The organism is Myroides sp. LJL116, assembly GCF_054871685.1.
Genome location: NZ_JBTXLR010000002.1, coordinates 1 through 115,343, shown reverse-complemented (window position 1 = coordinate 115,343; position 115,343 = coordinate 1). Strand labels below are relative to the sequence as shown.

General features: G+C 34.3%; 105 protein-coding genes and 4 tRNA genes (1 of these 109 running past the window's edge). 89 read left to right on the top strand and 20 right to left on the bottom strand.

The window, feature by feature from the left end:
• The 3 genes from ACYSNM_RS02625 to ACYSNM_RS02615 form a co-directional block, all read right to left on the bottom strand.
• Positions 1-1,555, bottom strand: the 5' portion of a protein-coding gene (locus ACYSNM_RS02625; RefSeq protein WP_461755502.1) for an aromatic amino acid hydroxylase. It extends 197 nt beyond the left edge of the window; the window shows 1,555 of its 1,752 coding nt (coding positions 1-1,555); it begins with the start codon at positions 1,553-1,555; its stop codon lies off the left edge, out of view.
• Between the two features lie 132 nt (positions 1,556-1,687).
• On the bottom strand, positions 1,688-2,248 hold the full coding sequence (locus ACYSNM_RS02620) for a DUF4136 domain-containing protein (protein WP_461755501.1): 561 nt from the start codon (positions 2,246-2,248) through the stop codon (positions 1,688-1,690).
• A gap of 18 nt (positions 2,249-2,266) precedes the next feature.
• On the bottom strand, positions 2,267-4,252 hold the full coding sequence (locus ACYSNM_RS02615) for a urocanate hydratase (RefSeq protein WP_461755500.1): 1,986 nt from the start codon (positions 4,250-4,252) through the stop codon (positions 2,267-2,269).
• Between the two features lie 170 nt (positions 4,253-4,422).
• Between ACYSNM_RS02615 and ACYSNM_RS02610 the strand changes: the two genes are divergently transcribed.
• From ACYSNM_RS02610 to hemL, 3 genes are read left to right on the top strand one after another with little or no spacing between them, the layout of a single operon-like run.
• The gene (locus tag ACYSNM_RS02610) at positions 4,423-5,319 is read left to right on the top strand and encodes a 1-aminocyclopropane-1-carboxylate deaminase/D-cysteine desulfhydrase (RefSeq protein WP_461755499.1); all 897 of its coding nucleotides are present in this window, start codon (positions 4,423-4,425) and stop codon (positions 5,317-5,319) included.
• Positions 5,316-6,245, top strand: coding sequence for a glucosaminidase domain-containing protein (locus ACYSNM_RS02605; protein ID WP_461755498.1), 930 nt, complete (start codon positions 5,316-5,318; stop codon positions 6,243-6,245). Before ACYSNM_RS02610 ends, ACYSNM_RS02605 begins: the two co-directional genes overlap by 4 nt.
• 2 nt (positions 6,246-6,247) lie before the next feature.
• Complete coding sequence (hemL, locus tag ACYSNM_RS02600; RefSeq protein ID WP_461755497.1) at positions 6,248-7,543, top strand: glutamate-1-semialdehyde 2,1-aminomutase; 1,296 nt, start codon at positions 6,248-6,250, stop codon at positions 7,541-7,543.
• A gap of 59 nt (positions 7,544-7,602) precedes the next feature.
• On the opposite strand, the gene ACYSNM_RS02595 is transcribed toward hemL, so the two are convergent.
• Positions 7,603-8,202: a ribonuclease HII gene (locus ACYSNM_RS02595; RefSeq protein WP_461755496.1), complete on the bottom strand. Its 600-nt coding sequence runs from the start codon at positions 8,200-8,202 to the stop codon at positions 7,603-7,605.
• 774 nt (positions 8,203-8,976) lie between these two features.
• On the opposite strand from ACYSNM_RS02595, the gene ACYSNM_RS02590 reads away from it, so the two are divergent.
• From ACYSNM_RS02590 to ACYSNM_RS02570, 5 genes are all read left to right on the top strand, one after another.
• Positions 8,977-12,096: a SusC/RagA family TonB-linked outer membrane protein gene (locus ACYSNM_RS02590; protein WP_461755495.1), complete on the top strand. Its 3,120-nt coding sequence runs from the start codon at positions 8,977-8,979 to the stop codon at positions 12,094-12,096.
• Positions 12,097-12,102: 6 nt separating this feature from the next.
• Positions 12,103-13,716 carry a SusD/RagB family nutrient-binding outer membrane lipoprotein gene (locus tag ACYSNM_RS02585; RefSeq protein ID WP_461755494.1) on the top strand — a complete coding sequence of 538 codons (1,614 nt, stop codon included), beginning with the start codon at positions 12,103-12,105 and terminating at the stop codon, positions 13,714-13,716.
• 386 nt (positions 13,717-14,102) lie between these two features.
• Positions 14,103-17,297 (top strand): SusC/RagA family TonB-linked outer membrane protein, encoded by a 3,195-nt coding sequence (locus ACYSNM_RS02580; RefSeq protein WP_461755493.1) that lies wholly within the window; start codon positions 14,103-14,105, stop codon positions 17,295-17,297.
• A gap of 11 nt (positions 17,298-17,308) precedes the next feature.
• The gene (locus tag ACYSNM_RS02575; RefSeq protein ID WP_461755492.1) at positions 17,309-18,784 is read left to right on the top strand and encodes a SusD/RagB family nutrient-binding outer membrane lipoprotein; all 1,476 of its coding nucleotides are present in this window, start codon (positions 17,309-17,311) and stop codon (positions 18,782-18,784) included.
• Positions 18,785-18,957: 173 nt separating this feature from the next.
• The gene (locus tag ACYSNM_RS02570; RefSeq protein WP_461755491.1) at positions 18,958-20,934 is read left to right on the top strand and encodes a putative porin; all 1,977 of its coding nucleotides are present in this window, start codon (positions 18,958-18,960) and stop codon (positions 20,932-20,934) included.
• 33 nt (positions 20,935-20,967) lie between these two features.
• Here ACYSNM_RS02570 and ACYSNM_RS02565 read toward each other — a convergent pair whose 3' ends face one another.
• On the bottom strand, positions 20,968-22,638 hold the full coding sequence (locus ACYSNM_RS02565) for a GLPGLI family protein (protein WP_461755490.1): 1,671 nt from the start codon (positions 22,636-22,638) through the stop codon (positions 20,968-20,970).
• A gap of 94 nt (positions 22,639-22,732) precedes the next feature.
• On the opposite strand from ACYSNM_RS02565, the gene ACYSNM_RS02560 reads away from it, so the two are divergent.
• Together ACYSNM_RS02560 and ACYSNM_RS02555 are read left to right on the top strand one after the other, a co-directional pair.
• A complete protein-coding gene (locus ACYSNM_RS02560) occupies positions 22,733-22,954 on the top strand; it encodes a PspC domain-containing protein (RefSeq protein WP_461755489.1) in 222 nt (73 codons plus the stop codon).
• A gap of 183 nt (positions 22,955-23,137) precedes the next feature.
• Positions 23,138-24,280 carry an acyl-CoA dehydrogenase family protein gene (locus ACYSNM_RS02555; RefSeq protein WP_461755488.1) on the top strand — a complete coding sequence of 381 codons (1,143 nt, stop codon included), beginning with the start codon at positions 23,138-23,140 and terminating at the stop codon, positions 24,278-24,280.
• Between the two features lie 60 nt (positions 24,281-24,340).
• Here the strand turns inward: ACYSNM_RS02555 and ACYSNM_RS02550 are convergent, their stop codons facing one another.
• Positions 24,341-25,501 (bottom strand): dicarboxylate/amino acid:cation symporter, encoded by a 1,161-nt coding sequence (locus ACYSNM_RS02550; protein ID WP_461755487.1) that lies wholly within the window; start codon positions 25,499-25,501, stop codon positions 24,341-24,343.
• Positions 25,502-25,812: 311 nt separating this feature from the next.
• Here ACYSNM_RS02550 and rpsU point away from each other — a divergent pair, with 311 nt between their 5' ends.
• The 23 genes from rpsU (at position 25,813) to ACYSNM_RS02435 (ending at position 47,094) form a co-directional block, all read left to right on the top strand.
• Positions 25,813-26,007 (top strand): 30S ribosomal protein S21, encoded by a 195-nt coding sequence (rpsU, locus tag ACYSNM_RS02545; protein WP_461753816.1) that lies wholly within the window; start codon positions 25,813-25,815, stop codon positions 26,005-26,007.
• 66 nt (positions 26,008-26,073) lie between these two features.
• Complete coding sequence (locus tag ACYSNM_RS02540; protein WP_461755486.1) at positions 26,074-26,976, top strand: tyrosine-type recombinase/integrase; 903 nt, start codon at positions 26,074-26,076, stop codon at positions 26,974-26,976.
• Positions 26,977-26,994: 18 nt separating this feature from the next.
• Complete coding sequence (hpf, locus tag ACYSNM_RS02535) at positions 26,995-27,294, top strand: ribosome hibernation-promoting factor, HPF/YfiA family (RefSeq protein WP_461755485.1); 300 nt, start codon at positions 26,995-26,997, stop codon at positions 27,292-27,294.
• Positions 27,295-27,389: 95 nt separating this feature from the next.
• Positions 27,390-27,463: transfer RNA gene (locus ACYSNM_RS02530), tRNA-Thr, on the top strand.
• A gap of 26 nt (positions 27,464-27,489) precedes the next feature.
• Positions 27,490-27,570, top strand: a tRNA-Tyr gene (locus ACYSNM_RS02525).
• Positions 27,571-27,597: 27 nt separating this feature from the next.
• Positions 27,598-27,669: transfer RNA gene (locus ACYSNM_RS02520), tRNA-Thr, on the top strand.
• Between the two features lie 58 nt (positions 27,670-27,727).
• The gene (gene tuf, locus ACYSNM_RS02515) at positions 27,728-28,915 is read left to right on the top strand and encodes an elongation factor Tu (protein WP_461755484.1); all 1,188 of its coding nucleotides are present in this window, start codon (positions 27,728-27,730) and stop codon (positions 28,913-28,915) included.
• Between the two features lie 55 nt (positions 28,916-28,970).
• A tRNA-Trp gene (locus ACYSNM_RS02510) sits at positions 28,971-29,041 on the top strand.
• Positions 29,042-29,056: 15 nt separating this feature from the next.
• Positions 29,057-29,254, top strand: a complete 198-nt coding sequence (secE, locus tag ACYSNM_RS02505) for a preprotein translocase subunit SecE (protein ID WP_461753820.1) — start codon at positions 29,057-29,059, stop codon at positions 29,252-29,254.
• A 12-nt stretch (positions 29,255-29,266) separates the two neighbouring features.
• Positions 29,267-29,821 carry a transcription termination/antitermination protein NusG gene (gene nusG, locus ACYSNM_RS02500; RefSeq protein ID WP_461755483.1) on the top strand — a complete coding sequence of 185 codons (555 nt, stop codon included), beginning with the start codon at positions 29,267-29,269 and terminating at the stop codon, positions 29,819-29,821.
• Between the two features lie 54 nt (positions 29,822-29,875).
• Positions 29,876-30,313, top strand: a complete 438-nt coding sequence (gene rplK, locus ACYSNM_RS02495) for a 50S ribosomal protein L11 (RefSeq protein ID WP_461753822.1) — start codon at positions 29,876-29,878, stop codon at positions 30,311-30,313.
• 18 nt (positions 30,314-30,331) lie between these two features.
• Positions 30,332-31,021 (top strand): 50S ribosomal protein L1, encoded by a 690-nt coding sequence (gene rplA, locus ACYSNM_RS02490; RefSeq protein WP_461753823.1) that lies wholly within the window; start codon positions 30,332-30,334, stop codon positions 31,019-31,021.
• 22 nt (positions 31,022-31,043) lie between these two features.
• The gene (gene rplJ / locus ACYSNM_RS02485) at positions 31,044-31,532 is read left to right on the top strand and encodes a 50S ribosomal protein L10 (protein WP_461753824.1); all 489 of its coding nucleotides are present in this window, start codon (positions 31,044-31,046) and stop codon (positions 31,530-31,532) included.
• An 87-nt stretch (positions 31,533-31,619) separates the two neighbouring features.
• Positions 31,620-31,988 (top strand): 50S ribosomal protein L7/L12, encoded by a 369-nt coding sequence (gene rplL, locus ACYSNM_RS02480; RefSeq protein WP_461755482.1) that lies wholly within the window; start codon positions 31,620-31,622, stop codon positions 31,986-31,988.
• 127 nt (positions 31,989-32,115) lie between these two features.
• A complete protein-coding gene (gene rpoB, locus ACYSNM_RS02475; RefSeq protein WP_461755481.1) occupies positions 32,116-35,928 on the top strand; it encodes a DNA-directed RNA polymerase subunit beta in 3,813 nt (1,270 codons plus the stop codon).
• A gap of 72 nt (positions 35,929-36,000) precedes the next feature.
• Positions 36,001-40,272 carry a DNA-directed RNA polymerase subunit beta' gene (gene rpoC / locus ACYSNM_RS02470; RefSeq protein WP_461755480.1) on the top strand — a complete coding sequence of 1,424 codons (4,272 nt, stop codon included), beginning with the start codon at positions 36,001-36,003 and terminating at the stop codon, positions 40,270-40,272.
• A gap of 17 nt (positions 40,273-40,289) precedes the next feature.
• On the top strand, positions 40,290-40,598 hold the full coding sequence (locus ACYSNM_RS02465; RefSeq protein ID WP_461755479.1) for a DUF3467 domain-containing protein: 309 nt from the start codon (positions 40,290-40,292) through the stop codon (positions 40,596-40,598).
• Positions 40,599-40,993: 395 nt separating this feature from the next.
• Positions 40,994-41,992 carry a pyruvate dehydrogenase (acetyl-transferring) E1 component subunit alpha gene (pdhA, locus tag ACYSNM_RS02460; RefSeq protein WP_461755478.1) on the top strand — a complete coding sequence of 333 codons (999 nt, stop codon included), beginning with the start codon at positions 40,994-40,996 and terminating at the stop codon, positions 41,990-41,992.
• Between the two features lie 8 nt (positions 41,993-42,000).
• On the top strand, positions 42,001-43,629 hold the full coding sequence (locus ACYSNM_RS02455) for a dihydrolipoamide acetyltransferase family protein (RefSeq protein WP_461755477.1): 1,629 nt from the start codon (positions 42,001-42,003) through the stop codon (positions 43,627-43,629).
• A gap of 126 nt (positions 43,630-43,755) precedes the next feature.
• Complete coding sequence (locus tag ACYSNM_RS02450) at positions 43,756-44,691, top strand: M28 family metallopeptidase (protein ID WP_461755476.1); 936 nt, start codon at positions 43,756-43,758, stop codon at positions 44,689-44,691.
• Position 44,692: 1 nt separating this feature from the next.
• Positions 44,693-45,373: an SDR family NAD(P)-dependent oxidoreductase gene (locus tag ACYSNM_RS02445; protein WP_461755475.1), complete on the top strand. Its 681-nt coding sequence runs from the start codon at positions 44,693-44,695 to the stop codon at positions 45,371-45,373.
• 9 nt (positions 45,374-45,382) lie between these two features.
• Positions 45,383-46,006: a SprT-like domain-containing protein gene (locus ACYSNM_RS02440; RefSeq protein ID WP_461753833.1), complete on the top strand. Its 624-nt coding sequence runs from the start codon at positions 45,383-45,385 to the stop codon at positions 46,004-46,006.
• Between the two features lie 8 nt (positions 46,007-46,014).
• The gene (locus ACYSNM_RS02435; protein ID WP_461755474.1) at positions 46,015-47,094 is read left to right on the top strand and encodes a mannose-1-phosphate guanylyltransferase; all 1,080 of its coding nucleotides are present in this window, start codon (positions 46,015-46,017) and stop codon (positions 47,092-47,094) included.
• A 26-nt stretch (positions 47,095-47,120) separates the two neighbouring features.
• Here the strand turns inward: ACYSNM_RS02435 and ACYSNM_RS02430 are convergent, their stop codons facing one another.
• Genes ACYSNM_RS02430 through ACYSNM_RS02420 form a run of 3 tightly spaced genes read right to left on the bottom strand, consistent with a single transcriptional unit; the run spans position 47,121 to position 49,559 of the window.
• On the bottom strand, positions 47,121-47,888 hold the full coding sequence (locus ACYSNM_RS02430; protein WP_461755473.1) for an ABC transporter ATP-binding protein: 768 nt from the start codon (positions 47,886-47,888) through the stop codon (positions 47,121-47,123).
• Between the two features lie 2 nt (positions 47,889-47,890).
• Positions 47,891-48,637: an MlaE family ABC transporter permease gene (locus ACYSNM_RS02425; RefSeq protein ID WP_461753836.1), complete on the bottom strand. Its 747-nt coding sequence runs from the start codon at positions 48,635-48,637 to the stop codon at positions 47,891-47,893.
• A gap of 55 nt (positions 48,638-48,692) precedes the next feature.
• On the bottom strand, positions 48,693-49,559 hold the full coding sequence (locus ACYSNM_RS02420) for a glycosyltransferase family 2 protein (protein WP_461755472.1): 867 nt from the start codon (positions 49,557-49,559) through the stop codon (positions 48,693-48,695).
• 99 nt (positions 49,560-49,658) lie between these two features.
• Here ACYSNM_RS02420 and ACYSNM_RS02415 point away from each other — a divergent pair, with 99 nt between their 5' ends.
• Positions 49,659-51,128 (top strand): MATE family efflux transporter, encoded by a 1,470-nt coding sequence (locus ACYSNM_RS02415; RefSeq protein WP_461755471.1) that lies wholly within the window; start codon positions 49,659-49,661, stop codon positions 51,126-51,128.
• Here ACYSNM_RS02415 and ACYSNM_RS02410 read toward each other — a convergent pair.
• The 3 genes from ACYSNM_RS02410 to ACYSNM_RS02400 all read right to left on the bottom strand — a co-directional run bounded on the left by ACYSNM_RS02410 (position 51,093) and on the right by ACYSNM_RS02400 (position 54,529).
• Entirely contained in the window at positions 51,093-52,064 is a 972-nt protein-coding gene (locus tag ACYSNM_RS02410) for a DMT family transporter (RefSeq protein ID WP_461755470.1), read from the bottom strand. The genes ACYSNM_RS02415 and ACYSNM_RS02410 overlap by 36 nt on opposite strands.
• A gap of 69 nt (positions 52,065-52,133) precedes the next feature.
• Positions 52,134-53,336 carry an MFS transporter gene (locus ACYSNM_RS02405; RefSeq protein ID WP_461755469.1) on the bottom strand — a complete coding sequence of 401 codons (1,203 nt, stop codon included), beginning with the start codon at positions 53,334-53,336 and terminating at the stop codon, positions 52,134-52,136.
• A gap of 134 nt (positions 53,337-53,470) precedes the next feature.
• Positions 53,471-54,529, bottom strand: a complete 1,059-nt coding sequence (locus ACYSNM_RS02400) for a 3-oxoacyl-ACP synthase III family protein (RefSeq protein ID WP_461755468.1) — start codon at positions 54,527-54,529, stop codon at positions 53,471-53,473.
• 422 nt (positions 54,530-54,951) lie between these two features.
• Here ACYSNM_RS02400 and ACYSNM_RS02395 point away from each other — a divergent pair, with 422 nt between their 5' ends.
• Entirely contained in the window at positions 54,952-58,416 is a 3,465-nt protein-coding gene (locus tag ACYSNM_RS02395) for a DEAD/DEAH box helicase (RefSeq protein WP_461755467.1), read from the top strand.
• Positions 58,417-58,718: 302 nt separating this feature from the next.
• On the opposite strand, the gene gcvP is transcribed toward ACYSNM_RS02395, so the two are convergent.
• Positions 58,719-61,577: an aminomethyl-transferring glycine dehydrogenase gene (gene gcvP / locus ACYSNM_RS02390; RefSeq protein WP_461755466.1), complete on the bottom strand. Its 2,859-nt coding sequence runs from the start codon at positions 61,575-61,577 to the stop codon at positions 58,719-58,721.
• A gap of 126 nt (positions 61,578-61,703) precedes the next feature.
• On the opposite strand from gcvP, the gene ACYSNM_RS02385 reads away from it, so the two are divergent.
• Both ACYSNM_RS02385 and ACYSNM_RS02380 read left to right on the top strand, forming a co-directional pair.
• Positions 61,704-62,534: a UbiA prenyltransferase family protein gene (locus ACYSNM_RS02385; RefSeq protein ID WP_461755465.1), complete on the top strand. Its 831-nt coding sequence runs from the start codon at positions 61,704-61,706 to the stop codon at positions 62,532-62,534.
• 33 nt (positions 62,535-62,567) lie between these two features.
• Positions 62,568-63,959 carry a leucyl aminopeptidase family protein gene (locus ACYSNM_RS02380; RefSeq protein ID WP_461755464.1) on the top strand — a complete coding sequence of 464 codons (1,392 nt, stop codon included), beginning with the start codon at positions 62,568-62,570 and terminating at the stop codon, positions 63,957-63,959.
• 95 nt (positions 63,960-64,054) lie between these two features.
• Here ACYSNM_RS02380 and ACYSNM_RS02375 read toward each other — a convergent pair whose 3' ends face one another.
• Positions 64,055-64,963 (bottom strand): DMT family transporter, encoded by a 909-nt coding sequence (locus ACYSNM_RS02375; protein WP_461755463.1) that lies wholly within the window; start codon positions 64,961-64,963, stop codon positions 64,055-64,057.
• Between the two features lie 323 nt (positions 64,964-65,286).
• On the opposite strand from ACYSNM_RS02375, the gene ACYSNM_RS02370 reads away from it, so the two are divergent.
• Both ACYSNM_RS02370 and ACYSNM_RS02365 read left to right on the top strand, forming a co-directional pair.
• Positions 65,287-66,852, top strand: a complete 1,566-nt coding sequence (locus ACYSNM_RS02370; RefSeq protein ID WP_461755462.1) for a M20/M25/M40 family metallo-hydrolase — start codon at positions 65,287-65,289, stop codon at positions 66,850-66,852.
• A gap of 237 nt (positions 66,853-67,089) precedes the next feature.
• Entirely contained in the window at positions 67,090-68,658 is a 1,569-nt protein-coding gene (locus ACYSNM_RS02365; RefSeq protein ID WP_461755461.1) for a M20/M25/M40 family metallo-hydrolase, read from the top strand.
• An 83-nt stretch (positions 68,659-68,741) separates the two neighbouring features.
• On the opposite strand, the gene ACYSNM_RS02360 is transcribed toward ACYSNM_RS02365, so the two are convergent.
• A complete protein-coding gene (locus ACYSNM_RS02360; protein ID WP_461755460.1) occupies positions 68,742-70,769 on the bottom strand; it encodes a M3 family metallopeptidase in 2,028 nt (675 codons plus the stop codon).
• 172 nt (positions 70,770-70,941) lie between these two features.
• Between ACYSNM_RS02360 and ACYSNM_RS02355 the strand changes: the two genes are divergently transcribed.
• On the top strand, positions 70,942-72,015 hold the full coding sequence (locus tag ACYSNM_RS02355) for an acyl-CoA dehydrogenase family protein (RefSeq protein WP_461755459.1): 1,074 nt from the start codon (positions 70,942-70,944) through the stop codon (positions 72,013-72,015).
• Between the two features lie 100 nt (positions 72,016-72,115).
• Here ACYSNM_RS02355 and purE read toward each other — a convergent pair whose 3' ends face one another.
• Together purE and ACYSNM_RS02345 are read right to left on the bottom strand one after the other, a co-directional pair.
• Positions 72,116-72,595: a 5-(carboxyamino)imidazole ribonucleotide mutase gene (gene purE, locus ACYSNM_RS02350; RefSeq protein WP_461755458.1), complete on the bottom strand. Its 480-nt coding sequence runs from the start codon at positions 72,593-72,595 to the stop codon at positions 72,116-72,118.
• A 3-nt stretch (positions 72,596-72,598) separates the two neighbouring features.
• Positions 72,599-73,753, bottom strand: coding sequence for a 5-(carboxyamino)imidazole ribonucleotide synthase (locus ACYSNM_RS02345; protein ID WP_461755457.1), 1,155 nt, complete (start codon positions 73,751-73,753; stop codon positions 72,599-72,601).
• Positions 73,754-74,291: 538 nt separating this feature from the next.
• On the opposite strand from ACYSNM_RS02345, the gene hpt reads away from it, so the two are divergent.
• The 9 genes from hpt (at position 74,292) to ACYSNM_RS02300 (ending at position 83,319) form a co-directional block, all read left to right on the top strand.
• Positions 74,292-74,825, top strand: a complete 534-nt coding sequence (gene hpt, locus ACYSNM_RS02340; RefSeq protein WP_461755456.1) for a hypoxanthine phosphoribosyltransferase — start codon at positions 74,292-74,294, stop codon at positions 74,823-74,825.
• A 33-nt stretch (positions 74,826-74,858) separates the two neighbouring features.
• Entirely contained in the window at positions 74,859-75,437 is a 579-nt protein-coding gene (locus ACYSNM_RS02335; RefSeq protein WP_461753854.1) for an adenylate kinase, read from the top strand.
• 67 nt (positions 75,438-75,504) lie between these two features.
• The gene (gene obgE, locus ACYSNM_RS02330; RefSeq protein ID WP_461755455.1) at positions 75,505-76,506 is read left to right on the top strand and encodes a GTPase ObgE; all 1,002 of its coding nucleotides are present in this window, start codon (positions 75,505-75,507) and stop codon (positions 76,504-76,506) included.
• Positions 76,507-76,631: 125 nt separating this feature from the next.
• Entirely contained in the window at positions 76,632-78,785 is a 2,154-nt protein-coding gene (locus tag ACYSNM_RS02325; protein WP_461755454.1) for a S46 family peptidase, read from the top strand.
• A 200-nt stretch (positions 78,786-78,985) separates the two neighbouring features.
• Positions 78,986-80,344 carry a UDP-N-acetylmuramate--L-alanine ligase gene (locus ACYSNM_RS02320; protein WP_461755453.1) on the top strand — a complete coding sequence of 453 codons (1,359 nt, stop codon included), beginning with the start codon at positions 78,986-78,988 and terminating at the stop codon, positions 80,342-80,344.
• Between the two features lie 9 nt (positions 80,345-80,353).
• Positions 80,354-81,838, top strand: a complete 1,485-nt coding sequence (locus ACYSNM_RS02315) for a potassium/proton antiporter (protein ID WP_461755452.1) — start codon at positions 80,354-80,356, stop codon at positions 81,836-81,838.
• A gap of 40 nt (positions 81,839-81,878) precedes the next feature.
• Positions 81,879-82,061, top strand: coding sequence for a hypothetical protein (locus ACYSNM_RS02310; RefSeq protein ID WP_461755451.1), 183 nt, complete (start codon positions 81,879-81,881; stop codon positions 82,059-82,061).
• Between the two features lie 222 nt (positions 82,062-82,283).
• Entirely contained in the window at positions 82,284-82,571 is a 288-nt protein-coding gene (locus ACYSNM_RS02305; protein ID WP_461755450.1) for a JAB domain-containing protein, read from the top strand.
• A gap of 49 nt (positions 82,572-82,620) precedes the next feature.
• The gene (locus tag ACYSNM_RS02300; RefSeq protein WP_461755449.1) at positions 82,621-83,319 is read left to right on the top strand and encodes a YjjG family noncanonical pyrimidine nucleotidase; all 699 of its coding nucleotides are present in this window, start codon (positions 82,621-82,623) and stop codon (positions 83,317-83,319) included.
• Positions 83,320-83,382: 63 nt separating this feature from the next.
• Here the strand turns inward: ACYSNM_RS02300 and ACYSNM_RS02295 are convergent, their stop codons facing one another.
• The 3 genes from ACYSNM_RS02295 to rlmB all read right to left on the bottom strand — a co-directional run bounded on the left by ACYSNM_RS02295 (position 83,383) and on the right by rlmB (position 86,613).
• A complete protein-coding gene (locus ACYSNM_RS02295) occupies positions 83,383-84,660 on the bottom strand; it encodes a replication-associated recombination protein A (protein ID WP_461755448.1) in 1,278 nt (425 codons plus the stop codon).
• A 168-nt stretch (positions 84,661-84,828) separates the two neighbouring features.
• On the bottom strand, positions 84,829-85,875 hold the full coding sequence (locus tag ACYSNM_RS02290) for a hypothetical protein (protein WP_461755447.1): 1,047 nt from the start codon (positions 85,873-85,875) through the stop codon (positions 84,829-84,831).
• 3 nt (positions 85,876-85,878) lie between these two features.
• Positions 85,879-86,613 (bottom strand): 23S rRNA (guanosine(2251)-2'-O)-methyltransferase RlmB, encoded by a 735-nt coding sequence (rlmB, locus tag ACYSNM_RS02285; RefSeq protein WP_461754284.1) that lies wholly within the window; start codon positions 86,611-86,613, stop codon positions 85,879-85,881.
• A 531-nt stretch (positions 86,614-87,144) separates the two neighbouring features.
• Here rlmB and rpsL point away from each other — a divergent pair.
• From rpsL to ACYSNM_RS02085, 40 genes are all read left to right on the top strand, one after another.
• The gene (gene rpsL / locus ACYSNM_RS02280; RefSeq protein WP_002987523.1) at positions 87,145-87,525 is read left to right on the top strand and encodes a 30S ribosomal protein S12; all 381 of its coding nucleotides are present in this window, start codon (positions 87,145-87,147) and stop codon (positions 87,523-87,525) included.
• 25 nt (positions 87,526-87,550) lie between these two features.
• Positions 87,551-88,027 carry a 30S ribosomal protein S7 gene (rpsG, locus tag ACYSNM_RS02275; protein WP_461754283.1) on the top strand — a complete coding sequence of 159 codons (477 nt, stop codon included), beginning with the start codon at positions 87,551-87,553 and terminating at the stop codon, positions 88,025-88,027.
• Positions 88,028-88,048: 21 nt separating this feature from the next.
• A complete protein-coding gene (gene fusA / locus ACYSNM_RS02270; RefSeq protein ID WP_461755446.1) occupies positions 88,049-90,184 on the top strand; it encodes an elongation factor G in 2,136 nt (711 codons plus the stop codon).
• A 12-nt stretch (positions 90,185-90,196) separates the two neighbouring features.
• On the top strand, positions 90,197-90,502 hold the full coding sequence (gene rpsJ, locus ACYSNM_RS02265; protein ID WP_026710316.1) for a 30S ribosomal protein S10: 306 nt from the start codon (positions 90,197-90,199) through the stop codon (positions 90,500-90,502).
• A gap of 100 nt (positions 90,503-90,602) precedes the next feature.
• Complete coding sequence (gene rplC / locus ACYSNM_RS02260) at positions 90,603-91,220, top strand: 50S ribosomal protein L3 (protein ID WP_461755445.1); 618 nt, start codon at positions 90,603-90,605, stop codon at positions 91,218-91,220.
• Positions 91,220-91,849, top strand: a complete 630-nt coding sequence (gene rplD / locus ACYSNM_RS02255; RefSeq protein WP_461755444.1) for a 50S ribosomal protein L4 — start codon at positions 91,220-91,222, stop codon at positions 91,847-91,849. The genes rplC and rplD overlap by 1 nt, the downstream gene beginning before the upstream one ends.
• Positions 91,850-91,856: 7 nt before the next feature.
• Complete coding sequence (gene rplW, locus ACYSNM_RS02250) at positions 91,857-92,147, top strand: 50S ribosomal protein L23 (RefSeq protein ID WP_461754279.1); 291 nt, start codon at positions 91,857-91,859, stop codon at positions 92,145-92,147.
• 6 nt (positions 92,148-92,153) lie between these two features.
• Positions 92,154-92,978 carry a 50S ribosomal protein L2 gene (gene rplB, locus ACYSNM_RS02245; RefSeq protein ID WP_461755443.1) on the top strand — a complete coding sequence of 275 codons (825 nt, stop codon included), beginning with the start codon at positions 92,154-92,156 and terminating at the stop codon, positions 92,976-92,978.
• 11 nt (positions 92,979-92,989) lie between these two features.
• Positions 92,990-93,268: a 30S ribosomal protein S19 gene (gene rpsS / locus ACYSNM_RS02240; RefSeq protein ID WP_461754277.1), complete on the top strand. Its 279-nt coding sequence runs from the start codon at positions 92,990-92,992 to the stop codon at positions 93,266-93,268.
• 9 nt (positions 93,269-93,277) lie between these two features.
• Complete coding sequence (gene rplV / locus ACYSNM_RS02235) at positions 93,278-93,688, top strand: 50S ribosomal protein L22 (RefSeq protein WP_461754276.1); 411 nt, start codon at positions 93,278-93,280, stop codon at positions 93,686-93,688.
• Positions 93,689-93,696: 8 nt separating this feature from the next.
• On the top strand, positions 93,697-94,416 hold the full coding sequence (gene rpsC / locus ACYSNM_RS02230) for a 30S ribosomal protein S3 (RefSeq protein WP_461754275.1): 720 nt from the start codon (positions 93,697-93,699) through the stop codon (positions 94,414-94,416).
• An 18-nt stretch (positions 94,417-94,434) separates the two neighbouring features.
• A complete protein-coding gene (rplP, locus tag ACYSNM_RS02225; RefSeq protein WP_461754274.1) occupies positions 94,435-94,854 on the top strand; it encodes a 50S ribosomal protein L16 in 420 nt (139 codons plus the stop codon).
• A gap of 12 nt (positions 94,855-94,866) precedes the next feature.
• Entirely contained in the window at positions 94,867-95,058 is a 192-nt protein-coding gene (gene rpmC, locus ACYSNM_RS02220; protein WP_461754273.1) for a 50S ribosomal protein L29, read from the top strand.
• Between the two features lie 17 nt (positions 95,059-95,075).
• Positions 95,076-95,333 carry a 30S ribosomal protein S17 gene (gene rpsQ / locus ACYSNM_RS02215; RefSeq protein ID WP_461754272.1) on the top strand — a complete coding sequence of 86 codons (258 nt, stop codon included), beginning with the start codon at positions 95,076-95,078 and terminating at the stop codon, positions 95,331-95,333.
• A 2-nt stretch (positions 95,334-95,335) separates the two neighbouring features.
• Positions 95,336-95,704, top strand: a complete 369-nt coding sequence (gene rplN / locus ACYSNM_RS02210; RefSeq protein ID WP_461754271.1) for a 50S ribosomal protein L14 — start codon at positions 95,336-95,338, stop codon at positions 95,702-95,704.
• A gap of 12 nt (positions 95,705-95,716) precedes the next feature.
• Complete coding sequence (gene rplX, locus ACYSNM_RS02205) at positions 95,717-96,028, top strand: 50S ribosomal protein L24 (protein ID WP_461754270.1); 312 nt, start codon at positions 95,717-95,719, stop codon at positions 96,026-96,028.
• A 2-nt stretch (positions 96,029-96,030) separates the two neighbouring features.
• Entirely contained in the window at positions 96,031-96,582 is a 552-nt protein-coding gene (gene rplE / locus ACYSNM_RS02200) for a 50S ribosomal protein L5 (protein WP_461754269.1), read from the top strand.
• Positions 96,583-96,584: 2 nt separating this feature from the next.
• Positions 96,585-96,854, top strand: a complete 270-nt coding sequence (gene rpsN / locus ACYSNM_RS02195) for a 30S ribosomal protein S14 (RefSeq protein ID WP_133712303.1) — start codon at positions 96,585-96,587, stop codon at positions 96,852-96,854.
• A gap of 21 nt (positions 96,855-96,875) precedes the next feature.
• Positions 96,876-97,274, top strand: coding sequence for a 30S ribosomal protein S8 (rpsH, locus tag ACYSNM_RS02190; protein ID WP_461754268.1), 399 nt, complete (start codon positions 96,876-96,878; stop codon positions 97,272-97,274).
• A 17-nt stretch (positions 97,275-97,291) separates the two neighbouring features.
• A complete protein-coding gene (gene rplF / locus ACYSNM_RS02185) occupies positions 97,292-97,834 on the top strand; it encodes a 50S ribosomal protein L6 (protein ID WP_461755442.1) in 543 nt (180 codons plus the stop codon).
• Positions 97,835-97,845: 11 nt separating this feature from the next.
• Positions 97,846-98,196: a 50S ribosomal protein L18 gene (rplR, locus tag ACYSNM_RS02180; protein ID WP_461755441.1), complete on the top strand. Its 351-nt coding sequence runs from the start codon at positions 97,846-97,848 to the stop codon at positions 98,194-98,196.
• Between the two features lie 6 nt (positions 98,197-98,202).
• Positions 98,203-98,727, top strand: coding sequence for a 30S ribosomal protein S5 (rpsE, locus tag ACYSNM_RS02175; protein ID WP_461754265.1), 525 nt, complete (start codon positions 98,203-98,205; stop codon positions 98,725-98,727).
• Between the two features lie 13 nt (positions 98,728-98,740).
• On the top strand, positions 98,741-98,923 hold the full coding sequence (rpmD, locus tag ACYSNM_RS02170) for a 50S ribosomal protein L30 (RefSeq protein ID WP_461754264.1): 183 nt from the start codon (positions 98,741-98,743) through the stop codon (positions 98,921-98,923).
• An 11-nt stretch (positions 98,924-98,934) separates the two neighbouring features.
• A complete protein-coding gene (rplO, locus tag ACYSNM_RS02165) occupies positions 98,935-99,387 on the top strand; it encodes a 50S ribosomal protein L15 (protein WP_461754263.1) in 453 nt (150 codons plus the stop codon).
• Between the two features lie 16 nt (positions 99,388-99,403).
• Positions 99,404-100,750: a preprotein translocase subunit SecY gene (gene secY / locus ACYSNM_RS02160; RefSeq protein WP_461754262.1), complete on the top strand. Its 1,347-nt coding sequence runs from the start codon at positions 99,404-99,406 to the stop codon at positions 100,748-100,750.
• A gap of 5 nt (positions 100,751-100,755) precedes the next feature.
• Positions 100,756-100,971, top strand: coding sequence for a translation initiation factor IF-1 (infA, locus tag ACYSNM_RS02155; protein WP_002987492.1), 216 nt, complete (start codon positions 100,756-100,758; stop codon positions 100,969-100,971).
• Between the two features lie 13 nt (positions 100,972-100,984).
• Positions 100,985-101,101, top strand: a complete 117-nt coding sequence (ykgO, locus tag ACYSNM_RS02150) for a type B 50S ribosomal protein L36 (protein WP_461754261.1) — start codon at positions 100,985-100,987, stop codon at positions 101,099-101,101.
• Between the two features lie 2 nt (positions 101,102-101,103).
• Complete coding sequence (gene rpsM, locus ACYSNM_RS02145; RefSeq protein WP_461754260.1) at positions 101,104-101,478, top strand: 30S ribosomal protein S13; 375 nt, start codon at positions 101,104-101,106, stop codon at positions 101,476-101,478.
• A gap of 11 nt (positions 101,479-101,489) precedes the next feature.
• Entirely contained in the window at positions 101,490-101,873 is a 384-nt protein-coding gene (gene rpsK / locus ACYSNM_RS02140) for a 30S ribosomal protein S11 (RefSeq protein WP_010251764.1), read from the top strand.
• A 90-nt stretch (positions 101,874-101,963) separates the two neighbouring features.
• The gene (rpsD, locus tag ACYSNM_RS02135; protein ID WP_461754259.1) at positions 101,964-102,569 is read left to right on the top strand and encodes a 30S ribosomal protein S4; all 606 of its coding nucleotides are present in this window, start codon (positions 101,964-101,966) and stop codon (positions 102,567-102,569) included.
• A 25-nt stretch (positions 102,570-102,594) separates the two neighbouring features.
• Positions 102,595-103,587 (top strand): DNA-directed RNA polymerase subunit alpha, encoded by a 993-nt coding sequence (locus ACYSNM_RS02130; RefSeq protein ID WP_461754258.1) that lies wholly within the window; start codon positions 102,595-102,597, stop codon positions 103,585-103,587.
• Between the two features lie 33 nt (positions 103,588-103,620).
• The gene (gene rplQ / locus ACYSNM_RS02125) at positions 103,621-104,094 is read left to right on the top strand and encodes a 50S ribosomal protein L17 (RefSeq protein WP_461754257.1); all 474 of its coding nucleotides are present in this window, start codon (positions 103,621-103,623) and stop codon (positions 104,092-104,094) included.
• A 118-nt stretch (positions 104,095-104,212) separates the two neighbouring features.
• The gene (gene carA / locus ACYSNM_RS02120) at positions 104,213-105,334 is read left to right on the top strand and encodes a glutamine-hydrolyzing carbamoyl-phosphate synthase small subunit (RefSeq protein ID WP_461755440.1); all 1,122 of its coding nucleotides are present in this window, start codon (positions 104,213-104,215) and stop codon (positions 105,332-105,334) included.
• Positions 105,335-105,452: 118 nt separating this feature from the next.
• Positions 105,453-106,742 (top strand): phosphopyruvate hydratase, encoded by a 1,290-nt coding sequence (eno, locus tag ACYSNM_RS02115; RefSeq protein ID WP_461755439.1) that lies wholly within the window; start codon positions 105,453-105,455, stop codon positions 106,740-106,742.
• Positions 106,743-107,023: 281 nt separating this feature from the next.
• Positions 107,024-108,310 carry a citrate synthase gene (locus ACYSNM_RS02110; protein WP_461755438.1) on the top strand — a complete coding sequence of 429 codons (1,287 nt, stop codon included), beginning with the start codon at positions 107,024-107,026 and terminating at the stop codon, positions 108,308-108,310.
• 101 nt (positions 108,311-108,411) lie between these two features.
• Entirely contained in the window at positions 108,412-109,329 is a 918-nt protein-coding gene (locus ACYSNM_RS02105; RefSeq protein WP_461755437.1) for a dimethylarginine dimethylaminohydrolase family protein, read from the top strand.
• A gap of 7 nt (positions 109,330-109,336) precedes the next feature.
• Positions 109,337-110,272 (top strand): citrulline utilization hydrolase CtlX, encoded by a 936-nt coding sequence (ctlX, locus tag ACYSNM_RS02100; RefSeq protein WP_461755606.1) that lies wholly within the window; start codon positions 109,337-109,339, stop codon positions 110,270-110,272.
• A 137-nt stretch (positions 110,273-110,409) separates the two neighbouring features.
• Entirely contained in the window at positions 110,410-112,527 is a 2,118-nt protein-coding gene (locus ACYSNM_RS02095; protein WP_461755436.1) for a TonB-dependent receptor plug domain-containing protein, read from the top strand.
• A gap of 10 nt (positions 112,528-112,537) precedes the next feature.
• Positions 112,538-113,986, top strand: a complete 1,449-nt coding sequence (locus tag ACYSNM_RS02090) for an HmuY family protein (protein ID WP_461755435.1) — start codon at positions 112,538-112,540, stop codon at positions 113,984-113,986.
• A gap of 157 nt (positions 113,987-114,143) precedes the next feature.
• Positions 114,144-115,154 (top strand): LLM class flavin-dependent oxidoreductase, encoded by a 1,011-nt coding sequence (locus ACYSNM_RS02085; RefSeq protein WP_461755434.1) that lies wholly within the window; start codon positions 114,144-114,146, stop codon positions 115,152-115,154.
• Positions 115,155-115,343 lie beyond the last annotated feature (189 nt).

Genomic DNA, 115,343 nt, shown 5'->3' with positions numbered 1-115,343 from the left:
GCTCTAAATCACATGTTTTACCTTCATTTCTAAAGTCTCTAACTTGTTGGTATAGGTTTTCTAATTTTATTTTGTTTTCATCCCTTTTGGCTTTAATTGTTTTGGAAGAAGGAACGTGAGTAATTAAATCAAAACTGTTATAATCTGCCGGACCTGAGAAAGCAGATATAACTTCAGCACCTACTGCCATGTCATAGGTACCCCATTCTGGTCTAAATAATACCTGATCTTTGTAAGTTACTGTACATTCTTTAAAGCTAATCAATATAATTTTACCGTGAATATTTCTTATTCCTGTAATATTAATACCACTAACTATTATCCCTCCTTCAAATTCTAAAGTTACTGGTTTATTTTCATAAAGGTTGTAAGCTTTTAAATCTCTTGGACTCATGTCTTCGATAGCTAGATTAATTCCTTTTAATCTTCCTAATGCTGTTCCGAATCCAGCACTATGGGTTTGTACTCCATGTCCAACTAATTCTTTCTCTCTGTAAGCTAATGCTGTTGGGCCAGTAGTTTGAACATAAGCTGGTTTTCCTTCGTTTTCAATTACATTGGTAAATACACCAGAGATTTGTAATCCAGTATTTAATTCAATAGTTCCTAAAGCCTTAGAGGTAATTAGTTTTTCTACCCCAGATAAACCTCCTTTTCTAATAGCCATTTTATTGGCAAACTCCTCTAAAACTTCACTTAAATAAGCAAAGTCAGGTGTTACGTATAGTTGAGGTTGGAGTTTGGTAATATCAAAACCTTGATCAGCTGCTGCAATAGAGTAAGGGATCTTCTTTACATTATCTGTCATACACCAAGCACTTTCCCCTATAGAAGAAAGTAAACCTGCTCCATAAATTTTAGGATTCTCTACTGTACCAATCAGGCCGTATTCTACGGTCCACCAATGTAAGTTTCGAATAAGAGCCATCTCAGATGGTTCACCTGCATTGTTTTGAAGGTAATCTACTTGCTGTTCTGCTTTTTTTATTTCTTCCGGGTCAATTCCTTCTGCTTCTTTTAAAATAGAAAGTAGACGTATTGCCTCGTATATTTCATAATCTCTACTTGATGATATAGCCTTACAACCTATTTCTCCAAAACGTCTAAGGTATTCTGCATATTCTGGATTGGCAATAATAGGTGCATGCCCAGCGCCTTCATGAATAATATCCGGTGCAGGAGTATATTCAATATTCTCTAGTTGTCTGATATCTGATGCAATAACTAAAACTTTATAAGCTTGGAATTCCATAAAGGCATTTGGTGGAATAAATCCATCTACAGCTACCGCTGCCCAACCTATTTCTTTAAGTATGCGATTCATACCGTACATACTTGGAATGTGCTCAACAGCAATACCAGTTTTTTCAAGACCTTCAAGATAGGATTCATGGGCTACTTTAGCAAGATAATCCACATTTTTTCGCATAACATATCTCCATACCGCTTGGTTTATAGGAGTATAGTCTTGATAATCTTGTGGTTTGATAAATTGTTTCAAATGTTTTGGTAATCTCTCAATTAGCTCATTGCTTTGGTATTCCATTGAAGCCATAATTTAGATTTTAAATTGTTTATGTAAAGTTGTATCGATTCTTCTAAAAGCGATTTTATCCCCTTTAGAAATGTATATAAAAAAAATGGGCATCTTCAAAGATATTGAAAATGCCCATTTGTTTTTGAAATATTAATTTTTAGTACCTGGAGGGAAATTACTCAGAATGTCTTTTACGAATTCTTGAATTCTTTCTTCTCTCTTTTTCATGTTATTCGTATTGGAAATAACACCTGTACCAATTCCCTGCCAAACAAGCATTTTAGATTTAGTATCCAATATATCTACAAATAACGTCCCTTGTACTTGTGTAGATACAGTGGTTGAATTTGGTCCCCAATAGGGACCCCACCCTGGGCGATAATACCCCCATGGCGAATAAAAGTTATTGTTGTTTACTGTTGTAATGTTAACTTGTTCTTTTGATTTAGTAACTAAGTTAATCAACAAATCAGGATTTGTATTAGATTTTACAAAACCTTTTGCTTGTAAATTTTGTTCAATAGCAGATAAAATTCTTTTCTTATCGATGTCATTTATTTTGACATGATCGATTCCTTCTTTTAGGAAGGCATAAGTTTTATATTGACTAAAGTCAATAGCAGTGTCATAATCGGTGGTTACTTTTACACTGCTACATGCAGTAATGAAAAGCAACAAAAACGCTAAAGGTAAAAACTTCAATGCTCTCATAGTGATTAGAATTTATAGTTAGAATAATTTTTCGTCTACTAAATTTGGAAGAGTGACCTTAAGTAAAGGTTCTTGTTCCATTGCTCTTTTTATAGCAAACATTGCCTCTGGGTTTCTAGCCCAACTTCTACGTGCTATTCCGTTATTTACGTCCCAAAAAAGCATAGATTCTAAATTTTTCTGTGCTTGATTAGTACCATCAAGAAGCATACCAAATCCACCATTGACAACTTCTCCCCATCCAACGCCACCACCATTGTGAATAGACACCCAAGTAGCACCTCTGAAACTATCACCAATTACGTTATGTATGGCCATATCAGCGGTATATTTGGATCCGTCATAAATATTTGAGGTCTCTCTATAAGGAGAGTCAGTACCTGACACGTCATGATGATCTCTACCTAAAATGACAGGTCCTATTTCTTTATTGGCAATTGCTTTGTTAAATGCTTTGGCTATCTCAACACGTCCTAATGCATCTGCATATAGAATTCTAGCCTGAGAACCCACTACTAATTTGTTTTGTTGGGCACCTTTTATCCATTTGATATTATCTTGCATCTGTTGCTGAATTTGCTCAGGTGCATTTTTACTTAACTCTTCTAGAACCTGACATGCTATTATGTCCGTTTTTTGTAAGTCTTCTGGATTTCCAGAAGCACAAACCCATCTAAAAGGTCCGAATCCATAGTCAAAACACATAGGCCCCATTATGTCTTGGACATAACTTGGGTATTTAAAGTCTATGCCGTTTTCTGCCATGATATCAGCTCCTGCTCTAGAGGCCTCTAATAAGAAAGCATTTCCATAATCGAAGAAATATGTTCCTTTCTCTGTATGTTTGTTAATGGCTTTGGCTTGTCTTCTTAAAGATTCTTGTACCAGGTCTTTAAATTTTTCAGGTTCATTAGCCATAAGATCATTCGCTTTTTCAAAGCTTACTCCAACTGGGTAATAACCTCCAGCCCATGGATTATGTAAGGATGTTTGATCTGAACCTATATCAATATATAAGTTTCTTTTATCAAATTCTTCCCATATCTCTACTACATTACCAAGATAAGCAATAGAAACAACTTCTTTGTTGTCTTTGGCTTTTTTTACTCTAGTAACTAAGTCTTCTATATTATCAATAACTTCATCTACCCATCCTTGTGAATGTCTAGTTTGTACGGCTTTTGGATTAACTTCAGCACATATTGTTATACAACCGGCAATATTTCCTGCTTTTGGTTGAGCTCCACTCATCCCTCCCAAACCTGAGGTAAGGAATATTTTCCCTTTTAAATCCTCTTTGTTTTTAGCAATTTTTCGTCCAGCATTTAAAACAGTAATGGTAGTTCCATGTACAATTCCTTGTGGACCTATATACATATAACTTCCAGCAGTCATTTGACCATACTGGGTAACTCCTAAGGCATTGAATTTTTCCCAATCATCCGGTTTAGAATAATTAGGTATCATCATACCATTGGTAACAACTACCCTTGGCGCGTTATAGTGAGAAGGGAATAAACCCATCGGATGACCAGAATACATCACTAAGGTTTGCTGATCACTCATCTCACTGAGGTATTTCATCGTAAGTAAATATTGTGCCCAGTTGGAAAATACTGCTCCATTTCCACCATAAGTAATTAATTCTTCTGGATGTTGAGCTACTTTTGGATCTAGGTTGTTTTGAATCATCAGCATAATTGCTTTTGCTTGAAGAGATTCACCTGGGTATTCTTCTATATCTCTAGCATACATGTCATAATCCGGCATAAACCTATACATGTATATTCTTCCATATGTTTCTAATTCTTCTTTGAACTCAGGAAGTAAAATTGCATGATGCTTTGGATCAAAGTAGCGCAATGCATTTTTTAAAGCAAGTTTTTTTTCTTCCTGTGTTAGAATTTCCTTTCTTTTAGGTGCGTGATTTAAAGAGGGGTTATAAGGCCGTTTGTTAGGTAATTCATTAGGAATTCCTTGGCTAATCATTTCTTTAAAAGTCATAATTTTTTTGGTGTGTTTTATCTTGGTTGTTTTTATTTGATTTACAAAATACTTGGTTGTAAATCGCTATTTTTGTACCTAGTAGGTGTATAAAATCTTACTAGCTTAGCAAAATATAGTAAATATAAGTTTATTTATATAAAGTTGAAAATACTTAGATAGAAAAAACAATGGATTTATTCGAAAATGATTTAGTTCTAAACCAGAAAGTTAACTTTAATTTTGGACACGGAATAGAATTATATATAAAAAGAGAAGATTTATTACATAAAGAGGTTTCAGGAAATAAGTTTCGAAAATTGAAATATAATCTTCTTAAGGCTAGAGAACTTGGGATAGATACTGTTTTGACCTTTGGAGGTGCCTTCTCTAATCATATTTTTTCTACTGCTGCGGCATGTAGTTTATTAGGGTTAAAGTCCATTGGGGTTATAAGAGGGGAGGAGATAGCTAGTAAGTTCTTAGAGAATCCTACTTTGTCCAAAGCTTTTGATTATGGCATGCAATTTAAGTTTGTGAGTAGAGAAGATTATCGAAAAAAAACACAAACAGATTTTATTGAACAATTACAGGAGGAATTTGGTTGTTTTTATTTGGTACCAGAAGGAGGAACTAATTCTTTAGCAATTTTAGGTACACAAGAAATTTTAAAACCAAAGGACATGGAGTTTGACTATATTTGTAGTGCAGTAGGTACCGGAGGTACCATTGCCGGACTAATACAAAGTAGTGGGGTTCATCAAAGTGTGGTGGGATATCCCGCATTAAAAGGCGATTTCTTAAAGGATGAAATTGCTCAATGGACTAATAAAGAAAATTGGCATCTTGTTGATAGTTATCATTTTGGTGGTTATGCAAAAGTAGATAGTGTCCTTTTGGAGTTTATAGAAGAGTTTAATAGACAGTTTGGCATACTTCTAGACCCTATATATACTGGTAAAATGCTTTATGGTATTTTTCAAGATATTGAGAAAGGTCACTTTAAAGATAATAGTAAGATATTGGCAATACACACTGGTGGATTGCAAGGATGGAATAGTAAAATTAAAGGATTTAAAAAGTTATGATTAAGAGAGTTTTATTTATCTTTTGCTTAGTGGTTCTGGCAAGTTGCGGATCTAAAAAAAGCACTTTGACAGGAAAGAAAGTAAAGGATAAGGAATTGGTATCCAAAAATGCATATAGGGAAGAGTTGCGTAGAAAGGAATTAGAAAAGCAAAAGCAGACTAATACCACAGTAGCTTCTAAGCCAGAAAGCAAGCCTAGTACACCTTCAAAGAATAATTCTAAAGAAGTCTTAACTGCAACCTCTTCGGTTCAAGTAACAGCGGATCTTATTTCTACTTATATACTAACCTACAAAGAGGTAGCTAAAAGCAATATGGCAGACCATGGTATTCCTGCAAGTATCACTTTAGCTCAAGGCGTGTTAGAATCCGGATCTGGACAAGGAACTTTAGCTAGAATGGCAAATAATCACTTTGGAATTAAATGCCACGTTGAATGGAATGGACCTTCTGTGCGACACACAGATGATGCTCCAGATGAATGTTTTAGAAAATATGAATCTCCTTCCGAATCCTATAGGGATCATTCTTTGTTTCTAACAAGTCGTAGTCGTTATAATACGTTATTTGAACTTCCAAAAAGTGATTATAAAGCTTGGGCTCATGGATTAAAAAAAGCTGGTTATGCAACCGATCCAAAATACGCAGAAAAATTAATCAGTTTAATAGAACGCTATTCTCTATATGAGTATGATCAGGAACTACTAGTTAGTATTGGTCAATATTCTAAGAATGAAGTAAAGGTAGATAGTAAGCCTACTGTAAGTAATTCTAGCGGTGCTACTAGTAAAACACACGTTGTGAAAAAAGGGGATACACTATATTCTATTTCCAAACTATATAATACAAGTGTAGCACAGGTTCAAAAAATTAATCAATTAAAAGGATCAATGCTTTCTATTGGTCAAGTATTAAAAATTAGGTAACGATGTTATATCAAAGAAGTAGTAAACTATTTGAAGAGGCACAACAAGTTATTCCAGGTGGGGTAAACTCTCCAGTTCGTGCTTTTAATTCAGTTGGAGGTACTCCAATTTTTGTAAAAAGTGCTAAAGGTGCGTATCTTTTTGATGAAGACGGTAACACTTTAATCGATTATATTAACTCTTGGGGACCTATGTTATTAGGTCATGCTTTTGAGCCTGTGGTTCAAGCAGTAATTGAGAAAGCCAAATTAGGAACTTCCTTTGGAATGCCTACTGAGATGGAAACTCAAATTGCTAAACTAGCAGTATCTATGGTTCCAAATATTGAGAAAATTAGATTCGTTAATTCGGGAACGGAAGCTTGTATGAGTGCCATTCGCTTAGCCAGAGGATATACAAATAGAGATAAAATTATTAAGTTTAAGGGATGTTATCACGGTCACTCGGATTCTTTTTTAATTGAAGCAGGAAGTGGAGCTGTTACTTTCGGTACTCCTAATAGTCCAGGGGTAACTCAAGGTACAGCCAAAGATACTCTCTTAGCTGAATATAATAATTTACAAAGTGTAGAGGATTTATTACAAGCAAACGACAAGCAAGTAGCTGCTATTATAGTTGAGCCTGTTGCTGGTAATATGGGCTGTGTAGTACCTAAAGAAGGATTTCTACAAGGTTTACGTTCTTTATGTGATAAGTATGGTGCTTTGCTAATATTTGATGAGGTAATGACAGGGTTTCGTTTAGCGAAAGGTGGAGCTCAGGAATTATTTAATATAGAGGCTGATCTTGTTACATATGGTAAAGTAATAGGAGGAGGATTGCCTGTAGGTGCATTTGCAGGAAAAGCTGAAATTATGGATTATTTAGCTCCAATTGGGCCAGTATATCAAGCTGGTACTCTTTCGGGGAATCCACTTGCAATGGCTGCAGGTTTTGCCATGTTAGAGCATATAAATGCGGACAAGGAGCTTTATTCACGTTTGGAGCAAAAAACTAGTTACTTAGCTAAAGGAATCTCTAAGGTATTGGATAAATACAATATTGACTATAACATTAATCAAGTAGGGTCAATGATGAGTGTGTTCTTTACAAAAGATAAAGTTGAAAACTTTGACCAAGCTACTTTAGCGGATAATCAATTATTCAAGGACTTCTTTCATGGTTTACTAAGAAGAGGAGTTTATATTGCGCCTTCTGCTTATGAAACTTGGTTTATTACTGATGCTTTAAGCCAAGGGGACTTAGATAAAACAATTCAGGTAGTAGAAGAGTTTTTTAGAGATAGACAAGCTCAATAAACTTACCTTAATATATAGAAAAACGGACTAACCATTAGTGGGTAGTCCGTTTTTGTATTTTATAAATCTAAAGATAATTGATCAGGTAGTAATTTGAAGCTCTTGCGATGATAGATACAAGGGCCAAATTCGCGTATAGCATCTCTATGTTCCTTTGTAGGATAACCTTTGTTTTTCTTCCAATTATACATAGGGAATTCTTCATGAATTTTATCCATATAATCATCTCTTGCTGTTTTAGCAAGAATAGAAGCAGCTGCTATATTTAAATACTTCATATCTCCTTTAACAATACATTGATGCGCTAGGTTTTCAATGGCAGTAAATTTATTGCCATCTACAATTAAGAACTCCGGGAATGGATTTAGGGCTAATACACTGTCCTGCATTGCTTTTATTGAAGCATGTAGAATATTTAGAGATTCAATAGTCTCTTCCTTTATATGGGTTATTTTATAAGTTAATGCTTTGTCTAATATAATGTCTCTTAAGGTATACCTTAAGTTGGCAGTTATTTTTTTTGAATCATTAATTAAAGTGTTTTCAAAGTCTAAGGGTAAAATTACTGCTGCCGCTGTTACAGGACCAGCAATACATCCTCGACCAGCCTCATCTGTAGCAGCTTCAAGTGTTAGACCAGAATAATTTTTAAGTAGCATATAAAGAGTTTTAAGAGGCAAAGTTATTCATTTTACATTAAAGATATTGGAAAAGCCAAGGGAAATAATCTTGCTATACAAACAGAAGTTTCTTTTATAATCGCAAAGTGTTTCAGCTGTTTACATAGAACGGAGTATTTTATCTTAATAGGTGTATTTCAGTCATAATTTTCTAATTCAAATTATGGTTTTCCGATATAATTGGTTAACATAAAATTAAGAATCAAAATAAGCTTTCTACTAAATCTTAATTTTCAGTAAATATTGCTCACTGTCTTTATTAGGGGAGATTGGGTAATATAGGCCTTGATGATATATCTATTTGTGCTTATGTAGTTTGAAACCAAAAGTGTTCTGCATTTTATATAGGCTTACTCTTTTTTATTTTATCTCTAGAAAATGACTTTATAATTAGTTTCTATGTGCCTATTTAAGGGGGTATATTTTGAAAAACCGCCTTTTTATCAAAACTAATATGTTAAAGTTTTTTATTTGGTTGTAACTTAAAATCTTTGATTTACAGCATGTTGAGTGATTTTGCTAATTCTAGCTAATAATTTTAACATAATTTTATAACTAATCAAGGGTTGGTGTAGTTTTTAGTTTATGCTAGCTAGTTGTGTTAAAACAGTGATTATATTTCAGTATAAATGATTTTAATTAAATAAATGTTTATTTTTATTTTCTGTTATGTAAACGGTTAAAAATAATTAAGTTAAAATTAACCTAAAATATTTATTAGATTTGGTTTATAACTAATCAATAATTTTTATAATGGAATCAAAGTTTAAGTGGATTATTTTATTATTCCTTACACTAGGTACACAGATTGGGTTTGCTCAAAGCAAGACCCTAACTGGAAAAGTTACAGAAGGGGGACTTCCTTTACCAGGAGTTTCCATTTTGCTAGTTGGTACTTCTGAAGGAACAATGAGTGATTATGACGGTAATTATTCTATTCAAGTTAAACAAGGAGATGTTCTTTTGTTCAGCTTTATGGGATTTACGGATGTAACGTATACTGTAGGAGCAAGTAACACTCACGATGTTGCTATGAGTAGTACGGATGAACTTCTAGAGGAGGTAATTGTTACAGCCTTAGGAATTAAACGTGAAAAGCGTAAATTAGGATACGCTTCTCAGGAAGTTAAAGGTGAAGAGCTATCAGATGCTGGACAAACCAATGCCTTAAGTGCTTTGTCAGGTAACGTAGCTGGATTACAAGTGACTGCTCCTTCTACAATGGGAGGTTCGTCTCGCGTTGTTTTACGTGGAGTTAAGTCGGTTGTAGGTAATAACCGCCCTTTAATTGTAATTGACGGTGTTCCTTTAGATAACTCGAACTTCAACAGTGCTGGTGCACAACGTGGAGGTGGAGGTATCGATTATGGAGATACTGCAAGTGACATTAACCCAGATGATATTGAGTCAGTAACTGTACTTAAAGGTGGTACAGCATCTGCTTTATACGGTAATCGTGGAGGTAACGGGGTTATTTTGTATACTACTAAATCGGCTAAAAATGGTCGTACTGAAGTAGAGGTAAATACAGGGATGACTTTAGAAAGCGTTTATATTATGCCAGACCTTCAAAATGAATATGGAGGAGGATCTAGTACAACTTGGAATCAAGCTAACATTGGAGGTAAATTATACAACATTCCTAGTTATGCAGCTGATGAGAGCTGGGGACCAAAATTTGATGGTACAAAATATTTACCATGGAATGCATTCGATCCTGCTTTTGCAGATGATTATTTAAGAGAAATTCCTTGGGAAAAATCTAGACATGATGTAAGAGATTTCTACAAAACTGGAGTAACATCTAATATTTCTGCTGCAGTAGGAAAATCTTTCAAAGACAGTAACATTAGAATGTCTTTTGGTAATAATACAACAGAAGGAGTTACACCAAACTCTAAATTACAAAGAAATACTTTCACTGTTAACGCATCAACTATGTTAACAGATAAGTTCAAAGCTGACGCTAACGTTTCTTATGTTTACACTAAAGGGTTTAACAGACCTGATACTGGATACGGAGACAACTCTTATGGAAAACAATTTTTCCAATGGACTCAAAGACAGTTAGATTATAACACATTAAAAAGCTATATCACTCCTGGAGGTGCTCAACGTACTTGGAATAGAACTGCTTGGGATGACCCAACTCCAATGTATAGTGATAACCCATATTGGACAGCTCACGAAAATACATCTCAAGATGTTAGAACTCGTACTTATGGAAACGTAAAGCTTACTTATAACTTTACAGATAATTTATATGCTGTGGGTACAGTATATGGAGATACTTATAGTATGAATATGGAAGAAAGAGTAGCTATTGGATCTCAAGCTCAATCTTTCTATGGAATCACAAAGCGTAATGTTTCTGAGTACAACTACGAGGGACGTGTACACTTTGATGATCATTTCGGTAATTTCGGAGTTAACGCTTTCGTTGGTATCAACAGAAGTGAAAAAAGAAGAGACTATTTATATGGTAGAACAGTTGGAGGTTTAGTTCTTCCTGGATTCTTTAACTTATCAAATAGTAAAGAAAATGCATTAGCATCTAATAGTATGACTCACGCAAGAACAAATAGTATTTTTGGTTCTGTTGGAGTTAACTATAAAGAGTTCTTATTCTTAGAGGGGACAATTCGTACAGACTGGTTCTCAACAGTTAAAAAGTCAAGTACATATCCTTCTGTGACTGGAACATTCTTATTCTCTCAATTATTACAAGATTTAGACTGGTTAAGCTTTGCTAAATTACGTTTAGGATGGGCTCAAGTAGGTAACGATACAGATTCATACAGAACATCTGATTACTATGCTGCTGATACACCATTTTTAAACTACCCAAGATATTCAATTAGTAATACTAAGAACAATCCAAATTTAAGACCTGAGTTAATGACAACTAAAGAGATCGGTCTTGAAGCAGCTTTCTTAAACAACCGTATTGCAGTTGAAACTTCTTACTACCAAATTAAAACAACAGACTTAATTACTAGTGTTAAATACGATAGTGGAACTGGATATTTATACGAGTGGTTAAATGCTGGAGATATGACAAACAAAGGATTTGAAGCAACAGTTGTTTTAAAACCAGTTTTAACAGAAGACTTTTCATGGGATATTACTTGGAACTTCGCTAAAAATAAAAACGAGTTAAATCGTTTAGCTGATGGGGTAAATGCAGTAAGTATTACTTCTGCTCCATTTAACGTTACATTAGAAGCGAGAGTTGGAGAAGCATATGGACAGATTTACGGAAAAGACTTCGTATATGATGACAATGGAAATAAAGTTATTGGAGCAAACGGTTTATACAAAGCTTCAGGTGTTAAAGGTTTAGGTTCTTACTTACCTGACTATAACATGGGGATTAGAAATAGTTTCAAATACAAAAACTTCCGTTTAAGTGCATTAATCGATATCCAAAAAGGAGGTAAATACTTCTCAACATCACATATGTTTGGTACTTACTCAGGATTATTTACAAATACTACGGATAATAATATTCGTGAAACAGGTATTGTTTTAGATGGTGTAACAGAAGACGGAGAGAAAAATACAACAGTAGTATCTGCTACGGCTTGGGCAAAAGCTCACCAGACAACTGTAGATGCTCAAAACGTTTTTGACGCAGATTATATCAAATTAAGAGACGTGACTTTAGCGTATGATTTACCTAAAAAAGCAGTTGGTCCATTCGCAGGTATTACAGTATCAGTTTATGCTAGAAACTTATTTACTTGGGGATTAGACTGGAAAGGTATGGATCCAGAGATGGCTTCTTATGGTAGTGGAAACATTCAAGCAATTGAAGGTGGTTCTAACCCATCTACAAGATCTTACGGAATGAACGTTAAATTTAAATTCTAACAAAAGATGAAAAAATTTTTATATACTCTTGGTATTTTCTCAATTGTATCTGTAATGATCAGTTGTGATAAAGACTTAGAAGAAATTAATCAGAGTCCTAACTCACCTTCATTTGCTACTACATCTGGGCTTTTTAACCAGGCAAATAAGTCATTAATGGACAATACTCGTGGAGGTTTCCCTTCAGGTCGTATGACTTTACCTATTGTTCAAATGTCTGCACAGCGTGAGTACAATGAGGAGGATAGATATGTGTTTAGAGTTGGTGTTAATAATAGTTTATACCACAACTTACAGTTATCTGTAAGAAAGTATAAGGAGATCATCTTGATTTGTGAGAATCCTGCACTTTCAGATAAATGGGCTGCTACGTATGGAAATATTCAAAACCAAATCGCAGCTGCACGTATTATGATTGCTTATTGTCAATTAGAGTTGGTAGGTCTTTATGGTGATGTTTCTTACTATTCCTATGGTTCAGATGATCCTGAATTCCAAGGTCAGTCTAAAGGAGAAGACATGGCTTATGATACGCCTGTATTTGCTTCTCAAGAAAAAATTTACAAAGATTTAATGAAGGAGCTAAAAGAAGCTTCTGAACAAATTGATTTAAGTTCTAAAAAGGTAATGGATGGAGATTTTATCTTCAAAAAGCCTGAAGTAATGAAACGTTTTGCTAACTCACTTCGCTTAAGAGTTGCTAACCGTGTTAAAGCTGTTATTCCAGAGGCAGATGCTCACATTAAAGATGCTATTGCACAAGGGGTAATGCAATCAAATGAGGATAACGTTGGATTAACTTATGAGAATAACGTAGTTATGCCAGCTCCTTGGTTTGGTGATGCAATGAACGGTAGACGTAATGACTTCTCACCTGCTAGTACTTTTATGGATTTATTAAAAGGAGAAGTTGGACCAGTTAAACAAGTGGATCCACGTTTATACATATTTTCTGCTCCTTTTGGAACTGCTTTCTTCGGTGCTGCTGGAGGAAATAGTATTGAAGGTGGAGCTTATGTAAGCCAAAAATCGAAAGATTCTTTACATTTATATAGAGGAGCTCCATACGGAATTGGATCTACTTTATCTCAAACACAAGGACGTCTAGCTTCTCAATTCGGTTCTTATATTTATAAACCAAATTATACTCAGTTATTAATGGAGTATTCAGAAGTTGCATTCTTATTATCAGAGAATAATAATTGGAACAATGATTGGTATGTAAAAGGAGTTAAGGCTTCAATGGAGAAATTTGGTGTTCCAGAAGCTGAAATTACTGCTTATGTAAAAGCACTTCCAACGGCAACTGCGGAATCTGTAATTACTCAGAAATACATCGGATTATTTATGCAGCCAAATGAAGCTTGGGCAGAGTATAGAAGAACAGGTTTCCCAAATACTTTAATCCTACCTGGTCAAACAGGAACTACAATTGGAACTAAAGATGTTAAGTCTACAACTTATGAATTTATTCCAGGAGTAGTAATTCAAGGAATTCCTCAACGTTTTGAATATCCAACAGATCTACAGTCTTTAAATAAAGATAATTTAGGTGCTGCTATTTCAAAACTTGATAAAGGAGATTCAATGGAAAGTAAACTTTTGTTTGCTAAAAAGTAAATAATATTTTTTATCCCCTCTATGGGAGTTGATAAAAAGTTGGATAAGAAAGGTCTTGATTTCTAATTTTAAGGAAATCAAGACCTTCTTTTTTAGAATATTTTACCATTTGGGAGGTCAAATGTTAATGTATTACAGGTATTTTAAGCATTAATTTTGCTAATTTTTACACAAATTTATTCTTACTTATATTGTTAGTTTTTAATTAATTGCTTATTTGATTTTAGCTTATTTAAGCTAAATATTATTGATATATAAGTTTTTTGGCTGTTTTTATGATATTTTTATTATTGATAGTAAGGTATTGTAGATTCATTTCTTAATATTTTTGTTTTTATTTAGAATTATTTGCTATTTTTGGCCAACTAACTAATCAAATATTTTACATGAGATCAAAGTACAATTGGATCTTAAGCATTGTGCTTGCATTATTTGTGCAAATATCTTTCGCTCAAGAGAAAGTTCTTTCGGGAATTGTACAGGAGGAGGGGCATCCACTTCCTGGAGTGACTGTTAGGATCGAAGGTACCCAAATGGGAACTCAAACCGATCTAGACGGTAAGTATTCTATAAGTGTTGACACAGGTCAAACGGTGGTGTTTTCATTTATAGGGCTAAAAGAGGTAAAACATAAAGTAGGAGCAGAAACTACTTTTAACGTTACCATGTCAGAAGATTTAACACAACTAGATGAGGTTGTTGTTACAGCAATGGGTATTAAGCGTAGTGCCAAAGCTTTAGGTTACGCTACTCAAGAAATTAAAGCTGAAGATTTAAACAAAACGAACAATAGTAGCTTAACTGGAGCTTTACAAGGAAAGTTAGCTGGGGTTCAGATCACACCTTCTTCAGGTGCACCTGGAGCTTCAACTCAAATGGTTATTCGTGGAGCTAGATCTTTCACAGGAAACAATACACCTCTATACGTAGTAGATGGTATGCCAATTGAATCTACTCCTCCTTTTTCTACTGGAAATAGTGTGAGTGGAGCGGATATCGCTAACCGTGGGGTGGATATTGATCCAAACGAAATCTTAACTATTAACGTATTAAAAGGTCAGGCTGCATCTGCATTATACGGTATTCGTGCTTCCAATGGAGTTGTTGTTATTACAACGAAAAGTGGACAAGGAATGGCTGTAGGTAAACCTGTAATTTCTTTTACTAATAGTACTAGTTTTGAGACTTTATCTAAAAAGCCAAAAACTCAAAAAACGTATGCACAAGGTTCTAATGGTAAATTCGACCCATTCAGCTCAATGTCATGGGGGCCTAAAATTGAAGATTTACCAAACGATCCAATGTATGGAGGAAACGTAGCAAACGAATTCAACGGAGGTAATCTACGTGAAGGTTACTACTATGTACCTCAAAGAGCGCAAGCAGGATTAGACCCATGGGTTAAACCTCAAGCTTATGACAATATTGGTGCATATTTCCAAACTGGACATACAGTAAATAATAACTTTAATATTAGTCAAAACACTGGTAAAACAAGTTATTCTTTTGGTTTAGGTAACTCTACTCAAGATGGTATGATGCCTGGAACTCAAATGAAGAGAACTAACGTGAAATTATCTGCTGAGACTAAATTAAACGATCAATGGACAACTGGTTTTAGTGGAAACTTTGTAAGTAGTGATATTTATAAAGCATCTTCTGCAAATAACTCAGTATTACCAGGAGTATGGGGAGCACCACCTTCTTACGATCAAGGCGGAATTCCTTACCACGCTTCATATAACATTTATGAGCAAACTCACTTTAGAAGTGGTTCATTCAATAACCCTTATTGGGCTGCTAATTTCAACGAATTTAGTGAGAAAACAAGTCGTTTCTTCGGAAGTGCTAACGTTGCTTATATTCCAGAAATTAGTGTAGATGGTTCTAAGAACTTAAGCTTCCGTTTCCAAGGAGGTTTAGATAACTATACAACACATTACCGTGATGTTTATGAATTCGGATCAGGTATGGCTAACGCTAAGTTACTTACTGGAGCTGGATCAAGTATTAACTTATTCGGAGTTACTCACACAGTATGGAATTCATTATTTACAATTAACTATGATATGTATTTAGGAGACGATTTACGTTTTGATATCATGGTTGGTAATGAGTTTAACGAGAATGATTCTAAAGGATATGATGATTATGGTTCTAACTTAAACTTTGGTGGATGGGCAACTATCGCAAACGCTGTTAGTACTTCTTCTACAGAATCTCGTCGTCGTAAAAGAACAGTTGGTTTGTTTTCAAACGTTGGTTTAACTTACCAAGACATGCTTTTCTTAAATGCTACTATTCGTCGTGATGTTGTATCATCAATGCCACGTGGAAATAGAACATTTACTTACCCATCTGTTTCATTAGGATTTGTATTTACTGAATTAGAGGCTTTCAAAGATAATTCGATTTTAAGCTTTGGTAAAGTTCGTGGATCTTACGCAGAAGTAGGACAAGCTGGGGACTATAGAGATAATTACTTTACTTCTCCTAGTTATGGAGGAGGATTCTGGGCTAATGCACCTGTATTATACCCTGTTGGAGGAGCAATGTCTTACATTGCAAGTTCAGGAGTTTATGACCCTAACTTAAAACCACAAAACACGAAGAGTTTCGAATTTGGTGGAGATTTTAGATTTTTCCAAAACCGTTTTGGAGTAGATTATACTTACTCTAGACAAGATGTTAAAGATCAGATATTCGCTGTTCCATTAGCTGGATCAACTGGAGCTTCTTCTTTAATTACAAACGGAGGAAAAATTCATACAACTGCTCATGAAATTACTGCTTTTGCTAACATCGTTAGTAATTCAGATTGGAACTGGACAGTAAACCTTAACTTCTCAAAAGTAGATTCTTTTGTTGATGAGTTAAAAGAAGGTGTTTCTAGTATTATGTTAGGAGGATTCGTTACTCCTCAAATTAGAGCTAATGCTGGTGATAGATTCCCTGTAATTTACGGTGTTGGATTTAGTAGAGACCCTAATGGAAACATTATTGTAGATAAGAATGGTATTCCAATTACTGGAGAAACACAAGCGTTAGGAGAAGTTTCACCTAACTTTATCTTAGGTGGATCAACTAGTCTTTCTTACAAAAAATGGAACTTAAGCGCTACTTTAGAGTGGAAAAATGGTGGAAAAATGTATTCTGGTTCTAATATGGGTATGGATCTATATGGTACTAGCTTCAATACATTAGACCGTGAGACTGGTTTCATCTTTGAAGGAGTTCAACAATTAGCAGATGGTACATTTGTTAAGAATGAGGTTGTAATTGATGGAAGTACAAGACAAGCTTATGAGTCTTCTATGAATAATATTAAGGAAAACTTCGTTTACGATGCAAGTTTCTTAAAAATTAGAGATTTAAGCTTAGGTTATACTTTTGATAATTTACTACAAGAAAAAGTAGATGTTAGATTATCAGCTTTTGCACGTAACTTATTATTATGGTCGAAAATGCCAAACTTAGACCCTGAGGCAACTCAAGGAAACAACAATATGGCTGGAGGATTTGAGCACTACTCAATTCCACAAGCTAAGAGTTTTGGATTTTCTGTTAATGTTACATTTTAAATCGTAGGAAAATGAGAAGAATTAAATATTTAGTTTTAACTATAATAGCAGCATCATTCGCTCTACAGTCTTGTTCTGAAGACAAGATGGATGATATAAATAAAGATCAGAATAACCCTAGCGATGTTGAAAGTAAATATATCGTTACGGATATGATGGTTAAGTCTGCATTTACAATTACTGGTTCAGATTTAGCTTTCTATACTTCTGTTTATACAGAATTATTAGGAGGTGGACATAACCAGATGTTTAATGCACAGGTAAGAAGAGGGGAGCCAATTCTTGCTTCTACTTATAATAACTCTTGGAACTCTATTTACAGTACTTTACGTAACTTAAATATCATTATCGAGAAATGTTCTCCAGGTGGTAAAGAGGAAGGTAACTTACACGTACTTGGAATGGCTCAGGTTTTAAAAGCATACAACACTGCTATTTTAACTGACCTTTTCGGAGATGTTCCTTATTCTAAAGCTTTCAATATTTCTAATTCAATTGCGGAGTTAGATAAGCAAGAGGATATCTATAAAGAAATCTTTGCTTTATTAGATGCTGGTATTGAGAACTTAGAATCTACATCTACTTTCCCTAGTATTGGAGCTCAAGATGTAATCTATGGAGGTAATGCTAGTTCATGGGCTAAAACGGCTTATGGATTAAAGGCACGTTATAAAATGCGTTTATCTAAAGTTCAGCCTAATTATCAAGAAGTAATTGATTTAGTTGCTAAGTCATTCACAAGTTCAGCTTCTGAATTTGTAATGCAACAAGCAAAAGTTCCTTATCCTTTCTTTACTTTCGCAGGAGATAGAAACGCGCTTTTCAGTTCTCAGACTTATTACAATGTAATGAAAGATAATGATCCAAACGATCCACGTTTGAAGACTTACTTTGTACCAAAAATGATTCCAGATCCAGTAACTAAGGACCCTGTTCCAACATTAGTATTAATGGATCCAGCGGATAAAAATTTAACGGAGAGTCAAACTGTTTATTCTCCATCAGGAGTTTCTAATAACGCAGACCCAGCGAATAAATCTAATGCAATTTACCTTTTAAGTATGCATGAACTTAAGTTCTTAGAGGCTGAAGCGTACGCACGTTTAGGTAATTCTGCTAAAGCTATTGAAGCTTTAGAGGCTGGTATTGAATTAGGTTTAAACAAAAGACAAGCTTTAACTAACCCAGACTATGAGTATCCTTCTCAAAAAGGTTTAAGCGGTGCTGCTTTAATCAAAAAGATTGCTCAAGCTAAGTACATCAGTTTCTTTGAAGTGGAGGCTGTTGAAGCTTTTAACGATATTCGTCGTTGGAAAGCAATGGGTGAGGAGTTAATTCCTTTACGTTTTCACGATCCAAAACTATTCCCTCTTAGGTTAGCTTATGGACAAAGTGATGTAGTTAGTAATAAGTTTGTACAAGAAGCTTATGGTGACGGACGTTACGTTTATACAGAAAATGTATGGTGGGCTGGAGGAACTAGATAGTACTTCACCACTAAAATAAATAATAGAATAGGGCTTTACCTTTTGGTAAAGCCCTATTTTTTTATATTCACTTTTATATACTATGTTGTTTTTATTGTATACTCGGCATATTCTATAGGCTAGTATTATTTTAATTCAAAAATAGATTTAACTTTGTCAAAACTATTTTTTGTATGCATAAGTATCTTACCATAATTGTGTTGCTGTTTTTCTTTGGGGCTACAGCACAACAAGGTATGGATTTTAACACGTTGAATTACGATTCAAATCAACCGCAAGATCCAAAAGAAAAAGAATTTAAAAGTCTTCGTAATACTAAGAAAACGGATTCTATCGCCTCTATTAAAGATTACAAGATAATTTCCATAAATAATGATACCATTGCTGTAGATACGGCACTTAGTATAAAAAAGTACTATACCTATAATTACCTTCGTAAGGATAATTTCGGATTGCTTGCCTTTTCCAATGTAGGGCAAACCTATAATACATTAAAATTTGATACTAATGCAAAAGAGTTGTTTCCTGATTTTGGATTTCGTGCTCAGCAATTTGCTTACTTACAAATAGAAGATATAAAGTATTATTCTGTTCCAACTCCATATACCGATTTATACTATAAGTCTGTGATGAAGCAAGGGCAAAATTTAGATGCTTTTATCACTATGAATACTAGTGAAAATTTCAATTTTTCTATAGGTTATAAAGGACTTCGTTCTGTGGGGAGATATATCAATGAACTTAGTTCTAATGGTAATTTCCGTTTTGGAGCTAGTTATCAGTCTCCGAATAAAAGGTATTTGTTACGTACCCACTTTACCATGCAAGACTTTTCTAATGGGCAAAATGGGGGAATACGTGACTTAAATTTATTCGAGTCTAGTGAAAAGCCTTATAATAAGAGAGAGAGGTTAAATGTTTACTTCAGGGATGTTGAAACTGTTTTAAAAGGTAAACGAGTTTTCTTAAATCATCAATACCAATTAAACAAGTCTTTTTCAAATGGATTACTCTTAACCCATGAGTTTGTATATGAAGATAAGTTTTTTGAATTTAAGCAAACCGATATCAATAATATATACGATGATACTTTTCGTTTTGGGGATGCTTTTACTTCTTCTATAAATAATAAAACAAGGTATAATAAGTTTTTTAATAAAGTTGGAGTTGCTTTTGATTCAAGTGAATTTGGGCGCTTTGAGGCCTTTGTTGATTTTCATCATCATCGCTATCACTACCAAAGTATTGCTTACATACAAGGGGAGCGTATACCAGATCAGTTAACTAAGGATATAACTTTATTTGGAGGTAAATATTCTTATAAAAAAGATCGCTTAAATGCTTCTGCATTATTGAGTGCTTCTGCAGGTAAGGATAATTCTAGAAATATTATTATTTCTGCTGACTACAATATAAAGGACCAATGGAAAGTAGGAGGGTCTTTTAGTAATGTTTCCCGTTTAGGAGATCTTAGCTATTATCTATTTCAAAGTGATTATGTAAGTTACAATTGGAACAATAATTTTAAAAACGAGAAGATTAATCAGTTTGACTTTTATTTAGATACACCTTATTTTAACTTAACTGGGGTATATGCTAATATGCAGGATAAGTTATATTTCTCTAATGATAATCCTGTGTATAATGAATTTGGTATTCCAAATCAGATTATAACTACTCCTAAGCAATATGGAAAGTCGATCGACTATCTTTCTTTACAAATTTCTAAGGATATTCGATTTGGAAAATGGGGATTAGATAATACCATTTTATACCAACATGTTAAACAAGAAGACAACATTGTTAATGTACCTGCTTTCTTAACTAGAAATACCCTTTATTACTCAGATGCATTTTTTGATAAAGCCTTAAAGTTCCAAACTGGGATTAGTTTTAAATACTTTTCGAAGTATTATGGTAATGATTTTAATCCTTTATTGGGTTCGTTTTTTGTACAAGACAGAGTGCAGATTGGGGACTATCCAGTATTTGATTTTTTCATCGATATGAAAATACGTACAGCTAAGATATTCTTGATTTTAGAGCACTTTAATGCAAGTATGACAGGATATAATTACTATAGTGCTCCAAACTATCCTTATCGTGATTTTGCTTTGCGATTTGGAATCACTTGGAACTTCTTTACATAATAAATAAAAAGCCACTTTTAAAAGTGGCTTTTTTTATTGACCGAAAAGAGTAGCAGAAGTACACCAGTAGCTCTGACTATTTCCCTGAGGTGCTCCCATTGGGATTTGAAGTGTGATACGGTGCTTTCCAGCAGTTAGATCACCAATAGGTATCCAAATTGGATTTGTAACTGTACCAGGACACCAATTGGATCTACTTAGGTCAGAGGAAGAAAGTCCATTGGTGAAATTTCCAGAGGCAGGATTAAAATCTCTGTAAGATCCGCAATCTTGTCTCCAAGGATAATAGCTGATAAGGTTACTATCATCTAAGCTTATTTTATTAAGTTTTGGATTAAACTCATCTCCACCTGACCAGCCTCCGTGACCTGTGGTGGTATAGCGTAATTGTGCATTTTCAAGAGGATGCTCTAGCTCAAATTCTACAACAAGTCCTTTCTCGTCCGAAAACATTATAGGGTAGGCCTGACCTGCCATCTCAAAGATATTAGTGGTGTTGAATAATGGTAGTATTACTTGGCTTTGCTCTACAGTAGATAAACTTGGATGTATATCGATTTGGGCATTAATCTTATGTCCTCCTTTATCGTAATTACCAATGTAGACTCCTATGTAGTGAGTTTGTTCCGATAGAATTGGAGTGAATTCTGAAATTTCTTGCATAAACAAGGACTCATCTTGCCAATTTTTTTCCAGAAAATTAATGTGATTATATTGTTTAATTCCAAATGAGGTGAAAAATCGCATTAATTCTATTGCAGGATTATAAGTAGGAGTAGCTACCATTCCTTGGTAATTTTTCCCTTGGTGATCTGTGTATGTAGGTAGGTTTGAAACTCCTTGCTCTAGTGCTTTTAGTATATCCATTTCTTTGTCAGTAGGCAGGATAAAAACACTTCCTGTTCTATCGTATGCATCTCCATTAGAGTGTTGGGTAAGTTTTAGAAATACGTTGCTATTTGGTTGTATTTTTGGAAATTTTATTTTCTTAACCACTACTGTTCCATTTGCTACTTTGTAAACTCCAGGGATTGTATCTGTTGAATTAGGGTCAAAGTTAATTGTAGTATCAGAAAATAATTCAATGCTTTGAAAGCGGCTACTATAAAGAACTTTGTCATATTGCGCTTTACTTAAACTAGGGGTTTTATTCCATTGTGAAGGTGTGTTTATAGTGTTTTTTTTGATTTTCTCTATTTTGGTCGCGATTGTCTTTTGTGTATTGTTTCTATCTAATTCTAAAACAAGTCCTAGATCAGCACCAATTAAAGTAGGACCACCATATAGATCTTTGTCCTTTGTATACCAAATTGTATAAGTGTTGGAATTGATTATAATTGTTGCTTTATGGCATAGATATCCTAATATTTCTTTGGTATCCTTCTCTAACTTATAAGAAGTATATCTTTGGGTATTTATTGTTTTTATGCTTTTATCTTGGCTTAAATACGCAAGAGAATATAAAGAGTCTTGATTTGTTTGAAAATAAAACTGTTCATAAGGGTAATTTAATTCCTGACCCATGGCTTGTTTCTTAGTCAAAATAAGGAAATCCAGTGGAGTTGTTCTTAATAAAACAGGGTTGTCTTGGTTAGAAAGCTGTTCATTGTTGTAGATAGAGTAGGATACTTCTAGTCCCTGAGAGTAGATAGGCTGAATGGTTAATGTCACTATGGACAGGATGTAGAATAAATAAGATTTCATTGTTTTTTTGGTTAAGGTTTATATAGGTTTTATTTATATTCTGTAAGGATATGAAAATAATATCGTAATTTTGAAATTACTTAATTTTTTGTTCATGATAAATAATCTGAGGTATTTTTTAGAAAAATATGGCTTTAGGGTTTCCTCTAGAATAGGGGAGAGGATTGGAATTAAAGCGGCAAGAATTCGTCTTTTTTTTATTTATCTTTCTTTTTTTACTTTAGGGTTGGCTTTTGCTTTTTACCTAACTCTAGCCTTCTTAGCTAAGATCAAGGACCTAATTTATACTAAGCGCTCTTCTGTGTTTGATTTATAGTATACAAGGAAGGTAATATAGATTTTATACCCTTTTATATTATTTTTATACTGCTTTTATTTTGTGAGTTTATTGTCTAAAAAAGAAGACTATCTATATTTTTATATGGGATGTTGTGTTTTTAGGACTTTTATATTAATATATTTAGTTTATATTTGATTTTAGGAATTAAAATATAGTACTATGAATTTTGAATATAACGAAACACAAGCTATGATTGCTCAATCCATTAGAGATTTTGCAGAGCAACATATACGTCCTTTTATTATGGAATGGGATGAGGACCAAACTTTTCCAATCGATTTATTCAAGAAACTTGGGCAGATGGGGTATATGGGAGTTTTAGTGCCTGAAAAATATGGAGGATCAGAACTAGGTTACCATGAATATATAACTATTGTAGAGGAGATTTCTAAAGTAGACTCTTCTATCGGTCTTTCTGTTGCAGCGCACAACTCTTTATGTACAAATCACTTATTAGAGTTTGGTAACGAAGAGCAAAAAAGTAAATGGTTGCCAAAATTGGCTACGGCTGAATTTATTGGAGCTTGGGGATTAACCGAACACAATACAGGTTCAGATGCTGGTGGTATGAGTACTACTGCAGTTAAAGATGGGGATGATTGGATTTTAAATGGAGCTAAGAATTTTATAACTCACGCCATTTCTGGAGATATTGCTGTTGTAATTGTACGCACAGGTGAAAAGGGAGATTCTCGTGGAATGACAGCTTTTGTTGTAGAGAAAGGTACTCCTGGTTTTTCAAGTGGAAAGAAAGAGAATAAATTAGGAATGCGCGCTTCTGAAACTGCTGAATTAATTTTCGATAATTGCCGTGTTCCAGATGCTAATCGCTTAGGTGAAGTAGGAGAAGGATTTATTCAGGCTATGAAAGTTTTAGATGGTGGTAGAATCTCTATTGGAGCACTATCTTTAGGAATTGCTAAGGGAGCTTATGAAGCTGCTTTAAAATATTCTAAAGAGAGAGTTCAATTTGGTAAGCCAATTTGTGATTTTCAAGCTATTGGTTTTAAATTAGCTGATATGGCTACAGAGATTGAAGCATCTGAGCTTCTATTGCATAAAGCAGCTTTTTTAAAGAACAACCATAAACCAGTTACTAAATTAGGCGCAATGGCAAAGATGTATGCATCGGAAGTTTGTGTGAAAGTAGCTAATGAGGCAGTTCAGATTCATGGAGGTTATGGTTATACAAAAGATTTCCCAGTGGAGAAGTTTTACCGTGACTCTAAATTATGTACAATTGGAGAAGGTACTACAGAAATTCAGAAAGTGGTTATTTCTAGAAATATATTGAAAGAATAAAAAAAAATGGAGCTACTCAATGAGTGCTCCATTTTTTTATGTTGTTTATATTGGTAGGTATTATTCTTTTTTCTCAGAGTACTTTGTTACCATTAAACTTAATGCTCCATCACCTGCTATATTACAAGCTGTCCCAAAACTATCTTGTAATGCAAAAATGGTTAATGTTAATGCAATTCCAGCGTCATCAAAACCAAGAACCGATGCAATAATACCTAATGATGCCATAACTGTACCTCCAGGTACACCTGGTGCTCCAATTGCGAAAATTCCTAAAAGAATTATAAAGACAATCATAGTTGCTAAAGTTGGTAATGTACCATAAAGTACTAAAGAAACTGTCATTACAAAGAAAACTTCTGTTAGTACAGATCCACAAAGATGGATGTTAGAGAAGAACGGAATTGTAAAGTTTGTAACTTCTGGTTTTAAAACTTTGCTTTTATGTGCTGATTGTAATGCTACACCTAATGAAGCTGCTGAGGACATTGTTCCTACTGCAGTAAGATATGCAGATGGATAATGGCGAATTACCTCCCAAGGGTTTTTCTTAGAATATATACCGGCCATTGTATATAAAAATGCTAACCATACGAAGTGTGCTGCAATTACAATAAGGATTACTGTTAAGAATACTGGTAATTGAGATTGTATAGAACCCTCATAACTTAGTAGTGCAAAGTTTGCCATAATATAAATAGGCAGAATTGGTACAAGTACGCGGTTTACTAAAAGTAGTACGATATCTTTGAATTGATCAAAAATTCTTTCTAGTTCTTTAGACTGTATCCAAAGGATACCTACTCCTATCATTAAAGCTAGGGTCAAAGCAGTCATTACACCAAATACAGGTGGAATGTCTAATTTGAATAACATCTTAGGTAACTCTTTTAAGGAATGTACATTATTTTCAATTTCTAAATTAGGTAATATAGAATAACCTAGGAAAGAAGAGAAGAGTCCTGCTCCAACACTTGATAAGTATGCAATTGCAATAGAAAAGCCAATGATTTTAGTGGAACCTCTATCTAATTTTGTAATCGAGGATACTACAAAACCTAAAATGATTAGTGGTACTAAAAATAAAATAATTTGTCCTAATACATGTCGTATAGATAAAGTAACTTGAAGAGCAATGTCTCCTAACAGAGGCCCTATTATTAATCCAATTACTACACCTAGTAAAAGACGGACAATTGTGTTGTTGAATATTTTTAACATTTGATGAGTGTTTATTTATTTTAAAGATAATTAAAATTTCCACCAAAATTAAGGTTATTTATTTTTTGTATCCTTGTCAAAGTAGGTAAATACCACAAATATGGTATAGCCTTGTTTTTGGCTTATTTGTAAGTTAGGTCATTTAATAGAGGATAAATTTCAGTAAGCTATAGATGCTCAGAAGCTTAGTGTTTTCTTGGCTTTAGTCTGCTATTTCTTATTTATTTTTAAAAAAAATATATATTTTTTCTTGTAGAGTGTAGAAAATGTACTACTTTTGCACCAACAAATGAGAGGAGGTGTATGAAAACATGTTAATCATTCCAATTAAAGACGGAGAAAATATCGATAGAGCACTTAAGCGCTACAAAAGAAAATTTGACAGAACAGGAACTTTACGTCAGTTAAGATCTCGTCAATACTTCTCGAAACCTTCTGTACTTAAAAGAGACAAAATGCAAAAAGCTGAATACATTCAGCATTTAAGAGATGCTGTAGAATTCTAAGCAATCTTTTAAAAAATAAATTAACCGTTGTAATAAAGTAGTAACTTTGTTGCAACGGTTTTTTTTATGGAAAAAAATATTGCAAAATTTTTAGATTTTATTGCTAAAGAGAAAGGGTATTCTGCTCTTACATTAAAAGCCTATGGGGATGACTTAAGCGCTTTTGATACTTTTAGTACTACCTTGGGTTTTTCTTTGGTAGAGGTGAATTATGATATTGTTCGCGCGTGGATAGTTTCTTTATCGGAACAAGGGTTCGCTAATCGTTCCATTAATAGGAAAATTAGTACTCTGCGTAGTTTTTATAAATTTATGCAGCAAGTTGGGCAGGTCAGGGTTCATCCTTTGCAATTGCATCGATCTTTAAAGGTGGAAAAGAAATTGCATTTGCCTTTTTCGCAAAATGAAATAGATAAAGTTCGTTCAAGCCTAATGGAGAATTCGGATTTAGAATCTCAAAGGGATTTATTAGTTATCGATTTACTTTATATGTTGGGGTTGCGTAGAGCTGAACTTGTAGCTTTGAGGGTGGAAGATTTTGATTTTTACTCTAAGCAAGTAAAAATTCACGGTAAAGGTGATAAAGTGCGTTATTTGCCTGTTTTGCCAGAACTCTGTCAAAGTATTTTCTCTTACTTGGAAATGGTAAGCGAATTATGGGGAGTTTCCAAGACCAAGGGATGGCTTTTATATAGGGATAGCACAAATAAAGTGAATGAAATGTTTGTTTATCGGTTAATAAATCGCTATTTTAGTGTTGTTACTACAAAGGAGAAGAAGAGTCCTCATGTGCTAAGGCATTCTTTCGCATCTCATTTAATAGAAGGGGGTGCGGATATTAATTCAGTAAAAGAATTAATGGGACATGAGAGTCTTTCTACCACACAGATTTATACTCAGGTTAATTTGAAGGAATTAAAGAGGGTTTATCAAAGTGCACATCCTAGAGTAGATAAAGAAGATAATTAACCATTAAATTTATTATTTATGAAAGTAAACATTCAGGCTACAAATTTTAATGTTGACCGTAAATTGGTTGATTTTATAAACGAGCGTTTAGGGAAAGTTGCTAAGTTTTATGACAAAGTTATTGCAATTGAAGTTTTTTTAAAGCTTGAAAATAATAATGAAAAGGAGAATAAAACGGCTGAAATTAAGATGCTGGTTCCAGGAGATGAGCTAGTGGTTAAGAAGACGAGTAAGTCTTTTGAAGAAAGTTCAGATCTAGGTGCAGACGCTATAGAACGTTTGTTGATGAAATATAAAGAGAAAAGTAAAGCATATTAATTGAAAAAAATAGTGAAATTGTTTTTTTTAATCAATAAAATATATACATTTGCAGTCCGTTAGAAATAGCGGACTTTTTCTATTGAGTAAAAAATGCCGGTGTAGCTCAGTTGGCTAGAGCAGCTGATTTGTAATCAGCAGGTCGTGGGTTCGAGTCCCTCCATCGGCTCAAAGTAGAAATAAATTAAAGATATTGGGGAGATACTCAAGCGGCCAACGAGGACGGACTGTAAATCCGTTGGGTAACCTTCGCAGGTTCGAATCCTGCTCTCCCCACTACTAAATATAAGGAGAATAGAATAAGCCGGTGTAGCTCAGGGGTAGAGTGCTTCCTTGGTAAGGAAGAGGTCACGGGTTCAAATCCCGTCATTGGCTCAGGTTTTTTTATTATATTTGAACACTAATTATATAACTAAGATTAAATTATTAAATCATGGCAAAGGAAACTTTTGATCGTTCAAAGCCGCACTTAAACATCGGTACTATTGGACACGTGGATCACGGAAAAACAACTACTACTGCAGCAATTTCTAAAGTATTGTCAGATGCTGGATTTTCAGAAGCTAGATCTTTCGATCAAATTGATAACGCTCCAGAAGAAAAAGAACGTGGAATTACAATTAACACTTCTCACGTAGAATATGCTACAGCTAACCGTCACTACGCTCACGTTGACTGTCCAGGTCACGCGGATTACGTTAAGAACATGGTTACTGGAGCTGCACAAATGGATGGTGCTATTCTTGTTGTTGCTGCAACAGATGGTCCAATGCCACAAACTCGTGAGCACATCTTATTAGGTCGCCAAGTAGGTATTCCTAGAATTGTTGTTTTCATGAACAAAGTTGACTTAGTAGACGATGCTGAGTTATTAGAACTTGTTGAAATGGAAATTAGAGATTTATTATCTTTCTACCAATATGATGGAGATAATGGTCCAGTAGTTCAAGGTTCTGCTTTAGGAGCTTTAAACGGTGAGCAACAATGGGTTGACAAATTATTGGAATTAATGGAAGCTGTTGATAACTGGATCGAAGAGCCAGTACGTGATACAGAAAAACCATTCTTAATGCCAGTAGAAGACGTATTTACAATTACAGGACGTGGAACTGTTGCTACAGGACGTATCGAAACTGGAATTGCTAACACTGGAGATGCTGTTGAAATCATCGGTATGGGAGCTGACAAATTAACTTCTACAATTACAGGAGTTGAGATGTTCCGTAAGATCCTTGATAGAGGTGAAGCTGGAGATAACGTTGGTTTATTATTAAGAGGTATTGACAAAACTGATATCCGTCGTGGAATGGTTATCGTTAAGCCAGGATCTGTTAAGCCACACGCTAAATTCAAAGCAGAGGTTTATATCCTTAAAAAAGAAGAAGGTGGACGTCACACTCCATTCCATAACAACTACCGTCCTCAGTTCTACGTACGTACAACTGACGTAACTGGAACTATCCAATTACCAGAAGGAGTAGAAATGGTTATGCCTGGAGATAACTTAACTATCACTGTTGAGTTATTAAACCCAATCGCTTTATCAGTAGGTTTACGTTTTGCTATCCGTGAAGGAGGTAGAACAGTAGGTGCTGGTCAGGTAACTGAAATTTTAGACTAATTTATTAGTATAAATAAAACCTTAAAGTCAGCGATTTATCGCTGACTTTAAACAAACGGGTGTAGTTCAAGGGTAGAATAGCGGTCTCCAAAACCGTTGATGGGGGTTCGAATCCCTCCACCCGTGCAAATAAGATATCATATGGCAAAGATTTTTAATTATATATCGGAGTCGTTTACGGAATTAAAAACTAACATGACATGGTCTCCATGGGCTGAAGTGCAGCGTAAAACGATTATTGTGGCAGTGTTTGCAATAGTGTTTTCATTAGCAACTTGGGGTGTGGACTCTTTGTTTGGAGAGTTTTTAGGTGTGTTCTATAAATGGGCTAAAGCATAAAGAAAATATATTATGGCTGATACAAGCGTGAAAAAATGGTATGTAGTTCGTGCAGTTAGTGGACAAGAAAACAAAGTGAAGAATTATATCGAATCTGAGATTTCTAGACTAGGACTTTCTGACTACTTATCGCAGGTTTTAGTACCTACAGAAAAGTTCGTTACTCATGATAAGAACGGAAAAAAGAAAACTACAGAGCGTGTTTATTTTCCTGGTTATGTGATGATCGAAGCAAATCTTACAGGTGAAGTTCCTCACGCAATTAAATCAATTACTGGTGTAATTGGTTTCTTAGGGGAAACAAGAGGTGGTGAGCCTGTGCCTTTGAGAGAAGCTGAAGTTAATCGTATGCTAGGACGAGTAGACGAATTGTCTGTGAAGATAGACACTGGAGTTATTCCTTATGAAGTTGGTGAGAGTGTTAAGGTTATTGACGGACCATTTAATGGTTTCGATGGAGTAGTGGAAAACATCAACGAAGAAAAGCGCAAGCTTGAAGTAATGGTGAAAATTTTCGGAAGAAAGACACCTTTAGAATTGAATTTTACTCAAGTAGAAAAATTATAATGTTACATACATACGCATCTTGCTTCCAATTGAGATGTGCTAAATTTTTAAGAAATGGCAAAAGAAATTAGTAAAGTAGTTAAACTACAAGTTAAGGGAGGTGCTGCGAATCCTTCGCCACCGGTTGGACCTGCTTTGGGGGCTGCTGGAGTTAACATCATGGAGTTCTGTAAGCAATTTAATGCTAGAACACAAGATAAAGCCGGCAAAATTTTACCAGTACAAATTACTGTGTATAAAGACAAATCTTTTGAATTTGTTGTTAAAACGCCACCTGCTGCTGTTCAATTATTAGAGGCTGCGAAAGTGAAATCTGGATCTGGAGAGCCTAACAGAAAAAAAGTTGCTAGCGTAACTTGGGATCAAGTACGTGCAATTGCAGAAGATAAAATGCCTGATTTAAATGCATTTACTGTTGAAGCAGCTATGACTATGGTAGCTGGTACTGCAAGAAGTATGGGTATATCAGTAACAGGAACAGCTCCTTTTTAATTGTAAAAGACAGAAGAAATGGCAAAATTGACAAAAAAGCAAAAAGAAGCAGCTGCTAAGATTGAGAAAAACAGATTGTATTCTTTAACTGATGCTTCTGCATTAATTAAAGATGTTGCAACTGCAAAATTTGATGAATCTGTAGATATCGCTGTGCGTTTAGGAGTAGATCCTCGTAAAGCTAACCAAATGGTTCGTGGTGTTGTAACTTTACCTCACGGTACTGGAAAAGACGTTAGAGTTTTAGCATTAGTTACTCCAGATAAGGAAGCTGAAGCTAAAGAAGCTGGAGCTGACTATGTTGGATTAGATGAGTACTTACAGAAGATTAAAGACGGTTGGACAGATGTTGATGTTATCATCACTATGCCTGCTGTTATGGGTAAATTAGGTCCTTTAGGAAGAATTTTAGGTCCAAGAGGTTTAATGCCTAACCCTAAAACTGGTACAGTTACTATGGACGTAGCGAAAGCTGTTCAAGAAGTAAAAGCTGGTAAAATCGATTTTAAAGTTGATAAAACTGGAATTGTTCATGCGGGTATCGGAAAAGTATCTTTTGATGCTGAGAAAATCGCTGAGAACGCGTCTGAATTAATTCAAACATTATTAAAATTAAAACCAACTGCAGCTAAAGGTACTTATATCAAGTCTATTCATATATCTAGTACAATGAGCCCAGCTATTGCTTTAGATCCTAAAGCGGTATAATTGGTAAATAAAAATTATAAGTATGACTAGAGAACAAAAAGCAGTTGCGATAGAGGACTTAAAAGCTAAGTTAGCTGATAATAATGTTATCTACATCGCTGATATTTCGGGATTAAATGCAGAAGTAACTTCTAACTTAAGAAAAGCTTGTTATAAAGCAGGTGTTTCTTTAGAAGTAGTTAAAAATACATTGCTTGTAAAAGCTATGGAAGCTTCTGATAGAAACTACGAGGAGTTACCATCTACTTTAAAAGGAAACAGTGCTATTATGTTTGCTGAGACAGCTAATGCTCCAGCAAAAATTATCAAGGAATTCAGCAAGAAAGCTGAGAAGCCATCTGTTAAAGGAGCTTTCATCATGGATGAAGTTTACACAGGTGAGAACTTACTTGATACATTAGTAAGCATCAAATCTAAAGAAGAGGTTATTGGAGAAATCATTGGATTACTTCAGTCTCCAGCTCAAAGAGTTATTTCAGCTCTTAAAAACCAATTTAAAGACGAAGAGTAGTAGATACTTCTCCTTGGATTTAAATGTTCAGAATGAACGCACATTAATAAAACATATTTTTTTTACAAATCATTAAAAGATAGAAAAATGGCAGATTTGAAACAATTCGCAGAACAATTAGTTAACTTAACAGTAAAAGAAGTTAACGAATTAGCAACTATATTAAAAGACGAATACGGAATCGAACCAGCTGCTGCTGCTGTAGTAGTTGCAGGTGGAGCTGACGGTGCAGGAGCTGAAGAGCAAACTGAATTCACTGTAGTATTAAAAGAAGCTGGAGCTTCTAAATTAGCTGTAGTTAAAGCTGTTAAAGAATTAACAGGTTTAGGATTAAAAGAAGCTAAAGATATCGTAGATTCAGTACCTGCTAACATCAAAGAAGCAATTTCTAAAGATGAGGCTGAAGGTCTTAAGAAAGCATTAGAAGAAGCTGGAGCTGTAGTAGAGCTTAAATAAGCATTCTTTCTAAAATATACTCGGTTTAGGTCTTGGGAGCACATCCAAAGGCCTAAACCATTTTGCGTATAATTCTGTTTGTACGTAAAATTCTATTCAAATTCTAATCAAAATTTTTTGTCCATTGATGATTACAAATCAGACTGAAAGATTAAATTTTGCTTCTACGAAGAACATTCCTGCATATCCAGATTTTCTAGATATCCAGGTTAAGTCTTTTAAGGATTTCTTTCAATTAGAAACGAAGTCCGATGAGAGAGGCAAGGAAGGTTTGTACAATACCTTCATGGAGAACTTCCCGATTACTGATACAAGAAACCAGTTCGTGTTGGAGTTCCTTGATTACTTTGTTGACCCTCCGCGTTATTCTATTGAAGAATGTATCGATAGAGGACTTACTTATAGCGTTCCGCTTAAGGCTCGCTTGAAGCTTTACTGTACTGACCCTGAACACGAAGATTTTGAAACAATCGTTCAAGATGTTTATTTAGGAACAATACCGTACATGACTCCAAGTGGTACTTTCGTAATCAATGGTGCTGAGAGAGTTGTGGTTTCACAATTACACCGTTCACCTGGTGTTTTCTTTGGTCAATCATTTCACGCAAATGGTACAAAGTTATATTCAGCAAGAGTTATCCCATTTAAGGGTTCTTGGATTGAGTTTGCTACCGATATTAATAGCGTTATGTACGCTTATATCGATAGAAAGAAAAAATTACCTGTTACAACCTTATTCCGTGCAATTGGATTTGAGAGAGACAAGGATATCCTAGAGATTTTCGATCTTGCAGAAGAGGTAAAAGTATCAAAAACAGGTTTAAAAAAATATATAGGACGAAGACTTGCTGCACGTGTATTAAACACTTGGCACGAGGACTTCGTTGATGAGGATACTGGAGAAGTTGTTTCAATTGAAAGAAATGAGATTATCTTAGACCGTGATACAGTCCTAGATAAAGATAATGTCGAAGAAATCATTGAGGCTAACGTTAAAACTATCCTTTTACATAAAGACGATAATAATCAGGCAGATTATGCCATCATACATAATACCTTGCAAAAGGACCCTACTAACTCCGAAAAGGAAGCAGTAGAGCACATTTACCGTCAATTGCGTAATGCAGAACCGCCTGATGAGGAAACTGCACGTGGTATTATCGATAAATTATTCTTCTCTGATCAGCGTTACAATCTAGGTGAAGTTGGTCGTTACAGAATGAATAAGAAACTTAATCTTGATACCCCTATTGACAAACAAGTTTTAACAAAAGAAGATATTATCACTATTGTTAAATACTTGATTGAATTAATTAACTCTAAAGCAGAGATTGATGATATTGACCACTTATCTAACCGTCGTGTTAGAACTGTTGGTGAACAACTTTCAGCTCAGTTTGGAGTAGGTTTAGCTCGTATGGCTAGAACAATTCGTGAGCGTATGAACGTACGTGATAATGAGGTGTTCACGCCTATAGATTTAATTAATGCTAAGACATTGTCTTCTGTTATTAATTCTTTCTTTGGAACTAACCAGTTATCTCAATTTATGGATCAAACCAATCCATTAGCTGAGATTACGCACAAACGTCGTTTATCGGCTCTAGGACCTGGAGGTTTATCTAGAGAAAGAGCAGGTTTCGAGGTACGTGACGTTCACTATACTCACTACGGGCGTTTATGTCCTATTGAGACACCAGAGGGTCCGAACATTGGATTAATTTCTTCTTTAGCTGTATATGCTAAAGTTAACAATATGGGATTCATCGAAACTCCATACCGCAAGGTTAACGAAGGAGTAGTAGATATCACTGGAGAACCTGTGTATTTAAGTGCAGAGGAAGAGGAAGGAATGTTAATCGCTCAAGCGAACGTTCCACAAGATGACAATGGAAAAATTACTGAAGAGCGTGTTGTTGTTAAAGAAGAGGGGGATTTCCCGGTTGTAGAACCAAAAGATCTTCACTTTACAGACGTAGCACCAAATCAGATTGCTTCTATTTCGGCTTCTTTAATTCCTTTCTTAGAGCATGATGATGCCAACCGTGCTTTGATGGGATCAAACATGATGCGTCAAGCTGTACCTTTATTACGTCCAGAGTCACCAATTGTTGGAACTGGATTAGAAAGACAAGTTGCTTCTGATTCTAGAGTGTTAATAAACGCTGAAGGAAATGGAACGGTTGAATACGTAGATGCACAGAAGATTATTATTAAGTATGATCGTACGGATGAAGAGCGTTTAATTAGCTTTGATACGGACGAAAAGACATATAATCTAATTAAGTTTAGAAAAACCAACCAAAGTACAAGTATCAACCTTAAGCCTATCGTAAGAAGAGGTGACAGAGTTGAAAAAGGACAAGTACTTTGTGATGGATATGCTACACAAGACGGAGAATTAGCTCTTGGACGTAACTTACAAGTGGCATTTATGCCATGGAAAGGTTACAACTTCGAGGATGCTATTGTAATTTCTGAAAAAGTAGTAAGAGAGGATATCTTTACATCTATTCACATTGATGATTATACTTTAGAAGTTAGAGATACTAAATTAGGTAATGAAGAGTTAACAAACGATATTCCTAACGTTAGTGAAGAAGCTACTAAAGATCTTGATGAGAACGGTATGATCCGTATCGGTGCTGAAGTAAAACCTGGTGATATTTTAATTGGTAAGATTACTCCAAAAGGAGAGTCGGATCCAACACCAGAAGAAAAATTACTTCGTGCTATTTTCGGTGATAAAGCTGGAGATGTTAAGGATGCTTCATTAAAAGCGTCTCCTTCATTAAGAGGAGTTGTTTTAGATAAAAAACTATTTGCTCGTGCAGTAAAAGATAAACGTAAGCGTTCAAAAGATAAAGACGAATTGGCTTTATTAGAGACAAAATTTGAAGTTAAATTCAATGAGTTAAAAGAGCGTCTTGTGGATAAACTTTTCTTTATTGTTAATGGTAAAACATCTCAAGGTGTTCTTAACGATTTAGGAGAAGAAGTATTACCAAAAGGTAAGAAATTTACTCAAAAAATGCTTCATGCTGTTGAGGATTTTGCACACTTAACAAAAGGTCAATGGACTACTGATGAAGAGGCAAACCGTATGATTACTGATTTAATCCATAATTACAAGATTAAATTAAATGATCTACAGGGAGTTCTTAGAAGAGAGAAGTTCATGATTACTGTTGGGGATGAATTACCTTCTGGAATTCTTAAATTAGCAAAAGTTTACATTGCTAAGAAGAGAAAATTACGTGTAGGAGATAAGATGGCTGGTCGTCACGGAAATAAAGGTATTGTTGCTAGAATCGTAAGAGACGAAGATATGCCTTTCTTAGAAGATGGTACACCAGTTGATATTGTGTTAAACCCATTAGGGGTACCTTCACGTATGAACATTGGGCAGATTTACGAAACTGTTCTTGGATGGGCTGGATTAAACTTAGGTAAGAAATTTGCTACACCTATTTTTGACGGAGCTAATTTAGATCAGATCAACGCACTTACAGATGAAGCTGGTATTCCTAGATTTGGACATACTTACCTTTATGATGGAGGTACGGGAGAAAGATTCCACCAAAGAGCAACAGTGGGTGTAATTTACATGTTGAAATTAGGACACATGGTAGATGATAAAATGCACGCACGTTCAATCGGTCCTTATTCACTTATTACGCAACAGCCTTTAGGAGGTAAAGCGCAATTCGGAGGACAACGTTTTGGAGAGATGGAGGTATGGGCTTTAGAGGCTTATGGTGCATCTAGTACTTTACGTGAGATTTTGACGGTGAAGTCGGATGACGTTATTGGTAGAGCGAAAACTTACGAAGCAATCGTTAAAGGAGAAACTATGCCAGAACCAGGATTACCTGAATCATTCAATGTATTAATGCATGAATTGAAAGGGCTTGGATTAGACATCAGATTAGAAGAATAAACTAAGATTATAGAGTAAGTGACTTTTTTGTCACTTACTCTTTATATCAACACTTTAACAAGTAAGTTTACCATGAATAAAAATAAAGAGAAAAATACCGTTAAAAGGTTTAATAAAATCTCAATTGGTTTAGCTTCACCAGAATCTATTCTTGCAGAATCTAGAGGTGAGGTTTTAAAGCCAGAAACTATTAACTATCGTACTCATAAACCAGAAAGAGATGGTCTTTTCTGTGAGCGTATTTTCGGTCCTGTAAAAGATTATGAGTGTGCTTGTGGTAAGTATAAAAGAATCCGTTACAAGGGTATCGTTTGTGATCGTTGTGGAGTAGAAGTAACTGAGAAAAAAGTACGTAGAGATAGAGTAGGACATATTAACTTAGTTGTGCCTATCGCTCATATTTGGTATTTCCGTTCGCTTCCAAACAAGATTGGATATATTTTAGGGCTTCCTTCTAAGAAGCTAGATATGATTATTTACTATGAACGTTATGTTGTAATCCAACCAGGTATTGCAAAAAATGTTGATGGAGAAGAATTAAAACGTCTAGATTTCTTAACTGAAGAGGAGTACTTGAATATCTGTGATACTCTTCCGATGGAGAACCAATACTTAGATGATACTGATCCAAATAAATTCATCGCCAAAATGGGTGCTGAGTGTATTATGGATTTATTAGCTACTACAGATTTAGATCAATTGTCGTATACTTTACGTCACGCAGCTAATAATGAAACATCTAAACAAAGAAAAACAGAAGCGTTAAAACGTCTACAAGTAGTAGAGTCTTTCCGTGAATCTAATTTAAACCGTGAGAACAAACCAGAGTGGATGATCTTAAAAGTGATCCCAGTTATTCCACCTGAGTTACGTCCTTTAGTTCCATTAGATGGTGGTAGATTTGCTACTTCGGATTTAAATGATTTATACCGTCGTGTGATCATTAGAAACAACCGTTTAAAACGCTTGATGGAAATTAAGGCTCCTGAAGTTATTTTACGTAACGAAAAACGTATGCTTCAAGAGGCTGTTGACTCTTTATTTGACAACACTAGAAAATCTTCTGCAGTTAAAACTGAGTCAAACCGTCCTTTAAAATCCCTTTCTGATTCTCTTAAAGGTAAACAAGGTCGTTTCCGTCAAAACTTATTAGGAAAACGTGTGGACTATTCTGCTCGTTCAGTAATTGTCGTAGGACCTGAGCTGAAATTATACGAGTGTGGTATTCCTAAAGATATGGCTGCTGAACTTTACAAACCTTTCGTTATTCGTAAGTTGATCGAAAGAGGAATTGTTAAGACAGTAAAATCTGCCAAAAAGATTATAGATAAGAAAGAACCAGTAGTATGGGACATCTTAGAAAATGTAATTAAAGGTCACCCAGTTTTATTAAACCGTGCTCCTACATTACACCGTTTAGGAATTCAGGCTTTCCAACCTAAGTTAATTGAGGGGAAAGCAATTCAGTTACACCCATTAGTGTGTACTGCCTTTAACGCGGATTTCGATGGTGACCAGATGGCTGTTCACTTACCTTTAGGTCCAGAAGCGATTTTAGAATCTCAATTGTTGATGCTTGCATCTCACAATATTCTTAACCCAGCTAACGGTGCTCCTATTACTGTACCATCTCAAGATATGGTACTTGGTCTTTATTATATGACTAAGTTACGTAAGAGCACTCCAGAGGAAATAGTAAAAGGAGAAGGATTAATTTTCTACTCTGTGGAAGAAGTTCACATTGCTATTAACGAAGGTAAGTTAGATCTTAACGCTGGTGTTAAAGTACGTGCAAGAGATTTTAATGCGGATGGTGAATTAGAATATCAAATCATTGAAACAACTGCAGGAAGAATTTTATTTAATGAAGTTGTTCCAGAAGTTGCAGGATTTATAAACGAAGTATTGACTAAGAAATCTTTAAGAGATATTATTGGTCGTATTTTAAACATCACTGACGTTCCAACTACTGCTAAGTTCTTAGATGATATCAAAGACATGGGGTATGGATACGCGTTCCGCGGAGGTTTATCTTTCTCTTTAGGAGATATTATCATCCCTGGACGTAAACAAGAGTTAATTGATGAGGCTAATACACAAGTAGATCATATTTCTATGAACTATAACATGGGTCTTATTACAAATAACGAACGTTACAACCAAGTTATTGATGTTTGGACTTCTACAAATGCTATGTTAACAGAATTAGCGATGAAGAATATTCGTGAAGACAAGCAAGGTTTCAACTCAGTATATATGATGTTGGATTCTGGAGCTAGGGGATCGAAAGAACAGATTCGTCAGTTAACAGGTATGCGTGGTTTAATGGCTAAGCCTAAAAAGTCTACTGTAGGTGGTGGTGAAATTATTGAAAACCCGATTCTTTCTAACTTTAAAGAAGGTTTATCGATTTTAGAGTATTTCATTTCTACTCACGGTGCTCGTAAAGGTCTTGCCGATACGGCGTTAAAAACAGCGGATGCTGGATACTTAACACGTCGTTTACATGACGTAGCTCAAGATGTTATTGTTAATACAGTAGATTGTGGTACGTTACGTGGAATTGAAGTTAAAGCACTTAAGAAAAACGAGGAAGTAATTGAAACTTTAGGGGAACGCGTTTTAGGGCGTGTTGCGTTAAACGATATTATCAATCCTTTAAATTCTGAGGTAATTGTTAGTGCAGGAGAAGAAGTAATTGAAGCTCATTCAAAAGCTATTAACGCTGCACCGATTGAATCTATCGAGGTTCGTTCACCATTAACATGTGAAGCTAAAACTGGTATTTGTGCTAAATGTTACGGACGTAACTTAGCAACAGCTGGAATGGTTCAAAGAGGAGAAGCTGTTGGAGTTATTGCTGCACAGTCAATTGGAGAGCCTGGTACACAGTTAACATTAAGAACGTTCCACGTTGGAGGAACAGCAGGAAACATTTCTGAAACTTCAAGTATTAACGCTAAGTTTAAGGGTCGTCTAGAGATGGAAGATCTAAAAACAGTTAAAGGTGAAGACAACGAAGGAAATGCTATTGATATTGTAATTTCTCGTTCAACAGAGGCGAAATTATTTGACGTAAACACTGGAATTTTATTAACAACTAATAACATTCCTTACGGTTCAACTATTTATGTTGCTGATGGAGATGTAGTAGAAGAAGATACAACAATCTGTAAATGGGATCCATATAACGGGGTAATTGTTTCTGAATTTACTGGTAAAATTGCTTACGAAGATATCGAGCAAGGTCAAACTTTCATGGTTGAGATCGATGAGCAAACAGGTTTCCAAGAGAAAGTTATTACAGAGAGTAGAAACAAGAAGTTAATTCCAACTTTATTAATCTACGGAAAAGATGGTGAACTTATTCGTTCATACAACTTACCAGTAGGTTCTCACTTAATGGTTAATGATGGAGAAAAAATTAAAGCTGGTAAAGTTTTAGTTAAGATTCCTCGTCATACATCTAAAGCGGGAGATATTACAGGAGGTTTACCAAGAATTACTGAGTTATTAGAAGCTCGTAATCCTTCGAATCCAGCTGTAGTATCTGAAATTGATGGAGTGGTTTCTTTTGGAAAAATCAAAAGAGGTAACCGTGAGATTATCGTAGAGTCTAAAACTGGTGATATTAGAAAATATTTGGTTAAATTATCTAACCAGATTCTAGTTCAAGAGAATGACTTCGTTAAAGCAGGTTTACCTTTATCAGACGGTGCAATTACACCAGAAGATATCTTGAGAATCCAAGGACCTTCAGCGGTTCAACAATACTTAGTAAACGAAATTCAAGAAGTTTACCGTTTACAAGGTGTAAAAATTAGTGATAAGCACTTTGAGGTTGTAATTCGTCAAATGATGCGTAAAGTAAGAATCCAAGATCCTGGAGATACTTTATTCTTAGAAGACCAATTAGTTCATGCTAGTGACTTTATCTATGAAAATGATCGTCTATTTGCAATGAAAATTGTAGAGGATGCTGGAGAATCAGAGCACTTAAAAGAAGGACAAATCGTTTCTATGCGTGAGCTAAGAGATGAGAATTCTTTATTAAGACGTGAAGATAAAAATCTAGTTGTGGCTAGAGACGTAATGCCAGCTACTGGTACGCCTGTTTTACAAGGTATTACCCGTGCTTCATTACAGACTAAGTCATTTATCTCTGCTGCTTCATTCCAGGAAACTACTAAAGTGTTAAACGAGGCTGCTGTAGCAGGTAAGGTAGATACACTTTCAGGATTGAAAGAAAACGTAATTGTTGGACACAGAATTCCTGCAGGTACTGGTATGAGAAGCTACGAGAATATCGTGGTTAGTTCATTAGAAGAAGATGGAATAATTTAATATTTTAAACTTTAACTATGTCAGAGCAAGAAAAAGGATTCAACATTGAAATCGACGAAAGTGTCTCAGAGGGGGTTTTTTCAAATTTGGCTATTATTAATCATTCTAGCACTGAATTTGTTGTAGACTTTGTCAGTATTATGCCTGGTATTCCAAAGCCAAGAGTTAAGTCTCGTATAATTATGACACCTCAACATGCCAAGCGTCTATTAGTAGCTTTGCAAGATAATATAGATAATTTTGAACAGGACAATGGTAAAATTCTTGATCAAAATAAAGCTCCTAACCTAGCTAGCCTTAATTTTGGCAACAAAGGGGAGGCATAGTAAATAGTTTTTAAGATAATATAAGGGCTCTACATTTTGTAGGGCCCTTTTTTATTTAATAGCATTGATTGCAGGAGTTGTTTTTAGTTTGCTAGGAGATATTTGTTGTTTTTAATAATTTAAGTTTTTTTCGTGTTCTACTTGAATATCTTCTTTTTAATGAGTTATATCATAAGTTGTTATGGATTTTAGTTGTTTTATAAAGGGGATTTGTTAAGTTGTAGTTGTTCTATCTATATAGTTTCTCTATTATTTCTACTAGATGCTCAATTAAGTATAAATAAATTTTTCATTGTAAAGTAGATGTGCTATTTTTGCTAATCCACAGTAGTGTGGAGTATTGAACAAAGTCTGTATTTTTAAGGGACCTAGTCACTTAATTAAAGTAAAGTCATATGAAAGAAATTACAAAAGAAGTTTATCTTAAATGGTATGAAGAAATGCTATTTTGGAGAAAGTTTGAAGACAAGCTTGCCGCTTTATATATCCAACAAAAAGTAAGAGGATTCTTACATTTATACAATGGGCAAGAAGCTGTTTTGGCAGGAGCTTTACACGCAATGGATTTGTCGAAAGACAAAATGATTACAGCATACAGAAACCACGTGCAACCTATTGGTTTAGGTGTTGATCCACGTAGAGTTATGGCTGAGTTATTAGGGAAGGCAACTGGTACATCTCAAGGTTTGGGAGGATCAATGCATATTTTCTCTAAAGAGCATAACTTCTATGGAGGACACGGTATTGTAGGTGGACAAATACCTTTAGGAGCAGGTTTAGCATTTGCAGATAAATATTTTGACCGTAAAGCAGTAACTATGTGCTATTTTGGAGATGGTGCTGCACGTCAAGGATCTTTACACGAAACTTTTAATATGGCCATGAACTGGAAATTACCAGTTGTATTCATTGTAGAAAACAACGGATACGCAATGGGTACTTCAGTTGAGCGTACTGCTAACCACTCTGATTTATGGAAATTAGGTTTAGGTTATGAGATGCCAAGCCAACCAGTAGATGGAATGAATCCTGTTAAGGTTGCTGAGGCTATGTATGAAGCTATTGAAAGAGCTCGCCGTGGAGATGGACCAACTTTCTTAGAAATGAAAACTTACCGTTATAGAGGACACTCTATGTCGGATGCACAACATTATCGTACTAAAGAGGAAGTTGAAGAGTATAAGAAAATTGACCCGATTACTCAAGTATTAGATGTAATCAAGGCAAATAATTATGCTAGTGAACAAGAAATTCAAGCTATGGATCAACGTGTGAAAGACTTGGTTTTAGAGTGTGAAAAGTTCGCTGAGGAATCGGATTACCCAGATACTAACGTTATGTATGACGTAGTATATGACCAAGATGATTATCCTTTTTTATCACATAGATTATAATTAATATTATGGCAGATATAATTACAATGCCTCGCTTAAGCGATACCATGACAGAAGGTGTTGTTGCAGCTTGGTTAAAAAAAGTAGGAGATAAGATTTCAGAAGGAGATATTCTAGCTGAAATTGAAACAGATAAAGCAACAATGGAATTTGAGTCTTTTTACTCAGGGACTTTGTTGTACGTAGGTTTAAAAGAGGGAGAAACTGCAGATGTAGATACACTATTGGCTATTATTGGACAAGAAGGTGAAGATATTTCTGCTATTATTCAAAATGGCGGAGTTGCTCCACAAGAGCAAGCTGCTCCTAGTGTAGAAGCAGCGCCTGCTGCTGAAGTAGTAACTACAAAAGAGGCAGTTATGCCAGAAGGTGTGAAAGTAATCACAATGCCTCGTTTGAGTGATACTATGACAGATGGAACAGTTGCTTCATGGCTTAAGCATGTAGGTGATGTTGTTGAAGAAGGAGATATCCTTGCAGAGATTGAGACCGACAAAGCTACTATGGAGTTTGAAGCATTCGAATCAGGACACTTATTATACATTGGTGTTCAAGAGGGTGAAACTGCTCCAGTAGATACGATATTAGCTATTTTAGGTCCTAACGGAACTGATGTTAGTGCTATTGTAGCAAACGGTGGAGTAGTAGCTCCTAAGGAAGAGACTACTGTAAAGGTTGCTGCTCAAACAACAACTCAAGAGCCTGTGGCTGTTGTTGAATCTGCGACAGAACAAACAGGACGTGTTTTCATTTCCCCATTAGCTCGTAAAATTGCCTTAGATAAAGGAATTACTTTATCTCAAGTTAAAGGTTCGGGTGAGAATGGTAGAATTATCAAGCGTGACGTTGAAAACTTCGTAGCTCCAGTTGCTCCAGTTGCAACAAAAGCTGCAGTTGCTGCGCCTGTAACGTCTAGTTCAACTAGTGATGTTAAACCTTTTGCTATTGCAGGAGAAGTTAATATTGAGGAAGTTAAAAACTCTCAAATGCGTAAGACTATTGCTCGTCGTTTAGCGGAGAGTAAATTTACTGCGCCTCATTACTATTTAACTATTGAAATTGCAATGGATAATGCAATGGAAAGTAGAAAGATTATCAATGCATTACCTGACACTAGAGTATCTTTCAATGATATGGTAGTAAAGGCTTGTGCAATGGCTCTTAAGAAACACCCACAAGTAAACAGCCAGTGGAGAGATGATGCAACAGTAATTAACCACCACGTAAATATTGGTGTAGCTGTAGCTGTAGAGGATGGTTTAGTGGTACCTGTATTACCATTTACAGATCAAATGTCTCTTACAAGTATAGGTGCTAACGTAAAAGATTTAGCTGGTAAAGCAAAATCTAAGAAGTTAACTCCAGCTCAAATGGACGGAAGTACTTTCACTGTATCTAACTTAGGTATGTTTGGAATTCAATCTTTTACTTCTATTATTAATCAACCAAACTCTGCAATTTTATCTGTTGGGGCTATTGTTGAAAAACCAGTAGTTAGAGATGGTCAAATAGTAGTAGGTAATACAATGACAGTAACTTTAGCTTGTGATCATAGAACAGTAGATGGAGCTACAGGAGCTCAGTTCTTACAAACTTTGAAGAGTTTCATTGAAAATCCAGTTACAATGTTAGCTTAATTTTAATAAGCTTTATAATATTAGAAAGCCCGTTTTTTAAACGGGCTTTTTTTATGGTATCTCTACCTATACTTATGTTGTAATAATTAGGTAGATTTTTGTATTTTTGAACTAAATTTAAGGACTATGAGAATTATTATTGTATTAGTGTTTTTTATGAGTTTGCTTAGTTGTGGTACTAAGAAAAGCATGTCCCTTTCCCCTAGTATTTCTAGTGAGGAATTGATAAGTAAAGATTTATACTATCTTACTAGTGATGAGTTATTAGGACGTGAAGCAGGTACTCAGGGAGCTGATCAGGCTAGTAATTACCTTATTAAGGAGTTAGAGGCCAATCATATTAAGCCATTATTTAATAGTTATAAAGATACGTTGAGCAATTATGCCAATTCTTGGAATGTGGTAGGGGTTCAACCAGGTAAGGATAATGCTCTGAAAAATGAAATCATCGTTTTAGGTGCACATTTTGATCATATAGGGGTTGTTAAGCCTATAGATAATGATTCTATTGCCAATGGTGCTAATGACAATGCTAGTGGTAGTGTTATTTTATTAGACCAAGTAAGACGCTTAAGTGGTATGGATAATAAAAGAACTATTGTTTATGCTTTTTTTAATGCAGAAGAAAAGGGGCTTTTAGGAAGTGAGCACTTGGCTTTGAAGATGAAAGAAAGTGGCTTAAACGTTGTCCTAATGCTAAACTTTGAGATGTTAGGAGTACCTATGGACCGTGAATACATCACCTATGGTACAGGTTTAGAATTAAGTAACGTAGCAGAGTTAATCAATAATATTGCTCAAGAACAATTAGTGGGAGAATTACCTCTTGCAACAGAATATAATTTATTTAAGCGATCTGATAATTATCCGTTTTATAAACATTTTGATGTACCAAGTCATACTTTTTGTTCTTTTGACTTTGAGAATTACCCGTACTATCATCACGTCTTAGACCATGCGGAATTAATGGATGTTGCTTTTATGGCTAGCTTTAGTGAAAAGATGGCTAAAGTTATAAACAAGCTTGTGAATATGCCACAAGGAAATATTAGAAAATTTTAGAATGAAAAAAATTATAGTTACTGGTACAAGTAGAGGGATTGGTTTAGAGGTAGCTAAGCAATTAGCTGAAGCAGGAAATCAAGTTTTAGCTCTTTCTCGAAAAGTAAATCAAGAATTAGAAGCTACAAGTGGAGTTAGTTGTCTAAGCGTAGATATTTGTAAAGAAGAAGATTTAAGTAAAGTTGCTGAGTTTATTAGTCAAAAATGGGATGGTGCAGTAGATATTTTGATTAATAATGCTGGACAAATTGTCAACAAACCATTTGAAGAATTAACCAGTGAAGACTTTCAAAGAGTATACCAAGTGAATGTATTTGGTGTGGCTCGCTTGATCCAAATTTGTATTCCATTTTTAAAACCACAAAGTCATGTTGTTACAATTAGTAGTATGGGTGGTGTTCAAGGGGTAATGAAATTTGGAGGTCTAGCTGCATATAGCTCAAGTAAAGGAGCTGTTACTATTTTAAGTGAGCTTCTTGCCGAAGAGTATAAAGAAAGAGGAATTTCCTTTAATGTTATTGCTTTAGGTGCTGTTCAAACTGAAATGTTAGAAGAGGCTTTTCCTGGATATCAGGCGCCTTTGTTACCTGAAGAAATGGCAGAGTTTATAGTAGAGTTTTCTTTAAATGGAAATAAGTACTTTAACGGAAAAGTTTTACAAGCTTCTAGTTCAACCCCATAATAAAATGATTTGATTACTGTTTTAAAACCATATTTACCACCTGCTGCTTTGGAGCCTTGTTTTGAACTTATAAAGCATTATAACGTTCATTTAAAGATTGTAAATGAGAGAGTAACTAGGCATGGAGATTACACAAGGACACAAGATGGACATCATTTAATTACTGTGAATTCTAATTTGAATCCTTACAGGTTTTTGATGACATTAATCCATGAGATTGCTCATTTGGTTGCTTACCAAAAATATGGAGGTTATATCAAACCCCATGGGCAACAATGGAAAGGTACCTTTCAATTACTTATGTTGCCTTTTTTGAGGCCAGAGGTATTTCCAAATACCTTGCTTCCTTTGCTTGCAAATCATTTTAGGAACCCAAGTGCTAGTAGTGATACAGATGAACGTTTGTCCATTGCTATGCGTAGGTATGATACACAGGATAAAGATAGTGATCAGTGTTTTATTTATGAAATTCCAATTGGCAGTCATTTTAAGACCTATAATGGGAAGATTTTTAAGCGTGGTCCATTACGTGTGAAAAGATTCGAATGCTTAGAGGTAAGTAGTGGACGTGTTTATACATTCAAAGCAAATGCCGAAGTACAAATTTTAAGGCATTATGTTGTAAAAAGATAATTTTATTTATGAGTTCAAATTATTATGCCATAGTTATGGCCGGGGGGGTAGGCTCTCGTTTTTGGCCAGTTAGTACACCTGAATTTCCCAAACAGTTTCACGACATGCTTGGGTCTGGGCATACGCTTATTCAAAAAACATTTAATCGCCTTGCTCTTTTAATACCTAAGGAGAATATTCTTATTCTAACCAATGAAAATTATCAAAATATTGTCAAAGAACAATTGCCTTTTGTAAGCGATGATAATATCATTTTGGAGCCAGCAATGAGAAATACAGCACCTTGTATTTTATATGCTGCTATGAAGATTTATAAGATGAATCCAGAAGCAGTTATGGTTGTAGCACCTAGTGATCACTGGATCGAAGATGAAATGCAATTTGTTTCCAATTTACAGCGTACTTTTGATATTTGTGAGCGTGATCAAGTTTTGATGACTTTAGGTATCTTACCTACTTTCCCTAATACAGGTTATGGTTATATTGAATTCAATAAGTTAGATTCAAGGCCTATTAAAAAAGTAGTTCAGTTTCGTGAGAAGCCTGATTACGTTACTGCAAGGAAGTTTATTCAAAGTCGTCACTTTTTATGGAACTCAGGAATTTTCGTTTGGGGTGTAAGAGCCATTTTACAAGCTTTTGAACAATACCAACCTGAAATGTATGCCTTATTTCAATCAGGATTGCAATCGTATAATACGCAAGAAGAAAAGTCTTTTATTGAGGCTAATTACGCAAAGGCCCAGGATATCTCTATCGACTATGCAGTGATGGAGAAGGCAAATAACGTGTATGTGCTACCTGCAACCTTTGATTGGAATGATTTGGGTACTTGGGGGTCATTACACGATAAACTACCAAAAGATGCTAGTGATAATGCCATTGTTAATGCACAAGCTTTTTGTGAGAATGCTACCAATAATATCATTCGTACAGATAAAAGTAAATTAGTAGTCATTGATGGATTAAATGACTATATCATTGTAGATAGAGAAGATGTTTTGCTTATTTATCCTAAGAAAAAGGAACAAGAAATAAAGAAGGTTTCTCAAGCAATTGAAGCTAAGCTAAATAAAAATAAAGAATAAAAAAAGTCTCCAAATTGGAGACTTTTTTATTTTACCATATCTCTCATGGCCTGACGTACCATTCTAAAGAGTTCTGAGGAGTATACAAAATCGACTACATCTTCATTGTCTGTTTGTATGATTTGTTTATTATTTCCTTGCCATGCTAATAGCCCATTTTTTAAAAATACAATATGTTCTCCAATCTCTAATACAGAGTTCATATCATGGGTATTAATAATGGTCGTTATGCCATATTCATGGGTGATTTTTTGAATTAAATTGTCAATTACTATTGCTGTCTTTGGATCCAAACCTGAGTTAGGTTCATCACAAAAAAGATATTTTGGATTGTTTACAATAGCTCTTGCAATAGCAACCCTTTTTTGCATTCCTCCTGAAATTTCAGAAGGCATTTTTTTATTTGCATTAATAAGGTTTACTCTATCTATTACTTCATTAACCCTATGGTCGATTTCTTCTTGGGTTTTATTGGTAAACATCTTTAAAGGGAAAGCAATGTTCTCTTCCACTGTTAAGGAGTCAAATAATGCACTTCCTTGGAATACCATTCCAATCTCTGTTCTTAGCTCTCTTTTTTGTTGTACACTTAGGTCTTGATAATTTCTACCATCAAAACTAATGGTACCAGAATCAGCCTGATGTATTCCAAGTAAAGTTTTTAAGAAAACAGTTTTTCCTGAACCACTCTGTCCAATGATAAGATTGGTTTTACCTGTTTCAAACACGGTTGTGATACCCTTTAAAACTTCTGTTCCATTAAAGGATTTACGTATGTCTTTTACTTCAATCATATCTAATTAGTTAATAAAAGAGAGGTTAATATATAGTTTGTTAGAATGATAGCTACACTTGTCCATACAAATGAGGTTGTACTAGCTTTTCCAACTTCTAAAGCTCCACCCTTCATGTAATAGCCAAAGTAAGCAGGTATTGTAGCAAGTAATAAGCCAAATACTGCTGTTTTTAGAAAGGCATAGGTAATATGAAAGGGAATAAAAGTATCCTGTAGTCCCATTATGAATTGCTCCGAGGTAACAAAATTCCCCATTACACCTCCAAACCAACCTCCTAGTATACCTAAGAACATGCTTATTCCAATAACAAAAGGATATAATAAAACTGCTATTACTTTAGGAAATACTAAGTAGTTCAAAGAATTTATTCCCATAACCTCTAAGGCATCAATTTGCTCGGTAACTCTCATAGTTCCTATACTCGAAGTAATAAAAGAACCCATTTTACCTGCCATAATAATAGAAATAAAAGTAGGGGCAAATTCCAATATAACACTTTGTCTTGTAGCAAAACCAATTAAATATTTTGGAATAAGTGGATTTGTAAGGTTAAGTGCTGTTTGAATTGCAACAACTCCTCCTACGAAAAAAGATAAAAAGCACACTATCCCTAAAGAACCGATAATAAGATCATCTATTTCTTTGAATATTAATTGCTTCATAACCTTCCATTTGGTCATCTTGCTGAAAATTTCTTTTAGCATTAGGAAGTATTGACCTATATTTTTTAAAGCTGATTTAATCATAAAATGAAAATAATGGCTAAAATACCAATTAGTAACGAGTTTTAAGAATTATAGACTAAAAAAACATTTTTTTTATCTTTTGTTTTATCTTAGTCCAACGATATTTTCGTATAAATTCCCCTTGGTTTTTATCTACTAAGAAAGCTTGATTTTGGTTTTTAGCTTGAAAATATCCTTTAATATAATCTATAAATAAAAGTGGTTTTTTCTTTTTACTTGCTAATTTTAAACCAGCAATAGTTGTTATTATCAAACCATAGCGAAGTCTATAAAAGCTATTACCTTGTTTATATCTTGCCGTTTTATCATAGTTGGCACCTGTGGGCTTTAAGTGTTTAACATTAAGGTTTTCCAAAGTAACTACTTCCCAGTTAAAGTACCTTGCTAGTAATTCATCAACTGTATCCCAACCCATTGCAGCTTTAAGACCTCCGATTTGTGCAAAACATTGCCTTCTATATGCTTTAAAGGCACCTCTAATATGATCTTTATCGGTTAAGTTTTCCAATATCCATTGATTGTTTTGTTCTATATAAGCGAATCCTCCAACTAATCCTGCTTTTGGATTATGCTTAAATTCTTGCATTACTTTTTCGAAATAATCATAAGGTAGTATTAAGTCGGCATCTAACTTTACTATGACATCTACCTCTTGAATATCCACAGTTTGTAAACCAAAGTTAAAGGTATGTATTACTTTACTACCTGGTAAGTGTTTGGAAGAAGTTGAGCTCTTATGTAAAGCACTAGCCCAGGGATGTTCAAGGCAAAATTCTTTTGCTAACTCTAGTGTATTATCATTAGAATTATCATCTACAATTATTAAGCGTTTTGGTAAGAGGCTTTGAGCTGCTATGCTATCCAAAGTTTTTTTAATAAAGCTTTGTTCATTATAAGCAGGCATTATAATAATGTAGTTCATGGATTATGTGTTTTGTAGATTTATACAAAGTTATCAATTTTTGTAGTTCGGATGCTTTAGTAAACTATATTTGTAGTATTACCAAAACTTGATCCTTCAATGAAAAACAATAGTGCCACAAAACAAGCCATTCTGTTCACAGGTATTAATTACCTTGGAGTTGTTTTTGGTATACTTTCTACGGTATTAATTTATCCATTGGATAAAGAGATGCTTGGTATTATTCGATTTGTAGATGCTTGTGCACAGGTAATGTTTCCTATTATTGTTTTGGGGAGTAGTCATGCTCTGATTAATTTTTACCCTACTTTAAATCCCTATTTACAAAAGAAACTTTTTAGTTTTAGTTTGTTGGCTTTAGGGAAAATGAGTTTGCTCTTAGGGATTGTGGTATTTAGTATTTATTGGTTTAATACTCAAGAGGATCTTAGGTATATGTTCTTGGGATTTCCCTTGGCAATTGCCATGGCTTATATAGATTTGTTTCGAAGACAAGCCACTAATTTACACCGCATAGCATTTGTAACTTTTTTTGAGAAAATTATTCCCAAACTAACTCTGCCATTTGCTTTTATTTTAGTTCTTTTCTTATCTTGGAATATAGTGGACGCTATTTGGGTTTACATCCTAAGTTACTTTTGTATCCTTGCCATAGTTGCCATTTATGTTTTTAAGCATTTTAATTTTACTTGGCATAATCAATACAGCGATCTTTTTGCGCATTTGTCAAAACCAGATTATTATTGGTATAGCTTTTTTGCCTTTGCAGGAAGCTTAGGACAATTCTTTGCCTTTAGAGTAGATTCTTTAATGATTCCCGCTTTTTTAGGTTATGAGCAAAATGGTACCTTTAATATTGGTGTTACTCTTGCTTCGGCTTTAGCTATTCCAGCTACAGGTGTATTTGCAGTTTACGCACCTGTGGTCTCTGACTTATTAAAGAATGCTAGATTACGAGAACTTAATATAAAACACAAAGAGGTAGCTCGGGTTTTGTTTTTTATTGGTATGTTGCTCTTTAGTTTAGTCTTGGTAGGGATAGAGCCTTTCTTTAAGCTTTTACCTACCTATGATAATTTAAAAGACTCTTTACCTATTATCTATCTATTGGGGATAAATGTGGTCATTAATATGTGTACGGGATTTAATACGGAGATAATTTCTTATTCTAAATATTATCGCTTTAATTTACTATCCATTATTGTATTGATGGTTTTAAATATTAGCTTGAATTTTTATTTTTTAAGTTATACAGATCTTGGTATTGTTGGAGTAGCGATCGCTTCCCTAATTTCTATGGGTTTATTTAATGTGGTGAAGACCTATTTTATCTATAATAAACTCAAGCTTTGGCCTTTTGATAGAGACTATCTTTACTTGTTTATTTCTATGATAGCTATAGTAGGTCTTGTGTACTTTCTACCTTTAGGTACGAACTATTGGATTGTGTTTTTAGGTAAGGTAATCTTAGTTGTTTTTGCTAATTTGCTTCTTGTTTTTTACACTAATTGGTTAAAGAGTATAAAGAGTTATTTAAGCAGTTTTTTGAGTAGATTCCTGCATAGGTAGAGGAGTAACCTGAGTGGTATTATTCTTTTTTGAGGGGCTTTTACTTAGTAAAAGAATAGTTATCAAAATACAGCTAGTTCCTAAATAATCCATTAAAGTAAAGGGGGTATCTAAAAAGAATACTGCTATAAAAGTAGCTGCAAGAGGTTCTGCACATGCAAGTAAACTAGCTTTTTGCGGACCTATTATCTTTACTGCATTTAAAAACATATAAAAAGGAATTAACGTACCAAAAATTACAATAAACACTACAGCAGTAATAACCGGTTTATTCCATTGTATATCTACTGTATAAGGGTTAAAATATATCCCCATACATACTGATGCAATAAGCATGGACCAGCTGATAACACTCAAAGGATCATACTTATGTAATAAATTAACGGGCATTAAAGTATAGCATGCTAAAGCTAATGCAGATGCTATACCCCAATATAAAGCCTGTGGGCTTATAATCAAAGTATTGATATCTGCATGAGTAACTAATAAAAAGGTACCAGCCACAGCTAAAGTAATAGCCAGGATTTCTTGTGATGTTGGAGCTTTTTTATTCCTTAAGGCTAAGTATATAGCTATAAATACGGGTCCTACATATTGTAAGACCGTTGCTGTTGCTGCATTGGAGTGTAAGATGGTTACAAAGTAAGTATATTGAACACTTAGCATTGCTATAATACTAAATGCAATTAAACTTGTGACATCTCTTTTATTGGACCATATTTTCCAAATATTGGGGTTTTTAAAGCCAATACTAATGGCAAGAAGAATCAAAGCGCTAATCAGCATCCTTGTGGTTACTAACCACTGAGGAGTAAAATTAGCCTTTATAAATAAGAATTGGGCGAATGCTCCTGAAACACCCCACAAAGCTGCAGCAAAAAGTGCAGAAACAAAGCCAAACCACCTTGAGTTACTTATAAACCTTATTTTTTCCATTACAATTGTTTATATGAAAATACGCAATTTATTAGTCTAATTACCAAAAACAATGGCAATGTTTTTTATTTAGTTTTTTAGTTCTTGTTTATATAGCTTTATTCGATACATAATGGTCATAAACAAGCATAGAATTAAGATTCCATACCCATAGGCTAAATGGTTTTGGGTTTCTATAGGATGTACACTCGTTAGTAGAAAGCTTGTAAAAGAGGTAATAAGGTATACCAATCCACCCATTAATCCACCCGCTAATCCTGCATTTTTAGGAAAAAAGAGCATCGTTGTACTAAAGAAACTTGTAAATAACATACTAGAAGCTGCATGTATAATAAAGGCAAAAGAAATAAGTAGAATTAAGTTTTGTTGCCATATTCCTATTATAATTAATAAACTAACTGCTGTGATTTGTAAAACACTAGGTTGTAAGATTCTTTTTTCAAAGTCTATATTCATTCTTCTTTTACCTAGTATACCTCCTAACATCCAAGACACTCCTAATAGTAAGGTACAATTTCCAATGGTAATAGCATTATAACCAAAGGTGTTACCGATGATAAATGGGCCAGAGATATTAAAAGCCATTGCAACAGAATAGGCAAGTCCTAAGATGCAAATACTACTGATAAAGCTTTTGTTTTGTAGCATTGATTTATAGAGTTGTAAGGTAGTTACAAGATCGAAGGATTTCTTTTGTTCTAAACTTTCTCCACTAATTAGTAGTTCTAAAACTAACAATATTCCTGCATAGATTGCTAAGAAGTAAAAGTTAGCATGCCAAGAGAAGATTTGTTCTAGAAAACCACCTAAGAAAGGCGCTAAAATAGGACCACAAGACCAAATGATAGTGAAGTAGCTCAAATAAGATACACTTTTTTTACCCGGGTATATATCTAAAAATATTGCTCTAATAGCTACTACTAAAACAGAAACAGCAAATCCTTGGAGTATCCTAAGAGCACAAATCCATATAATATCTGTGGTTTGTGGGATCAGTATATTGGTTATAACAAGTAAAGCTAAACTTATAAGACGTGGTTTATATCTACCGATATTATCGAGTATAGAGCCAATAAAAAGCTGAGCGATTCCATAACTTAATAGATAACAGCTTAGGGTTATTTGTATATCTTCTGCTGAGAGGTTTAAACTACTTGCCATAGCAGGAAAAGAAGGAAGGTAAATGTCGGTTACAAAGCCGGAAATAGGAATAGTAAAGAAGGCTAGAAGAGTGGCTAATTTCTTTCTACGTTCACTGGATTGTTGTAACATGTATAAAAGGATATTTTTTTAAATTATTTGCAAAAGTAGTGAATATCCTTGGTTTGTTTAGGGCTTGGGCTAGATACAAAAAAACATAGGCTATGCTAAAAAAGCATAGCCTATGTTTTTATAGTAAAGTGAAATTACATTTGGTATACAAAAGCATTGATATTCATTCCTGCTCCAACGGAAGCAAAAAGTAATATATCTCCTTGTTGTAAATCATGGTTATCTAATTGTTTTTTTATAATCATATCATATAAAGTAGGTAAGGTAGCAACGCTACTATTACCTAGCATTTTAATATTCATAGGCATAATGTCGCTTGGCATGCTAAGTCCATATAGGTTGTAAAAACGCTCTACAATAGCCTCATCCATTTTTTCATTAGCTTGATGAATCATTACCTTTTTAACTCTATGAATATCTATGCCGCTTTTGTCCATACATTGCTTCATTGCTAATGGCACTTGGGTTAGGGCAAATTCATAGATTTTTCTACCAAACATTTTAATGTATTTCGTAGAAGGATCTAAATCCTTATTATAGGATTTGTCGTAATGGATATAATAGGCTTCTTCTAAGGTGTAACTAGCATTACTTAGTGATAATATACCACCTGGTTCTTGAGTAGCTTCAAAAATAGTAGCTCCTGCACCATCGGCGTAAATCATAGAGTCTCTATCGTGTGGGTCTATCACTCGGGAAAGGGTTTCCGCTCCAATAATCAAGCAGCGTTTAGCCAAGCCAGCTTGAATAAAAGCATAGGCTTGTATGACACCTTGCAGCCACCCTGGGCAGCCAAAAAGTAAATCAAAAGCTACGCAGTTAGGGTTTTGTATCTTCAAATTATGTTTTACTCTTGAAGCTAAACTTGGTACAATATCCGATTGAATAGTGTTTCCTTTAATATCTCCAAAATTGTGAGCAAAAATAATGTAATCAATTGTTTCAGGGTCAATATTAGCATCGGCAATTGCTCTTTGGCTTGCAATTGTTGCAATATCAGAAGAAGTTAAGTTATCTTCTACATACCTTCTTTGTTCAATACCTGTAATTTGTTGCAGTTTGAAGGCTATACGCTGGTTAGAATCTTTTAATTTTTCTCCGTTTTCATCTCTAAAGTCAAAATTATCAAAGTCATTATTTGTGATGACTTTGGTTGGGATATAACTACCAGAGCCGGTAAGTTTAATGTTCATTGTTGGTGTGTTTGGTTAATTTAGGGTAAACTTAGTTGTTTATATTGGTAAGTATATTAAATTATTTCATAAAATATTCAAAAACATTTTAGTTTCATTGTGTTTTTGTGAATTTAATAGAGAAATGGTGTTTCAGTCTTTTTTTATATATTATGGCTATATGTTTTGGGGGTAAAAATGCATTTATGTAAAAAGGATTATACTTTATTTTTAGCTTAGTTCCTTTTACAAAGGTGGCTTTACTTTAAAAACGCTTAGGTAGTTTCTATATTGCCTTATAACTAAGTACTATCTTTACTTTATTGTGAAGTTTGTAGTTATCTTAGAGATCAATGTTCCATAGATTTTGGCGATATTTGTAACTTCTATGTAAAAGAAAATTGCTCTTTTGCACTCTTAATTTTCATACAGTTTTATATTTTATGTTTGGCAAGCCTACAGAAGATTGGTATTTTAATGCACTTGTAGATATCTATGATAGGTATTTACAACAAAATCAAATTAAACAAAGTTATATAGAGCTTTTAGGTTTATTAGAACGCTTCTCCAAGCAAGTTGTTGCTAAAGAAACAATAGTATTTAGTAATTTATTGAGCCGCTTAAACTTTATTATAAATACTTACCAAACCTCTAATGTAATCCATGAATTAAGATGGATTGAAAAAGACATTAAAGCTATTTCGGACTTAGAGTTAGCAGATTACTTTATTACCTATTGGAGCGATGTAGCACTTTTTATACAACAAGTCTATAGAGTACCCCTGCCATTTATTGTTCAAAATAGAATAGAAAATAATCCTTTAAGATATAGAAAACCTACCATTACTTTTCAACGTTCTTTGAATCATCTTAAGGTTGTTTTTGATCACAAGAAAGCAGATGTTTTATATTGTTATGCAATTGAAGGTAGCTCTAAAGATTATTTAGTTGTTCATTTACCCACGGATTCTTTTGGGATCCCCGTTTTTACAACAGATTCTTTTTGGCAAGGTGCTTTATTGTATTTAATAGATGTAGGAGTAGATACAAGTGGACATTTACATGCAAAATTAGTAGTATTAGAGCCTGATTATTTGATTGATGTTTCCTCTATTGCAGAGTGTTTCCAGGATTATGGACAAAGTGCACTACACTTTTTGAAGAATAAACTTCAGTTGCCTTCCAATACTATGTATCTACTATTGGGGAACTTTGCCAATCTTGTCATAGATCAGGTTATAGGACAATCCTCCCTAGAAACCGTAATTGGGTTTGAGGAATTATTCCATAAGCATTTTCTGAACTATCCTACAGAGCATTTATTTTGTGAGGACATTTCTACCTATGACGGATTTATGAACTACCAGGGCTTATGTCAGATGCATTATACTACTATTGTCAAGGTAGTGACCAAAGACTTTAGTTATTATGGCTTAAATAATAGAGAAGCCATTAATTTAGAGCCTTCTTTTTTGAGTAATATTTATGGTATACAGGGAAGATTAGATGTTTTGCATCAAAACGACAGCTCTACAGGAAAGAGTGTTATTGTAGAGTTAAAGTCTGGATCTGTACCATATCCCGATAAGATGACTAATGTAAAAGAAAACCACAGTAGTCAGCTATATATGTATTTTTTAATGCTTTCTCAAATTAAGGGAATAAGTTTGTCTGAGTTAACTAAAGGCCAAAGTATAGACGGTTTTATTTTTTATAGTAAAGTAAGTAAAGGGAACTTACGTTCTGACCATATTAGCATAAGCAAAATACAAAGTATATGTCAAATGCGAAATGACATATTAGTCAATGAGCATATTTTACAAAGTGGTCAGGTAAATAAAATAATTGGCTTAATTAGAAATATTCATGGGGATCACCTAATTAAAAATAATATAAACACTAAGTTTAAAGCAATTCTTGAGAAGCAATTCGAGGAGCTTACTACCCCAATATTTAAAAGTAGCCCACTAGTGCAAAGTTACTTTTGGAGTTATTTAAGTTTTATTGCAAAAGAGCAGTATTGGAGTAAATGCGCTGGTAGCAAAGCAGATTCCTCTACCTCTTTAGCTGGTATGTGGAATAGAAGTTTTGAGCAAAAGGTAGATAGTTTTGGTATTATGTATAATTTGAAGATTACACATAATTTGGTAAACACTGCTAAAAAGGCAATTGTATTTGAAATACAAAGTTCCTCTGAGTTATCTAGCTTTAGAGTTGGTGATGTTTGTGTATTGTATCCTTTTGTTGATAAAGAGCATAATCCTACCAACTACCAGATTTTCAAGTGTACTATCGTATCTATCTCTCTTATTCGTGTTGAGGTAGAGTTGCGTTTTCAGCAAAATAACCTTCAGTATTTTGATAAATATTCTCAGTGGGCCTTAGAGAGAGATTTTATGGATTCTTCTTTTTCAGGTATGTATCAAAATTTATATCGTTTTGTTATTGCTAATACACAAAAGCAAGCCTTATTATTAACAACTAGAAAGCCCTTAAGAGGTGAAAATTATGGCTATGTAAATCATTATCTATCTATTGAGCAAAATAGAATTTTAAATAATATGTTGTCGTGTGAAGATTATTTTGTTTTAAATGGTCCTCCAGGTACAGGTAAAACTTCTCATATTATAAAAGAATTTGTAAGAGAAGTACACAAAGGTAGTAAAGCCAATATTTTGGTCTTAGCCTATACTAATCGAGCAGTAGATGAATTAAGTGAGGCAGTATTAGAAGCTTTGCAACCAATGGATTTACCCAAAGGGAAGGAGTTTATTCGCCTTGGTAATACTCTGTCTTGTAAAAAGCAATACCAAGATTATTTATTGTCTAGTATCGTGGATAAGAGCCAAAGAGATAAACATTTAACAAGGGCTAATTTATCTTCAATCTTAAAAGAGCAGAGGGTCTTTTTGAGTACTGTCTCTAGTATTACCTCAAAGGAAGATTTATTAAAGTTTAAAGCCTTTGATTGGGTGTTAATTGATGAGGCTTCACAAATTTTGGAGCCCCAAATAATTGGACTATTAGCTCATTGCAAAAAATTCATTTTAATAGGAGATCACAAACAATTACCAGCAATTGTATTGCAAGATGCTGAGCAAAGTAAAAGTAATAATACCATGTTAGAGGGTATAGGCCTTTTTAATAGACGAAATTCTTTGTTTGAAAGGTTATATCATTTTTGTAAGGATAATACTTTAGATTATGCCTATGATACTTTAACCTATCAAGGTAGAATGCACCAAGAGATTAGTGACTTCCCAAATCGTTTATTTTATGAAGGAAAACTTCAAGTTGCTTATAGTCTACCAAATTTAAGTGCATCAGTAAAAAAGGATCTCTATAGACAAGTCGCTGACTTGCCTTATACCACTAAAGAGAGGCATTGGTGCTCTGTGGCATTAGCACGACATAGAGTTCTTTTTATAGATGTACCAATAAAAGAGCAAGATCTAGAAAAAACAGCCCAAGGTGAAGCCGATATGGTTGTTGAAGTAATCCTGCGTTTAATAGGTCTGTATAAGGAAAATAATGTAGAATTAGATCTTACTAAAAAGATAGGAGTGATAGCTCCTTTTAAAAATCAAATAGCATTAATTTATAGAAAACTACAACAAGCTAATGTTGCTAATGCAAATCAAATAACCATAGATACGGTGGAAAGGTTTCAAGGAGGACAGCGCGATATTATTCTATATACTTTTAGCGCTGTAAATAGCCAACAATTAGAAGCTTTAATTAATTTAAATGATTCTTTAGATGTGGATAGAAAGTTAAATGTTGCTTTAACTAGAGCAAAAGAACAATTAATCTTAATAGGTAATGCTAGTATAGTAGAGCAAGACCCACTCTATGGTAAGCTATTGGAAGATATGAGAAGTAAAGATAGTTTTTATACTGCTTTATAATTGTTGATAACTCTATATGTTTGTTGATAACTATCTTTTTGTTTGTGTATAACTCTATTTAAATAGTTAGTAAGTTGTGAATAACATTTTAGATGTCTGCTTTATTTTTGAAAATATTTCTTGTTAATTTATTGATTTGTATGGTTTTGAGGGTGTGTTCTGTCTTTTGTATATCGATTTTTTAAACAGGAAATCCTAAACAAATAACAATAAGAAGTTATCCACAATAGTGTTGATAACTATAAAAAAACTCGCCTTCCACAAAGTAGAAGGCGAGTCTGTTTTATATAGTAATGATACTACTAGTTCTCAGCATCCATATACACTTCAATCGGTGCACATGAGCAGATTAAGTTTCTATCACCGTAAGCGTCATCAATACGTCTTACTGATGGCCAGAATTTATTTCCTGCAACAAATGGTAATGGGAAAGCAGCTCTTTGTCTAGAGTATGGTAAATCCCAGTTATCAGCTGTTAATAATGCCAATGTATGTGGTGAATTTTTTAATTCGTTATTTGGATTATCTAAAGTTGCTTGTTCGATTTCTTGTCTAATTGAAATCATAGCATCACAGAATCTATCTAACTCTTCTTTACTTTCACTTTCTGTTGGTTCAATCATTAATGTACCAGCAACAGGGAAAGAAACAGTAGGAGCGTGGAATCCGTAGTCGATTAAACGCTTAGCGATATCTGTTACTTCAATTCCTTTTTCTTTGAACTCTCTAACGTCTAAGATCATTTCGTGAGCTGCACGTCCTTGCTCTCCTGTGTATAGGATAGAGTAGTGCTCTTCTAAACGAGCTTTTAAGTAGTTAGCATTTAAGATAGCTGTTTGTGTAACTTTCTTAAGTCCATCTAATCCTAACATTGTGATATAACCGTAAGAAATCAAACAAACTAATGCTGATCCGTAAGGTGCAGCTGAAATAGCAGTGATTCCATTTTTACCACCAACTTTTACTAATGGATTTGTAGGTAAGAACTCTACTAAGTGTTCTGCAACACAAATTGGTCCAACTCCTGGTCCTCCACCTCCGTGAGGAATAGCGAAAGTTTTATGTAAGTTTAAGTGACAAACGTCTGCTCCAATGTTAGCAGGGTTAGTGATTGCAACTTGTGCATTCATATTAGCCCCATCCATGTACACTTGTCCACCATTGTCATGGATGATTTGTGTAACTTCTTTAATAGCTGACTCATATACTCCGTGAGTAGATGGGTAAGTTACCATTAAACAAGATAGGTTGTCTTTGTGTTGTTCTGCTTTAGCTTTTAAGTCTGCTACATCAATGTTTCCTTCTGGAGTAGTTTTTGTAACAATAACTTTCATACCTGCCATTGCTGCTGAAGCTGGGTTAGTTCCGTGAGCTGAAGCTGGAATTAAAGCAATATTTCTTTGGAAGTCTCCTCTTGAGTGGTGGTAAGCACGAATAGCTAATAAACCAGCATATTCCCCTTGTGCTCCAGAGTTAGGTTGAAGTGTTGTACCAGCAAAACCAGTAATTACACTTAATTTATCCTCTAGATCATGTAGCATTTGTAAATATCCTTGTGCTTGATCAGCAGGTACAAATGGGTGAATATTATTCCAAGAAGGGCTGCTTAAAGGTAACATTTCTGCCGCTGCATTTAATTTCATTGTACAAGAACCTAATGAAATCATAGAGTGGTTTAATGCTAAGTCTTTACGCTCTAATCTCTTGATATAACGCATTAACTCTGTTTCTGAGTGATAAGAGTTAAATACATCATGTTGTAAGAATTTAGATGTACGTTTTAATTTAGCAGGTATTTTACTTGTTGTTTCATCTAATTGCTCAACAGTAAAAGTTTCTTTATTTAAAGCTTTTGCAAATACAGCGATAATTGCGTTGATGTCTTTTAACTCAACTGTCTCATTTAAAGAAATAGAAAGTGTATTGTCATCAATGTAGTTAAAGTTGATTTTGTTCTCAAGTGCTAATGGCTCGATAGCTTTTCTATCTGCTTTAACTAAAATAGTATCGAAGAAAGAAGGGTTTAATTGCTCTACACCTAATTTCTCTAGGCTATTAGCTAAAGTAACTGCTTTAGAATGTACTCCATTAGCAATGAACTCTAGACCTTTTGGTCCGTGGTATACTGCATAGAAACTAGCCATTACAGCTAATAATACTTGAGCAGTACAAATGTTTGAAGTTGCTTTTTCACGTTTAATATGTTGCTCACGTGTTTGTAAAGCCATACGTAATGCAGGGTTACCATCAGCATCTTTACTCATACCGATAATACGTCCTGGCATGCTACGTTTGTATTCCTCTTTAGTTGCAAAGTAAGCAGCATGAGGTCCACCATATCCAAGAGGAATACCAAAACGTTGTGTAGTACCTACAACAACATCAGCACCCATTTCTCCTGGAGGAGTCAAGCTTACTAAAGAAAGAATATCAGCTGCTACAGCAACTTTAATGTCTTTAGATTTAGCCGTGTGGATAAAATCAGCATAATCTGAAACTACACCATGTTTTCCAGGGTATTGTAAGATTGCACCAAAGAAATCTTCACCAAAAGTAAAGTCTTCATGGTCACCTACTACTAATTCAATCTCGAAAGGAGTTGCTCTAGTTTGTAGAACAGATAAGGTTTGTGGTAATATTTCGTTAGAAACAAAAAACTTATTAACGTTATTCTTCTTTTGATCTCTTGTACGAACGTCAAATAAAAGAATCATCGCCTCAGCTGCAGAAGTAGATTCGTCTAATAAAGAAGCGTTAGCAATTTCCATACCTGTTAATTCAATTACAGTAGTTTGGAAATTTAATAGAGCTTCTAAACGACCTTGTGCAATTTCAGCTTGGTAAGGTGTGTAAGCAGTATACCATCCTGGGTTTTCAAATACGTTACGTTGAATAGCAGCAGGTACGATTGCTTCATTGTATCCTAAACCAATGAAAGTACGGAAAATTTTATTTTTGTTACCTAATTCCTGAATGAATGATAAGTAATCATATTCAGTCATTGCTTTGGCAAGATTTAAATCTTCAGCTAAGCGAATACTCTTAGGAAAGGTTTCGTCAATTAACTGATCTATGTTATTAACCTTTACAGTCTTAAACATTTCTGCCAAGTCCGTATCACGAGGACCAATGTGTCTTAAAGCAAATGCATTTGTTTTCATTTTGGGCAATATAATATAAGTTGTGTTTAAAGTACACAAAAATAGCCATTAATATGACAAAACTAACAATATTACTATTATTTTTGAAAAGTAATTATTAGTTGTTGTCAAAGCGAAATTATTCTTATGAATCTGTTAAAAAATAAAATAGTTAGACTATATTTAAATGGAAGTATTCACGTTTCCTTAGCGGTGTTTGCTTTAATTCAAATGACTTTTCATTTTTGTAAACTTCCTTTTGACCCAATTGTATCTTTAATGGGGTTCACTGGAACCGTGTTTTCTTATAACTTTATTAAGTATAGTGCCTTAGTTTATAACAGAGTAGGAAATTTATCTTTTAATTTAAAGTTCATCTGCGTTTTAAGTATAATTTGTTTTTTAGTTTCAGCAAGTTGCTTTATGATGCTGAATAATAATGCCAAATTAGCAAGTATACTAGTATTCTTAGTGACTTTGTTATATGCCATACCCATACATAGATCTGTATCTAACTTAAGAAATCTTGCAGGGCTTAAAGTGTATATTGTTTGTTTTTCATGGGCAATGCTAACTTTGATTATTCCTGTGCTTAATGCAAATCATTCTATTGACTTAGATATTGTTATAAAATTTATGCAGCGTTTTATACTTGTCTTAATTCTTATCGGTATATTTGAAATTGTGGATATGTCACATGATTCAAAGCAACTAAAAACTCTCCCACAGACTTTAGGTATCCCACAGACAAAGATTATTTTGTCTGCTTTACTTTTACCTTTTTTCGTTTTGGAGTTTTTTAAAGCTAATTTCCAATCTATCCAAGCTTATAATAATATAGTGATACTTGTTGTAACCTTATTATTTATTTGGAGAGCAAGTCCCAAACGAAGCCAAGTCTACACTTTGTTTTGGGTGGAGAGTATTCCCATTATTTGGTATTTGATAGTAGTGTTAGAATCCGTTGTTGGCATATGAGATAATAGAATGTAAAAAAATAAAATAATAATTATGATTGAAATTTTATCTGCTGTAAAAGCTGATGGGAACATGGTTTTTGTAATGAATAAGGATTTTAAATCTCATCCTAGTATAAGTCCAGCTTTAGAGGGCTTTGTACAGGACTTTATTCATAGTGAAAAGAAGAAGGATTATGCTAAAATAGGAAGTTGTTACTATTTCTTTATCAAAGAAGATTGTGATTTAGAACAAATGCGTTTGGATGGATTTTTTATTCGTCAAACCCTAGATAAAGAAGTAGAACAAATTAGTATTATAGGACAAGGGGAAGCAACTATCGCTTTAGCGGAAGGTTTGGCCTTATCTAATTATCAGTTCTTAAAATACTTTAAAGATGCACAAAGCAAAGAATATGCACTAGATAAAATATATTTGGTAGGTAGCTTTAATGAAAAGCAAATAAAGGATCTAAATAATACTATTTCAGGGGTTTTTTGGGCGCGTGATATGGTAAATGAACCTGTAAGCTTTTTAACTGCAACTCAATTAGCTCACCAAATTAAGGCTTTAGATAAAGCAAAAGGTTTGAAAATTAATGTATTAGATAAGAAGGCCTTAGAGGAATTGAAAATGGGGGGCTTATTAGCAGTGAATAAAGGATCTGTTGAGCAACCTACTTTTACTATTATGGAATATAAGCCAGAGAATCCAATCAATAAACAGCCAATTGTTTTGGTAGGTAAAGGAGTTGTATACGATACAGGAGGACTTAGTTTAAAGCCTACACAAGGTTCAATGGATAGCATGAAAAGTGACATGGGAGGTGCTGCTTGTGTAGCTGGAGCAATTTATGTTGCAGCATTAAATCAGCTTGATGTACATGTAATAGGTTTAATTCCGGCAACGGATAATCGTCCAGGTGGAGATGCTTATGCTCCTGGGGATGTTATTAAAATGTATGATGGTACGACTGTTGAGGTTTTAAATACAGATGCAGAGGGTAGAATGATTTTAGCTGACGCTATTGCTTATGCAAATCAATACCAGCCTAGAGTAATTATAGATGCAGCAACTTTAACAGGTGCAGCTCTAGTTGTGGCAGGAGATCTAGCTTCTTGTATTATGGGGAATGATAAACAAATTATAGGCGAGTTAGTTAATTCTGGTTTTAAGGTTCATGAGCGTTTATGTGAACTTCCTTTTTGGGATGACTACAAAGACTTATTGAAGAGTAATGTAGCAGATATGAAAAATATTGGAGGAAGATTCGCAGGAAGTATAACTGCAGGTAAATTCTTAGAACACTTTGCTAAATATCCTTATGTGCATATTGATATAGCAGGACCAGCTTGGATGGATTCTCCTAGAGATTACAAAGGAGTTGGAGGAACTGGAAGTGGAGTGAGAACATTAGTTAACTTTTTGGCTAATTACCAGGGTTAAGAAAATCAATAAAATAAAAGGGCAAAAACATAGTTTTTGCCCTTTTTCTATTTTCATTACTTTGTAGCCGAGCTAGCAAAGTAAGTATAGTGTATTTATTGGGGTTGGTTAGTCTTGCTATTCCATAATATCACCAAAGTTACAGCTACAAGAACCAGTACTAGTCCTAATGCACTATAAAGGCTGAAGTATTCGTGGAAGAATATGCTTCCAATTACAACAGCAACTAAAGGTTCCATTGAACCAAGTATGGAGGTAATTGTACTTCCGGCATATTTAACAGCTAGTACTAAACATATATCTGAGATAAAAGTAGCGAAGAATCCTAATAATAAAAGATTAATCCAATCACTAGCTAGATAAATAGGTTGAATTCCTGTAGTTAATAAAGCATAGAAAAAGAAAATTAATCCTCCAGTGGAAAGCACATAGAAAGTCAGCGTTTCAAAAGGTAGAGTAGCTATCCTGGATTTATTCAATCCAACAATGTAAAGGCCATAAGTGAAAATGGTAATAGCAGATAGCCCTAGTCCTTTAAGTAAAGCCGGTGAGCTTTGTCCATGAATACACATAAGACCTACACCAATAAGGGAAAGGATACTTGCTAATAGTAGTACAGGGGATTTCTTTTCTTTAAAAAAGAAGATCATAACTGCACTTACAAATAAAGGATATAAGAAATGCAGAGTAGTAGAAAGTCCACTTGCTATATATTCATAAGAATCTACTAGATATTTTGCCGTAGCAGCATAAAGTAATGCTAAAAATAAAATAGTTAGTAAATCTTTTAGTTGGATTTTCAAGCTTATCTTTTTATAGGCACAAACTGCACCCATGGTCATACTAGAGAAAAAAAAGCGATAAAATAAAATGGTAGGAACACCTATGGTTACCATATCCTTTGGGCGCAACTCTTCCACCATTAAAGGAAGGCAGAAAAGAGGTACTAAACCAAAAGTACCAGAGGAAATTAAAGCGTAAATAATTCCTTTAAGATTTTTCATTATTGTTTAAAATATTTTTTTGCAAATATAAACCAAGATTTTCTTTAGTTACTAGTGCATATTAAGCTAGTGAGATATAGGGTATGCTAAGGGATGAGATTTATTTGTTTTATTTAACGGTTTAATCTGTCTAATTTTATTTTAAGTTATTATTTTACTTCATTTTAATTAAATTTATTACAGAAGTCTATTTATTGTTGTTTAATAGTTGTGTTTTATGTAAATAGCAGGCTGTTGTGTTTTTTTAATAATGTTAAAAAATACATTGGTCTTTTATACATTTATATGTACTTTTCCCTTTTTAAAACTATAAACTAACCATTATGAAATTTAAGATTTGTTGGACTAACATGGCTACTAAGGGAATTATTGGAGCCGCACTTTTGTTTAGCACATGGTCTAATGCACAGGGATCTGACCCAATTATTGAGGCAATTGTAAAAGAAGCTAGTGAAAATTCTCACCTAGAACAATATGCCTTTGAGTTAATAGATGTAATTGGACCAAGACTTGTAGGTACTCCTCAAATGATGCAAGCCCATAACTGGGTAGTAGATCAATACCAGGATTTAGGATTACAAGCGCGCAATGAGCAGTATGGAACTTGGAAAGGCTGGGAAAGAGGTACAACAAATGTTACCATGCTTTCACCAAGGATTAAATCTTTAGAAGCTACCCAATTGGCTTGGAGTCCATCAACTGCAAAAAATGGTGTTAGTGGGGAAGTAGTAATTTTAAAGGATGTAGACAACCCAGAGCAATTTGCTCAATGGTTGAAGACCATCAAAGGAAAGTTTGTAATGATTTCTCTATCCCATGAATCAGGGCGTCCTGATCACCAATGGAAAGAATATGCAACTAAGGAGTCTTATCAGAAGATGCAAGAAACCAAAAAACAAACTATTGAAAATTGGAATAAACGAATAGAAAAGACTGGTTATACTAGTAGAGAATTACCTCTAGTTTTAGAGCAAGCTGGAGCAGCAGGAATTGTAATGTCTTATTGGACTGGTACAATTGGAGCTAATAGAATTTTCTCTTCTATAAGTGAGAAAATACCAACAATTGATATTTCAAATGAAGATTACGGTTTATTGTATCGTTTAGCTCAAAATGGTAAAACCCCTACAATCAATGTTAACGTACAAAGTAAAGATTTAGGAGAAGTTCCTACCTTTAATACTATCTCTGAATTTAAAGGAAGTAAGTACCCAGATCAATATGTTGTTTTATCTGCGCACTTAGATAGTTGGGATGGAGGAACAGGGGCAACCGATAATGGGACAGGAGTTATCACTATGATGGAGGTAGTTAGGATATTGAAAAAAGTATTACCTAATCCTAAACGAACTATTTTAGTTGGAAATTGGGGGAGTGAAGAACAAGGACTAAATGGTTCTCGTGCTTTTGTAGAGGATAATAAAGATATTCTTCCTAATATTCAAGTACTCTTAAACCAAGATGCAGGTACAGGTAGAATTGATTATTTACCAGGAGAAGGATTTTTACATTCTTACGCCTTTATTTCCGATTGGTTATCCGGGGTGCCACAAGAGCATAAACAAGCTTTACAAACTAATTTTCCTGCAGCTCCTTCTGAAGGAGGATCCGATCATGCAGCATTTGTTAGCGAAGATGTTCCAGCTTTCTTTTTAAACTCGACAGAATGGGGCTACTCTGATTATACATGGCATACTAATAGAGATACCTATGATAAGATTGTGTTTGATGATGTAAAAAGTAATGCCATTTTAATTGCAATTATGGCCTATAAAGCAAGTGAGCAAGAAGAGCAGACATCTAGAGAGAAAATTGAGCTTCCTACCGATGCACAAGGTAATAAAAAGGCTTGGCCTACCAGTAAAGGGCCTAAAAGAACCTTTAAATAGTATAAAAGCTATCCAATATTTGGATAGCTTTTTTTACATAAAATTATCTTAAATAACAATCTAGTACATAGCTATAATATAGTTATGAGTAGGGTATAGTTTATTATTATGTGTTTATTTTGATAAAAGTTTAATTAATTATTTCTTTTATTGTGAAGTTGTTTTTTTATTTATTTGTAAGTGAAAGAGTATTTGTTTAATTTCCGCCTCGCAAACAAAACCTTAAACTATTAAAATATGAAAATTAACGTAGAGTTAAGTACACAAATTCGTAAAAGCGTACTAGCTGTAGCACTTTTATGTGGATCGGTTGTCCTAGCGCAAAATAACAATCCAGTTATAGATGCTATTATTAAAGAAGGAACAGAAAACTCCCATTTAAAAGAATATTCTTTTGAACTTTTAGATGTTATTGGACCTCGTTTAGTAGGTACTCCAGAGATGATGCAAGCACACAACTGGGTAATTGACAAATATAATGACCTAGGAATCGATGCGCGTAATGAAGAGTATGGTACTTGGAAAGGTTGGGAAAGAGGAACCTCTGAAATAACTATGTTAACTCCTAGAGTGCATACTATTGAAGGAATGCAGCTTGCATGGAGTCCTGCGAGTAAGAAAAATGGCGTTGAAGCAGAAGTAGTAATTCTAGAAGACTTTCAAAATAAAGCAGAATTCGAAGCTTGGTTAAAAACAATCAAGGGGAAAATCGTGATGATCTCTATGCACCAAAAGACTGGAAGACCAGATTATCAGTGGAAAGAGTATGCTACACCAGAGTCTTATCAAAAGATGGTAGATCAAAAGAAAGAGGATACTAAGAATTGGTCTAATCGTATTAAGAATACAGGATATACTGCAAAGACTCTTCCTCGTGCATTAGAAGAGGCAGGAGCTGTTGGAATCGTAACTTCTAACTGGAGTGGAGTAGTTGGAGCTAATAAAGTTTTTGCTGCTCATACAGATAAAATTCCAGCTGTAGATATCGCTTTAGAAGACTATGGTTTACTATACCGTTTAGTTGAGAATGGTAAAAAGCCTACTATTAAGATCAATACAAAGAGTAAAGATCTTGGAACAGTAGCTACATATAATACAATAGCTGAATTCCCAGGGAATGAGAAAAAGGATGAGTATGTAGTTTTATCTGCTCACTTAGATAGCTGGGATGGTGGAACAGGAGCAACCGATAACGGTACAGGAATTATTACCATGATGGAGGCAATGCGTATTTTAAAGAAAGTATTGCCAAATCCAAAGAGAACTATATTAGTTGGTAACTGGGGTAGTGAAGAACAAGGATTAAACGGATCTAGAGCTTTTGTAGCAGATCACCCAGAATTACACGATAAAATACAAGTAGTTTTTAACCAAGATAATGGTACAGGGCGTATAGCTAATATTTCAGGTCGTGGTTTCTTACATTCTTATGAGTTTTTAGGAGATTGGTTATCTAATGTTCCTAGCGAGTATAAAAAGGATTTACAAACAGATTTCCCAGGAAGCGCTATAGGTGGTAGCTCGGATCATATTTCTTTTGTAAGTAAAGATATACCTGCTTTTATGTTAAGTTCATTAGGTTGGGGGTATGGAAACTATACATGGCATACTAATCGTGATACAGCAGATAAGTTAGTGTATGATGACCTTCAAAATAATGCTATACTAATTGCAATCTTAGTTTATATGGCGAGTGAGCAAGAAGATAAAGTAAGCAATGAAAGAGCAGTTTTACCTTTATTAAAAGATGGTACTCGTTTACAGTGGCCAGAGAGTAAAGGACCAAAGCGTACTTTCGACTATTAATTTATTAAGGCTTTTATAAAAAGTATATATAAATGTGTTGTAATAAAAAACAGCTTGTAGAATTCTACAAGCTGTTTTTTTTATTAAAGTAAATTAGCTCTTTTTAGTAAAGGATCTACCTTAGGTTCTTTCCCACGGAAATTAATATATAAGTCCATTGGATGTTTAGTTCCTCCTTGCGATAAGATATTTTCTTTGAATTTAGTAGCCACTTCTTTATTAAAGATTCCTTTTTCTTGGAAGTATGCAAATGCATCTGCATCTAAAACCTCTGCCCACTTATAACTGTAGTACCCTGAAGAATATCCACCTTGGAAAATATGAGAAAAGGAAGTACTCATTGCATTTTGCTCTACATCTGGAAATAATGCAGTAGATTGGAATTGTTGTACTTCAAAATCTTTAATACTTTCAATTTTACTTGGATCTTGGCTATGGTATCCCATATCTAGAAGACCAAAACTTATTTGACGTATAGTTGCCATTCCTTGTTGAAAAGAAGCACTTTGTTTGATTTTTTCAATTAATTCCATAGGAATTACTTCTTTGGTTTGGTAGTGCTTAGCAAACAGTTCTAATGCTTCTTTTTCATAACACCAGTTTTCAAAAATCTGACTTGGAAGTTCTACAAAATCCCAATAAACATTTGTTCCAGACAAGCTTGGATAAGTTGTATTGGCTAACATACCGTGTAGGGCATGACCAAACTCATGGAATAGGGTTGTCACTTCATTGAAAGTTAAAAGTGAAGGTTTTGTTTGAGTAGGTTTAGTAAAATTACATACTATAGAGATATGTGGTCGATTATTTTGGTTGTTTAAAATATATTGACTCTTAAAACTAGTCATCCAAGCCCCATTTCTTTTGCCTTTTCTAGGAAAAAAGTCTGTGTATAGAAGACTGATATAGTTATTGTCTGCGTCGAAAACTTGGTAAACATCTACTTGCTCATGATAAGTATCGATGTCTTTTGCCAATTCAAATTTTAAACCAAAAAGTTTATTTGCTACAGCGAAAGCCCCTTGTAATACATTCTCTAAAGAGAAGTAAGGCTTTAAAATTTCATCATCTAAATTGAAGCGTTTTTGCTTTAGTTTTTCTGAATAATAAGCTGTGTCCCATTTTTGTAGGGTGTCAATTTGATCTAATTCTTTAGCAAATTGAGTTAATTCTTCTACTTCCTTTAATGCTGCTGGTTTAGCTTTTACTAATAGGTCATTTAAAAAGGTCAATACCTTTGTTGGGTTTTGAGCCATTCTTTGCTCTAAAACGAAATCTGCATGTGTAGGATAACCAAGTAGGTTAGCTCTTTGATGACGTAAGTTTACTAACTTAATAACATTTTTTTGGTTGTCATGTGCATTATTTTGAAATCCTTTGGCTCCTTGGGCTATGGCTAATTCTTTTCGTAGTTCACGGTTGTCCGCATAGGTCATAAAAGGAATATAGCTAGGATAGTCTAGAGTAAAGACCCATCCTTGTTTACCTAAGTCTGAAGCGGTTATTTTTGCCTGCTCAATTTCTGTAGCTGGTAAACCACTTAAGTCTTTTTCATCGGTGATATGCAGATGATAATTATTTGTCTCAGCAAGTACATTTTGACCAAAGTCTAAAGAAGTAGTTGCTAAATCTGTATCGATTTTTCTTAAGGCCTCTTTTTCCTGATCATTTAGCAGTGCTCCATTACGTACAAAGTCTTGATAATTCTTATTCAATAAAGTTTGCTGCTCCTGTGTAAGAGTTAAACTATCCTTTTGCTGGTAAACCGTTTTTATCCTTTTAAAAAGATCTTCATTTAATGTAATATCATTGCTGAATTGTGTTAATAGCGGAGCAATTTCCTGGGCAATTTCTTGCGTTTGGTCATTAGTTTCAGCAGAGTTGAGGTTAAAGAATAAGTTAGAAAGCACCTCTAGATGCATCCCTGTAAAAGCAAGAGCTTCTATAGTATTCTCAAAAGTTGGCTGTTCTTTATTGTCTATAATTTGATTGACTTCTAATTTTGCTTGTGTAATAGCATTGGTAAAAGCTTCTTTGTAATCTTGTGTTTTTATCTCACTAAAAGGAATGCTTTCCAATTTAGTTTGAAAAGGTTTATTTAAAATTGACATGTTTTTAAAAAAATTAAATAGGTAATAGTATAAAAGTAAGGATTTTTATAGAAGTAAGCTGTTAAAGGATTGGGAATATTTCTTGTTTTATAGTCAAAGGTGAATTGCTCAGAAGGTGTTTTTTTGTTTTGTGCAAAAGCTATAATTTTGGTGTACATAAAAACATTAAACTATGTCTATTTTAAGTCAAGAGGAGCAAAGTCTTTTAAGAGAGCAAATTCTATTAGCTAATAACCAAGGTAGCTTAACCAAGGTACAGTTGGATATCTTATTTAAGCACAATTTATTTAATATGTTTGTGCCAAAGCAGTATAACGGCTTAGAGTTAGATTTTATAAAGGCTTTAGAAATCCAAGAATCCTTAGCTTATATTGATGGTAGTTTAGGATGGACTACTACTTTATGTAGTGGTGCTAATATGTTTGCGGGTTATTTACAACCCGCGGTATGTGAGGATATTTTTTCTAATCCTAAGGTTTGTTTCGGAGGGAGTGGCAAAGTAGGGGGTATAGCCCATAAAATAGGAGAAGAATATATTGTAAATGGTCAATGGAATATTGTCACAGGCTTGGAGCACTCCACTATCTTTACTGCTAACTGTCAAATTATTCAAGATGGTATAGTTTTGAAGAATCCTGATGGGAGTGATTTATACCGCTCTTTTTATTTTTTTGAGGATGAAATAACCATTCATAGAAATTGGGATATGATTGGATTAAAGGCTACAGGTAGCCATGGTTTTAGTGTTAAAGATGTTCAAGTAGGGGAAAATCGAGTGTTTAGTATTGTAAAGCAGGCTAGTTTTAATACAAATGCTATTTATCGTTTTCCGTTTTTTAGTTTTGCACGTTTTACTTTAGCTGTAAATCATTTGGGCATGCAACAAAATTTTTTAGATCAAGCAAAGAAATACTTTTTAGAACTGCCTTCTAACCCTTATTTAGAATTGCATTTGTCTGTTGTGGATACGATAGAGTCTAGTGTGAAACAACATAGAGAAGCTTTTTATTCTCTTGCCCGTGTAATTTGGGATAAGGTGCAAAATGATATTAGTTTTACCAAAGAAGATATAGTTAAAATTAATACTTTATGTAAAGATCTTGTCTATGAAGGTAGGAATAGTTTAAACCAAGTTCTCCCTTATTTAGGACTAGAATTATGTAGACGAAACTCCTGTCTTCAACTTATCTATAGTGACTTAATTACCGCTTGTCAGCATAGCTTATTTATAAGAGAGCAATGTTAGGTATAAATAAAATAAGCTCGACTAATAGCCGAGCTTATTTTATTTAATAATCAGTAATCTTCTTTTGTAAGTGAGAGGATTTACTGGAAGTCAATAATTATTATTTTAGGTCTTGAGCTGCTTTTAATACTGCTTGTTTTAGACCTTCTTTATATGCTATCATTTTGTCTAATAATTCTTGGTTTTGACTAGCAAGAATTTGTAAAGCCAAAAGACCTGCATTTTTAGCTCCATTTAAAGCTACAGTTGCTACAGGAACTCCTCCAGGCATTTGTAAGATAGATAAAACACTATCCCAACCATCTATAGAGTTGCTTGATTTTACAGGTACTCCAATAACTGGTAGTGGGCTCATAGAAGCTACCATTCCTGGAAGATGAGCTGCTCCACCTGCTCCAGCAATAATTACATTGATCTGGTTTTTATGTGCATTGGTAGAAAAGTCAACTAGTTTTTCTGGAGTTCTGTGTGCAGATACAATATCAACTTCTACATCAACACCAAATTCTTTGATAATATCAATGGCATCTTTCATGACAGGCATGTCAGAAATACTACCCATTACAACGGCTATTTTCATAGTTTATTTACTTATAACTTGGATTGTTTGTTTTACTTTTTGTGCAATTTCTCTTGCGCTTTGCATATCTTGGTTTACGATAGTAACATGTCCCATTTTTCTGAATGGACGTGTATCTCTTTTTCCATATATATGTGGAGTTACTCCTGGGATACTTAAGATTTCTTCCATTCCTTTATAGTGAACTTGGCCAGTATAGCCTTCTGCTCCAGCTAGGTTAACCATAATACCAGCTAACTTGCTTTCTGAGCTACCTAAAGGTAAATCTAAAATTGCACGTATGTGTTGTTCGAACTGAGAAGTAAAACTAGCCTCTATGCTGTAATGTCCAGAGTTGTGCGGTCTCGGTGCTACTTCATTAACTAAGATATCATCTTGGTTAGTTTGAAACATTTCTACAGCTAATAATCCAACGTGATCAAAACATTGAGAAGCTTTTAAAGCTACTTGAATGGCTTTTTCTGCAACTTCTTTATCAATTCTAGCAGGACATATAACATACTCGACTTGATTGGCTTCAGGGTGGAATTCCATTTCTACTACTGGGTAAGTAGTCACTTGTCCACTAGCACTTCTAGCAACAATTACAGCTAATTCATTTTTAAAAGGAATCATATTCTCTGCAATGCATTCTCCATCAGCAAGAGTGTTTAAGTCCTCTATATTGCGTACCACTTTTACACCATTGCCATCATATCCAAATTGGGCAGCTTTCCAAACAAAAGGAAGAGCTATCTGCTTGTCTAAGATACTCTGTTTTAGTGTTTCAAGATTTTCAAAACGCGTAAAAGGAGCTGTTGGAATTTGATTCTCGATATAGAATGCTTTCTGTTTTGCTTTGTTTTGAATTAAACGAAGTGTTTTTGCTGAAGGATATACTTTAACTCCTTCTGCCTCTAGTTTTTCTAGAGCATCTAAGTTTACATTTTCAATTTCAATAGTAAGTACATCTACTTGTTTTCCAAAGTCATATACCGTTTTGAAATCCATTAAATCTCCTTGCTCAAACTTAGTTGCTCCAAACTGAGCAGGTGCATCTTTGCTAGGATCTAAGATATAGGTTGCTATATCAAATTTGCGGGTTTCACTAAGTAGCATCTTACCTAATTGACCCCCACCTAATATTCCTAAACGGAAATCAGAGGAAAAGTAATTCATTGTGTCGTTGTATAGTTATGTTGCAAAGATACTTCAAAAAAGTAAAAAAATATAGCAATGTTACAATACCTTCTAAAGCTTAGTATAATTTTTAGTTTGATTTTTAATTTGTTAATTTTTAAAAGGAATATTTAGGAAGTTTCAGATTTGTTGGAACTTATTCCATTAAGGTAGGTTGGTGATAGAAAACATTACTAATAAAAAGTTAAATAATCTTTTTAACCTATTGAAAAATAAACTATATTTGAAATAATAGCGGTTGCGAATTTCTTAGCATTAGCAAGGTAGATTCCTGTAACTAATACTTTTCTATCCTGACTTTTTTGCTGATTTGCCCTTCTTAGAGATAGATAAGAATACAGGATGTAAATAGATAAGTTAGCTTTTGAGGAGATGAGGTGTTTTTAAAGATTGTCTTTGTAATTTAAGTGCATAGAAACCCCATCCTACTTAGTATAGGAAATCAAATCCTTTAGGCGAAAAGTAATAAAAAAACTCTTTCTTTTTGTATATTTGCACTTTATCAAATTACAAAACAATGGAAATACAAGTTTTAGACAAGAAATTTGTACCCTTTATTTCAGAGGAACAGATTCAAACTAGGTTAAAGGAATTAGCTAGTGAAATAGAAGTGGATTTACAAGGAGAAGTACCTGTATTCATTGGAGTGTTAAACGGATCTTTCATGGTGCTTTCAGATTTAGTAAAGCATTATAAAGGAGCATGTGAGATAAGTTTCGTGAAAATGGCTTCCTATATAGGAACACAGAGTACGAATCAAGTGAATCAATTACTAGGATTAGATATCGATGTAACAGATCGCGTAGTAATTATTATTGAAGATATAGTTGATACTGGTAATACAGTAGTGGCTTTGAAAAAGCTGTTTGATCAACAAAGAACTAAAGAAGTGAAAATTGCTACGTTATGCTTAAAGCCTGAAGCTTATGATAAAGACATAGTTTTAGATTATGTAGCATTTGAAATTGAGAATAAGTTCATCGTAGGATATGGAATGGATTATGATAAACACGGACGTAATTTAGCGGAGATTTATCAGATAAAAGAATAATTTAACAATACACTAAAAGGTAAACAATACAAAATGATTGCAATAGTTTTATTTGGAAAACCAGGTGCTGGTAAAGGTACACAAGCAGAATTTCTTAAAGAAAGATATAACCTGACTCATATATCAACAGGAGATGTTTTTCGTTACAATTTGAAAAATGCTACAGAATTAGGTAATAAAGCAAAAGCTTTTATTGATAAAGGAGAATTAGTTCCAGATTCAATTACAATTGATATGCTAGCAGATGAAGTTGCTAAGAATATGGATAAAGCTGGTTTTTTATTTGATGGTTTCCCAAGAACTATTACGCAAGCTGAAGCTTTAGAAGAATTACTAAAACAAAAAAACATTCGTTTTGTTGGTACTGTTGGTATCGATGCTGATGATGAGGTTTTAGTAGAAAGAATTCTAGAAAGAGGAAAAACAAGTGGTCGTAGCGATGATCAAGATGCGGAGAAAATTAGAAACCGTTATCAAGAATATAATGAGAAGACAGCTCCTTTAATTGATTTTTATACTAAAGAAAATAAGTATAATGCAATTAATGGTATTGGAGAAATCCATGAAGTAACAGAAAGATTAAATAATGTTATCGATAACATTATAAAGTAAGTTTTATACTAAAGGTTATTCAAAGTCCTGTTTATATAACAAGACAAGTGGAAAAAAAACATCGATTATGACTGAAGGGAATTTTGTAGATTACGTAAAGATATATGTAGCCTCTGGTAAAGGTGGTAGAGGATCCACGCATTTACACCGTGAAAAATTTATTGAAAAAGGTGGACCTGATGGAGGTGATGGTGGACGTGGAGGACATGTTTACATTGTCGGAAATGAAGGCCTGTGGACACTTTATCATTTAAAGTTTGCTAGACACATCAAAGCTGAACACGGTGGAGATGGAGCGAGTTCTCGTAGTACTGGTGCAGATGGTGCAGATCGTTATATTGAGGTTCCATTAGGAACAGTAGTGAAAGATAAAGAAACTGGTGAAGTACTTTTCGAAATTACTAAAAATGGCGAAAAGAGAATAGTAGCTGAAGGTGGTAAAGGAGGATTAGGAAACTGGCACTTTAGAAGTTCAACTAATCAAACTCCACGTTATGCTCAACCAGGTATTCCTGCCCAAGAACTAGATATTGTTTTAGAATTGAAAGTTCTTGCAGATGTAGGTTTAGTTGGATTTCCAAATGCTGGAAAATCGACTCTATTATCTGTTTTAACTTCAGCAAAGCCTAAAATTGCGGATTATCCGTTTACCACTTTAAAACCAAACTTAGGAATTGTAGCTTATAGAGATTTCCAATCTTTTGTGATGGCGGATATTCCTGGTATTATTGAAGGGGCAGCCGAAGGTAAAGGTCTTGGACATTATTTCTTAAGACATATTGAAAGAAACTCAACTTTATTATTTATGGTTCCAGCCGATGCAGAAGATATCGTAAAGGAATACGAGATTTTATTAGATGAGTTAAGAAGATATAATCCGGAGATGTTAGACAAAGATCGTTTAATTGCTATTACTAAGTGTGATATGTTAGATGAAGAATTAATTGAGGAATTGACTCCACAATTAAATGAAGGGTTTAAAGACACTCCTTATCTTTTTATTTCTGCCGTAGCAAATAAAGGATTAGTAGAGCTGAAAGATAAACTTTGGCAAATGCTAACAAAATAATATTAGCTAGAAGCTATTAAAAGCCGATTTTTTTAAGATCGGCTTTTTTTATATAGTATTGTTTTTTAACTATTTATTTATCAGATAATAAAGTATATTCGTATTAATTAACACTTATAGAATTTATGAAAAAAATTATTTTAATTCTTACCGCTTTTCTCTTATTAGGGCCTAATCAAATAAGAGCAAACGAAGGTATGTGGTTTTTGATGTTCATTGAACGCTTGAACCAAACAGATATGGAAAAGATGGGGCTGCAATTAACTGCGGAAGAAATCTACAGTATAAATAACCACTCTTTAAAAGACGCTATTGTACAATTCGATGGAGGGTGTACAGCTGAGATTGTTTCAAAGGAAGGTTTGTTGTTTACTAACCACCATTGTGGATATGATAAAATAGCAGACTTAGCTACTCCTGAGGATGATATTCTAACGGATGGTTTCTGGGCTAAGGACAAAGCTTCGGAACGACATGCAGAAGGTTTATCTGTACGTTTTTTTGTGCGCATGGATAATGTTACAGATCGTATCTTAGGTGTGGTAAATGATCAGATGAACGAAGCAGAGCGTGAGAAGGCAATTAACCAAGAAATTGAAAAAATCCAAAAAGAGAATAACGAAAACGGAAAGTATACTGTATCAGTGAAATCCTTTTTTCAAGGAAATGAATTTTACTATTTTGTGTATGAAGACTTCCAAGATGTTCGTTTAGTAGGAACACCTCCTAATAGTATTGGGAAATTTGGTGGAGATACTGATAACTGGGAATGGCCAAGACATACTGGTGACTTTTCTATCTTCAGAGTATATACAGACAAAGATGGTAACCCAGCTAAATACTCTTCGGATAATATTCCTTTAAATCCAAAACACTATTTACCTGTTTCAATTAAAGGGATTCAAGAAGATGACTTCGCTATGATTTTAGGATACCCTGGTAGAACAAATCGTTGGATGCCTGCTCAAGGGGTATATCAAAATATTGAATTTGCATACCCAGCTTGGGTAGAAGGATCGAAGTTAGGTATGGATGTGATGAAAAAGCACATGGATAAAAATGACCAAGTTCGATTAAACTATGCGTCTAAATATGCTGGAGTTGCTAATTATTGGAAGAATCGTCAAGGAATGATCGATGCTTTAAATGAGCACAAAACAGTTCAGACTAAAACTAAAGAAGAAGAAGCTTTTAATGCTTGGGCAAACCAACCTGAGAACAAAGAAGAATATGGGCAGGTGATTGCGGATTTGAATGCTTATTATGCAGCTACAAATCAAAAAGCAAAACACGATAATTATTTAACCACTATGCTTCGTACTTCTGCTATGATTGGTTTACCAAGTCGTATGGAAAGAAATCTATCAGAATATATTGCATTACCAAAAAGCAAACGTACCAAAGAACTTCCAGCTTTAAAGCAATTGGTTCATGATAGATTCTTAGGAGTAGATCAGGCTTTAGAAAAAGAAATGCTTGCTAATCAACTTTCTCTTTATTGGCAAAGAAATCAGGGATATCCAGTATCTTCATATGTGCAGGAAATAGCCAAAGAGTATAACGGAGATTTCCAGGCCTATGTTTCCAAAGTTTTTGATACAAGTATTTTTGCTAGTGAAACTTCTCTAGATAGCTTCTTAAAGAATCCTTCTGAGAAAGTATTGGAGAAAGACCCATTACTTCTTCTAAGTAAAGATTTAATGCAAATGTATCGTCTTAAGAGTGACGAGTTGGCAAAATTAGAGGACAAGTATTTACGTGCATATAGATTATTTGTTGCTGGTATTTTGAAAAATGACCCACAAGGTAAATACTATCCAGATGCAAACTCTACTTTGCGTTTAAGCTATGGAGCAGTTACGCCTTTACCTAGAAATGGAAAAGTGAATGATGCTAGTGAAAACTGGTTTACTACTTTAGATGGAACCATTGCTAAGCATGTTCCAGGTGATGAGGAATTCGAAGTGCCTAGTAAATTAATCCAATTGAATCAAGAAAAAGACTATGGTAGATATGCCGATAAACAAGGTGCTTTACCGGTTAACTTTTTAACCAACCACGATATCACAGGGGGGAACTCTGGGTCACCTGTTTTGAATGGCAAAGGGGAATTAATTGGTTTAGCCTTTGATGGAAATATTGAAGCAATGGCAGGAGATGTTATTTTTGATCCTGAATTACAAAGAGCAATTAATGTTGATATACGCTATGTACTTTTCGTTATCGATAAGTATGCGGGAGCTCAAAATATAATTGATGAGTTAACGATAGTGGAGTAATAAAAAAAATGTCTAAAGAAATTTAGACATTTTTTTTTTGGTTTTATTCATAAATAATAGGTGTTTGAAAGAATTTTAATTGTTTTTACTAGTTATTTCGCTTTATAAGACGTATAAATATATTCAAGCAGATTATGTAAAATAATAAAGTTGTATTTTTACCTGCAAAGAGTAGAATTCTATAAAAAAAAATATATACAATGCGTTTACATTTTATCGCAATTGGGGGTAGTGCTATGCATAACTTGGCTTTAGCTATGCATGCAAATGGGCATATCGTTACTGGAAGTGACGATGTGATTTTCGAGCCTTCCAAACAAAGACTTTCTGAAAAAGGATTATTACCTAGTGAATTAGGATGGTCTGTAAATAATATTACTTCTGATATTGATGCAGTAATTCTTGGGATGCATGCTAAGGCAGATAATCCTGAGTTAATAAAAGCCAAGGAATTAGGCTTGAAAATATATTCTTACCCTGAGTTTATTTACAATCACTCTAAAGATAAGACAAGAGTTGTAATAGGTGGTTCCCATGGAAAGACTACTATAACAGCTATGGTTTTACATGTAATGAAATACCATGATAGAGATATAGATTATTTAGTTGGTGCCCAACTAGATGGTTTTGATACAATGGTACACCTTAGTGAAGACAATGAGTTTATTTTAATCGAGGGGGATGAGTACTTGTCATCTGCTATAGATTTACGCCCTAAGTTTCATTTATATAACCCTAATATTGCTTTAATAAGTGGTATTGCTTGGGACCATATAAATGTGTTTCCTACGGAGGAAAACTACATTGAACAATTTAAAATCTTCATTAAGAAGATGGTTAATGGTGGTATTCTTATTTATAATAGTGAGGATTCCTTACTTAATCAAATCGTAGAAGATAGTGAACAACCTATACGTAAGATACCTTATGAAACACCAGAGTACCAGGTAATAGATGGTGTTGCTTATTTAGATACCCAAGATGGCCCTATGCCATTGGAAGTTTTTGGAAAACACAACTTATCTAACTTACAAGGAGCTAAGTGGGTTTGCCAGAATATGGGGATTGATGAAGAGGATTTCTATGAAGCAATTTCTAGTTTCAAAGGGGCTTCTAAGCGTTTAGAGAAAATTTATAAAGATGACAAAACGGTTGTCTTTAAAGATTTTGCTCACTCTCCATCTAAAGTTAAAGCATCTGTGGAAGCAGTAAAGGAATTATTCCCTAATAGAAATGTTATAGCTTGTTTAGAGCTTCATACTTATAGTAGTTTAGATCCAAGTTTTTTAACGCAATACAGAGGTACTTTAGATAAATGTGATCAAGCAATCGTTTTTTATAGTTTAGATGCAGTTAAAGTAAAAGGTTTAAAAGAGATATCTAAAGCTGAGCTAGAAGCAGGCTTTGCATTACCTTCTTTAGTATCTTATACGAACTCTTCTGAATTTAAAGATTTCCTGAATAATGTTGATTTAAACAATAGTGTTTTATTGTTTATGAGTTCGGGAAATTATGGTGGTTTAGATTTAAATGAATTTTTACAAAATAGAATAACATAATAAATAAATATGTATACAATTACTCCAGAGAATATATTATTAATAGGTTCAGTTCTTTTATTTATAAGTATTTTGGCTGGCCGAACTTCCTTTAAATTTGGTATCCCTGTCTTATTAATGTTCCTTTTTATTGGAATGTTAGCAGGCTCAGAAGGAATAGGTGGCATTTACTTTGACAACCCTTCCGTAACCCAATTTGTAGGGATGGTTTCTTTAAACTTTATATTATTTTCTGGAGGATTAGATACTCATAAAGATGATATTCGACCCATTGCCACTCAAGGAGTTGTTTTGTCCACTCTAGGAGTTTTACTAACAGCATTTGCTGTGGCTGGGTTTGTATATTATATTACTCCATTTAACTTTTTAGAATCTCTATTATTGGGTTCTATCGTGTCTTCTACTGACTCGGCTGCTGTATTCTCCATCTTAAGGAGTAAAGGCTTAGGCTTAAAGAATAATATTCGTCCAATGCTTGAATTGGAAAGTGGAAGTAATGATCCGATGGCCTATGTTTTAACCATTACTGTTATTGGGTTTATGCAAATTCCTGAAACCAGTTGGGCATCTGTTTTAGAATCTTTCGCATTACAAATGCTTATTGGTGTAGCTATAGGATACCTTATGGGGAAAGTAGGTCGTTTTGTTTTGAATAAATTAGATCTAGGTTATGAAGGCTTATATATGGTTATAGTACTTGCCTTAATGTTCTTTACTTTCTCATTTACCGATTTAATTAAAGGGAATGGATTCTTAGCTGTTTACTTGGCAGGTTTGGTTTTGGGTAACTCTAAGATTATCCATAAAAAGCAAATTATTCGTTTCTTTGATGGGATGGCATGGATTATGCAAATTGTTTTATTCTTGACATTAGGATTGTTAGTTTTCCCTTCTGAAATTATTGCAGTTGCTGGAATAGGAATTGCTATTTCTATTTTTATGATCTTAATCGCACGTCCTGTAGCAGTATTTATTTGCTTAGCCTTTTTTAAAATTGATATTCGAACCAAAATTTTCGTATCTTGGGTAGGTTTAAGGGGTGCAGTTCCTATAGTATTTGCAACTTATCCTATGGTAGCTGGGATTCAGGGAGCGGATACAATATTTAATATAGTGTTTTTCATTACCCTTATTTCTATACTATGTCAAGGTAGTACTATTTCTATAGTGGCAAAGTGGTTAAATTTAGATTTACCTGAAACGGAGAAATTGAAAGAACAATTAGCCCTAGATTTAGACAATAGGGAAATGACCTTGATGGCAATTGTGGATGTAAAGGATTATTATCCTGTTGTAAACAAAAGTTTGGTAGATATCGATTTACCAGCAAGTGTAATCATTGCAATGATTCGTCGTAATAAACGCTTCTTTATTCCTAATGGGTCTACTATTATTGAGCCAGGGGATAAGATTGTTTTCCTAGCAAGTGATAGAGAACAAAAGCGTCAAACTACCGCTTTCTTTAGAGGAGAGGGAGTTTTGGGATTGGACTAGTTTTTAATAGAAAGAGTATTAAATATAAATTTTTATTATTATGATCACCAATGAAGATCCTAGAGGAAATTTGCCAGAGCATGAGCAGGCAAGTTTCAAGGCATTAAGCCTAGGTATGGGAGGACTAACTAATAGTGAAGTTCTTTCTTTGTTACTTTGTGACAAACAAGGTAGTGTTCAAGTTTTAGAGGCAAGCGATAAAATCCTTAGTGCTGCAAACTGAAGCTTAGAAGATTTAGCTCGTTATAATTTTCATGACTTATGTGAAATCCATAGCTTGGATAGACATGTGGTATTGCGAATATTAGCGGCTTTCGAATTGGGGAGGAGGCGAAAGTTCATCCAAAAAAGAAAAAGCACTCCCATTACAAGTAGTGACGATGTTTATAAAATGATGCGTCCCTTACTACATGACTTACCTCACGAGGAGTTCTGAATATTAATTTTGAATAATGCCAATGTCGTTACTAATAAGGTTTGCCTAAGTAAAGGCGGTCTTATTTGTACCATTGTGGATTTGCGTATTTTATTTAAAGCTGCCTTGGATCACCGTGCAACAAGTTTGATTTTAATTCATAATCATCCTTCAGGGAATCTGATTCCAAGTGAGGCAGACTTCGCTGTTACCAAACGTATTCAAGCAGGTGCATCTACATTAGACATTCGAGTATTGGATCATGTTATTATTAGCTCAGAAGGTTTTTATAGTTTCGCAGATAAAGGAGAAATATAACTAATCAACGAGCAAAAAGAGATTTTTTTAATTTAAGCACATATACAAGTTGAAGACGAATAAATTTAAGGGGAAGACGGATATTTTCTTTGACCTAGATCATACTTTATGGGACTTTGAAAAGAATTCTGCCTTAGCATTTGACAAAGTAATACAAGAGTTAGAGTTACCTTTCTCTTCCGATAAATTCTTACATTTTTATAAAGATATAAATGAAGAGTATTGGGATAAGTACAGTCTAAATTTGGTTACTAGGGAACAGCTTAGAGTGGGCCGTATAACCGATACGTTCCTAGCTTTAAATCATGTTTCTAATACCCAGGAAGTAGATCAAGTAGGGGAGTTATATCTTAATTACCTGCCAGAGTTTAATCATTTGCTAAATGGAGCCGAAGAACTATTAAACTATCTTAAGCCAAAATATGGCTTACATATTATAACTAATGGTTTTGGAAATGTGCAACAATCTAAATTGAGAAACGCTGGTATATTAGACTATTTTAGTACTGTAACGGATTCAGAAAATGCAGGTGTGAAAAAACCAGATGCTAGAATTTTTAACTATGCTTTAGATAGTGCCAATACTACAGTTAATAAAGCTGTTATGGTAGGTGATAATTTACTAGCAGATGTACAAGGTGCTATTGGAGTAGGAATGGATGTTATTTACTATAACGAAGGCAAAAAGCCTACTACTATAGAGGTAGCTCAAGTCCATGATTTAACACAGATTAAATTATTGCTATAAGCGTTCAAAGCTTTGTATTATGCTAAAAAAAAACCAAGAGGCAGATTGCTTCTTGGTTTTTTTTTAGTAATTATATTTTAAGTTCCATCGGTTTCTTAGAAACTCTCTAGTTGCATTTTCTCTATTGTTTTGGCCAGGATTATAAAATAGAGTTCCACTTAACTCATCCGGTAAGAACTCTTGGTAAGCAAAGTTGTTTTCATAATCATGAGAGTACTTGTACTCTTGTCCATAACCTAATTCTTTCATTAATTTGGTTGGTGCATTTCTTAAGTGAATTGGTACACTTAAGTCTCCAGTTTGTTTGACTACTTGTTGGGCTTGGCCAATGGCAAGATAAGTGGAGTTGCTCTTTGGTGAAGTTGCTAAATAAATGGCGCATTGACTTAGTAGAATTCTACTTTCTGGATTACCGATAACGGAAACTGCTTGAAAAGTAGAAGTTGCCATAATAAGAGCCGTTGGATTTGCATTTCCAATATCTTCCGAGGCTGCAATAACTAATCTTCTTGCGATAAACTTCACATCTTCTCCACCTTCAATCATTCTTGCAAGCCAGTATACTGCTCCATTAGGGTCGCTTCCTCGAATGGACTTTATAAATGCAGAAATAATATCATAGTGTTGCTCTCCAGTCTTATCATAGAGGACTGTATTTTTTTGAATAATACGCATCACCATTTCATCGGTGATTATTATTTTATTGCTAGAGGTTGAATTGATAATTAGTTCAAAGGTGTTAAGAAGTTTTCGTCCATCCCCTCCAGAGAGTCTAAATAAGGCTTGGGTTTGTTCTAGTATTATTTCTTTGGATTGAAGAATTTTGTCTTCTTTTAATGCACGATGTAGTAAGTTCTCTAAATCTTCCTTTACGAAGGCATTTAGGGTGTATACTTGGCAACGAGATAAAAGGGCTGGTATAACTTCAAAGCTTGGGTTTTCTGTTGTTGCCCCTATAAGAGTTACCCATCCTTTCTCCACTGCTCCAAGTAAAGAGTCTTGTTGAGATTTGCTAAAGCGGTGAATCTCGTCAATAAAGAGTATAGGGTTTTTAGCAGTAAACAACCCTGGTGCAGCTTTAGCTTTATCGATGACTTCACGAATGTCTTTAACTCCTGCATTAATTGCACTAAGTGCAAAGAAAGGTCTTTCACTTTGCTGAGCAATAATTTGGGCTAAAGTAGTTTTACCCGTACCAGGAGGTCCCCAGAAAATCATAGACGGGATAAAACCCATTTTCAATTGGTTGGTAAGTATACCATTTGGTCCAACTAAATGACTTTGACTGACATATTGATCTAAGGTACGAGGTCTAACTCTTTCTGCTAAAGGTGCGTCCATAATTGATTTATTTGTAGTGTAAAAATACAATGCTTTTTCAAAGTTACAATATAATTCTTTATGCAGCTTTAGACGTTATAAAGCCAGAATGTACAGGGAAGGTTAAGTTCTCAGAGAATCAGAGAAATCACTGTAAAGTTTTTTATTCTTCTTTTGGGAGTAGTAGTTTTATAAAGGGGTTTTGTAGTTTCGGATAACAAAATCTAAAACAGTTTGTAAGATGTCTCCCATGGATTGGCAGGTTTTAAACTTTATGTCTTTTGTTATCTTAAATAATCCCATTTTAAGTTCATCAACTCTGTTAGGTGTAGAGATGCGATCTTGCCTCATTACCTTAACCAAGTTTTCAACTCTTTCTTTATTGCTCGTAGTACGTCTAACAAGTACAGATCTTATTTCCTTACGGTATTGTTCGATAGAGTTTTGTTTTAGTTTTTTTAATACCATATCAACCATTACAAAATTCTCTTTGTAAAATTGAGGTAAATAAAACTTATAGTTACCTTCATAGGCTTCTTGATCGAAGTCTATGGCTCTAATTTTATAGTTTACTTGATCGAAATCATGGGTGGGAATAACTACATAATTATAGGAACGCATATCACCTAACAATCCAATGAAGCATTTTTCATTGAATTTTACAAACTCTTTTGCAATTTGGGACTTTTCTAATTCTGTACATTTTGGAAGGTAATCAGCAATGAAAATGTCTCCTGGTATTCCTAATATATGCTCTTCAATTAATGTGTCTTCATATACCAGGTAGTTCATAGTATAAGGAGAGAGCATTTCCTCTACTTCTAAACCATATATTCTCGAAGCATCTGCTTTTTTTATATATAAGTTTGTAAAGTTATCGTTTAAGACATTTCTTACTCGAATCCTAAAGGGTTTTGAGTTTCCGAAAGAACAGTAATCTATACTGTCAATAGTTAGATATGCAATAGAATCTAGTCCACCATCTGAATGTAAAAAGGTATATGCTCTAATTAAAGAAGCTTTTATTTCTTCATATTCAAATTCGGGATAGTAGACTCTAAGCCATAAAGTGTCATTGCCATGCTTATCCTCTAAGTTGATGTAGCCTGAGAATCGCATAAGGTCTTCATAGGATACACTAGTTGTGGTGATGCGTTTATATTTTTCCAAATAGGCCCTTAGTAAAGGGCTTATTTGGAAATGTGGTTTTTTCTTTAAGGCTTTAATGTCTTTCAATGCTTATCTTCTTTGTCTGATTGCTTCATATAGGAAAGCTCCACAAGCAACAGATACATTTAAAGAATCAATTACACTATGCATTGGTAATTTAGCTTGTTGGTCAATTATTTTTAAAACAGAAGGATTGATTCCTCTGTCTTCACTTCCCATGATTATAGCTAAAGGTACGTTTAAATCTGTATCATAGATCAAATTTTCTGCTTTTTCTGTAGCACCTAATGTAATGACACCAGAACCTTGTAGGTAAAACACAGCATCTTTAATATGATCTACTTTACAAATAGGTATGTTAAATACAGCTCCAGCTGAAGTTTTTACTGTATCTCCGTTTACTGGTGCAGCTCCATTTTTAGAAATAATTATTCCGTCTACTCCACAACATACGGCTGTACGGATAATAGCACCAAAGTTTCTCGCATCAGAAAGTTGGTCCAGGATTAAAAAAAGAGGTTTGTCTTTATTTTCTAAAACCGATTCCACTAATGTTTCTAATGGTACAAAAGAAATTGGCGCAATACTAGCAACAGCACCTTGGTGGTTTTTGCTTGTAAGGCGATTTAGTTTTTCAACTGGTACATAAGAAAAGTTAATGTTATTCTTTTTAAGAGCTTTAAGAAGGCTACTCATAAGTTCTCCATTAGCATCTTTTTGAATAAATACTTTGTCTATATCTTTTCCTGCTTCAATGGCTTCGATAATTGCGCGAATACCAAAAATTTGATTGTCTTTGTCCATGATACAAAGGTAAATATATTTTGTTATAGTAATAGGTCACTAAGCTAAACTTATTGACTTATTCTTGTTTTTTGCTGTGTTGTTTATCCGTTGTTAATAAAGTCAGTAGGTCAGTAAAGATTTTGGAATTGGGTTATTACGGAATAATAATTAATTTAAAGTAAGTAAGAGACTTTATTAGGTAATAACTAATTTTAAAGAGGGTTATTCCTAAGCAAGTTGTTGTATGTTAAAATATTATTAATAAATAAAGTTTTTTTTCTGCGTTTATTTTTCCTTTTAATCTTTAAAGAGAGGATGGTTTTTTGTCCCTAAATAACTTTCATGCCTTTGTTTCTCTTGCTTTTTGGACCTTTAGTGTTGATTTTAAGATAGCTGGCTCTTTAATTAAAGATGATTTCGATGAAAAAAAAATGAACAATATCATTGAAAATTAGTGTTTTGCCTTTTGAAAAACAAAATAAAGTTCATACATTTGCAACCCCGTATATAGTGCGGGATAATATATTGTAGAAATTATTAATAAACATTATGCCAACAATTCAACAATTAGTAAGAACAGGGAGAACCCAATTGACTAAGAAGAGTAAATCGGTTGCTTTGGATTCTTGTCCTCAAAGAAGAGGTGTTTGTACACGTGTTTATACTACTACGCCAAAAAAACCTAACTCTGCAATGCGTAAAGTTGCAAGGGTACGTTTGACAAATGGTAATGAAGTAAACGCTTACATCCCAGGTGAAGGACACAATTTACAAGAGCACTCGATAGTATTAGTTAGAGGTGGAAGGGTGAAAGATTTGCCAGGTGTTAGATACCACATTGTACGTGGAGCTTTGGATACTGCTGGAGTAAACGGTAGAACACAAAGAAGATCTAAATACGGAGCAAAACGCCCTAAAGACAAAAAATAATCGTATAAACGTTTAAGAACAAGACATGAGAAAAAGACAGGCTAAAAAGAGACCTCTTTTACCGGATCCAAAGTTTAATGACCAGTTAGTAACACGTTTCGTGAACAACTTAATGTGGGATGGGAAAAAGTCTACAGCGTTTAAAGTTTTCTATGATGCTTTAGCAATTGTAGAAGAGAAAAAACAAGATGAAGAAAAAACTTCATTAGATATGTGGAAAGATGCATTAACTAACGTTATGCCACACGTAGAGGTACGTTCTCGTCGTGTTGGAGGAGCTACTTTCCAAATTCCAATGCAAATTCGTCCAGATAGAAAAATTTCTATGGCAATGAAATGGATGATTTTATATGCTAGAAGAAGAAATGAGAAATCTATGGCTGCTAAATTAGCATCTGAAATCTTAGCTGCGGCTAAAGAAGAAGGAGCTGCTGTTAAGAAGAGAATGGATACTCATAAAATGGCTGAAGCGAATAAAGCATTCTCTCACTTTAGATTTTAATCCATACAGAAACTATATACAATGGCAAGAGATTTAAAATATACAAGAAATATTGGTATCGCTGCTCACATCGATGCTGGTAAAACTACGACTACAGAGCGTATTTTGTTCTACACAGGTAAAAACCACAAAATGGGAGAGACTCACGAAGGATCTTCTACAATGGACTGGATGGAGCAAGAGGCTGAAAGAGGTATTACTATTACTTCAGCTGCGACTACTTGTACGTGGAGTTTCCCAACGAAACAAGGTGAGAAGACACCTGAGTCAATGGAATACCACTTCAATATTATTGATACTCCGGGACACGTTGACTTTACAGTAGAAGTTAACCGTTCTTTACGTGTATTAGATGGATTAGTTTTCTTATTTAGTGCAGTAGATGGTGTTGAGCCACAGTCTGAAACTAACTGGAGATTAGCTGATAACTACAAAGTTCCTCGTATGGGGTTTGTTAACAAAATGGACCGTCAAGGTGCAAACTTTTTAGGAGTTGTTCAGCAAGTTAAAGATATGTTGAAATCAAATGCTGTGCCAATTGTTTTACCAATTGGTGATGAAGCAGATTTTAAAGGTATCGTTGACTTAGTTAAAAACCGCGCTATCGTATGGCATGATGAGAATCACGGAACGACTTTTGACGTTGTTGATATTCCTGCTGATATGGTTGATGATGTAAAAAAATACAGAGGTCAACTAATCGAAGAAGTTGCTGGTTATGACGAAAACTTATTAGAAAAATATATGATGGATGAGTCTTCTATTTCAGAAGATGAAATTCATGCTGCACTTAGAGCTGCTACTTTAGATATGAGTATTATTCCTATGTCTTGTGGTTCTTCTTTCAAAAACAAAGGAGTGCAGTTTATGTTGGACGCTGTATGTCGTTACTTACCTTCTCCAATGGATAAGGAAGCTATCGAAGGTACTGATCCAAATACAGAGGAGCCAATTTCTCGTAAACCATCTGTAAGCGAGCCTTTCTCAGCTTTAGCATTTAAGATTGCTACAGATCCTTTCGTAGGACGTTTGGCTTTCTTTAGAACTTATTCAGGACACTTAGACGCAGGTTCTTATGTATTGAATACTCGTTCAGGAAACAAAGAGCGTATCTCTCGTATTTACCAAATGCACGCTAATAAGCAAAATGCAGTTGAGTACATTGAAGCAGGAGATATCGGTGCAGCAGTAGGATTTAAAGATATCAAAACAGGAGATACTCTTTGTGATGAGAAAAACCCTATTGTTTTAGAGAGTATGATTTTCCCAGACCCAGTAATCGGGGTTGCTATTGAGCCTAAAACTAAGGCAGATATGGATAAAATGGGTACTGCTCTTGCTAAATTAGCGGAAGAAGATCCAACGTTCACAGTTAAAACAGATAAGGCTTCAGGTCAAACTGTTATTTCTGGAATGGGAGAGTTACACTTAGATGTATTAATCGACCGTATGAAGCGTGAATTCAAAGTAGAGGTTAACCAAGGTGAGCCTCAAGTTGAATACAAAGAAGCACTTACACGTGGAGCTCAACACAGAGAAGTTTACAAAAAACAATCTGGTGGACGTGGTAAATTCGCGGATATTGTGTTTACAATCGGTCCTGCAGAGGATGTAGATGGTAAGCCATTCGTAGGATTACAGTTCGTAAATGAAGTAAAAGGTGGTAACGTTCCTAAAGAATATATCCCTTCTGTAGAGAAAGGATTTAGAGAAGCTATGAAGCAAGGACCTTTAGCTGGATTCGAAATGGATTCAATGAAAGTTACTTTAACTGATGGTTCTTACCACGCGGTTGACTCTGATGCTTTATCTTTCGAATTAGCTGCGAAAATGGGATACAGAGACTCAGCTAAAGCTGCAGGAGCTGTTATTTTAGAGCCTATTATGAAATTAGAAGTGTTAACTCCAGAGGAGAACATGGGAGATATCGTAGGGGATTTAAACCGTCGTCGTGGTCAAATCAACAGTATGGATGATAGAAATGGAGCTAAAGTTGTTAAAGCTTCTGTGCCATTATCAGAAATGTTCGGATATGTAACTACATTAAGAACATTATCATCAGGTAGAGCTACTTCAGTTATGGAGTTCTCTCACTATGCTGAAACACCTTCTAACATTGCAGAAGCTGTAATTGAAAAAGCAAAAGGAAACGCTTAATCTTAGAGAAAAATGAGTCAAAAAATCAGAATAAAATTAAAATCTTACGATCACATGTTGGTTGATAAATCAGCAGAGAAAATCGTAAAAACTGTAAAGAGTACTGGAGCTGTTGTAACAGGACCAATTCCTTTACCTACACACAAAAAGATATTTACTGTTCTTCGTTCTCCTCACGTTAACAAAAAAGCGAGAGAGCAATTCGAAGTTAGTTCATACAAAAGATTATTAGATATCTATTCTTCATCTTCAAAAACAATTGATGCTTTAATGAAATTAGAGTTACCAAGTGGAGTTGAAGTAGAGATCAAAGTGTGATAATCTACCGAAGATAAAACTTCTAAACTAAGTGCGATTTATCTCGCACTTAGTTTAAACAAACAATAAGAAAATAAATTTCATAATTAAATAAATATTTATGTCTGGGTTAATTGGAAAAAAAATCGGCATGACTAGTATTTTCGATGAAAATGGAAAGAATATTCCATGTACAGTAATCGAATGTGGTCCAAATGTCGTTACCCAAGTCAGAACCATAGAGGTTGACGGGTATGACGCGTTACAACTTGGTTTCGATGACAAGACAGATAAACATGCTACTAAAGCTGAGTTAGGTCACTTTAAAAAAGCTGGTACGTCTGCTAAAAGAAAAGTCGTTGAAATTAAGGAGTTCGAAGGTGAGTATAAATTAGGAGATGTTATCTCTGCTGATTTATTCGAAGAAGGTGAGTACGTAGATGTACAAGGTGTTTCTAAAGGTAAAGGATTCCAAGGGGTTGTTAAACGTCACGGATTCGGTGGAGTAGGTCAAGTTACTCACGGACAAAAAAACCGTTTAAGAGCGCCAGGATCTATTGGAGCGTCATCTTATCCTTCAAGAGTATTTAAAGGAATGCGAATGGCAGGAAGAACTGGAGGAGTTAATGTAACAATACAAAACCTTAGAGTTTTAAAAGTAGTTGCTGAAAAGAACCTACTTGTAGTTAAAGGAGCAGTTCCTGGACACAAAAACTCTTATGTAATCGTTCAGAAGTAATGGAAGTACAAGTTTTAGATATCACAGGAAAAGATACTGGTAGAAAAGTTGAACTTTTAGATTCAGTATTCGGTATAGAACCAAATAATCACGCAGTTTACCTTGATGTTAAACAATATTTAGCAAATCAAAGACAAGGTACTAGCAAAGCTAAAGAAAGAGCTGAAATTGCTGGAAGTACTCGTAAGATTAAAAAACAAAAAGGAACAGGAACGGCTAGAGCAGGAAGCATGAAGAATCCACTTTTCAGAGGTGGAGGTAGAGTTTTCGGACCAAGACCAAGAAGTTTCTCTTTAAAATTAAATAAGAGTTTAAAACGTTTAGCGAGAAAATCTGCTTTATCTATTATGGTAAAGGAATCAAATTTAATCGTTGTTGAAAACTTTAATTTTGAAACACCAAGTACTAAAAATTTCATCAATGTTTTGAATGCTTTAGGATTGGAAAATAAAAAATCTCTATTTGTGTTGGGTGAATCAAATAAAAATGTATATTTGTCATCACGCAATTTAGAGAAGGCTACTGTTGTAACTAACTCAGAATTAAGCACTTACGGTATTTTGAATGCTGGAAGAGTTGTATTAACTGAGGGTTCTGTAGCAGGAATTGTAGAAAACTTAAGTAAATAATAGGAGCATGAGTGTTTTAATTAAACCTATAATTACAGAAAAAATAACTAAAGACGGCGAAATTTTCGGCCGCTTTGGTTTTGTAGTTGATAGAAGAGCTAACAAAATCGAGATCAAAAAAGCTGTTGAGGCAGCTTATGGAGTTACTGTTGTTGGTGTAAATACTATGAACTATGCTGCGAAGCGTTCTGTTAAGTACACGAAAAGTGGTATGATCAACGCTAAAACTAATGCTTATAAGAAAGCAGTAGTTGAATTGAAAGAAGGAGAGAGTATAGACTTTTATTCAAATATCTAATAAACAATGTCAGTTAGAAAATTAAAACCTATTACCCCAGGTCAGCGTTTTAGAGTTGTGAATAGTTTTGACGCTATTACAACTGATAAGCCGGAGCGTAGTTTACTAGCACCGAAAAAAAAATCTGGAGGTAGAAATAGTCAAGGAAAAATGACCATGCGCTACATGGGTGGTGGTCATAAGCAAAGATATCGTGTAATTGATTTCAAAAGAGCAAAAGTTGGAGTTCCAGCTACTGTGAAATCAATCGAATACGATCCAAACCGTTCAGCATTTATTTCATTAATTGCTTACGCGGATGGAGCAAAAGCTTACGTTATCGCTCAAAGCGGTATGAAAGTAGGACAAACTGTAGTTTCTGGACCAGATGCATCACCAGAAGTTGGTAATGCAATGCCTTTAAGAAATATTCCTTTAGGAACTGTTATTTCTTGTATCGAACTACGTCCTGGACAAGGAGCAGTTATCGCTCGTTCAGCAGGTACTTTCGCTCAGTTAGTTGCAAGAGATGGTAAATACGCTACTATTAAAATGCCTTCTGGAGAAATCCGTTTGATTTTATTAGAATGTGTTGCTACTATCGGAGCTGTTTCTAACCACGATCACCAATTAATCGTTTCTGGTAAAGCTGGTAGATCTAGATGGTTAGGAAGAAGACCAAGAACAAGAGCTGTAGCAATGAACCCAGTAGATCACCCAATGGGAGGTGGAGAAGGTCGTTCGTCAGGAGGACACCCACGTTCAAGAAAAGGGTTACCTGCTAAAGGGTACAGAACTCGTTCTAAAGTTAAGTCGAGTAACAAGTATATCGTTGAACGTAGAAAGAAATAAAAGATTAAGACATGGCACGTTCGTTAAAAAAAGGACCTTATGTTCACTATAAATTAGAGAAGAAAGTTCAGTCAAACGTTGAAGGTGGAAATAAAGCTGTTATCAAAACTTGGTCAAGAGCTTCTATGATTACTCCAGATTTCGTTGGTCAAACTATCGCAGTACATAATGGTCGCCAATTTGTTCCTGTATATGTAACAGAGAACATGGTAGGACATAAATTAGGGGAATTTTCACCAACTAGATCGTTCAGAGGTCACGCTGGTGCAAAGAATAAAGGTAAAAAATAATAAGAAGCTATGGGAGTTCGTAAAAGAGAAAGAGCTGAGCAAATTAAGGAAGCTAACAAGCAAGTTGCTTTTGCTAAGCTAAACAATTGCCCTACTTCTCCTAGAAAAATGCGCTTAGTAGCGGATTTAGTAAGAGGACAGAAAGTAGAAAAAGCTCTAAATATATTAAGATTCAGTTCAAAAGAAGCTTCTCGTAAATTAGAGAAATTACTTTTATCTGCAATCGCAAACTGGCAAGCTAAGAACAGTGAAGCTAATATAGAAGAAGCTGGTCTTATTGTACAGGAAGTTCGCGTTGATGGTGGAATGATGTTAAAAAGATTACGTCCTGCACCTCAAGGAAGAGCACACAGAATCAGAAAACGTTCTAATCACGTAACAATCGTATTAGGATCTAATAATAACACTCAAAGCAATTAATAAGCAGTATGGGACAAAAGACTAATCCAATCGGGAATCGCCTTGGCATTATTAGAGGATGGGACTCAAACTGGTATGGTGGAAATGACTACGGTGATAAAATCGCTGAAGATCACAAAATCAGAAAGTATATTCATGCTCGTTTATCGAAAGCTAGTGTATCAAAGGTAATCATTGAGAGAACTTTAAAACTTGTAACCGTTACTATCACTACTGCTAGACCTGGTATCATTATCGGAAAAGGTGGACAAGAGGTAGACAAGTTAAAAGAGGAATTGAAAAAGATTACTGATAAAGAAGTACAAATCAATATCTTTGAAATTAAGCGTCCAGAATTAGATGGGTACCTTGTGGCTGCAAGTATCGCTCGTCAAATTGAGAACAGAATTTCTTACCGTAGAGCAATCCGTATGGCTATCGCAGCTGCTATGAGAATGAATGCTGAAGGTATTAAAGTTCAAATCTCAGGTCGTTTAAACGGAGCTGAAATGGCACGTTCTGAAAACTTCAAAGAGGGACGTATTCCTTTATCTACTTTCAGAGCAGACATTGATTATGCATTAGCTGAAGCTCACACTACTTACGGTAGAATGGGAATCAAAGTGTGGATCATGAAAGGTGAAGTTTACGGTAAGAGAGATCTTTCTCCGTTAGCTGGTATGGATAAAAAACAATCTAAATCAGCAGGATCATCTAAAGGTAGACCAAACCAACGCAAAAGAAAGTAATTTTTAAACTGAAGAAAAATGTTACAGCCTAAAAGAACAAAATACCGTAAGGTACAGAAAGGTAAAATGAAAGGGATTGCTCAAAGAGGGCACGAACTTTCAAATGGAATGTTTGGAATTAAATCACTAGATTCTTCATTTATTACTTCTCGTCAAATTGAAGCAGCTCGTATCGCAGCTACTCGTTTCATGAAACGTGAAGGACAATTATGGATCAACATTTTCCCAGACAAACCTATCACAAAGAAACCTCTTGAAGTACGTATGGGTAAAGGTAAAGGTGCAGTAGAATATTGGGTTGCTGTGGTAAAACCTGGAAGAATTATGTTTGAAGTTGGTGGAGTGCCAATTTCAGTAGCTAAAGAAGCTTTACGCTTAGCTGCACAAAAACTTCCAGTAAAAACTAAATTTGTAATTGCTAGAGATTTCGAAGCATAATCTAATTTTATCATGAAACAATCAGAAATAGTAAATCTATCTGTAGCTGAATTACAAGATCAACTTGCAACGTTGACTACTACATACAATAATTTAACGTCTGCTCATGCAGTTTCTCCAATCGAGAATCCACTTCAAATCAGAGCTATGAGAAGAAGTATCGCAAGAGTTAAGACAGAATTAAGCAAAAGAGAGTTACAATAATTGTATTCTGCTGAAAGATGGAAAATAGAAAATTAAGAAAAGAGAGAATAGGTGTTGTTACTAGTAACAAAATGGAGAAATCTATCGTAGTTGCTGAAACAAGTAGAGTAAAACACCCATTATACGGAAAGTTCGTGTTGAAAACGAAGAAATACGTTGCACACGACGAAACAAATGACTGCAACATTGGAGATAAAGTTAGAATCATGGAGACTCGTCCACTTTCTAAATCAAAATGTTGGAGATTAGTTGAAATCATTGAAAGAGCGAAATAATTATGGTACAACAGGAATCTAGACTTAAAGTAGCAGATAACACGGGAGCAAAAGAAGTTTTGACTATCCGTGTATTAGGGGGAACGAAACGTCGTTACGCCTCTGTAGGTGATAAAATTGTAGTTACTATTAAAGATGCAACTCCTAACGGAAGCGTTAAAAAAGGAGCTGTTTCAACTGCAGTTGTTGTTCGTACCAAAAAAGAAGTGAGAAGAGCCGATGGATCTTATATCAGATTTGATGATAACGCATGTGTATTATTAAATGCTGCAGGTGAGATGAGAGGTACTCGTGTTTTTGGTCCAGTAGCGAGAGAACTTCGTGAAAAACAATTCATGAAAATTGTATCATTAGCACCAGAGGTGTTATAATTCTTTCAAAAGATGACTAAGCTAAAAGTAAAAACAGGAGATACTGTACGTGTTATTGCTGGAGACCATAAAGGTACTGAAGGTAAAATTGTACGAGTATTACGTGAGAAAAACAAAGCTATTGTTGAAGGGGTAAACATCATTTCTAAACATGTTAAGCCAAGTGCTTCTAACCCTCAAGGTGGAATTGTTAAAAAAGAAGCTCCAATTCACATCTCAAACTTAGTAGTATTAGATGCTAGTAATGTAGCAACTAAAATCGCTATCAAGAATGTAGATGGAAAAAATGTAAGAGTTTCTAAAAAATCAAATCAAGTATTATAGTTATGGCTTATATACCAAGACTTAAAGAAGAATATAAAAGCAGAGTAATCTCTGCTCTTACTGAGGAATTTGGTTACAAAAACGTTATGCAAGTTCCTAAACTTGAAAAAATCGTTGTTAGCCGTGGTGTAGGTGCTGCTGTATCTGATAAAAAATTAGTTGATTATGCCGTTGAGGAGTTAACTAAAATTACAGGTCAAAAAGCAGTTGCTACAATATCAAAAAAGGACGTTGCTTCTTTCAAATTGAGAAAAGGAATGCCAATTGGAGCTAAAGTGACTTTACGTGGTGAAAAAATGTATGAATTTTTAGACCGTTTAGTAACTTCAGCTTTACCACGAGTTAGAGATTTTTCAGGTATTAAATCTGACGGATTTGACGGAAGAGGAAATTATAACTTAGGAGTAACTGAGCAAATTATTTTCCCTGAAATCAATATTGATAAAGTAAACAAAATCGCTGGTTTTGATATCACTTTTGTAACATCTGCTCATACAGATAAAGAAGCGAAATCTTTACTTGCTGAATTAGGATTACCTTTTAAAAAGAATTAAGTATGGCTAAAGAATCAATGAAAGCCCGTGAGGTAAAAAGACAAGCATTAGTAGAAAAATATGCTGCTAAAAGAAAAGCTCTTTTAGAAGCAGGTGACTACGAAGGATTACAAAAATTACCTAAAAATGCTTCTCCAGTTCGTTTACACAATAGATGTAAGTTAACAGGAAGACCTAGAGGGTATATGCGTCAATTCGGTATTTCACGTGTTACTTTCCGTGAAATGGCTAACCAAGGATTGATACCTGGAGTTAAAAAGGCAAGTTGGTAATTAAGATTTAAAGGTAAAAACATGTATACAGATCCAATAGCAGATTATCTTACAAGAGTTAGAAATGCTGTGCGTGCGAACCACAAAGTGGTAGAGATACCAGCTTCTAACTTTAAAAAAGAAATCACGAAAATTTTATTCGATCAAGGATATATCTTAAGCTATAAATTTGATGATAGTACAATTCAAGGTACAATCAAAATAGCTTTAAAATATGATAAAGACACGAAAGAGTCTGTAATTAGAGATATCCAAAGAATTAGTAAACCAGGTTTGCGTAAATACGCTTCTGCAGCAGATCTTCCTAGAATCTTGAATGGTTTAGGAATCGCTATCGTTTCAACATCAAAAGGATTGATGACTGGGAAACAAGCGAAACAACTTAATGTTGGTGGAGAAGTAGTTTGTTACGTATACTAATTTAAAAAGACTAAGAGATGTCAAGAATAGGAAAAAGTCCAATAGCAATTCCTGCAGGTGTAACGGTAGACGTTAAAGATGGGGAAATCATTGTTAAAGGTAAATTAGGAGAACTTACTCAGAAATTCGATACAGTTAGTATTAAAGTTGAAGATAATCAAGTTATAGTTGAGCGCTCTTCTGATGCAAAAGAAGAAAGAGCTAAACACGGTTTATACCGTAGTTTAATTAACAACATGGTAACAGGTGTATCTGAAGGATTCACAATTGCTTTAGAGTTAGTAGGGGTAGGATACCGTGCTTCTAACCAAGGGCAAAAGTTGGATTTAGCTTTAGGATTTTCTCATAACATCATTATTGATGTAGCACCAGAAGTTTCAATCGAAACTATTTCTGAAAAAGGGAAAAACCCAATTTTAAAATTGACTTCATTTGATAAACAATTAGTAGGTCAAGTTGCAGCTAAAATCCGTTCATACCGTAAACCTGAGCCTTACAAAGGAAAAGGAATCAAGTTTGTGGGTGAAGAGTTAAGAAGAAAAGCAGGTAAATCAGCTTAAAAATTAAGACTATGTCATTAACAAAATCTGAAAGAAGACAACGTATAAAATTCAGAATTAGAAAGATCGTTAGCGGTTCTGCTGCTAAGCCAAGACTTTCTGTATTCAGAAGTAATAAAGAAATCTATGCTCAAATCATAGATGACGTGAATGGAGTAACTCTAGCTTCAGCATCTTCGAGAGAAGCTGGTGTAACAAGAGGAACCAATATTGAAACTGCTGCATCAGTTGGAAAACTAATTGCAGAGAAAGCTTTAAAAGCTGGTATAGAAATTGTATCTTTCGATAGAAATGGTTACTTATACCACGGACGTGTTAAATCATTAGCCGAAGGCGCTAGAGAAGCTGGATTAAAATTCTAATTAGTTATGTATCAAAATTATAAAAACGTAGAATTTGTGAAACCAAGTGGTCTTGATTTAAAAGACCGTTTGGTTAGTGTGAACCGTGTTACTAAAGTAACTAAAGGAGGACGCGCATTTGGGTTCTCTGCAGTAGTTGTAGTAGGTGACGAAAACGGTGTAGTGGGTCATGGTTTAGGTAAGTCTAAAGATGTTTCTGAGGCTATTGCTAAAGCAGTAGAAGACGCTAAGAAAAATTTAGTTAGAATTCCTCTAAACGGACACACAATTCCACACGAGCAAAAAGGAAAATTCAGTGGTGCTAGAGTCTTATTGATGCCTGCATCTTTAGGTACGGGAGTAATTGCTGGAGGTTCTGTGAGATCGGTTGTAGAAGCTGTAGGTATTACAGATTTATTATCTAAATCGCAAGGTTCTTCAAACCCACACAACGTGGTGAAAGCTACTTTCGATGCTTTATTACGCCTTAGAAGTGCTTCTACAGTTGCAAAACAAAGAGGAATTTCTTTAGAAAAAGTGTTTAAAGGTTAATTTGAAAGAAGTTATGTCAAAGATCAAAGTAAAACAAGTAAGAAGCCAAATTAATTGTCCTCTTTCACAAAAGAGAACATTAGAGGCTTTAGGACTTCGCAAGATGAACCAAGTAGTGGAACATGAAGCTACTAGTGCAATCTTGGGAATGGTAAATAAAGTTCAACACTTAGTTTCTGTAGAAGAAATTAAATAATTTTGTAAAGTATGAATTTAAGTAATTTACAGCCTGCAGAAGGTTCAGTACACAACCAAAACAAACGTCTTGGTCGTGGTGAAGGGTCTGGAAAAGGAGGAACTTCTACAAAAGGACATAAGGGAGCTAAATCACGTTCAGGATATTCTAAAAAACTAGGATTTGAAGGAGGGCAGATGCCACTTCAAAGACGTGTTCCTAAATTTGGTTTCAAAAATATTAACAGAGTAGAATACGATGTTATTAATTTAGAGAAGCTACAAACTTTAGTAGATAATGGAGTGATTACAGATACTGTAGATTTCGCTCTATTAGTTGACTTAGGATTAGCTTCTAAGAATAGTTTAGTTAAGGTTTTAGGACGTGGTGAGTTAAAAGCGAAATTAAAAGTTTCTGCTCACAAGTTTTCAGCGACTGCAGTAGAGGCAATCGAAGCAGCTGGTGGAGAAATCGTAACGTTATAAAATCTTAGTGAACAAGATGAAAAAGTTTTTTGAGACATTTGCCGGTATTTGGAAAATCGAAGAATTAAAGAACAAAATCTTTTTAACTTTAGGATTGTTACTTGTGTACCGTTTCGGTTCACAAGTAACCCTTCCAGGTATTGACGCAACAAAATTGCAAGCTTTAACAGAGCAAACTGATCAAGGTATTGGTTGGTTAATAAACGTGTTCACAGGTGGTGCTTTCGCACAAGCATCTGTATTCGCGTTAGGTATTATGCCTTATATTTCTGCTTCAATCGTAGTGCAGTTAATGGGAATCGCGGTTCCTTATTTGCAAAAACTACAAAACGATGGAGAGAGCGGTAGAAAGAAAATGAACCAAATTACAAGGTGGCTTACAATTGGGATTACCTTACTTCAAGGTCCTAGTTATATCTACAACTTGTATGTGCAATTGCCATCAGACGCATTTTTGCTAGGTTTCAATTCTTTCTCATTCTTGTTTTCTTCAGTAATTATACTAGTTACCGGAACTGTTTTTGCAATGTGGTTAGGTGAAAAAATTACTGATAAAGGTATTGGAAACGGTATTTCATTATTAATTATGATTGGGATTATTGCAAGACTACCAGTGTCTTTCATCCAAGAATTCCAGTCTAGAATAACAGATAATAATGGAGGCCTAATGATGGTGGTAATAGAAGTAATTTTATGGTTGTTAATCATTATTGCTTGTATCTATTTAACTCTTGCTGTAAGAAGAATTCCAGTTCAATATGCAAGAAGAAGTGCTTCTGGAACTTATGATCAATCCATGTTAGGTGGTAACCGCCAGTGGATTCCTTTAAAGCTAAATGCATCTGGAGTGATGCCGATTATTTTTGCGCAAGCAATAATGTTCGTACCAGCCGCAGTGGCAGGTTTGTCAACTTCAGATACTGCAAAATCTATTAGTAATACGTTTCACGATGTGTTCGGATGGCAGTATAATTTACTTTTTGCTTTTTTAATCATAATTTTTACGTACTTTTACACCGCAATTACAGTACCTACTAATAAAATGGCAGATGATTTAAAGAGAAGTGGTGGTTTTATACCAGGTGTTAAGCCAGGTTCAGAGACTGCAGACTTCTTAGATAAGATTATGTCATTAATCACTTTCCCTGGATCTCTGTTCCTTGCTGTTATAGCTATTTTTCCAGCTATTGTAGTAAGTGTATTAGGAGTTCAACAAGGGTGGGCGATGTTTTATGGTGGAACTTCACTATTAATCATGGTGAGTGTAGTAATAGACACTATGCAGCAGGTCAATGCTTATTTGTTAAACAAACAGTATGACAGCATGATGACTAGTGGTAAAAATAGAAGAGCAATAGCTTAGTTTTTATGGCAAAACAATCAGCAATAGAACAAGACGGGGCAATCATAGAAGCATTATCCAATGCAATGTTCCGTGTTGAATTAGAAAATGGACATGTTGTGATAGCTCATATCTCAGGTAAAATGCGTATGCACTATATTAAGTTGCTACCAGGAGACAGAGTTAAATTGGAAATGAGTCCATATGACTTAACCAAAGCAAGAATTACTTATAGATATTAAAGAGGCTATTAAAATGAAAGTAAGAGCATCAGTTAAAAAAAGAAGTGCCGAGTGCATTATAGTACGTAGAAAAGGTAGACTTTACGTTATTAATAAAAAGAATCCTAGATTTAATCAAAGACAAGGATAATTATGGCAAGAATCGCAGGGGTAGATATACCTAAACACAAAAGAGGAGTTATTGCTTTAACTTATATCTTCGGAATTGGTTCAAGTAGAGCTAAAGAAGTTCTTGAGAGAGCTCAAGTAAGTGAAGATAAAAAAGTTCAAGAGTGGAACGATGATGAAATCGGTGCTATTCGTGAAGCTGTAGGGCAATTCACTATCGAAGGAGAATTACGTTCTGAAATTTCATTAAACATCAAACGTTTAATGGATATCGGATGTTACAGAGGAATTCGTCATAGAACTGGTCTTCCATTAAGAGGACAAAGAACTAAGAATAACTCTAGAACTAGAAAAGGTAAAAGAAAAACTGTTGCTAACAAGAAAAAAGCAACTAAATAATAAGTAGTAATATGGCTAAAGCGAATACAAAAAAACGTAAAGTACTTGTTGAATCAACAGGTGAAGCTCATATTAATGCGACGTTTAACAATATCATCATTTCATTGACTAATAAAAAAGGTGAAGTGATCTCTTGGTCATCAGCAGGTAAAATGGGATTCAGAGGTTCTAAAAAGAACACTCCATATGCTGCTCAGATGGCTGCAGAAGATTGTGGTAAAGTTGCACTTGAGGCAGGACTTAAAAAAGTTAAGGTTTATGTAAAAGGACCTGGAAATGGTAGAGAATCTGCTATCCGTTCATTACATAACAACGGAATTGAAGTAACAGAGATCATCGATATTACTCCAATGCCACACAACGGATGTCGTCCTCCAAAGAGAAGAAGAGTTTAATTTTATAGTATAACACATAAGGTAGGATTAGATTATCGGAGGAAAGTGACCTGAATTCATAATCTCCTACCTTTTTTTAATTTTTTAGAAATGGCAAGATATACTGGTCCACAAACTAAAATCGCACGTAAGTTCGGCGAAGCTATTTTCGGAGATGACAAATCTTTTGAAAAAAGAAATTACCCTCCAGGGCAACATGGTTTAGCGAAAAAAAGAGGTAAGAAATCTGAGTACGCTATCCAGTTAATGGAAAAACAAAAAGCTAAATATACTTATGGTATTTTAGAAAAACAATTCCGTAACCTTTACAAAAAAGCTGCTGCAGCTCGTGGAGTAACAGGTGAGGTATTGATTCAATTATGTGAATCAAGATTAGATAACGTTGTTTACAGAATGGGTATTGCTCCTTCTAGACCAGCAGCGCGTCAAATTGTTTCTCACAGACATATTACTGTTAATGGAGAGGTAGTAAATATCCCTTCTTACCAATTAAAACCTGGTGATAAAGTTGCAGTTCGTGAAAAATCTAAATCTCTAGAAATCATTGAACGTTCGTTATCTAATTCTAGTACTGTTTATGAATGGATTACTTGGAATCCTGAAACTTTAGAAGGAAGCTTCGTAGCTACTCCTCAAAGACTTCAAGTTCCAGAAAACATCAAAGAACAGTTAATCGTAGAGTTGTACAACAAATAATAATTGACATTCAGTCGAAACAAATATGGCAATATTTAATTTTCAAAAGCCCGATAAAGTTATCATGATTGATTCGACCGATTTTAAAGGTAAATTCGAATTTAGACCTTTGGAACCGGGATATGGATTGACTATTGGTAATGCATTAAGAAGAGTTCTTCTTTCTTCCTTGGAAGGATATGCAATTACTTCAGTTCGCATAGAAGGCGTGGATCATGAGTTTTCTACTATAGCAGGTGTGGTTGAGGATGTAACAGAAATCATTCTTAATTTAAAACAGGTTCGTTTTAAACGTCAAATAGAAGAGGTAGATAGCGAAACTGTAAGTATTTCTTTCTCTGGTAAAGAACAATTGACAGCAGGTGATTTTCAAAAATACATCTCTAGCTTTCAAGTTCTAAACCCTGACTTAGTTATCTGTAATTTAGATAGTAATGTTACTATCAATATGGATTTAAGTATCGAAAAAGGTAGAGGATACGTGCCAGCTGAAGAAAATAGAAAGCCAAATGCACCAATCGGAACTATCTTTACAGATTCAATTTATACTCCAGTTAAGAACGTTAAGTATGCAATCGAAAACTATCGTGTTGAACAAAAAACTGACTACGAAAAGTTAGTTTTTGATATCGTAACAGATGGTTCGATTCACCCAAAAGATGCCTTAACGGAAGCAGCTAAAACATTGATTCATCATTTTATGCTGTTCTCTGACGAGAGAATTACTTTAGAGGCGGACGAGATCGCTCAAACTGAATCATATGATGAGGAATCATTACATATGAGACAGCTTCTAAAAACTAAATTGGTAGATTTAGATCTTTCAGTTCGAGCATTGAATTGTTTGAAAGCGGCTGAAGTAGATACATTAGGGGATTTAGTTTCTTTTAACAAAAACGACTTAATGAAATTCAGAAACTTTGGTAAAAAATCTTTATCAGAGTTGGAAGAATTAGTTGCAGTTAAAGGACTGAATTTTGGTATGGATCTATCAAAATACAAATTAGATAAAGAATAATCTAGACCTTTAAAGTCTAAATTCTAGAAAGAAATGAGACACGGAAAAAAAATTAATAAACTAGGTAGAAAAGCTGGTCATAGAAAATCTATGTTAGCTAATATGGCTTGTTCTTTAATCGAGCACAAGCGTATCAATACTACTGTAGCTAAAGCTAAAGCTTTACAACAATTTATTGAACCATTAGTGACTAAAGCTAAAACTGACGATACTCATAATCGTCGTGTAGTTTTCTCTTACATCAAACAAAAAGAAGCTGTTACTGAATTATTCAGAGAAGTAGCTCAAAAAGTTGGTGATCGTCCAGGTGGATATACTCGTATTATCAAATTAGGTAATCGTTTAGGAGATAACGCTGATATGGCTATGATTGAGTTCGTAGACTTCAACGAAATCTACAATGTTGCGAAGAAAGAAGCTAAAAAGAATACTCGTAGAGGTAAGAAAAAAGCTACTGAAGAAGTAACAACAGTTGAAACTTCAAATGAAGCAGAAACTAATGAATAATAATTTTACATTTTTTACTTGTAAAATTTCATAAATAAAAGGGACATTCTTTTAAAGGATGTCCCTTTTTTTATGTTTTTTTGTTTTAATTTTGTCCTATACTATACAACGAATAATAATGGAATATAATAAAAAAGAAAACGCCGTTATAGTACTAAGTGATGGTACTGTTTTTTATGGTAAATCTGTAGGTGTATCTGGTACTGCTTATGGGGAGATTTGCTTCAACACTGGTATGACTGGTTACCAAGAAGTTTTTACTGACCCTTCTTACTTTGGTCAAATTATGTTGGCTACTAGTCCACATATTGGGAACTATGGAGTAAATGTTGATGAAGTAGATTCGGATGGTATTAAGATTGCTGGTTTAGTATGTAAGAGTTTTAGTAATGTGAACTCTCGTGCTAATTCTTATTCAGACGTTTTATCTTATTTTAAGAAACACTCTTTAGTAGCTATTTGTGATGTGGATACAAGAGCATTAACTACTTACATTCGTGAGCATGGAGCTATGAATGCTATTATTTCAACGGATGGTACTAGCATAGAAGATCTTAAAAAGAAATTGAAAGAGATTCCTTCTATGGAAGGTTTAGAACTAGCTTCTAAAGTTTCCACTAAAGAAGCTTATACTTATGGTGATCCAGAGGCTCCTATTAAAGTAGCTGCTCTAGATTTTGGTATCAAAGCTAGTATTTTAAAATGCCTTGCTGAGCGTGGATGTTTCATTAAAGTATTTCCTTATAACACTAAGTATGCTGAGTTGTTGGATTTCAATCCTGATGGGTTCTTCTTATCTAATGGGCCTGGTGATCCTCTAGCTCTTGGTAAACTTGGAGTTTTAGATGTAGTTAAAGAAGTTATTGCTTCTAATAAACCAGTATTTGGAATTTGTCTAGGACATCAATTGATCGGATTATCTCAAGGAGTAAATACTTTCAAGATGTTTAGTGGACATAGAGGAGTAAACCACCCAGTAAAGAACTTATTAACTGGATTAGGTGAAATCACTTCTCAAAATCATGGGTTCGCTATTATCAAGGAGGATTTAGAAGATCACCCTACTTTAGAATTAACTCATGTTCATTTAAACGATGGTACAGTTGCAGGTATGCGTATGAAGGATAAGGATATCTTCTCGGTACAATACCACCCGGAAGCAAGTCCTGGACCTCATGACTCTCGTTATTTGTTTGATCAATTTGTAGAAAATATAAATAAAAGTAAAGTAGCTATTTAATAGCTACTTTTTTTTTGGCTTTTTATCTAAGTATTGAGTATTGGTTGTGAAATGTAAAGTTTTTTTGCTTTTAAATTTGTAGTTTTGCCTAACTAAATTTTAAAGACACAATTATAATATGAGTACAATCGTTAGTGTGCATGCACGTCAAATTTTAGACTCTAGAGGTAATCCAACTATAGAGGTAGATGTTATCACAGATGGTGGGTTTTTAGGTAGAGCAGCTGTTCCTTCAGGTGCTTCAACTGGAGAACATGAAGCTGTTGAATTAAGAGATGGTGGTAAAGCATTCTTAGGTAAAGGCGTTTTAAATGCTGTAGAGAATGTGAATACAATTATTGCTGAAAATATCGTTGGTGTAAGTGTTCTAGAGCAAAATGCAATCGATCAATTAATGATTGAATTAGATGGAACTGCAAATAAGAGCAATCTTGGTGCTAATGCTATTTTAGGTGTTTCTTTAGCAGTTGCTAAAGCGGCAGCGGCTGAGTTAGGTTTACCACTATACCGTTATGTAGGTGGTGTATCTGCTAATACTTTGCCAGTACCTATGATGAATATTATAAATGGAGGTTCACACTCTGATGCTCCTATCGCATTTCAAGAGTTTATGATTATGCCTGTTAAAGCAGAGAGTTTTTCTCAAGCTTTACAAATGGGTACGGAGATCTTCCATAGTCTTAAAAATGTTTTACATGCACGTGGTTTAAGTACTGCAGTAGGGGATGAAGGTGGTTTCGCTCCAACTTTAGATGGAACTGAAGATGCTTTAGATTGTATTAAGCTTGCAGTAGAAAATGCTGGGTATAGTTTTGGTGATCAAATTATGGTTGCTTTAGACTGTGCAGCTTCTGAATTCTATGTTGATGGCAAATACGACTATAGTAAATTTGAAGGACCACAAGGAAAGGTTCGTACTTCAGAAGAGCAAGCAGATTATCTTGCAGAACTTTGTACAAAATACCCAATTATTTCTATTGAAGATGGTATGTATGAAGATGACTGGGCTGGTTGGAAATATTTAACGGATAAAATTGGTGAAACTGTACAGTTAGTAGGAGATGATTTATTTGTTACTAATGTAGAACGTTTAGAAAGAGGAGTTACTGAAGGTATTGGTAATTCAATTTTAATCAAGGTAAATCAAATTGGTACTTTAACAGAAACTATCGCTGCAGTTAATATGGCTAAAAATGCTGGATTCACTTCAGTTATGTCTCACCGTTCGGGTGAAACAGAGGATAGTACGATTGCTGACCTTGCTGTAGCACTTAATTGTGGACAGATAAAAACAGGTTCTGCATCTCGTTCAGACCGTATGGCAAAGTATAATCAACTATTACGTATAGAAGAAGAGCTTGGTTTTGTAGCTTATTATCCTCAAGATAAAGCTTTTAAGATTAAGTAAAAATATTTTACAAAAATTTAGCCCTCCATTTTGAGAGGGCTTTATTTTTTTATAAGTATTTTATATATTTTATTGAGAAAATGATAATTTTGGGCATCGTTGTTTTTTATTCAAATATTTTGAATGTAAAAGGTTTGTATATATGATTAATATTGGCCTAGCAAGGTGTTTTTAACTTGTAGGTATGTATATTATTTCATATCTTTCCTACTGAGAAATGCTAAAGATTAAAGCATTGCAAATATTGAAAAGAAATAATAAAAATATAAAATAATTACAATATGTCTAAAACAGCTTATATAGAGATAGACGGACAACGACATGAATTTCCTGTGTTAGTTGGAACGGAAAATGAAGTAGCTATTGATATTCTTAAGCTTCGCGCTTTAACAGGAGCTATTACTTACGATCCAGGATACAAAAATTCAGGTTCATGCCAAAGTGCAATTACTTACTTAGATGGTGAAGAAGGAATTTTACGTTATAGAGGATATTCTATTGAAGATTTAGCAGCAAATTCTAATTTCTTAGAAGTAGCTTACCTAATTATCTTTGGAGAGTTACCTACTAAAGAAGAATTAGCGCAATTCGAAACAGATATTCGCAAGTATACACTAGTGAATGAGGAAATGCGTAAGATAATCGAAGGATTCCCTAGAACAGCTCACCCAATGGGAGTGTTGGCATCTTTAACTAGCGCCCTTACTGCCTTTAATCCTAAAGTAGTAGATGCAGATTGCAAAAAGTCTTTATACGATGCTGTTTGTAAGACAATGGGTAAATTCCTAGTTATTGCAACTTGGACCTACCGTAAAGCTAAAGGGTATCCTTTAAACTATTATAATAATACAGAGAGCTATGTAGATAACTTCTTACAATTAATGTTCTCTTTACCAACTGAACCTTATGAAATAGATCCAGTTGTTAAAAATGCTGTAGATAAATTATTTATCTTACATGCAGATCATGAGCAAAACTGTTCTACTTCTACTGTTCGTATGGTAGGTTCGTCTCATGCTGGTTTATTTGCTTCTATTTCTGCTGGAGTTTCTGCTCTATGGGGACCTTTACATGGTGGAGCAAACCAAGCTGTATTAGAAATGTTAGAAGATATCCAAAAAGATGGAGGAGATGTGGATAAATACATTGCTAAAGCTAAAGACAAAGATGATCCTTTCCGTTTAATGGGATTCGGACACAGAGTATACAAAAACTTCGATCCACGTGCTAGAATTATTAAGAAAGCTGCAGATGAAGTTTTAGGTAAATTAGGAGTAGATGACCCAGTTTTAGAAATTGCTAAGAAATTAGAAGTTGCTGCGTTAAAAGATCCTTATTTCGTACAAAGACATCTTTACCCTAATGTAGATTTTTACTCAGGAATTATCTATAGAGCATTAGGAATACCTACAGAGATGTTTACTGTAATGTTTGCTATTGGTCGTCTTCCAGGGTGGATTGCACAATGGAAAGAAATGCGTATTAATAAAGAACCAATTGGACGTCCTAGACAAATCTATATTGGGGAGACATTAAGAGAATATGTTCCAGTAGATCAAAGAAAATAATTAGATTTTCGCTATATTTATAAAGAGTCTTTTTTTAAAGACTCTTTTTTTTTTGCCCAAAAAGCTAAGAGGGGTTTTCTTATATTTGTAAAAAACTATTTATGTTAGATTTAAATGTTGTAGACGAAACAAGTAGATTGCGGGCTGTGGTCCTTGGCACTGCTGTCAGTAATGGACCCACCCCTAGTATAGAAGATGCTTATGATCCTAAATCATTAGAGCATATCTTAAATGGAACATATCCTACGGAAAAGGATATGATTCAAGAAATGGATACTTTAGAGAGCCTTTTTTTAAAGTATGAAATCGATGTGTATCGACCTAGTATAATTGAAGATTATAATCAAATCTTCTCAAGAGATATAGGTTTTGTTATTGAAGATAAATTCATCAAGGCAAATGTTTTGCCAGAAAGGTCTCGAGAACTAGGAGCCTTAGAGCATATATTAGATAAAATAAACCCTAACAATATTATATCAGCACCAGAGCAAGTTCATTTCGAAGGTGGCGATGTAATGTTATGGGGAGATCATATTTTTATCGGTACCTATAAAAGACCCGACTATGCAGATTTTATAACTGCTCGCACCAATGCCCTAGGTGTAGACTTTATAAAAGAATTGTTTCCCAATAAAACCATAAGTAGTTTTGATCTTGTAAAATCAAAGACTAACGCAAAAGAAAATGCCCTGCATTTGGATTGTTGCTTTCAACCTGTTGGGACAGACAAGGCAATTATTCATAAAGAGGGTTTTTATGATCCAAAAGAATATGCCTTTTTAGTAGAGCTATTTGGTATGGATAATTTATTCCACATTAGTAAGCAGGAAATGTATGATATGAATTCCAATGTTTTTTCTATTGATAAGAATGTTGTTGTTTCAGAAAAGAGTTTCTCCCGTTTAAATAATTGGTTAGCCGAACAGGGCTTTATAGTAGAGGCAGTACCTTATGGGGAAATTGCAAAGCAAGAAGGGCTTCTACGTTGTACTACACTTCCTTTAATTAGAGATAAATAAAATATATATTATGCAGATAACAAATTCTATTTTAATGATAAGACCTGTTGCTTTTCGTATGAATGAGCAAACAGCAGTAAATAACTATTACCAACGTGTCCTAGATAATTTAAGTCCTGAGACAGTAAATGCTAAAGCTCAAGAGGAGTTCGATGCATTTGTGGAAAAATTACAAGGAGTTGGTGTAGATGTAACAGTTGTACAGGATACAAAATCTCCAGACACACCAGATAGTATCTTCCCTAATAACTGGATTTCTTTTCACGATTCTGGCGAAGTGATTTTATATCCAATGTTTGCTGAGAACCGTCGTTTGGAAAGAAGAGAGGATATCTTAGACTTACTTGAGGAAAAAGGTTTTGAAATCTCGGATATTTGGGATTATACCTCTGCAGAGGAAGATGAGTTATTTTTAGAAGGCACAGGTAGCTTATTAATTGATAGAGTAAATAATAAAGTTTATTGTGCCTTATCACAGCGTGCAGATGAGGATCTAGTTATTGAGTTCTGTGAAGAGTTTGAAATGGATCCAGTTATATTTGAAGCATTTCATACTGTAGATGGTCAAAGAAAGAATATTTATCACACCAATGTGATGATGTGTTTAGCAGATGATTTCGCTATTATCTGTGCTGATGCTATTGATGATAAGCAAGAAAAGAAGATTGTTTTGAATCACTTGAAAGAAAGCAAGAAGGAAATTATTACTATTTCTGAAGATCAGGTGAATAATTTTGCCGGTAATATGTTACAAGTTCTAGGTGATCAAGGTAAAAAATATCTTGTGATGTCTACTCAGGCTTACAATAGTCTGACAAAGGATCAAATCGATGCAATTGAAAAACATTGTTCTATCTTACATAGTAGTTTAGATACTATAGAAGCATGTGGAGGAGGAAGTGCTCGTTGCATGATGGCAGAAATTTTTCTACCAAGGGTGTAAATTAAAAAAAATACTAAAGCGAAGTTCAAAACTTCGCTTTTTTTTAGGGAATATTTATTATTTAAACTCATTTTAAATAATAAATATTCTTATATTTGCATCATTAAAAAAAATAGGTTCAAACTAAAAATATTTAAATGAAACGCAAGTCACTATTTGTACTTGGTTTATGTTACTTTCTAAGTATGGGTATTTATGCTCAAGATACTATAAGTTCACCGCAACATAAATTAGAGGAGATTGTTATTACCGGACAATATAATCCCCAGTCTATCAATAAGGCTGTAAATAATGTAACGGTATTAAATAGACAACGTATCGAAAACTTGGGTGCAGTTACACTTGCTGATGCATTAAATCAGGTTATGAATATTTCTATTTTACCTAATGCTAGTACAGGACGTTCAAGTATTAAGATGTTCGGATTAGACGGTCAGTACTTTACTATATTGATAGATAATGTACCCATGATTAGTGATGAAGGTTTTGGAAATAATACTGACCTTACTCAAATTAACTTAGATGACGTTGCTCAGATCGAGATTGTAGAAGGATCTATGGGAGTAGACTATGGAGCTAACGCTGTTACAGGAATAATCAATATTATTACTAAGAAAAATAATATAAATGACTGGAATGTTAGTGCGTTTGTACAAGAAGAAACAGTTGGTAAGGAATATAATTTAAAAGATAAAGGTAAACATATACAAGGTTTAACCATGGGGCATAATATTAACGATAATATTTATGCTAGTGTAAGCTATACTCACAGTGATTTTAAAGGATGGTATGACCAAAGAAAAGGTTTTACTTATTATGGAGATGAGGATAGACGCGGTCATGAATGGTTACCGAAAAATCAAAATAACTTAAAAGCTTTTATTAATTATCACAAAGGATCTTACCGTGTGTTTTATAAGTTTGAGTATTTTGATGAACGTATGAAAAATTACGGAAAACTTTTTGACTTAAATGAAGACCCTTTATTTGAAACCACCGATCCTATTGCTTTAGATCAAAAAATAAATACCAAAAGGTGGTCAAATGTTTTAAATACTTCTGGGCATATTAAAGATTTGATGTTTTTTGATTTGTCTTTCTCTTATCAAAAACAAGAGAAAAACAATGAAAGTTATCGTTATAGAATCAAATATGATGAAAAGTTTGATTCTTCTAATGTAAAAACAGAAAGTAGAGAAGTCTTTTTCTCAAGAGGTACTTTTAGTGAATTCATTAAATGGGATAATGCAAAGTTCCAGGTAGGATATGAGTTTACAAATAGTAAAGGATATTCTATTATGTCTCAGAATTTAGGGGAAAAGCCAGAAAACCATACTTTAGGAAGTTATGATTTTTATGCTTCTTCCGAGATTAATGTTCTGCCTCGTTTTATGGTTAGGCCTGGTTATCGTTTAATGACTTCAAATACGTTTAAAAACGAACATGCTTTAAGTTTAGTATTGAAATATGTTCTTAAAAGCGGTTATGAAATTCGCGCAACTTTAGGTACTTCTCCAAGACTTCCTAACTACGAAGAGATGTATACTTATTTTGTGGATGTTAATCATGATTTACAAGGGAACCCAGATTTAACACCGGAGAAAGGAAAGACGTTCTTTTTAAATTTGAAAAAAGATATTGAAATAAACGAAGACTTAGAGGTAAGTACAAGTTTATCAGGACGCTATTTACAAGTAAATGATAAAATTGATTTAGTTCAAATGTATGAGCCAAGTGGTTTAAAGTTTAAATACATGAATGTGGATCGTTACCGTAATATTGGAGTAACTTTCTTGAATCAAGTTAGCTGGAAAAATCTAGATTTTGGTGTAGGTTTTACCATGTCAGGATCAGCTCAGCAAATGTTTGAAGCCCCAACCGATACAGATAAATACCTTTATACTCCTGAGGTTACTGCCAATGTTAGTTACAAATTACCTAATTGGAATACTTCTTTGTCTTTATATTATAAATATAATGGAGCAGAATACAAGTATGTAATGGAGTCAGATATGTTTGGTGATTATTATTATAAAGGAAAACAAGATAGTTATTCTTGGTTAGACTTTAGTATAAGACAACCGTTTTTGGATAGAAAACTTACCGCTACTTTTGGTGTTAGAAATATTTTCAATGTTATTAATTTGAAAACAACAGCAAATGCCGCTACAGCGCACGAACCTGGTTCAACTGTAATGCCTATTGCTTATGGACGTAGTTTTTTTCTGAAAGTACAGTATAATTTAGGTTTTTAAAATAAATAGTATGAAGAATATTTTAAAAGTTTTACTTTTAGTTTGCGTTTTTATCACAGTGGGATCTTGTCAAAAAGACTCTACATCTGGAAATAACGAGCAAAGAGAGTTTATTGTTGCCTTTAAAGAGCAATCTATTCCATATGGAGAAATTACACAACCAACTAGCATACCTTTACTTTTTTCACACAATGCTTTAGAGGATGGAAGTGTGGAAGTAAGAGTAACTACACAACAGGCTATATTTGGGGAAGATTTTAGTACTATTCCAACTATTAATCAAAGCAATTTATTGACTATACCTTTTGCAAAGGGAGATAATAGCGTTGATTTTATTTTTGAAAATTTAAAAGTTAGTGATCCCAATAGTGATAGAGCAGTTACTTTTACCATTGAGAAGATTAATTATTCAAGCGCGACTCCTGTTATTAGAGGATTTAGTGTTTTGACAATTAGTTATAATGCCTCTTTAGGTGGTGTGCTTGCTCCTAATTTAGGTGGTCCTAATGAGAAAAATCAAGTATATGTAGATTTAGCAGATCGTGCAATGTATCCTGTAAGAAGGGATTCTTGGGATTTAGCTTTTTTTAGTGATGGACCTGAATTTGTGGTTAAGCTAAATGGATCTGTTTATATGGCAGCTGGAGTTATAAATGTTAGCTCCATGACAGAAGTTATATCAGATAATATGCTAAAAAGTTTACAGGAAGATATTCGTATTGGTACTTTTGATCCGTATAATATTGCTTACATTGATAACCCTAGTGGTAACTTAAATCAGACAGCTATTTCTGCGGTGGATGTTATAGATAGAAATAACCGCGTATATCTTGTGAATTTAGGTAATGAAATTGGAAGTGATCAAGGTGTGATCCCAGGATCTGTAAACGTGGCTGGTCAGCCTAGAGGATGGATGAAGATTCGCGTACTTATACGAGATAATGCTTACCTATTACAATATAGCAAACCACAAGAGGTTGTTTATAAAGAGGTGAGTATTCCAAAAAGAACAGGGTTTAATTTCAACTTTTTTAGTTTCAATACACAAAGCATTGTAAATGTAGAGCCAAGTAAAGATAAATGGGATTTGAACTTCACTGTCTTTACAAATACAGTTGATCAAAACGGTGCTCCTATGGGGTCTTATGGTTTTTCTGATTTTATTGTACAAAATCGTTATGCTAATGTGCAGGCATACATGGTTAGAATTCCCGAAGGTGAAAAGACATTTTATAAAGATTTCACTTTAGATCAAATAGATCCAGCTAATTTTAGTTATGATTTACGAATTATAGGAGATACTTGGAGAGATGTAAGTGTAGAGAGAGTTGTTTATAAAGATGTTTTTTATGTATTAAAAGATTCTCAAAGCAATTATTATAAATTTAGAATGTTAAGTTTTTCCGATGAAAAAGGAAATAGGGGGTATCCTAGGTTTGAATACTCCTTACTGTATTAGAAAATAAGTATTATATATAGGTATAAAAGCTCTAAGTGAAACTTAGGGCTTTTTTTTTTATGTTTTTTCTCCCTTAGCTGGGTTTGTTAATATTGTGTTTAAGGTTAGTGTCTTTTGGGTTTTAAATATTATATTAATAAACTGATATTATTTTATTATGAAACAAAAGATAGGTTATTCATTTCTAGATACAGCTACTATTGGTCAAAATCGCACTATAAAGGAAACTTTTAATAATGTTTTGAAAACAGCTCAAGAAGCGGAAAATCTTGGCTATACAAGATTTTGGTTAGCAGAACACCATAATATGGCAAATATTGCTAGTAGTGCAACTTCTGTGTTAATTGGTTATGTTGCTCAAGGAACATCTAGGATTAGGGTTGGTTCTGGTGGAATTATGCTTCCGAATCATTCTAGTTTAGTTATTGCTGAGCAATTTGGAACTTTAGAAGCTTTATATCCAGGGCGTATTGACTTAGGTTTAGGTCGTGCTCCAGGGACAGATCAGTTAACTGCCATGGCTCTTCGTAGAAACACCACTTTACAACCTAATGGTTTTATAGATCAAATTAAGGAATTAGAGAGCTTTTTTAAAAATACCGATCCAAGTGCAACAGTTAGGGCTTTTCCTGGAGAAGGGGCTAAAGTAGATATGTGGATACTAGGGTCTAGTACAGATAGTGCTTATCTTGCAGCTGAATTAGGGTTGCCTTACGCTTTTGCGAGTCATTTTGCTCCAAATCAATTGCAATTGGCTGCAAAAATTTACCGCAAAAATTTTAAACCAAGTGAATATTTAAACCAACCGTATTTTATAGCTTGTGTCAATGCTATTGTTGCAGATGATTCAGATAAGGCCAATATTTTAGCAACCTCTTTTTATAAAATGTTTTTAGGTATTATAAGGAATGATCGTAAACCATTACAAGAACCAGTTTTTTCTATGCAGGGAATATGGAGTGAAATTGAAAGAGATTATGTTTTAGATATGACAGCTTGCTCCTTTATAGGTAGTAAAGAGGAATTGCTTCCTGAGGTGCAAAGATTCTGTGATATTCTAGAAGTGGACGAGTTAATGATTCACTCTCCTATATATGATATAAAAGCTAAACAGCAAAGTATCGAGTTATTTAGTGAATTAATGCAAAATGTTGAAAAAAACTTTTAAGTTTAATCTATTGTTCTTGAGTAGTTTGTCTATTGTGTGTAATAGTTTTTAGAAAAAAAGCCTGTATAAAGTTTGGAAGTAAACAATAAGTTTCTACTTTTGCACCCGCATTAAGCAAGACGATCTTATACAAAAAGAAGTAAAGTTACCTTTTAAAAACATTAAAGAAATTTTAAGAAAAATAAATTT

Coding starts and splice junctions, on each gene's coding strand:
- ACYSNM_RS02620 (WP_461755501.1), bottom strand. CDS start 2,248: ATGAGAGCATTGAAGTTTTTACCTTTAGCGTTTTTGTTGCTTTTCATT.
- ACYSNM_RS02615 (WP_461755500.1), bottom strand. CDS start 4,252: ATGACTTTTAAAGAAATGATTAGCCAAGGAATTCCTAATGAATTACCT.
- ACYSNM_RS02610 (WP_461755499.1), top strand. CDS start 4,423: ATGGATTTATTCGAAAATGATTTAGTTCTAAACCAGAAAGTTAACTTT.
- ACYSNM_RS02605 (WP_461755498.1), top strand. CDS start 5,316: ATGATTAAGAGAGTTTTATTTATCTTTTGCTTAGTGGTTCTGGCAAGT.
- hemL (WP_461755497.1), top strand. CDS start 6,248: ATGTTATATCAAAGAAGTAGTAAACTATTTGAAGAGGCACAACAAGTT.
- ACYSNM_RS02595 (WP_461755496.1), bottom strand. CDS start 8,202: ATGCTACTTAAAAATTATTCTGGTCTAACACTTGAAGCTGCTACAGAT.
- ACYSNM_RS02590 (WP_461755495.1), top strand. CDS start 8,977: ATGGAATCAAAGTTTAAGTGGATTATTTTATTATTCCTTACACTAGGT.
- ACYSNM_RS02585 (WP_461755494.1), top strand. CDS start 12,103: ATGAAAAAATTTTTATATACTCTTGGTATTTTCTCAATTGTATCTGTA.
- ACYSNM_RS02580 (WP_461755493.1), top strand. CDS start 14,103: ATGAGATCAAAGTACAATTGGATCTTAAGCATTGTGCTTGCATTATTT.
- ACYSNM_RS02575 (WP_461755492.1), top strand. CDS start 17,309: ATGAGAAGAATTAAATATTTAGTTTTAACTATAATAGCAGCATCATTC.
- ACYSNM_RS02570 (WP_461755491.1), top strand. CDS start 18,958: ATGCATAAGTATCTTACCATAATTGTGTTGCTGTTTTTCTTTGGGGCT.
- ACYSNM_RS02565 (WP_461755490.1), bottom strand. CDS start 22,638: ATGAAATCTTATTTATTCTACATCCTGTCCATAGTGACATTAACCATT.
- ACYSNM_RS02560 (WP_461755489.1), top strand. CDS start 22,733: ATGATAAATAATCTGAGGTATTTTTTAGAAAAATATGGCTTTAGGGTT.
- ACYSNM_RS02555 (WP_461755488.1), top strand. CDS start 23,138: ATGAATTTTGAATATAACGAAACACAAGCTATGATTGCTCAATCCATT.
- ACYSNM_RS02550 (WP_461755487.1), bottom strand. CDS start 25,501: ATGTTAAAAATATTCAACAACACAATTGTCCGTCTTTTACTAGGTGTA.
- rpsU (WP_461753816.1), top strand. CDS start 25,813: ATGTTAATCATTCCAATTAAAGACGGAGAAAATATCGATAGAGCACTT.
- ACYSNM_RS02540 (WP_461755486.1), top strand. CDS start 26,074: ATGGAAAAAAATATTGCAAAATTTTTAGATTTTATTGCTAAAGAGAAA.
- hpf (WP_461755485.1), top strand. CDS start 26,995: ATGAAAGTAAACATTCAGGCTACAAATTTTAATGTTGACCGTAAATTG.
- tuf (WP_461755484.1), top strand. CDS start 27,728: ATGGCAAAGGAAACTTTTGATCGTTCAAAGCCGCACTTAAACATCGGT.
- secE (WP_461753820.1), top strand. CDS start 29,057: ATGGCAAAGATTTTTAATTATATATCGGAGTCGTTTACGGAATTAAAA.
- nusG (WP_461755483.1), top strand. CDS start 29,267: ATGGCTGATACAAGCGTGAAAAAATGGTATGTAGTTCGTGCAGTTAGT.
- rplK (WP_461753822.1), top strand. CDS start 29,876: ATGGCAAAAGAAATTAGTAAAGTAGTTAAACTACAAGTTAAGGGAGGT.
- rplA (WP_461753823.1), top strand. CDS start 30,332: ATGGCAAAATTGACAAAAAAGCAAAAAGAAGCAGCTGCTAAGATTGAG.
- rplJ (WP_461753824.1), top strand. CDS start 31,044: ATGACTAGAGAACAAAAAGCAGTTGCGATAGAGGACTTAAAAGCTAAG.
- rplL (WP_461755482.1), top strand. CDS start 31,620: ATGGCAGATTTGAAACAATTCGCAGAACAATTAGTTAACTTAACAGTA.
- rpoB (WP_461755481.1), top strand. CDS start 32,116: ATGATTACAAATCAGACTGAAAGATTAAATTTTGCTTCTACGAAGAAC.
- rpoC (WP_461755480.1), top strand. CDS start 36,001: ATGAATAAAAATAAAGAGAAAAATACCGTTAAAAGGTTTAATAAAATC.
- ACYSNM_RS02465 (WP_461755479.1), top strand. CDS start 40,290: ATGTCAGAGCAAGAAAAAGGATTCAACATTGAAATCGACGAAAGTGTC.
- pdhA (WP_461755478.1), top strand. CDS start 40,994: ATGAAAGAAATTACAAAAGAAGTTTATCTTAAATGGTATGAAGAAATG.
- ACYSNM_RS02455 (WP_461755477.1), top strand. CDS start 42,001: ATGGCAGATATAATTACAATGCCTCGCTTAAGCGATACCATGACAGAA.
- ACYSNM_RS02450 (WP_461755476.1), top strand. CDS start 43,756: ATGAGAATTATTATTGTATTAGTGTTTTTTATGAGTTTGCTTAGTTGT.
- ACYSNM_RS02445 (WP_461755475.1), top strand. CDS start 44,693: ATGAAAAAAATTATAGTTACTGGTACAAGTAGAGGGATTGGTTTAGAG.
- ACYSNM_RS02435 (WP_461755474.1), top strand. CDS start 46,015: ATGAGTTCAAATTATTATGCCATAGTTATGGCCGGGGGGGTAGGCTCT.
- ACYSNM_RS02430 (WP_461755473.1), bottom strand. CDS start 47,888: ATGATTGAAGTAAAAGACATACGTAAATCCTTTAATGGAACAGAAGTT.
- ACYSNM_RS02425 (WP_461753836.1), bottom strand. CDS start 48,637: ATGATTAAATCAGCTTTAAAAAATATAGGTCAATACTTCCTAATGCTA.
- ACYSNM_RS02420 (WP_461755472.1), bottom strand. CDS start 49,559: ATGAACTACATTATTATAATGCCTGCTTATAATGAACAAAGCTTTATT.
- ACYSNM_RS02415 (WP_461755471.1), top strand. CDS start 49,659: ATGAAAAACAATAGTGCCACAAAACAAGCCATTCTGTTCACAGGTATT.
- ACYSNM_RS02410 (WP_461755470.1), bottom strand. CDS start 52,064: ATGGAAAAAATAAGGTTTATAAGTAACTCAAGGTGGTTTGGCTTTGTT.
- ACYSNM_RS02405 (WP_461755469.1), bottom strand. CDS start 53,336: ATGTTACAACAATCCAGTGAACGTAGAAAGAAATTAGCCACTCTTCTA.
- ACYSNM_RS02400 (WP_461755468.1), bottom strand. CDS start 54,529: ATGAACATTAAACTTACCGGCTCTGGTAGTTATATCCCAACCAAAGTC.
- ACYSNM_RS02395 (WP_461755467.1), top strand. CDS start 54,952: ATGTTTGGCAAGCCTACAGAAGATTGGTATTTTAATGCACTTGTAGAT.
- gcvP (WP_461755466.1), bottom strand. CDS start 61,577: ATGAAAACAAATGCATTTGCTTTAAGACACATTGGTCCTCGTGATACG.
- ACYSNM_RS02385 (WP_461755465.1), top strand. CDS start 61,704: ATGAATCTGTTAAAAAATAAAATAGTTAGACTATATTTAAATGGAAGT.
- ACYSNM_RS02380 (WP_461755464.1), top strand. CDS start 62,568: ATGATTGAAATTTTATCTGCTGTAAAAGCTGATGGGAACATGGTTTTT.
- ACYSNM_RS02375 (WP_461755463.1), bottom strand. CDS start 64,963: ATGAAAAATCTTAAAGGAATTATTTACGCTTTAATTTCCTCTGGTACT.
- ACYSNM_RS02370 (WP_461755462.1), top strand. CDS start 65,287: ATGAAATTTAAGATTTGTTGGACTAACATGGCTACTAAGGGAATTATT.
- ACYSNM_RS02365 (WP_461755461.1), top strand. CDS start 67,090: ATGAAAATTAACGTAGAGTTAAGTACACAAATTCGTAAAAGCGTACTA.
- ACYSNM_RS02360 (WP_461755460.1), bottom strand. CDS start 70,769: ATGTCAATTTTAAATAAACCTTTTCAAACTAAATTGGAAAGCATTCCT.
- ACYSNM_RS02355 (WP_461755459.1), top strand. CDS start 70,942: ATGTCTATTTTAAGTCAAGAGGAGCAAAGTCTTTTAAGAGAGCAAATT.
- purE (WP_461755458.1), bottom strand. CDS start 72,595: ATGAAAATAGCCGTTGTAATGGGTAGTATTTCTGACATGCCTGTCATG.
- ACYSNM_RS02345 (WP_461755457.1), bottom strand. CDS start 73,753: ATGAATTACTTTTCCTCTGATTTCCGTTTAGGAATATTAGGTGGGGGT.
- hpt (WP_461755456.1), top strand. CDS start 74,292: ATGGAAATACAAGTTTTAGACAAGAAATTTGTACCCTTTATTTCAGAG.
- ACYSNM_RS02335 (WP_461753854.1), top strand. CDS start 74,859: ATGATTGCAATAGTTTTATTTGGAAAACCAGGTGCTGGTAAAGGTACA.
- obgE (WP_461755455.1), top strand. CDS start 75,505: ATGACTGAAGGGAATTTTGTAGATTACGTAAAGATATATGTAGCCTCT.
- ACYSNM_RS02325 (WP_461755454.1), top strand. CDS start 76,632: ATGAAAAAAATTATTTTAATTCTTACCGCTTTTCTCTTATTAGGGCCT.
- ACYSNM_RS02320 (WP_461755453.1), top strand. CDS start 78,986: ATGCGTTTACATTTTATCGCAATTGGGGGTAGTGCTATGCATAACTTG.
- ACYSNM_RS02315 (WP_461755452.1), top strand. CDS start 80,354: ATGTATACAATTACTCCAGAGAATATATTATTAATAGGTTCAGTTCTT.
- ACYSNM_RS02310 (WP_461755451.1), top strand. CDS start 81,879: ATGATCACCAATGAAGATCCTAGAGGAAATTTGCCAGAGCATGAGCAG.
- ACYSNM_RS02295 (WP_461755448.1), bottom strand. CDS start 84,660: ATGGACGCACCTTTAGCAGAAAGAGTTAGACCTCGTACCTTAGATCAA.
- rlmB (WP_461754284.1), bottom strand. CDS start 86,613: ATGGACAAAGACAATCAAATTTTTGGTATTCGCGCAATTATCGAAGCC.
- rpsL (WP_002987523.1), top strand. CDS start 87,145: ATGCCAACAATTCAACAATTAGTAAGAACAGGGAGAACCCAATTGACT.
- rpsG (WP_461754283.1), top strand. CDS start 87,551: ATGAGAAAAAGACAGGCTAAAAAGAGACCTCTTTTACCGGATCCAAAG.
- fusA (WP_461755446.1), top strand. CDS start 88,049: ATGGCAAGAGATTTAAAATATACAAGAAATATTGGTATCGCTGCTCAC.
- rpsJ (WP_026710316.1), top strand. CDS start 90,197: ATGAGTCAAAAAATCAGAATAAAATTAAAATCTTACGATCACATGTTG.
- rplC (WP_461755445.1), top strand. CDS start 90,603: ATGTCTGGGTTAATTGGAAAAAAAATCGGCATGACTAGTATTTTCGAT.
- rplD (WP_461755444.1), top strand. CDS start 91,220: ATGGAAGTACAAGTTTTAGATATCACAGGAAAAGATACTGGTAGAAAA.
- rplW (WP_461754279.1), top strand. CDS start 91,857: ATGAGTGTTTTAATTAAACCTATAATTACAGAAAAAATAACTAAAGAC.
- rplB (WP_461755443.1), top strand. CDS start 92,154: ATGTCAGTTAGAAAATTAAAACCTATTACCCCAGGTCAGCGTTTTAGA.
- rpsS (WP_461754277.1), top strand. CDS start 92,990: ATGGCACGTTCGTTAAAAAAAGGACCTTATGTTCACTATAAATTAGAG.
- rplV (WP_461754276.1), top strand. CDS start 93,278: ATGGGAGTTCGTAAAAGAGAAAGAGCTGAGCAAATTAAGGAAGCTAAC.
- rpsC (WP_461754275.1), top strand. CDS start 93,697: ATGGGACAAAAGACTAATCCAATCGGGAATCGCCTTGGCATTATTAGA.
- rplP (WP_461754274.1), top strand. CDS start 94,435: ATGTTACAGCCTAAAAGAACAAAATACCGTAAGGTACAGAAAGGTAAA.
- rpmC (WP_461754273.1), top strand. CDS start 94,867: ATGAAACAATCAGAAATAGTAAATCTATCTGTAGCTGAATTACAAGAT.
- rpsQ (WP_461754272.1), top strand. CDS start 95,076: ATGGAAAATAGAAAATTAAGAAAAGAGAGAATAGGTGTTGTTACTAGT.
- rplN (WP_461754271.1), top strand. CDS start 95,336: ATGGTACAACAGGAATCTAGACTTAAAGTAGCAGATAACACGGGAGCA.
- rplX (WP_461754270.1), top strand. CDS start 95,717: ATGACTAAGCTAAAAGTAAAAACAGGAGATACTGTACGTGTTATTGCT.
- rplE (WP_461754269.1), top strand. CDS start 96,031: ATGGCTTATATACCAAGACTTAAAGAAGAATATAAAAGCAGAGTAATC.
- rpsN (WP_133712303.1), top strand. CDS start 96,585: ATGGCTAAAGAATCAATGAAAGCCCGTGAGGTAAAAAGACAAGCATTA.
- rpsH (WP_461754268.1), top strand. CDS start 96,876: ATGTATACAGATCCAATAGCAGATTATCTTACAAGAGTTAGAAATGCT.
- rplF (WP_461755442.1), top strand. CDS start 97,292: ATGTCAAGAATAGGAAAAAGTCCAATAGCAATTCCTGCAGGTGTAACG.
- rplR (WP_461755441.1), top strand. CDS start 97,846: ATGTCATTAACAAAATCTGAAAGAAGACAACGTATAAAATTCAGAATT.
- rpsE (WP_461754265.1), top strand. CDS start 98,203: ATGTATCAAAATTATAAAAACGTAGAATTTGTGAAACCAAGTGGTCTT.
- rpmD (WP_461754264.1), top strand. CDS start 98,741: ATGTCAAAGATCAAAGTAAAACAAGTAAGAAGCCAAATTAATTGTCCT.
- rplO (WP_461754263.1), top strand. CDS start 98,935: ATGAATTTAAGTAATTTACAGCCTGCAGAAGGTTCAGTACACAACCAA.
- secY (WP_461754262.1), top strand. CDS start 99,404: ATGAAAAAGTTTTTTGAGACATTTGCCGGTATTTGGAAAATCGAAGAA.
- infA (WP_002987492.1), top strand. CDS start 100,756: ATGGCAAAACAATCAGCAATAGAACAAGACGGGGCAATCATAGAAGCA.
- ykgO (WP_461754261.1), top strand. CDS start 100,985: ATGAAAGTAAGAGCATCAGTTAAAAAAAGAAGTGCCGAGTGCATTATA.
- rpsM (WP_461754260.1), top strand. CDS start 101,104: ATGGCAAGAATCGCAGGGGTAGATATACCTAAACACAAAAGAGGAGTT.
- rpsK (WP_010251764.1), top strand. CDS start 101,490: ATGGCTAAAGCGAATACAAAAAAACGTAAAGTACTTGTTGAATCAACA.
- rpsD (WP_461754259.1), top strand. CDS start 101,964: ATGGCAAGATATACTGGTCCACAAACTAAAATCGCACGTAAGTTCGGC.
- ACYSNM_RS02130 (WP_461754258.1), top strand. CDS start 102,595: ATGGCAATATTTAATTTTCAAAAGCCCGATAAAGTTATCATGATTGAT.
- rplQ (WP_461754257.1), top strand. CDS start 103,621: ATGAGACACGGAAAAAAAATTAATAAACTAGGTAGAAAAGCTGGTCAT.
- carA (WP_461755440.1), top strand. CDS start 104,213: ATGGAATATAATAAAAAAGAAAACGCCGTTATAGTACTAAGTGATGGT.
- eno (WP_461755439.1), top strand. CDS start 105,453: ATGAGTACAATCGTTAGTGTGCATGCACGTCAAATTTTAGACTCTAGA.
- ACYSNM_RS02110 (WP_461755438.1), top strand. CDS start 107,024: ATGTCTAAAACAGCTTATATAGAGATAGACGGACAACGACATGAATTT.
- ACYSNM_RS02105 (WP_461755437.1), top strand. CDS start 108,412: ATGTTAGATTTAAATGTTGTAGACGAAACAAGTAGATTGCGGGCTGTG.
- ACYSNM_RS02095 (WP_461755436.1), top strand. CDS start 110,410: ATGAAACGCAAGTCACTATTTGTACTTGGTTTATGTTACTTTCTAAGT.
- ACYSNM_RS02090 (WP_461755435.1), top strand. CDS start 112,538: ATGAAGAATATTTTAAAAGTTTTACTTTTAGTTTGCGTTTTTATCACA.
- ACYSNM_RS02085 (WP_461755434.1), top strand. CDS start 114,144: ATGAAACAAAAGATAGGTTATTCATTTCTAGATACAGCTACTATTGGT.